General features: G+C 52.5%; 97 protein-coding genes, 2 pseudogenes and 1 CRISPR repeat array (2 of these 100 running past the window's edge). Of the genes and pseudogenes, 28 read left to right on the forward strand and 71 right to left on the reverse strand.

Annotation, left to right across the window (positions count from 1 at the left end; genetic code table 11):
- The 14 genes and pseudogenes from AC2TF6_RS21310 to pdxR all read right to left on the reverse strand — a co-directional run.
- Window positions 1–104: the beginning of an immunity 53 family protein gene (locus AC2TF6_RS21310; protein ID WP_372010366.1), read on the reverse strand. 187 nt of this gene lie to the left of the window's left edge; the window shows 104 of its 291 coding nt (coding positions 1–104); the start codon lies at window positions 102–104; its stop codon lies beyond the left edge, outside the window.
- Window positions 105–525: 421 nt separating this feature from the next.
- On the reverse strand, window positions 526–1,254 hold the full coding sequence (locus AC2TF6_RS21315; RefSeq protein ID WP_491308388.1) for a YfjL-like protein: 729 nt from the start codon (window positions 1,252–1,254) through the stop codon (window positions 526–528).
- 289 nt (window positions 1,255–1,543) lie between these two features.
- Window positions 1,544–1,771 carry a DUF7336 domain-containing protein gene (locus AC2TF6_RS21320; protein ID WP_491308389.1) on the reverse strand — a complete coding sequence of 76 codons (228 nt, stop codon included), beginning with the start codon at window positions 1,769–1,771 and terminating at the stop codon, window positions 1,544–1,546.
- 25 nt (window positions 1,772–1,796) lie between these two features.
- The gene (locus tag AC2TF6_RS21325; protein WP_491308390.1) at window positions 1,797–2,159 is read right to left on the reverse strand and encodes a hypothetical protein; all 363 of its coding nucleotides are present in this window, start codon (window positions 2,157–2,159) and stop codon (window positions 1,797–1,799) included.
- A gap of 7 nt (window positions 2,160–2,166) precedes the next feature.
- On the reverse strand, window positions 2,167–2,505 hold the full coding sequence (locus AC2TF6_RS21330; RefSeq protein ID WP_491308391.1) for a hypothetical protein: 339 nt from the start codon (window positions 2,503–2,505) through the stop codon (window positions 2,167–2,169).
- 216 nt (window positions 2,506–2,721) lie between these two features.
- Window positions 2,722–3,003, reverse strand: coding sequence for a hypothetical protein (locus tag AC2TF6_RS21335; protein ID WP_491308392.1), 282 nt, complete (start codon window positions 3,001–3,003; stop codon window positions 2,722–2,724).
- Window positions 3,004–3,346: 343 nt separating this feature from the next.
- Complete coding sequence (locus AC2TF6_RS21340) at window positions 3,347–3,892, reverse strand: hypothetical protein (protein ID WP_491308393.1); 546 nt, start codon at window positions 3,890–3,892, stop codon at window positions 3,347–3,349.
- Between the two features lie 6 nt (window positions 3,893–3,898).
- Window positions 3,899–5,890 (reverse strand): polymorphic toxin-type HINT domain-containing protein, encoded by a 1,992-nt coding sequence (locus tag AC2TF6_RS21345; protein ID WP_491308394.1) that lies wholly within the window; start codon window positions 5,888–5,890, stop codon window positions 3,899–3,901.
- A gap of 176 nt (window positions 5,891–6,066) precedes the next feature.
- Window positions 6,067–6,579: pseudogene (locus AC2TF6_RS21350) on the reverse strand (hypothetical protein); the annotation flags it as partial.
- A 114-nt stretch (window positions 6,580–6,693) separates the two neighbouring features.
- Complete coding sequence (locus AC2TF6_RS21355) at window positions 6,694–6,993, reverse strand: TIGR04104 family putative zinc finger protein (RefSeq protein ID WP_491311700.1); 300 nt, start codon at window positions 6,991–6,993, stop codon at window positions 6,694–6,696.
- 17 nt (window positions 6,994–7,010) lie between these two features.
- Entirely contained in the window at window positions 7,011–11,684 is a 4,674-nt protein-coding gene (locus tag AC2TF6_RS21360; RefSeq protein ID WP_491308395.1) for an RHS repeat domain-containing protein, read from the reverse strand.
- 32 nt (window positions 11,685–11,716) lie between these two features.
- A complete protein-coding gene (locus tag AC2TF6_RS21365) occupies window positions 11,717–14,185 on the reverse strand; it encodes a Kelch repeat-containing protein (RefSeq protein ID WP_491308396.1) in 2,469 nt (822 codons plus the stop codon).
- 768 nt (window positions 14,186–14,953) lie between these two features.
- Window positions 14,954–15,655, reverse strand: coding sequence for a GNAT family N-acetyltransferase (locus AC2TF6_RS21370; RefSeq protein WP_491311701.1), 702 nt, complete (start codon window positions 15,653–15,655; stop codon window positions 14,954–14,956).
- Window positions 15,656–15,749: 94 nt separating this feature from the next.
- Window positions 15,750–17,198, reverse strand: a complete 1,449-nt coding sequence (gene pdxR, locus AC2TF6_RS21375) for a MocR-like pyridoxine biosynthesis transcription factor PdxR (RefSeq protein WP_491308397.1) — start codon at window positions 17,196–17,198, stop codon at window positions 15,750–15,752.
- A 111-nt stretch (window positions 17,199–17,309) separates the two neighbouring features.
- Between pdxR and AC2TF6_RS21380 the strand changes: the two genes are divergently transcribed.
- Window positions 17,310–18,488: a DUF4272 domain-containing protein gene (locus AC2TF6_RS21380; protein ID WP_491308398.1), complete on the forward strand. Its 1,179-nt coding sequence runs from the start codon at window positions 17,310–17,312 to the stop codon at window positions 18,486–18,488.
- Window positions 18,489–18,766: 278 nt separating this feature from the next.
- On the opposite strand, the gene AC2TF6_RS21385 is transcribed toward AC2TF6_RS21380, so the two are convergent.
- From AC2TF6_RS21385 to AC2TF6_RS21445, 13 genes are all read right to left on the reverse strand, one after another.
- The gene (locus AC2TF6_RS21385) at window positions 18,767–19,357 is read right to left on the reverse strand and encodes a DinB family protein (RefSeq protein ID WP_491308399.1); all 591 of its coding nucleotides are present in this window, start codon (window positions 19,355–19,357) and stop codon (window positions 18,767–18,769) included.
- Between the two features lie 65 nt (window positions 19,358–19,422).
- A complete protein-coding gene (locus AC2TF6_RS21390) occupies window positions 19,423–20,370 on the reverse strand; it encodes a helix-turn-helix transcriptional regulator (RefSeq protein ID WP_491308400.1) in 948 nt (315 codons plus the stop codon).
- A 282-nt stretch (window positions 20,371–20,652) separates the two neighbouring features.
- Window positions 20,653–20,955, reverse strand: a complete 303-nt coding sequence (locus AC2TF6_RS21395; RefSeq protein ID WP_491308401.1) for a hypothetical protein — start codon at window positions 20,953–20,955, stop codon at window positions 20,653–20,655.
- Between the two features lie 76 nt (window positions 20,956–21,031).
- Entirely contained in the window at window positions 21,032–22,099 is a 1,068-nt protein-coding gene (gene gap / locus AC2TF6_RS21400; protein WP_491308402.1) for a type I glyceraldehyde-3-phosphate dehydrogenase, read from the reverse strand.
- Window positions 22,100–22,336: 237 nt separating this feature from the next.
- Window positions 22,337–23,500, reverse strand: a complete 1,164-nt coding sequence (locus AC2TF6_RS21405; protein ID WP_491308403.1) for an efflux RND transporter periplasmic adaptor subunit — start codon at window positions 23,498–23,500, stop codon at window positions 22,337–22,339.
- 50 nt (window positions 23,501–23,550) lie between these two features.
- Complete coding sequence (locus tag AC2TF6_RS21410) at window positions 23,551–24,420, reverse strand: carbohydrate ABC transporter permease (protein ID WP_491308404.1); 870 nt, start codon at window positions 24,418–24,420, stop codon at window positions 23,551–23,553.
- 20 nt (window positions 24,421–24,440) lie between these two features.
- Entirely contained in the window at window positions 24,441–25,334 is an 894-nt protein-coding gene (locus tag AC2TF6_RS21415) for a carbohydrate ABC transporter permease (RefSeq protein WP_491308405.1), read from the reverse strand.
- Between the two features lie 19 nt (window positions 25,335–25,353).
- On the reverse strand, window positions 25,354–26,754 hold the full coding sequence (locus tag AC2TF6_RS21420; protein WP_491308406.1) for an ABC transporter substrate-binding protein: 1,401 nt from the start codon (window positions 26,752–26,754) through the stop codon (window positions 25,354–25,356).
- A 30-nt stretch (window positions 26,755–26,784) separates the two neighbouring features.
- The gene (locus AC2TF6_RS21425; RefSeq protein WP_491308407.1) at window positions 26,785–27,513 is read right to left on the reverse strand and encodes an N-acetylmuramoyl-L-alanine amidase family protein; all 729 of its coding nucleotides are present in this window, start codon (window positions 27,511–27,513) and stop codon (window positions 26,785–26,787) included.
- A gap of 176 nt (window positions 27,514–27,689) precedes the next feature.
- Window positions 27,690–28,442, reverse strand: coding sequence for a hypothetical protein (locus AC2TF6_RS21430; protein ID WP_491308408.1), 753 nt, complete (start codon window positions 28,440–28,442; stop codon window positions 27,690–27,692).
- On the reverse strand, window positions 28,439–29,878 hold the full coding sequence (locus tag AC2TF6_RS21435; RefSeq protein ID WP_491308409.1) for a sensor histidine kinase: 1,440 nt from the start codon (window positions 29,876–29,878) through the stop codon (window positions 28,439–28,441). The genes AC2TF6_RS21430 and AC2TF6_RS21435 overlap by 4 nt, the downstream gene beginning before the upstream one ends.
- A gap of 3 nt (window positions 29,879–29,881) precedes the next feature.
- Entirely contained in the window at window positions 29,882–30,538 is a 657-nt protein-coding gene (locus AC2TF6_RS21440; protein ID WP_218229322.1) for a response regulator transcription factor, read from the reverse strand.
- A 233-nt stretch (window positions 30,539–30,771) separates the two neighbouring features.
- Window positions 30,772–36,558 carry a cadherin-like beta sandwich domain-containing protein gene (locus AC2TF6_RS21445; RefSeq protein ID WP_491308410.1) on the reverse strand — a complete coding sequence of 1,929 codons (5,787 nt, stop codon included), beginning with the start codon at window positions 36,556–36,558 and terminating at the stop codon, window positions 30,772–30,774.
- Window positions 36,559–36,832: 274 nt separating this feature from the next.
- On the opposite strand from AC2TF6_RS21445, the gene AC2TF6_RS21450 reads away from it, so the two are divergent.
- The 4 genes from AC2TF6_RS21450 to AC2TF6_RS21465 are packed head-to-tail and all read left to right on the forward strand — an operon-like array spanning window position 36,833 to window position 38,908.
- Window positions 36,833–37,318, forward strand: coding sequence for a GNAT family N-acetyltransferase (locus tag AC2TF6_RS21450; RefSeq protein WP_491308411.1), 486 nt, complete (start codon window positions 36,833–36,835; stop codon window positions 37,316–37,318).
- On the forward strand, window positions 37,315–37,815 hold the full coding sequence (locus tag AC2TF6_RS21455; protein ID WP_491308412.1) for a phage tail protein: 501 nt from the start codon (window positions 37,315–37,317) through the stop codon (window positions 37,813–37,815). The genes AC2TF6_RS21450 and AC2TF6_RS21455 overlap by 4 nt, the downstream gene beginning before the upstream one ends.
- A 31-nt stretch (window positions 37,816–37,846) precedes the next feature.
- Window positions 37,847–38,347 carry a phage tail protein gene (locus AC2TF6_RS21460; protein ID WP_491308413.1) on the forward strand — a complete coding sequence of 167 codons (501 nt, stop codon included), beginning with the start codon at window positions 37,847–37,849 and terminating at the stop codon, window positions 38,345–38,347.
- Between the two features lie 18 nt (window positions 38,348–38,365).
- Window positions 38,366–38,908, forward strand: a complete 543-nt coding sequence (locus AC2TF6_RS21465) for a phage tail protein (RefSeq protein WP_491308414.1) — start codon at window positions 38,366–38,368, stop codon at window positions 38,906–38,908.
- Between the two features lie 608 nt (window positions 38,909–39,516).
- On the opposite strand, the gene cmr6 is transcribed toward AC2TF6_RS21465, so the two are convergent.
- The 13 genes from cmr6 to AC2TF6_RS21530 all read right to left on the reverse strand — a co-directional run bounded on the left by cmr6 (window position 39,517) and on the right by AC2TF6_RS21530 (window position 54,077).
- The gene (cmr6, locus tag AC2TF6_RS21470) at window positions 39,517–40,107 is read right to left on the reverse strand and encodes a type III-B CRISPR module RAMP protein Cmr6 (RefSeq protein WP_491308415.1); all 591 of its coding nucleotides are present in this window, start codon (window positions 40,105–40,107) and stop codon (window positions 39,517–39,519) included.
- Window positions 40,108–40,390: 283 nt separating this feature from the next.
- On the reverse strand, window positions 40,391–40,789 hold the full coding sequence (cmr5, locus tag AC2TF6_RS21475) for a type III-B CRISPR module-associated protein Cmr5 (RefSeq protein WP_491308416.1): 399 nt from the start codon (window positions 40,787–40,789) through the stop codon (window positions 40,391–40,393).
- A complete protein-coding gene (cmr4, locus tag AC2TF6_RS21480; RefSeq protein ID WP_491308417.1) occupies window positions 40,767–41,696 on the reverse strand; it encodes a type III-B CRISPR module RAMP protein Cmr4 in 930 nt (309 codons plus the stop codon). Before cmr4 ends, cmr5 begins: the two co-directional genes overlap by 23 nt.
- Complete coding sequence (gene cmr3, locus AC2TF6_RS21485; protein ID WP_491308418.1) at window positions 41,689–42,810, reverse strand: type III-B CRISPR module-associated protein Cmr3; 1,122 nt, start codon at window positions 42,808–42,810, stop codon at window positions 41,689–41,691. The genes cmr4 and cmr3 overlap by 8 nt, the downstream gene beginning before the upstream one ends.
- Window positions 42,786–44,495 carry a type III-B CRISPR-associated protein Cas10/Cmr2 gene (gene cas10, locus AC2TF6_RS21490; RefSeq protein WP_491308419.1) on the reverse strand — a complete coding sequence of 570 codons (1,710 nt, stop codon included), beginning with the start codon at window positions 44,493–44,495 and terminating at the stop codon, window positions 42,786–42,788. Before cas10 ends, cmr3 begins: the two co-directional genes overlap by 25 nt.
- Window positions 44,492–45,427: an RAMP superfamily CRISPR-associated protein gene (locus AC2TF6_RS21495; RefSeq protein ID WP_491308420.1), complete on the reverse strand. Its 936-nt coding sequence runs from the start codon at window positions 45,425–45,427 to the stop codon at window positions 44,492–44,494. Before AC2TF6_RS21495 ends, cas10 begins: the two co-directional genes overlap by 4 nt.
- A complete protein-coding gene (locus AC2TF6_RS21500; RefSeq protein WP_491308421.1) occupies window positions 45,424–46,320 on the reverse strand; it encodes a DUF6602 domain-containing protein in 897 nt (298 codons plus the stop codon). Before AC2TF6_RS21500 ends, AC2TF6_RS21495 begins: the two co-directional genes overlap by 4 nt.
- Window positions 46,321–46,803: 483 nt before the next feature.
- Window positions 46,804–47,250: direct repeats of the CRISPR family, unit length 32 nt; unit sequence ATTTCAATCCACGCACCCATACAGGGTGCGAC.
- A gap of 566 nt (window positions 47,251–47,816) precedes the next feature.
- Entirely contained in the window at window positions 47,817–48,239 is a 423-nt protein-coding gene (locus AC2TF6_RS21505; RefSeq protein WP_491308422.1) for a hypothetical protein, read from the reverse strand.
- Window positions 48,240–48,279: 40 nt separating this feature from the next.
- The gene (locus AC2TF6_RS21510) at window positions 48,280–49,260 is read right to left on the reverse strand and encodes a DUF4405 domain-containing protein (protein ID WP_491308423.1); all 981 of its coding nucleotides are present in this window, start codon (window positions 49,258–49,260) and stop codon (window positions 48,280–48,282) included.
- A gap of 105 nt (window positions 49,261–49,365) precedes the next feature.
- Window positions 49,366–50,277 (reverse strand): UTP--glucose-1-phosphate uridylyltransferase GalU, encoded by a 912-nt coding sequence (gene galU / locus AC2TF6_RS21515; RefSeq protein WP_491308424.1) that lies wholly within the window; start codon window positions 50,275–50,277, stop codon window positions 49,366–49,368.
- Window positions 50,274–50,744, reverse strand: a complete 471-nt coding sequence (locus tag AC2TF6_RS21520) for a GtrA family protein (RefSeq protein ID WP_491308425.1) — start codon at window positions 50,742–50,744, stop codon at window positions 50,274–50,276. The genes galU and AC2TF6_RS21520 overlap by 4 nt, the downstream gene beginning before the upstream one ends.
- Entirely contained in the window at window positions 50,737–51,717 is a 981-nt protein-coding gene (locus tag AC2TF6_RS21525) for a glycosyltransferase family 2 protein (protein ID WP_491308426.1), read from the reverse strand. Before AC2TF6_RS21525 ends, AC2TF6_RS21520 begins: the two co-directional genes overlap by 8 nt.
- Complete coding sequence (locus AC2TF6_RS21530; RefSeq protein ID WP_491308427.1) at window positions 51,714–54,077, reverse strand: glycosyltransferase family 39 protein; 2,364 nt, start codon at window positions 54,075–54,077, stop codon at window positions 51,714–51,716. Before AC2TF6_RS21530 ends, AC2TF6_RS21525 begins: the two co-directional genes overlap by 4 nt.
- A gap of 345 nt (window positions 54,078–54,422) precedes the next feature.
- Here AC2TF6_RS21530 and AC2TF6_RS21535 point away from each other — a divergent pair, with 345 nt between their 5' ends.
- From AC2TF6_RS21535 to cydS, 6 genes are all read left to right on the forward strand, one after another.
- Entirely contained in the window at window positions 54,423–55,109 is a 687-nt protein-coding gene (locus tag AC2TF6_RS21535) for a response regulator transcription factor (protein WP_491308428.1), read from the forward strand.
- Window positions 55,106–56,632, forward strand: a complete 1,527-nt coding sequence (locus AC2TF6_RS21540; protein WP_491308429.1) for a sensor histidine kinase — start codon at window positions 55,106–55,108, stop codon at window positions 56,630–56,632. The genes AC2TF6_RS21535 and AC2TF6_RS21540 overlap by 4 nt, the downstream gene beginning before the upstream one ends.
- Window positions 56,633–56,660: 28 nt before the next feature.
- A complete protein-coding gene (locus tag AC2TF6_RS21545; RefSeq protein ID WP_491308430.1) occupies window positions 56,661–57,515 on the forward strand; it encodes a hypothetical protein in 855 nt (284 codons plus the stop codon).
- Window positions 57,516–57,883: 368 nt separating this feature from the next.
- Complete coding sequence (locus tag AC2TF6_RS21550) at window positions 57,884–59,239, forward strand: cytochrome ubiquinol oxidase subunit I (RefSeq protein ID WP_491308431.1); 1,356 nt, start codon at window positions 57,884–57,886, stop codon at window positions 59,237–59,239.
- Window positions 59,236–60,261 (forward strand): cytochrome d ubiquinol oxidase subunit II, encoded by a 1,026-nt coding sequence (locus tag AC2TF6_RS21555; RefSeq protein WP_491308432.1) that lies wholly within the window; start codon window positions 59,236–59,238, stop codon window positions 60,259–60,261. Before AC2TF6_RS21550 ends, AC2TF6_RS21555 begins: the two co-directional genes overlap by 4 nt.
- A gap of 7 nt (window positions 60,262–60,268) precedes the next feature.
- Complete coding sequence (cydS, locus tag AC2TF6_RS21560) at window positions 60,269–60,403, forward strand: cytochrome bd oxidase small subunit CydS family protein (protein WP_491308433.1); 135 nt, start codon at window positions 60,269–60,271, stop codon at window positions 60,401–60,403.
- 456 nt (window positions 60,404–60,859) lie between these two features.
- On the opposite strand, the gene AC2TF6_RS21565 is transcribed toward cydS, so the two are convergent.
- Entirely contained in the window at window positions 60,860–61,948 is a 1,089-nt protein-coding gene (locus tag AC2TF6_RS21565; RefSeq protein ID WP_326054391.1) for a Gfo/Idh/MocA family protein, read from the reverse strand.
- A 206-nt stretch (window positions 61,949–62,154) separates the two neighbouring features.
- Between AC2TF6_RS21565 and AC2TF6_RS21570 the strand changes: the two genes are divergently transcribed.
- Together AC2TF6_RS21570 and AC2TF6_RS21575 are read left to right on the forward strand one after the other, a co-directional pair.
- Complete coding sequence (locus tag AC2TF6_RS21570; protein ID WP_491308434.1) at window positions 62,155–63,024, forward strand: AraC family transcriptional regulator; 870 nt, start codon at window positions 62,155–62,157, stop codon at window positions 63,022–63,024.
- A 39-nt stretch (window positions 63,025–63,063) separates the two neighbouring features.
- Complete coding sequence (locus AC2TF6_RS21575; RefSeq protein WP_491308435.1) at window positions 63,064–63,306, forward strand: hypothetical protein; 243 nt, start codon at window positions 63,064–63,066, stop codon at window positions 63,304–63,306.
- Between the two features lie 139 nt (window positions 63,307–63,445).
- Here the strand turns inward: AC2TF6_RS21575 and AC2TF6_RS21580 are convergent, their stop codons facing one another.
- The 3 genes from AC2TF6_RS21580 to AC2TF6_RS21590 all read right to left on the reverse strand — a co-directional run bounded on the left by AC2TF6_RS21580 (window position 63,446) and on the right by AC2TF6_RS21590 (window position 67,995).
- Window positions 63,446–64,165, reverse strand: coding sequence for a response regulator transcription factor (locus AC2TF6_RS21580; RefSeq protein ID WP_009676698.1), 720 nt, complete (start codon window positions 64,163–64,165; stop codon window positions 63,446–63,448).
- A gap of 127 nt (window positions 64,166–64,292) precedes the next feature.
- A complete protein-coding gene (pnpS, locus tag AC2TF6_RS21585; protein ID WP_491308436.1) occupies window positions 64,293–66,092 on the reverse strand; it encodes a two-component system histidine kinase PnpS in 1,800 nt (599 codons plus the stop codon).
- Between the two features lie 319 nt (window positions 66,093–66,411).
- Window positions 66,412–67,995, reverse strand: a complete 1,584-nt coding sequence (locus tag AC2TF6_RS21590) for a fumarate hydratase (RefSeq protein WP_491308437.1) — start codon at window positions 67,993–67,995, stop codon at window positions 66,412–66,414.
- Between the two features lie 152 nt (window positions 67,996–68,147).
- Here AC2TF6_RS21590 and AC2TF6_RS21595 point away from each other — a divergent pair, with 152 nt between their 5' ends.
- Window positions 68,148–69,329, forward strand: coding sequence for a polysaccharide deacetylase family protein (locus AC2TF6_RS21595; protein ID WP_491308438.1), 1,182 nt, complete (start codon window positions 68,148–68,150; stop codon window positions 69,327–69,329).
- Between the two features lies 1 nt (window position 69,330).
- Window positions 69,331–69,912 (forward strand): 5'-deoxynucleotidase, encoded by a 582-nt coding sequence (gene yfbR / locus AC2TF6_RS21600; protein WP_218229292.1) that lies wholly within the window; start codon window positions 69,331–69,333, stop codon window positions 69,910–69,912.
- A 61-nt stretch (window positions 69,913–69,973) separates the two neighbouring features.
- On the opposite strand, the gene AC2TF6_RS21605 is transcribed toward yfbR, so the two are convergent.
- The 4 genes from AC2TF6_RS21605 to citZ all read right to left on the reverse strand — a co-directional run bounded on the left by AC2TF6_RS21605 (window position 69,974) and on the right by citZ (window position 74,158).
- The gene (locus AC2TF6_RS21605; protein ID WP_491308439.1) at window positions 69,974–70,387 is read right to left on the reverse strand and encodes a hypothetical protein; all 414 of its coding nucleotides are present in this window, start codon (window positions 70,385–70,387) and stop codon (window positions 69,974–69,976) included.
- 110 nt (window positions 70,388–70,497) lie between these two features.
- Entirely contained in the window at window positions 70,498–71,442 is a 945-nt protein-coding gene (gene mdh / locus AC2TF6_RS21610; RefSeq protein WP_009676688.1) for a malate dehydrogenase, read from the reverse strand.
- Between the two features lie 156 nt (window positions 71,443–71,598).
- Window positions 71,599–72,897, reverse strand: a complete 1,299-nt coding sequence (icd, locus tag AC2TF6_RS21615; protein ID WP_491308440.1) for an NADP-dependent isocitrate dehydrogenase — start codon at window positions 72,895–72,897, stop codon at window positions 71,599–71,601.
- A 148-nt stretch (window positions 72,898–73,045) separates the two neighbouring features.
- On the reverse strand, window positions 73,046–74,158 hold the full coding sequence (gene citZ / locus AC2TF6_RS21620) for a citrate synthase (protein ID WP_491308441.1): 1,113 nt from the start codon (window positions 74,156–74,158) through the stop codon (window positions 73,046–73,048).
- A gap of 275 nt (window positions 74,159–74,433) precedes the next feature.
- Here citZ and AC2TF6_RS21625 point away from each other — a divergent pair, with 275 nt between their 5' ends.
- Window positions 74,434–75,969, forward strand: a complete 1,536-nt coding sequence (locus AC2TF6_RS21625; protein ID WP_491308442.1) for a Ppx/GppA phosphatase family protein — start codon at window positions 74,434–74,436, stop codon at window positions 75,967–75,969.
- Here AC2TF6_RS21625 and ppk1 read toward each other — a convergent pair.
- Window positions 75,929–78,034: a polyphosphate kinase 1 gene (ppk1, locus tag AC2TF6_RS21630; protein ID WP_491308443.1), complete on the reverse strand. Its 2,106-nt coding sequence runs from the start codon at window positions 78,032–78,034 to the stop codon at window positions 75,929–75,931. The two genes, AC2TF6_RS21625 and ppk1, sit on opposite strands and share 41 nt — an antisense overlap.
- A gap of 254 nt (window positions 78,035–78,288) precedes the next feature.
- Here ppk1 and AC2TF6_RS21635 point away from each other — a divergent pair, with 254 nt between their 5' ends.
- Both AC2TF6_RS21635 and ytvI read left to right on the forward strand, forming a co-directional pair.
- A complete protein-coding gene (locus AC2TF6_RS21635; protein ID WP_491308444.1) occupies window positions 78,289–79,332 on the forward strand; it encodes a S66 family peptidase in 1,044 nt (347 codons plus the stop codon).
- A gap of 195 nt (window positions 79,333–79,527) precedes the next feature.
- Window positions 79,528–80,661, forward strand: coding sequence for a sporulation integral membrane protein YtvI (gene ytvI / locus AC2TF6_RS21640; RefSeq protein ID WP_491308445.1), 1,134 nt, complete (start codon window positions 79,528–79,530; stop codon window positions 80,659–80,661).
- Between the two features lie 78 nt (window positions 80,662–80,739).
- On the opposite strand, the gene AC2TF6_RS21645 is transcribed toward ytvI, so the two are convergent.
- The 10 genes and pseudogenes from AC2TF6_RS21645 to hisC form a co-directional block, all read right to left on the reverse strand.
- Window positions 80,740–81,135 (reverse strand): FxsA family protein, encoded by a 396-nt coding sequence (locus tag AC2TF6_RS21645; protein WP_326054408.1) that lies wholly within the window; start codon window positions 81,133–81,135, stop codon window positions 80,740–80,742.
- A 3-nt stretch (window positions 81,136–81,138) separates the two neighbouring features.
- Window positions 81,139–81,570: an acyl-CoA thioesterase gene (locus AC2TF6_RS21650; RefSeq protein ID WP_491308446.1), complete on the reverse strand. Its 432-nt coding sequence runs from the start codon at window positions 81,568–81,570 to the stop codon at window positions 81,139–81,141.
- Window positions 81,571–81,680: 110 nt separating this feature from the next.
- Window positions 81,681–83,441 carry a pyruvate kinase gene (gene pyk / locus AC2TF6_RS21655; protein ID WP_491308447.1) on the reverse strand — a complete coding sequence of 587 codons (1,761 nt, stop codon included), beginning with the start codon at window positions 83,439–83,441 and terminating at the stop codon, window positions 81,681–81,683.
- On the reverse strand, window positions 83,434–84,408 hold the full coding sequence (gene accA, locus AC2TF6_RS21660) for an acetyl-CoA carboxylase carboxyl transferase subunit alpha (RefSeq protein WP_491308448.1): 975 nt from the start codon (window positions 84,406–84,408) through the stop codon (window positions 83,434–83,436). The genes pyk and accA overlap by 8 nt, the downstream gene beginning before the upstream one ends.
- The gene (gene accD / locus AC2TF6_RS21665; protein ID WP_454235562.1) at window positions 84,398–85,264 is read right to left on the reverse strand and encodes an acetyl-CoA carboxylase, carboxyltransferase subunit beta; all 867 of its coding nucleotides are present in this window, start codon (window positions 85,262–85,264) and stop codon (window positions 84,398–84,400) included. Before accD ends, accA begins: the two co-directional genes overlap by 11 nt.
- Window positions 85,265–85,348: 84 nt before the next feature.
- Window positions 85,349–85,537, reverse strand: a complete 189-nt coding sequence (locus tag AC2TF6_RS21670) for a hypothetical protein (RefSeq protein ID WP_009676703.1) — start codon at window positions 85,535–85,537, stop codon at window positions 85,349–85,351.
- 435 nt (window positions 85,538–85,972) lie between these two features.
- Window positions 85,973–86,508, reverse strand: a pseudogene (locus AC2TF6_RS21675) (phosphatidylglycerophosphatase A family protein).
- 93 nt (window positions 86,509–86,601) lie between these two features.
- Window positions 86,602–90,786, reverse strand: a complete 4,185-nt coding sequence (locus tag AC2TF6_RS21680) for a DNA polymerase III subunit alpha (protein WP_491308449.1) — start codon at window positions 90,784–90,786, stop codon at window positions 86,602–86,604.
- Between the two features lie 308 nt (window positions 90,787–91,094).
- Window positions 91,095–92,294, reverse strand: a complete 1,200-nt coding sequence (locus AC2TF6_RS21685; RefSeq protein ID WP_491308450.1) for a pyridoxal phosphate-dependent aminotransferase — start codon at window positions 92,292–92,294, stop codon at window positions 91,095–91,097.
- 47 nt (window positions 92,295–92,341) lie between these two features.
- The gene (gene hisC / locus AC2TF6_RS21690) at window positions 92,342–93,436 is read right to left on the reverse strand and encodes a histidinol-phosphate transaminase (protein WP_491308451.1); all 1,095 of its coding nucleotides are present in this window, start codon (window positions 93,434–93,436) and stop codon (window positions 92,342–92,344) included.
- Between the two features lie 228 nt (window positions 93,437–93,664).
- On the opposite strand from hisC, the gene AC2TF6_RS21695 reads away from it, so the two are divergent.
- Complete coding sequence (locus tag AC2TF6_RS21695) at window positions 93,665–93,997, forward strand: YtrH family sporulation protein (protein ID WP_009674587.1); 333 nt, start codon at window positions 93,665–93,667, stop codon at window positions 93,995–93,997.
- Between the two features lie 2 nt (window positions 93,998–93,999).
- Window positions 94,000–94,545, forward strand: coding sequence for a sporulation membrane protein YtrI (locus AC2TF6_RS21700; RefSeq protein WP_326052349.1), 546 nt, complete (start codon window positions 94,000–94,002; stop codon window positions 94,543–94,545).
- Window positions 94,546–94,588: 43 nt separating this feature from the next.
- On the opposite strand, the gene AC2TF6_RS21705 is transcribed toward AC2TF6_RS21700, so the two are convergent.
- Genes AC2TF6_RS21705 through AC2TF6_RS21715 form a run of 3 tightly spaced genes read right to left on the reverse strand, consistent with a single transcriptional unit; the run spans window position 94,589 to window position 98,499 of the window.
- Entirely contained in the window at window positions 94,589–95,527 is a 939-nt protein-coding gene (locus AC2TF6_RS21705; protein ID WP_491308452.1) for a polyprenyl synthetase family protein, read from the reverse strand.
- A gap of 24 nt (window positions 95,528–95,551) precedes the next feature.
- Window positions 95,552–96,175: a response regulator gene (locus tag AC2TF6_RS21710; protein ID WP_009674584.1), complete on the reverse strand. Its 624-nt coding sequence runs from the start codon at window positions 96,173–96,175 to the stop codon at window positions 95,552–95,554.
- Window positions 96,172–98,499, reverse strand: coding sequence for a sensor histidine kinase (locus AC2TF6_RS21715; RefSeq protein WP_491308453.1), 2,328 nt, complete (start codon window positions 98,497–98,499; stop codon window positions 96,172–96,174). Before AC2TF6_RS21715 ends, AC2TF6_RS21710 begins: the two co-directional genes overlap by 4 nt.
- An 81-nt stretch (window positions 98,500–98,580) precedes the next feature.
- Here AC2TF6_RS21715 and AC2TF6_RS21720 point away from each other — a divergent pair, with 81 nt between their 5' ends.
- The 3 genes from AC2TF6_RS21720 to AC2TF6_RS21730 all read left to right on the forward strand — a co-directional run bounded on the left by AC2TF6_RS21720 (window position 98,581) and on the right by AC2TF6_RS21730 (window position 99,709).
- The gene (locus tag AC2TF6_RS21720; RefSeq protein WP_326052339.1) at window positions 98,581–98,748 is read left to right on the forward strand and encodes a hypothetical protein; all 168 of its coding nucleotides are present in this window, start codon (window positions 98,581–98,583) and stop codon (window positions 98,746–98,748) included.
- A gap of 353 nt (window positions 98,749–99,101) precedes the next feature.
- Complete coding sequence (locus AC2TF6_RS21725; RefSeq protein WP_009674608.1) at window positions 99,102–99,245, forward strand: hypothetical protein; 144 nt, start codon at window positions 99,102–99,104, stop codon at window positions 99,243–99,245.
- Between the two features lie 167 nt (window positions 99,246–99,412).
- On the forward strand, window positions 99,413–99,709 hold the full coding sequence (locus AC2TF6_RS21730) for a YtpI family protein (protein ID WP_009674559.1): 297 nt from the start codon (window positions 99,413–99,415) through the stop codon (window positions 99,707–99,709).
- On the opposite strand, the gene AC2TF6_RS21735 is transcribed toward AC2TF6_RS21730, so the two are convergent.
- The 3 genes from AC2TF6_RS21735 to AC2TF6_RS21745 form a co-directional block, all read right to left on the reverse strand.
- Complete coding sequence (locus AC2TF6_RS21735; protein ID WP_009674567.1) at window positions 99,710–101,047, reverse strand: DRTGG domain-containing protein; 1,338 nt, start codon at window positions 101,045–101,047, stop codon at window positions 99,710–99,712.
- Window positions 101,048–101,249: 202 nt separating this feature from the next.
- A complete protein-coding gene (locus AC2TF6_RS21740) occupies window positions 101,250–101,525 on the reverse strand; it encodes a hypothetical protein (RefSeq protein ID WP_218229266.1) in 276 nt (91 codons plus the stop codon).
- 123 nt (window positions 101,526–101,648) lie between these two features.
- Window positions 101,649–101,816 carry a hypothetical protein gene (locus AC2TF6_RS21745; RefSeq protein WP_009674593.1) on the reverse strand — a complete coding sequence of 56 codons (168 nt, stop codon included), beginning with the start codon at window positions 101,814–101,816 and terminating at the stop codon, window positions 101,649–101,651.
- A 129-nt stretch (window positions 101,817–101,945) separates the two neighbouring features.
- Here AC2TF6_RS21745 and AC2TF6_RS21750 point away from each other — a divergent pair, with 129 nt between their 5' ends.
- The gene (locus AC2TF6_RS21750; protein WP_491308454.1) at window positions 101,946–103,868 is read left to right on the forward strand and encodes an ABC transporter substrate-binding protein; all 1,923 of its coding nucleotides are present in this window, start codon (window positions 101,946–101,948) and stop codon (window positions 103,866–103,868) included.
- A gap of 265 nt (window positions 103,869–104,133) precedes the next feature.
- Here AC2TF6_RS21750 and AC2TF6_RS21755 read toward each other — a convergent pair whose 3' ends face one another.
- From AC2TF6_RS21755 to AC2TF6_RS21780, 6 genes are all read right to left on the reverse strand, one after another.
- A complete protein-coding gene (locus tag AC2TF6_RS21755) occupies window positions 104,134–105,129 on the reverse strand; it encodes an acrylyl-CoA reductase family protein (RefSeq protein WP_491308455.1) in 996 nt (331 codons plus the stop codon).
- Between the two features lie 110 nt (window positions 105,130–105,239).
- The gene (locus AC2TF6_RS21760) at window positions 105,240–106,076 is read right to left on the reverse strand and encodes a PRD domain-containing protein (RefSeq protein ID WP_009674595.1); all 837 of its coding nucleotides are present in this window, start codon (window positions 106,074–106,076) and stop codon (window positions 105,240–105,242) included.
- Between the two features lie 16 nt (window positions 106,077–106,092).
- Window positions 106,093–107,526, reverse strand: coding sequence for a PTS transporter subunit EIIC (locus tag AC2TF6_RS21765; RefSeq protein ID WP_491308456.1), 1,434 nt, complete (start codon window positions 107,524–107,526; stop codon window positions 106,093–106,095).
- A gap of 43 nt (window positions 107,527–107,569) precedes the next feature.
- Window positions 107,570–108,415 (reverse strand): carbohydrate ABC transporter permease, encoded by an 846-nt coding sequence (locus AC2TF6_RS21770; RefSeq protein ID WP_009674591.1) that lies wholly within the window; start codon window positions 108,413–108,415, stop codon window positions 107,570–107,572.
- A 13-nt stretch (window positions 108,416–108,428) separates the two neighbouring features.
- Window positions 108,429–109,382 carry a carbohydrate ABC transporter permease gene (locus AC2TF6_RS21775; protein WP_491308457.1) on the reverse strand — a complete coding sequence of 318 codons (954 nt, stop codon included), beginning with the start codon at window positions 109,380–109,382 and terminating at the stop codon, window positions 108,429–108,431.
- Window positions 109,383–109,459: 77 nt separating this feature from the next.
- Complete coding sequence (locus AC2TF6_RS21780) at window positions 109,460–110,824, reverse strand: ABC transporter substrate-binding protein (RefSeq protein WP_491308458.1); 1,365 nt, start codon at window positions 110,822–110,824, stop codon at window positions 109,460–109,462.
- Window positions 110,825–111,286: 462 nt separating this feature from the next.
- Here AC2TF6_RS21780 and AC2TF6_RS21785 point away from each other — a divergent pair, with 462 nt between their 5' ends.
- The 4 genes in view from AC2TF6_RS21785 to AC2TF6_RS21800 are tightly spaced (at most 21 nt apart) and all read left to right on the forward strand, a layout consistent with a single transcriptional unit that may run on beyond the window.
- Complete coding sequence (locus AC2TF6_RS21785) at window positions 111,287–112,672, forward strand: YheC/YheD family endospore coat-associated protein (RefSeq protein ID WP_491308459.1); 1,386 nt, start codon at window positions 111,287–111,289, stop codon at window positions 112,670–112,672.
- Window positions 112,673–112,693: 21 nt separating this feature from the next.
- On the forward strand, window positions 112,694–113,839 hold the full coding sequence (locus AC2TF6_RS21790; RefSeq protein ID WP_491308460.1) for a YheC/YheD family endospore coat-associated protein: 1,146 nt from the start codon (window positions 112,694–112,696) through the stop codon (window positions 113,837–113,839).
- A 3-nt stretch (window positions 113,840–113,842) separates the two neighbouring features.
- Window positions 113,843–115,210, forward strand: coding sequence for a YheC/YheD family endospore coat-associated protein (locus tag AC2TF6_RS21795; RefSeq protein WP_491308461.1), 1,368 nt, complete (start codon window positions 113,843–113,845; stop codon window positions 115,208–115,210).
- A protein-coding gene (locus tag AC2TF6_RS21800) for a YheC/YheD family endospore coat-associated protein (protein ID WP_491308462.1) crosses the window boundary here: on the forward strand, window positions 115,210–115,343 show its 5' portion. Its footprint extends 994 nt past the window's final position; the window shows 134 of its 1,128 coding nt (coding positions 1–134); its start codon is at window positions 115,210–115,212; its stop codon lies beyond the right edge, outside the window. Before AC2TF6_RS21795 ends, AC2TF6_RS21800 begins: the two co-directional genes overlap by 1 nt.

Genomic DNA, 115,343 nt, shown 5'->3' on the forward strand with positions numbered 1-115,343 from the left:
CATCCGGGATTATCAATGGTAGTTATTCGAATGCCACTATCATGTTCCCAATCTCCATTACAGTGTGATGTGTACCACTCCTGTAACCATCTCAAAATCTCCAATGGTCTGCGCTCCTATGATTTACTCGATTTCGTACAAGAAAAATCTCATAAAAAATCTTTGTTTAATCGCTTTAACCAATCTGATAATTGAATAACGTTCGTTTCTAATTCGCTATAAGTAAAACATTCCTTTCTAAGGACCGGCTCGTCCCAATTTAAATTTCGTACAATAAAAATCAAAAAACTCTGAGTCCCCAAATACCAACCTACATCTAATGCATAGTTATTCGGATACCTAACAAAAAACATATCTTCCTGTAAATCGTCATTGTCCCCGTGCAATATGGTACTGCTATCGATCTTATACTCGTTATATTCAACTACTCCAGGATAAAAATTTATGTTTTCAAACATGATTTCACCTCATACTGCCTTGGTAATGGGATTGCATCTTTGACTAGAATCGTAAGGTAACAGTAAGTCATCCAGCATCGGATGAGCTTTCTCTGGAGAGGAGCTCAAATTTAACGATATCGTCCTGACTATTCACATTATCAAGCGAGTTAAATTCGAAAGTTTTTTCTGGCGAATCCTTTTGCTCCCCTTTATAACTGAACGAAATTTGTTCAAACTTGTACCCTTTAGCTTTAATAAATTGGATAACTTTATAAACTTTATCATATTCATCTTCTGTGCTCTCTTTTTTAAATGCGCGATCTATATGTATATAAATAACGGAATCTTTAAGTTCTTGTTTAATATCTTGGTAACTCGGTATCTCTCCATATGGAATTGTAGAGTACTTATCTGTTACAGATATAGTTTTTCCCAAGTTAATTCTAGCTGTACCCTTCTGGGCATACACACTCTTTACAAACGATTCCAGTTCTTGATTTACTTCGAACCTCCAGGATGCCGTTAAAAAATCATCCCGTAAACCTTGATCATTCCATGACTGGGATATTTCAAACGAAAGCTCTTTGTTGTTCTCAGGATGTGCAAAAATCCAGTAATGGTCGTTTTTAAAGCTATATTTAATATTTTCGGTCACGATGTTTTGTGAAAATTTTTCCTGAATATAACTGTCTACTTCTTTTTTGAATTTGTACCTTTCTATTGGTGAACCTTCGCTTACATAATAAACCAAGCTGAATAACACAAAAACGATAAAGCTTATTAAAACGAGAATAATCTTTTTACTTCTTCTCACTTTTATCCCCTTTTCGATTATAGAGACATAAAGACGGATTATTTAAACCCATCTCATTTTTAATAGTATACTATCTATCTGGAACGCTAACTTAGTAAAGATTTCAAATTTTCGAGGATGTTCTTTGATAAACCTAGTACCGTGTGACATGTTAACCTTCCCATCTTCATTTAACGATCATTCAAATACAGATCATACATCCATAAATTAAACAAAGGACCACAACCTCCGTTGTCGTTCTTTGTGGGGATATAAACTCTCCTTGCATAACTTATACTAATAACAATAATCAATCTTCAAATGCACTAGAACCCAAGAAACCTTCCTGCCACTCATTTTTATCCACATGATATTCATCCATATAAAAATCTTCCGGATATTCTTTAAAACCAGGCAATTCTTTATATTTATTGATTACATCTTGTGCTTTATCTCTTGTAGAATAGATACCAATTGTTTTTGTATATTCAATCTGGTTTATTTCATAACTATGTTGCAGCAAAAAAACTGTTTTCATGGTTATTCCCCCCTTCAAATTTTATTCAAAACCTCTTTTCAACTATATACCTGATTTTGATTGATTCACCTTTTTCATAAATAGCATCTTTTAACGGTTTAGAGATGTTAGCTCTCGGAGAAATAATCAAATCAATGGGCATTCCACTGTCTAAATAATCTCTGAATTGTCCGCTTTTGTAGATATAAGCCTGATTCTTAACTTCAACAATTCTACCATTTACAATGGCGTCGCATTCTCTTCGCCTTTGCTCTACAAAAAGAAACCCCGACCGTTTAAAACCATTCAGGGAAAGGTTACATAATTTAATTCCATTTAGATCATTCTCTTTTAAATCCTCCCTGTTAAGATACTCCACTGGCCGATAAAAGTTTTTTAAGTTAATCAAAAATGCTCTATAAATTGTGCGGTTGTCCTGAAAGCAATCTGTGAATAATCATTCGGCACTGGGTGGGGGTAAACCCCAAGGCCTTGGATTTTTGTCTCTTGCTTAATTGTGCAGCAGGGTTCCAATTTTCAGGGGATTTCCTGCCTTTTGAAAACCAAATACAACCGTTTCCTATCCAATCATCTCTCCACTTTCGATAGAAATCCTCATTATTGCAAAAACCATCATCATCAAAACCGTATTGAAATCCGCAGCAAGGACATATTTCGTCAGATGGTACACCTCTATGGTCATAAGGTGCTTCATACAGGTCCTGATAATTGCACACTAAACAAATATGTTCCATAAAATCCTCCCATCAATTTCCTGGTTGCCTATTCCAGTAAGCCTGTCCACCAGTCGGTTTAAAGTATGTTTTCGTAGTCCCAGCAGCGTTATATGAGCCGAATGTAAAGGAATAATAGAACAAGTTCAATCTGATAGCGCTTCGTCTCTTCCCGCGTGTAGTGCTGACTCTGGATTTGCTTTAAACTATCCCTGGATGCTTGGGTCCATTTGATGTTCATAGGTCGCCCTTTTCAATGGCCTCCAGGATTTCTTCAGTTGTGTACGTCTTGTTGCCTGCAATGTCCATTTTGGCCTGCTTGATCAGCATTTTTAATTCCTCATCGCTCTCAATTTCCTCCTGAACGATGTTATGCAGAGGCTTCACTAAGTCGTGTTTTCCCTCGATATCTACAATGGTGGAGTCATCCTCCTGTACCCATGTCTTAAATAATTCGGCATCCAAGCCTTCAAGCTTTCTGGGCATTTGAAATCCTCCCTGCTTGATATAGCTATCCATTAGTATACCCCTCCATTAAGTTCTTGATATTCACAGGTTAAATCGCATTGTCGTTTAAAATTATTTCAAATCAGATTGGAATACCCATTTCTCTCCAAATCCACCTTCAAGTGCAGTTGGGTTATCTGCGTGAATGTCATTTACAACGTTTATCCTTCATACGTATCCTCATTAATAAGTCCCATTCTCGGATCGTAGCAACTAGCAAAAATGCTATTGTCACAAAATTTTAAAATGGGCTGTTGAAGGTTAAATTCTTTTGGGACGTGCTGCCTGATTCTTTCGGCACTAGGTGGAGGTATAAAAAGGACCTTGAGGATTACAACCCCAAGGTCAAACTCCACTAATATCTATGGGCTACTTTTTCAAGTAATGACTGTAATTCAACAATTCGTTGGCTCATTAGTATAGCAGGGTTTATTTTAACTAGGTCTGCAATAAAGTCTGCCGTTTTACTAATTACTTCTTTGGCAAATATCTCTTTTTGAATTCTGATGTCTCTCCATTCGGGAAAAATTCGATGTTCTAAAGGTTTGGTAACGATATACTCACTTATGAAATCATCTGACTGAATTACACTCGCAAGTAACTCGTTATCAACAGAAATAAATTCAAGCCATGTATTGAAAGATTCTGTATCCCTTATTGCTACATATCCAGTTTCATCTATCATTAAACATACTTCTAACAAGCTAAATAACCAAGTTGAAATAATATCGTAGCCTTCTTCATCCTCTGCCAGTTTCCGGTCATGGTAATAACCATATTCAACCGAATGAAATTCTAACTGAAAGAAACCCTCCATCCCTCCTTCGTTTTCGATTTGCTCTAAGCTCAGGCCATTCCAATAGTTTACATCCACGATAATTCGGTATTTTATCCTAAACAAAATAGTCTACCTCCCAAAATCTGCTGGGGTTAACTTATGTTGGCCGAATGCTGTATCAAATTTTCCAGACTGAAAGAAAATTTTAACGGTCTCATCCTTATAAGTGTAATAATAGTAACCACTTTTGAATCCTTTACTAATGGCTTCATTAGCACCGTTTTGAACACCAGTTATAATATCTTCCTTCGTCCAATTAGGATTAAAGAATGAATTTTTGTTTAGTTTACTTTTTAAAGCAGCATCCGAAAGATATTTTACTTGGTTTGCAAATTCACTCGCCATATGTTTACCGATGTGTTGAATATTTTTGCTACTTAGTGTGAATCCGCAGTCAATATTATGAACCCAAACACCCAAACTACTAACAAAATAAGTGTGGAAATCAGAAACAGTAAAATTATATACGATTACTTTCTTATCGTGATGTACTACTTCTATTTTGTCAATATTTAGATGATTTCCATCACTTTGAACTAATTCATCGCCCATTTTTAAATCAACAGTGAGCACCCATCCCTTGCTTTCAACCCAGAAGGGGTGATTATCAGTTGTCTCAATAATTTGATTGCCCACCGACAACTTATACGTCGTATCTTTCTCGTTGCGATGAAGGACGGTAACTTCCTTGTAAGCCTGCTCTCCAGTCTCTTCATTCTTCGAAAGAACCCTATCTCCGACCTGAATGTCTTCAATATTTTTCTCCCCTTCGTCTGTAAGGACCTTAGTTCCTCCCACAAAGCAGTTACAAGGAACTTTACCTGCCTTTGCCCAGTTCGCTTCTGTATACGTAACAGCTCTTTGAATCGTTCTATCCCCACTCTTCATGGTAATCAAAATTTTACCGCCTTTGATTATTTTACCAATTGGGATAAAACTAGCCGCCGCCAAAGCTTTATCAAATTTTGATGAGTTCGGATCGGTCACAGTGGTAATATCACTTATCACCAAGAAGTCAAGGATTTCTCCGGCAGCTTTCATTCCGCCTAAAACTCCGTTGGCCATCGCGTCTGTTACAGGATTTGTAACTACTTCGCCATGGTATCCGATTCCGAATGAGCCTTCGTAATTATCCGTAGCCTGTTGAATATGTCCACTCGGATCTCTGTACTTCAGCGGATTATTCATCACATACGTATACAAATTCAAACTCAGCGGATTATCCAACTGCCCTTCATACGTATCCTCGTTAATAAACCGTCCCATGCTCGGATCGTACCAGCGGGCGCGGAGGTACTGGAGCTTGGTTGCGGAATCCCAGTATTCCCCGGAATAGCGGAACGGGTTGGAGATGTTTTCCTCGCTTACGGTCGGGTTGCCCCAGATGTCATAAGCATACTGGTTCAGCCGGGTTCCGGTTTCACTGCGGAGTTCGACGACATCTCCGTGTCCGTTGTGGAGGTAATAGGCTTTGCTCCCGCCGCTCTCACGGGCTACGAGCTCTCTTCCCCGCACATAGCGGGCTTTGAGGCTGCCGCTGCCGTCGCCTTCGGCGATGACCTGGTCTCCATCGTAATAGTAGCGCGCGGTTCCTTCTTTGTCTGTGCGCTCGTACAGCAGCCCGTCTCCGTTATATTTGTACGAAACGGTGCTGCCGTCTTTCAATTTTACGGCGGAGAGCCGATCTTTTTTATCATAGACGTAGTCGGCGTCCGGGCTGTTCACTTCATGGTTGGTTTGGAACGAAGTCCGGTTGCCGCGGGCATCATACGCATAGCTTTCCCAGTATTGGCTGGATGAAGTAATCCGGTTGAGCGGGTCGTAGCCGAATTGATAGGTTTGGCCGTTCTCGGTTTTGGCGGTTTCGTTCTCGTTGGCGTCGTACTCGTAGGTATAGGTGTTGAGCGCGGTGCCGTCCGCCTGCTTATGCGTCAGCGTTTGCAGCTGCAGCCCGTTGTACGTGTAAGCGGTCGTGATCCCGTTGCGCTGCTTGGTCTGCTTGATGAGATCGTTGCGGTAATAGCTGTAGGCCGCTTCCTCGTCCGCGAGGGAAGAGGACACGCTCGACAGACGGTTGCGCGAGTCGTACTGGTAATAAGTGTTTTGGCGGACGGATCGTTCAGGGAGCTCCGCAGGCCCAGTGCGTTGTAATCGTACGCGAGCGTTTTGCCGTCCGGGTAGACAACCTTGGACAGTTGTCCCGTGGATGGCTGGTACGTGTACTGCGTCGTGCCCGTGTTATCTGTCATCCGGGTGCGCCGACCGGCAAGGTCGTACGCATAGCGGATCGTTTCGTCCGGCGCTTTTTTCTCGATCAGGAAATTGCGCGCATCGTACACGTAGCTGAGCTCTGTGCCGTTCCGGTCGGTCGCCCGGATCTGGTTGTTGTTGCCGTCGTAGTACAGCTTCTCCACTTTGCCGGTGGCATCGGTGGTCTGAATGAGACGGCCCAGCTCATCGTATTTTTTCTGCGTCGTGTTGTTGTCGGGATACGTGATGCGGATCATTTGTCCCAACTGGTCGTAGGTGTATTTCGTTTCTTCCTTCTTGGCATTGATTACGGCGGTAAGCTGCCCCAGAGGGTCGTAGCGGAAATCGGTGGTGCCGCCGTTCACATCCGTGCTGGCAACAACGTTCCCCGCAAAGTTGTATTGGTACGTTCCGAGCACTTTGGCGGTTGGAGCGATCTGCTCTTTCTTGACGATTCTTCCGAGTTTGTCGGCCGTCTGAAAAATGATGTGTTTGAGAATAAAAAAGAAGGAGAGCTAAACAGCATCTCCTTACACAAGTTAGTTTTAAATTGTATTATTGATCTTAAATTAAATTTTTATAATACTCATCTAGAATGAAATCTCAATTTAAATTCATTTTTTTAAATTCACCAGATAAGGCGACACTAATAAAAGTAACCAATACCAAATCATGTACGTTGTGGTAAGAGGTAATTTTCCAATTTGGAAAAAATAATCATTCACCACATAAAAAATGAAATTTGCGAAAACAGGTGCTAAGCCCACTAAAAAAAAGATAATCTTGCTAGATAAACTAATTTCATTTTCTGTCTCACAGTTATTACACATTATTTTACTTTTTCTCCAAATTGCTCTAAAAACTTTTTTCCATCCAAATTTTGTATTACAGTTCTTACATTTTTTTTTGATAATTACCCCTCCCTAAACGATTAATTCCCAAATACAGATTCTGTAACAGTCATTGAAGGACCGACTGATTTAATTGGTGTAAAAGCATCAACAACAATATTTTTTACATTATTTATCCTAAAAATATTATCACGGATTACTGCACTCAATGTTTCACCTTGCACACTAACTGATGAAGTATTAATTAACTGTCCATACATCGCACTTGATGCTATTTCGGCTGATACTTGTGTATCATTATAGTAACCGGATGCTGCATCTGCAAGACCTGCGGCTGTTCCTATATCATCGTATGGACTAGGCAACATTCTAGTCCCAATGGTAGTAGCAGCAGTAACAGTGGCCTTAAATTTATTATTCTTGGCTTGAGCGTCAAAATCTTTCTTAGAAGACAAATTGGTCGCTTGTTGGGTTAATGCTGGGGAACTTAAATTTTTAATTAGTTCTTTTTTTGCCCACTCCCTATTTTCCGAAGTATTTTCTTTAGGATTATAATGATTGCCTGTTGCCAAATGATATAGATAGATAAAATCATTATTATTTTTACTTGGCATGTACACTTGAGCAATTGCTCCCAAAGTGCTTTTACTTGTATGGTAAACCGCATCTCCATGATTGGAACCTACAGCTTTATTGATTAAATTTTCTATAGCCTTGGCAGATTGCCTAGGTGCATGCCCACTCGGATCTCTATACTTCAAAGGATTGTTACTCACATACGTATACAAGTTCAAACTCAGCGGATTATCCAACTGTCCTTCATACGTATCCTCGTTAATAAACCGTCCCATGCTCGGATCGTACCAGCGGGCGCGGAGGTACTGGAGCTTGGTTGCGGAATCCCAGTATTCTCCGGAATAGCGGAACGGGTTGGAGATGTTTTCCTCGCTTACGGTCGGGTTGCCCCAGATGTCATAGGCGTACTGGTTCAACCGGGTTCCGGTTTCGTTGCGAAGCTCGACGACATCTCCGTGTCCGTTGTGGAGGTAGTAGGCTTTGCTCCCGCCGCTCTCCCGGGCTACAAGCTCTCTTCCCCGCACATAGCGGGCTTTGAGGCTGCCGCTGCCGTCGCCTTCGGCGATGACCTGGTCTCCGTCGTAATAGTAGCGCGCGGTTCCTTCTTTGTCTGTGCGCTCGTACAGCAGTCCGTCTCCATTATATTTATAGGAGATGGTGCTGCCATCCTTCATTTTCACGGCGGAGAGCCGGTCTTTTTTATCATAGACGTAGTCGGCGTCCGGGCTGTTCACTTCATGGTTGGTTTGGAAGGAAGTCCGGTTGCCGCGGGCATCATACGCGTAGCTTTCCCGGTATTGGCTGGATGAAGTGATCCGGTTGAGCGGGTCGTAGCCGAATTGATAGGTCTGGCCGTTCTCGGTTTTGGCGGTTTCGTTCTCGTTGGCGTCGTACTCGTAGGTATAGGTGTTGAGCGCGGTGCCGTCCGCCTGCTTATGCGTCAGCGTTTGCAGCTGCAGCCCGTTGTACGTGTAAGCGGTCGTGATCCCGTTGCGCTGCTTGGTCTGCTTGATGAGATCGTTGCGGTAATAGCTGTAGGCCGCTTCCTCGTCCGCGAGGGAAGAGGACACGCTCGACAGACGGTTGCGCGAGTCGTACTGGTAATAAGTGTTTTGGCCGGACGGATCGTTCAAGGAGCTCCGCAGGCCCAGTGCGTTGTAATCGTACGCGAGCGTTTTGCCGTCCGGGTAGACAACCTTGGACAGTTGTCCCGTGGATGGCTGGTACGTGTACTGCGTCGTGCCCGTGTTATCTGTCATCCGGGTGCGCCGACCGGCAAGGTCGTACGCATAGCGGATCGTTTCGTCCGGCGCTTTTTTCTCGATCAGGAAATTGCGCGCATCGTACACGTAGCTGAGCTCTGTGCCGTTCCGGTCGGTCGCCCGGATCTGGTTGTTGTTGCCGTCGTAGTACAGCTTCTCCACTTTGCCGGTGGCATCGGTGGTCTGAATGAGACGGCCCAGCTCATCGTATTTCTTCTGCGTCGTGTTGTTGTCGGGATACGTGATGCGGATCATTTGTCCCAACTGGTCGTAGCTGTATTTCGTTTCTTCTTTCTTGGCGTTGATTACGGCGGTAAGCTGCCCCAGAGGGTCGTAGCGGAATTCGGTGGTGCCGCCGTTCGCATCCGTGCTGGCAACGACGTTCCCCGCAAAATTGTATTGATACGTTCCGAGCACTTTGGCGGTTGGAGCGATCTGCTCTTTCTTGACGATTCTGCCGAGCTTGTCGGCCGTCTGTCTGAATATGTTGCCTTCCGGGTCGGTTGTCGTCTGGGTCAGATTGTAGTCGTCCGTCGCGATTCTGGAGACGGCCTGATCCGCATAGGTGATCTGGTGCTGCCGGTTCCAGGCGTCATAGCCGATCTGCGTGCGGTTCCCTACGGCGTCTTCGCTCCAAGTTTGGCGGCCGTACGTATCGTAGCCGTATTTGGCTTTGGCTTTGTACGTGCCCTGCATAATGCCTTCTTCCGTTTTCCAGCCAAGGGGGTTCCAGGTGGTGACGGTTTCCACGCCGGTTTCGTCTTTTTGCCGGATTTGATTCTGCAGGTCAAGATACTGGATACTAACCGAGCTGTTGTCAGGCTGAACGGCTTTGATCACACGGCCCAGCGCATCGTACTGGTAGGTGGTTATGCCTTGGTTACCGTCTGTCTGCCTGGTCAGCAGCCCTCTAATGGCATCATATTCGTATTGATTGACAATGGAAGATTTGTTCCCGTCCGCATCCGTTACCGCCATGGTCGTTTTGGTCGGGAAAGCTCCCTGATAGTCGGAGGAATATTCCAGCTTCATAACGGTTTCGCCGGCGCTGTTCTTATTGCGTATCTGAGTGACGTTGCCGTATGCATCCGTATTCTCATACGCGGTTTCGGAAAGTTTGGCGCCCGCTGCGCTGCCTTCAAACACTTGTTTCAAGATGACGGTATGCTTGTCCCATGTGTACAGCGTATACTTGCTCTGATTGGAACTCCTAGGCTCCAGAATACTGGTCAGCAGATGGTTGCCATTGTATCCGAAGGTAGTCGTAACACCTGCCGGATCTGTGGATGAAGTTATATTTCCGTAATCGTCATACACCTTAGAATGAGTGAAAATGATCGGAGCCCCACCGTCAACGGATTTCGTGATGGTCGTTTTGTCGGGCGACGGCAAATGTCTTTTCTCATCATAGACATGGTCCGTGGAAGTACGATGAGTCTTGCCGTCCACAGACGTTATTTCCGTTATGTTGGTGTTGTAGTAATAGGAAGGCTTCTCCCTTTCTATAAAATCCTTCTTCGTTCTAAATGTGGTTTGGTTCAGCTTGTTGTCTACGGTGACTGCAAACTCCATATCCTTATCGTACGAGCTGCCCATATCCCCGTCATAGGTGATATCTTTGCGGTTATAGGTCTGTATCGAACCGTCTTGCAGCGTAACTTGATCTTCTCTGGACTTGATGCGGTAAAACCCGTTATACCCGTAATTAAAGTTACGGACCACTTGATTATCTTCGTACTTGTACACACTCTTTGCGCCTGTCGGGTGCATAACCCCGGTAAGCAGGGAATACGGATTTTCCGCTTCAACTACAGATATATTAGTTGCATAAGATTTGGCCGATTTTAAGGCATAATCGTAAACCGTAGTTCTGCCAATGGGGTCGATTACAGAAGTTAAGACTTCGATGTAACTTTGAAGTGACTTGTTGTAGGTTACGGTCTGGCTGCCGTTTGTCAGAACGACTGTTGTCGGACTGTAGCTGATCGTAATGGCATTACCTACGTCACTAGAGATCGAAGTTAACACTTTCTTGTAAACCGGATCGTCGCTGTACCTGAAATAGATCGTATTCTTGTAGTCGTCCTCAATTCTGACTAATTTTCCATCATAGTTGAAGTACTGTTTGGTTCCGTTAATTGATTTCAAGACGTATCTGTTTTCAAGATCGCCGCTTTCCTCGGTAATGGTCAGATCTTTCCAAGGATATCCTTCAAGACCGCTGCTCGTAATCTTATAAACTCCCGAACCTGCAAGGTGCAAATACTTCGTATCTCCATGCCTTTCCACCGAAGAAATGTCCCATGACCACCCCTTGCCGATCGGAAACATTTTCTCTTCATAGGGAATGGTTCCATTCTCACCGGTACTCCGATAAGAAGCCATCTGGTTAAATTGAGCCGAGCTGCTGTCGTAACTGCGTGTCAGGGAAAAGTTAAGCCCGTTCCGCCCGCGCAATACCATATCCGTTTCCCGAACGGAGAGACTGCCGGAAAGTGTCGAGATCGTTTCGTGCTCCAGGTTGACACTGTACGGAGCTTCATCCGGTTTGGTATTCACGACAACAATATCAGGCACCGGTTCCGGACCGGCTGCCGCCGCCTTCATTCGAAAAGAAGGAGCCGGTTTCTCTTTGACTTCATTAACGATTGTGCTTGAAGCCTCTTTGGATTTATTTACGGGCTTACTTTTGGTTAACGCTTCTTCCAAATCCGCTTCCTTGATGTTTTTGCTTAAAGCCTGCTCAACCTCCTGGGAGTTAAAGCCTTTATCCAGGTATTTCTGAATCTTGTCCTTTTTAGCTTTAGCTTCGTCGCTTTTGGCATAGGCATGAGGAACGAACAACCCTTGGACGCACGATAAAAGGATAATCAGTACCATCATTAGCACGAAAATCGGTCTATTTCTTTTTTTCAAATGTATATCCCCCTGCCTTCATTGGCTTCTTCCTATTGGCTCTGAGCCGTTGAGGATTTTTTGATCAGATTGCCGTTGTTGTCATACTCGTAGCGTGTATCGTTTCTGAAAGTCAGGCTGCTGAGTAAGAACGAATAACTGGATCCGCTGAAACCGCCGTTGACTCCGAATATTTTAAAATAGTAAGTCTGCCCTTCCGTCACTTCATAAAGAACATTTTCCGGTATATCGGTTTCTTGGATGCCTGCCGCAAGGAGCCGTTTACTGCTGTCATAGATGTTTACATTGTAGTTCAGGCCTTTCGGTACATTTAGGGTGAGACGGTCCACTCCATTAGCCTTTGCCGTATATTTGTAGAAGTCGACGTCCGTGGCCGTGGTAATTGCGGATGCGTAAGATTCGTTCATTTTGACGGAAAATGCCTGCTCGAACGTATCGTTGGGCTCATACGCGTTGGGCAGCATCAGATTGTTCCGGAAAGACCATTCCGACCATTCCGTACCGTCCTTGACTCGCACCGCAAAATTCCAAGACCCGCTCGTAATCGGTCCGGCCACATGGGAAGTTGAGCCGGATTTTATTTCTCCCGAGTTGTAGGCCCAATTTTTCCATCCGTCGTTCGTTCCGACAACCTGATACTCGGATTGCGCCTGCTGATCGGCGTCCTTGTACTTCCATGTAAAGGTCAACATGTTATCTGTCAGCGTCTGCCCGTCGGTATATGAAGTCAGCTCTGCAGAAGGCATTGTATTTATCCGCACATAGGCTAATGGAGAGAAGTTGGAAACAGCTCCTTTGCTGTCTTTCACCCTCACGTACCATCCGGCGACCGATCCTCTGTTAATAAGATTAGCGGGAACGGTAAACGTGTTTGCGCTTGAAACGACCCACTGCGAGTCATAAATCTGTGACTTACCATCCGCGCTTAAAATAACAACCTGAAAAGCGGTTTGGATATCTCCCGCATCCGGATCGTTAAATGTCCAGCTTAATACAGACGCGCCCGTAGCGATCATCTGAGGATTGCTGGGTGAGAAACTGCCCGGCTGTATATTCGTCGGTGCATTCGGTGCATGATTGACCGTAATCAGGCCTGTATAGGTAGAGGTGACCGTTTCCGCAGAATCGCTTGCCGTAACGGCAATATTCGTGTAAGTCCCGCCCGGTAATCTGTCGGTGTTTAGATCCCATTGTAACGTCCAGGAAGGGGAAGAAGATGTATTGGACACAAGCGTTGTTTTGGTGATTCCTGCTATAGTCGCGCTTATGGTAACCGGATCGTTGTTCACATCGCTTACTTTACCGGTGAGTGTAACGACACCTCGTCCGTCTTCTTTCCAAACTGTTTGATCGGCGTTATCAACACTGAGTTTGGGCGGCGTGTTGAAGGAAATGAAGTACGCGGCATTTCCGCTGCTGTTACGCCCTGTAATAAGGATACGGCCATCTGGAAGTGTACTTTGTACAGACGGATAGAATCCCGTTGGAAGTATCGTAGTTTGCGTCCATTTATTTGTCGACGGTGTGTAAAGATAACTTGCTTGACGAGTATTAATTAATACTCTTCCGTCTAACAAAGTACTCTGAAAAATCCCATAATCAGAAATCGGAAAATCCTCAGTGTATGACCATGAATTGGTTATAGGGTTATACAGTAAGCTTTTTTTAGAAGAAGGTCTCCATTCCCTATCCACAAGTGAACTTCCACCTACTACCATAACTCGTCCATCCAGCAGTGTACTTTGTCCAGCACCTGCAAGATCAAACGGGAGGTTTGCTACCTTCGACCATGTGTTGGATACTGGGTCATAAATATACGGTGTATCAAGTGTAACTCGCATCGCTTCTCCTCCAGCTACAAGCACACGTCCATCATTAAGAACACTTTGCGAATGGCCAGCTCTTCCTTGGGGCATGTTCGCCGCCTCTGACCAAATATTGGTTTTAGGATCATACAAATAGGCTTTATGGCTAGGAGAATAATCTTCTAGTGGTAGAAAGCCGCCTGTAACAAGCACTCTTCCATCTTTAAGTGTACTTTGTCCATGATTATATCTTTTAACAGGCATAGGAGCTGCTGACTCCCACGTATTTGTCTGCGGATTAAGTATCAAATTGTAATCGGCTCTAGTTTCCCCTACAGTTACCATAACCCGTCCATCATTCAAAGCACTTTGTCCATATTGACTAATCTGAAATACCGGGATAGGCGCAGCCGGTGTAACCGTGAAAGATGCTCCTAACGTTTTGGCAAAACCATTCAAATACACGTTCCCGTACACACTGCTTTGGACATCTGTTCCAGGAAGCACCGCCTTGTCAGTAAGATTCATCGGATTCGTGAGTGAATGATCGGACAGACTAGCGGCCCCTTCAAACCCAACTGTGCTCATACTTTGTGAATATGCTGCAGTTGCTCCAAGGGTTAAAACGTTCAGCAACAGAACAAAGCTAGTCAACACCCTCAAAGTTCTGTTTTTTTGTTTACGAAACCAACTCAAAATTTCCACCATCCTTAAATTAAAATATTTTGGTTTTCATGTGAGATGTACACCCCTATGTACCTTGGATCTCCTCTTCTCCCCCACCGCCTCGAATAAAATAAAGAACCAACAACCTACAATGTTAGTGGACAATTCTTCATTTAGCATTAGGAAGTTTTGTCGTATATTGTAAAAACGAAGTATTTTTTGATGAAGTATAAAAAAAGCCAGCCGAACTTTCCGGCTGACCTCAACTCCCTAACAACTTTCCGAATTTCATAGCCATACTTTCAGCCATACGACTGTAAAACCAATCGACACCCGACCAGAAATGAACATAATCGTTCATCTGAAGCTGTGTAATCTGTAATACTTCCTTCGGAAAGTCTTCGAACCTGACACGATTGTTCAATAGATCCGAAAGCACCTTAAAGCAGACAATTTCAACTCCGTCGACGGTCATGTTCTCACATAACTCTTTAAGAAGCTCAATTTCCTCCATCTCTTCCGTTTAAAAGATGATACCTTTCAGCTGAATGGATCTATCCTACTTTTCCAATTTATTTTGCCGCAATCGCATTTAAAGACCGCCATATGCTCCCCTTTTCTAAAACGTCCGCTCTCCCCAGCTTCAATGTTCTTCAATGTAGTATAGCATCCCCTGTCACAAAACCGTTTCCTTTCGTACATATTTCTTCCAATATTCCCCTCTTCAGTTGCGAGCATTCTCGTGGAATAATTTGGGCAGCAGCATGATGACTCTTTAGGAGCAGTCCAATCCAAACTCTACAGCCCGTGAAGCTCCCGGTACTCATGTTCGAGGATCGCCATTAGAATCGAGTCGTGGTATTTGTGATTGTAATAGAGGGCTTCTTTCTGCACGCCTTCTTTTTTGAAGCCGACTTTCTCGTATACGTGCAGGGCACGCTCGTTATAGGCAAATACGTTCAGTTCGATCCGGTGCAGGTTCACGATGCCGAATCCGTAATCCAGCATAAGGTTGAGCGCTTCCGTGCCGCAGCCTTTGCCCTGATTTCTGCTGCTGTCGATGGAGATGCGGATGCCCGCGCTGCGGTTGTAGCTGTCGACATCCTGCAGGGCGATGTCCCCGATTACCTCGTCGGTTTCGGTCAGGGCGATCAGCAGCAGAATGCTTGACGTGTCCTGCGCCTTACCTTCGATATATCGCTCGATCTGGTTTCTTGTAAAATGTTTCTGCGTACCCGTCAATTTGCGGGTTTGCGGCTGAAACAGCTGCTGAAAATACGTCTCCGTGTCCCCGGTATCAACGGGACGCAAATAGACCTTTTTTCCCTCCAGAAAACGTACGGGGACCGGGGCTCCGGCTTTGTTCGGGCCGTCGTTTTTTTGCCGGTCCGGCTCGGTACTCCCAGGTTCGTTCACGGGTTCGTTCATAGGATTAATCACGGCTCTATTCACAGGCTCGCTCACGGATTCTTTTACAGGTTCATTCACTGATTCACTCACAGGTTCATTCATAGCTTTCAAAACCTCCATAGATCATGTCTACCTCCGTTATACCAGCAAACTATCTATTTCAAAATGAGCAGATTCGGAAAATTCAAGACGACAGATGCGCATCGCCGAACCACGCTTCTTTCAGTTTCCGTATACCCGGTTCGATGTCCTCTTCCGCAATCCCGCTGAATCCGACCATAAAATCTTTCTCGCCTTCGGGCGGAACCGTCCCCGGCCAGTAAAACGCCGCCGATGACACATGAACGCCGTCCGCTTCCGCCAGCCGGAGCAGTTCTGCCTCCGGCCGATCGTCGCGCACGCGGAGCACGATGTGGAACCCGGCGTCCCTGCCGATCACCGCGGCCCGGCTGCCGAAAATGCGCCCGACGGCTGCCGTCAGTCTGTCGTGCTTTTTCCGGTAAAGCTTGCGCATCCTGCGCACATGCTTCTCCAGATAGCCCCGCTCCATAAAAAGAGCCAGCGTATGCTGATGCAGCCTGGAGGCGGACTGCTCGAACATCATTTCTCTGCGCAGCGTGTCGAAAAGCGGCACGAGCTTGTCCGGCAGCACCATATAGCTGACGCAGAGGGCCGGGGCCATAATTTGGCCGAAGCCGCCCAAATAAATGACGGGGGCGCCGGGAACGAGCGCCTGCATGGCCGGAACGGGACGCCCGTGGTAGCGGAATTCCCCGTCGTAATCGTCTTCGAGGATGAAGCCGTCCGTATCGCGCGCCCACTGGAGCAGCTTCAGCCGCTTGGAGATCGGCATCACCATGCCTCGGGGAAACTGGTGCGAAGGCGTGACGGTGACGAGACGGGCCCCGGTGGCGTGAAGCCGCCCGACGTCGATGCCGTCCGCCTCCAGCGGCACGGGCAAGATCTCATAGCCTGCCTTACCGAAGATCGACGGGATCAGCGGGTAGCCGGGGTTCTCAATGGCGAGCCGCGCACCGTACCGCTTCAGAATCTGGCTCAGGATGACGCCCAGATTAAACGGATCGGCTCCGACGACAACCTGCCCCGGGGAACATTCCACGCCCCGCATCTGCCGGAGGTAGCCGGCGATTTGTTCCCTCAGCCCGCGCTCGCCTCTCGGGTCCCCGAAGAACAGCAGGTTCTCGTTATCCGGGGCGAGCATTTCGTTCGCAAGGTTTTTCCAGGTTCCGTATGGAAAAGCGGTAAAATCGTTCCGCGACAAATGAAAATCGTAGCGGAACTTGCGCTTCCTGGCCGCGTCAGGCTCCTCCTCCTGGACCGGCGGGGGCTCCGCCACGGGTAATGAGCCGAGTTTTCCATAGGGCTCGGGGAGCTTTTCCACATAATAGCCGCTCTTGGGCCTGCTCGCGATATAGCCTTCCGCAAGAAGCTGATGGTAAGCCGATTCGACCGGTGTCGTGCTCAGTCCGAGAAAACCGGCCAGTTTGCGGATAGACGGCAGGCGGGTATGTTCGGCGATCTCGCCCCGGATAATGCCGGTCTTAATATGAACGTAGAGCTGCATATACAGCGGCTGCGGGTCCCGCTCGTCCAGCTTAGGGTAACCAATCACGTGAATCCTTCCTATCTTTCTAGGTTTAATGCTAGAATACCACATTTTACAACTTTGCCGATTTTTCGGTATGATGATGGTGGTTAACGACATGTGGAGAGGAAGTGCAGCATGAATCAGTGTACGCTTTATATCTCGATAAAAGGGTACGAAAAAATAACGGAGGCCATCCGCACCGCCTTCGGGGACAAGCAGGTTCAGATTTCGCCGGACGGAAGCCAGATTACAGTGGTGGATAAAAAGTTTTTCAGCAAAACGACCGTCACGTTTTCCCTGATGACGCTGGACGGCAATCGGGATGAGTTCGAGCCGATGATCCGGGGGATGTACGGCTTTTTCAGCCAGATCGAAACGCCGCACGAACACATTCAAGCCAAAGTACTCAAGCAGATCTCCGCTCTTAACGCGGCTGTCGGCATCGTATCTTCCAAGGAAATCGACCCGGAGACGATGAACCGGATATTGGAGGTGGCGTCCCGCGTGCATGCCGTGTTGTTCCTGCCGACCGGCCAGCTGCTAAACCCGGAGGGCCGGGTGGTTTTGAGCGCACAGGGGGAGTCCGAGGTAGAAGATTTCACCGTCACGGTCAGCACGGATCTGATCGACGCCCATATCCAGTCGTCTCCATCCGCGGAAGCGCGGAAAGAACGGAATATGGCTTTGCTGGCGGAACAGGGCGTGCCCGTCATCGAGCACTTGCCGGTCATCGACGGCGATGAATTCGCCGCTATCCGGACGAAGGAGGAAATCGCCGCGCGCGCAGCCGCTCTATGCATGATCGCCATGTACGGCGCGGACCTTGCCGAAGGCGCGGACATCAAAGAAGCGAAAGAGTTTATCGAGGGCGTTATCGAGCTGTACGGCGCTTCCCCTTTCTTTACGGAGAAAGAACGGGCTTTCCTCGAAAGCGATTCGCCCGATCCGACGGATGCCATCCAGTTCGCCTGGATGTACGAATGCTACTGGGTGCTGCTCTGGTCCGTCGGGTACGTGGAAGAACTGGGCTATCCCGACTCCGTATGCGACGTTCAAGCCGCCGTGGACGCTTTGAGGCTGGCAGGCAATTTCGACACGTTCCATGAGCAGGCAAAAATCCGATCGAAAGCAGACATTCTCGAGGAAGCGGACCGGATTTACCGCTATGACTGGGCTTGCGTAGATGCCCGGATCAAAGGCAATCCCGCCCCGGCCGGACTGGACGGCGGCGTCGTTCTGGAGAGGCACCGGGCTTTGAACTGGCTGGTCCGCTATATGGATGCGGAGTGGGATGACGTAAGCACGGATACGTAGGGCCGGGTACATAGGGCATGGGATGAGGCTCCAAGCATAGTCGATAAACCACGCCGCCCCATACCAAAAAGGAGCAGCTCTTTTATGAGCCTGCTCCTTTTTGGGCTGCTTGCGCTGCCGACAGGCAGTTTTTGATTTTATCCGGCCTTCGGACATTGTCCGTCCTATTTATGGGCAGGCGGCTGCCGCTTATGTGAACCCTGGGTCCGCATTGAATGTGAATTCTCGGCAGGAAATGCGATATAGCATGACGGCACCTCCACTACAGCTCGCAGATATCAGGCCTCGGCAGCTTCCTTTGTCTCCCGCAGAAAAGCGTCCAAACGCTCCTTCTGGCGCAGATGGTGGCGGTAGTGCATCTCCACCAGCGAGAACCATTCCACCGCGTTCAATCCCCCGAAGCCGGGATGCTCCACCGTATTGGCGGGTGGAATATCGGCCAGTACCGGCTGGATGGCTCGCATGGCGCGAATAACGTCACGAAGGCCATCGGAGAGCTGCTCTTTGCTTTCCGGCTGAAGCGGCGTGTATTCCTTGGACGGCGGAACTTGGATTCGGATCGGCGGGTAGCTACCGCAGGCGTAGGCTTCTACGCCTCTCTCCGTTTTCCCGGCCGCCCCGTCCGTACCGGAAGAAGTACGGCAGGTTTCCATTATAGGAAGATGCCGGTATAAAGCCGACTTGATCAAATGCACATACATTTGCCCCAGCGACCATTGTTCTTCATCGGGCTTGCGGGTCAGCTCTTCCAGGCTGTAATTTTCCAGTTCCTGAATATAGGTCTCGGCCAATTGTTCGAAACGGTTCAGAGTGTCGAGCGTGTTCAAGTTCTGGTTCTGGTTCAGGCTTTGGTTTTGGTTCGTTTGCATGGGTCGTTCTCTCCTTTAAGGTGAAGTTGTACCCAGTATAAAATAGCGCTGCTGACAACAGTATGTCAGTAGCGTTTTGCCATGTGCCGAATTTCTTCCCGCAGCCGGACGCGCAGCGATTCGGGCTCCAACACTTCAACGCCCGCCCCCCAGCTCAACACCCAATGGAGGATCTCCTCAGGCGACCGGACCTTTAATGTGACGAGCAGGCCCTGCTCCACATTTTGCGTTTCTTCTATATAATAGTAGTTCATTTCCCGAACCCGGTTTGCAAGCTCGCGGCGAAAAAGCAGGCGGACCTGCCCCTGCCGGTCATCCGCCGGCTTGTACGACCGGAGGTCGAACTCTTCCGGCTTCTCGAAGGTGGTCTCCAGCAGCGCAAGCTCGCTGATCCGGGACAGCCGGAAATGCCGGATTTCCCGGCGCAGCCGGCAGAAGGCGATCAGCATCCACGAGCTGTTCAAGTACACCAGCCCGTAAGGATCGGCTTCGCGCACCGTCAGCCGCTCGCCTCCCGGCATGGCCGCATCCTTCGCCGCGTAAGCGAAGCGCACCGTGCGCTCCTGCAGAGCCGCGCCGCGCAGCAGAGCCAGCGCCGCCGTTCCGTTCCCGGCGGCGCTTCCCAGACCCGCGAGGAGCTTCATGCCCTCGCGGTGCCTCTGGGACTCCCGGCGCACCCGCTCCGGGAGGACGGCCTCGAGCTTGGCCCGCGCTGCATCCGCCTGGGCGCGGGAAGCCTCGTCGAACTGCTGCTCGACAAATTCGATGCCGAGCAGCAGGGTGACGGCTTCTTCCGCCGTGAAGCTGACCGGCGGCAGGAAGTAGCCTTCGACGAGCGAGTACCCTTGTCCCGGCGCCCCGACGACCGGGACACCCGCTTCGCAGAGCGCCTGCATGTCGCGGTAGATCGTGCGCACGCTCGTCTCGAAGGCTGCGGCGAGATCTTCCGCGCGCTGCGTGCCCTTGCGCTGGAGCCGCAAAATGATAGCCAGCATGCGGTCGGTTTTGTTCATGGCGTGAAGCCCCCCTTGTCGCCAACGTGTCTGATAGTTACTCCTATCGTAACCCCCGAGGCGGGAGTGTGCCAGCTTTTCTTACCGCCGGGCAAAGAAAGAACGAAAGCAAGAAGGAAAGGAGCCGAGGCTTCTTGCGGCCGTCAGCTCCTTCCCTCTTTTTGTCCCCTCCATAGCAAGTCAAATTTACGCGAATGATATCGGCGGACAGTTTAGACACTGTCGTTTACCATTGCTCGGTTCGATCATTTATACCTGCTGCGCTTTCTATGATCTCCATAGCTATTCGGCGCTAACAAACATACTTACGAAAAATTTCCCGCCCAAATAAAAATCGAGGCGCCACTGTTCGCTTTCGTCCAGCCTGATAAGCGAGGGCAAGCTCGCATCCGCCCCGTTTATCGGACCGTAGGTCGGTCCCCACTCGTATTCCCATATGACACTGCCGTCTTCCTGCAGCAGCACCGGTTTTTTAACGCCGTCACTCGTATGAATGCCTTCGATCCGCAAATTTTTGCCTTCGAACTCTTCCCGGGCTCCCCAGAAATGCCTGACGATTTTGTTGAAATAACAGACTCCCCGCAAAAGAAAAAGTTCCCTTTTTTGGGAACTTTGGACATTTTATTTTCTGTTTTTAGTATACCATACAGAGCCCGGGAAGTTAGGCGAACATGCTGCTGACCTCGGCATCACGGGACTGACGGGCGCCGGCTTTATCCTGCATAAGCCCCGCCAGCTCCACGACACGGCAGGCATACGCCCATTCGTTGTCATACCAGGCGAGCACTTTGATCTGATCGCCCATCGCCATCAGGGAGAGACCGTCCACAACAGCGGAGTTCGGGCAGCCCACATAATCGACGGACACAAGCGGCTCCTCAGAGTAGGCGACATACGGGGACATAGCACCTTCCGTCGCTTTACGGAAAGCGGCTTTAACGTCTTCCAGAGAAGCCGTGCGGGACACCTTCACAGTCAAATCCACCAGCGAAACATCCTGCGTCGGCACACGTAGAGAAACTCCCTGAACATACGCCGCCAAGTGAGGCAGGACATCTGTAAGCGCTTTACCTACACCCGTCGTGGTAGGAACGATCGATTCCGTGCACGCCCGCGCTCGGCGCAGATCATTGTGCGGATTGTCCAGATGCTTCTGATCCGATGTATAGGAATGCACCGTGCTCATCCATCCGTTCTGGACGCCGAACGCCTGATCCAGAATATGAAGCACGGGAGCGACGCAGTTCGTCGTGCAGGATGCGGCGGATACAAGGGTATGCCTGAATGGATCATAGAGGTGGTCGTTGACGCCCATCACGACGGTAAAATCCATCTGCTTGCCGGGCGCGGTAATGAGAACTCGGGAAGCTCCGGCGGCCAGATGTCTCTGAGAACCCTGACGGTCGTTGAATTTACCGGTGGCGTCAATGACGAGATCGATTCCCATCTGTCCCCACAAAATGTTCTCCGGTTCCCTTTCGTACGTCAGCTGGATAGACTGTCCGTTAATGACGAGGCAGCCGTCGGCAATTTTCACATCCGCATTCCATCTTCCGTGGACCGAATCGTATTTTAAAAGGTGAGCCAGCGTTTCCGCCGGATAAATGGTATTGATCGCCTTGAGCGGAGAAGTCTGCCCTTTATCCGAAAACATTTTCCGAACGACAAGACGTCCGATTCTCCCCATTCCGCTGATCCCGATTCCTCTAATTCCTGCAGCCTGTGACAAGCTAACTCCTCCTCTGTAAGGTGAAATATAAGATGATTCGCATATGTCGATTAATTAGTACATCACAATTATAATTTATGACGTCATAAAAGACAATAGTATGTTTGTATTGTTTATATATGAGTATTATACATGGGTCAATTAAATCAAAAAAAGAGAGAATCCCTAAAGATCTCTCTCCGCTAACGTTTACGCTTCCGTTTCTTTGGCACCTCCGGATCTCAACCTCATCCGTCCTCATTGCATCCGCACCTTATCGCCATCCTGCAAAGGCTCGCTGCTCTCGACTACGATTTGCTGTTGTTCGAATAGGCCTTGGGTGACCGTCGATACTTTATCATCCGAGTCAGTGACGGTGATGGATGTTCTGCGGATATAAAAGGCGTTGCCAAGCGGACCGTTTCTTTCTTCGATTGTAAAGACGTATTTTCCGGTTTTATCTTCGTGAATGGCTTTATTGTCTACCACTAGTACATCGGGATCTGTCGCTCTGTTCAGTTCCACCCGGACACCGGCGCCTTCCTTCAAGCCCGCACCTTGCAGCGTCACCAGAAGACGCTTCATCGGCAAACTCATGGCCGTATTACCGCCCTCACCGGCGCTGCCTTCATCTGTCTTGCTTTTATCCGGGATACCGGGCTCGTGGATTTTCGAAATTTGACCTTCGACTTTTTCGGCAGCAGGACCATCCATTTGGACTTCCAGCTTGTCTCCCGCTTTTAGCGCGGCAGCGATATCGACCGGGACGGACAGCTCAAATTCAAAACCGAGGCTTTCGTCGGATAGGCGGACATCATAGCCTCCGTTTTCGGAAGAAAGCCCCTCCTTGGCGTTTACCTTCGTGACGATTCCGTTGAACGGAGCCGTCAACTTGACGTTCTTTTTCAACTTTTCCTGAAGATTTTGTATTTTCCGCTGCTGGACTTCCAGATCGATTTTATGAATCTCCATGGCACGCTTGGCGTCCTCAATACTCTTCTCTTCTCCGTTCTGGGACGCCTCAATAAAATGGCTTTGCAGTTCTTCCATAGTAAGCTTGAGCTTATTAAGACCGGCTTGCTGGTCCAGGATATCCTGCTCCGCATCTTTGCTGTCGTAAGTCACCAGCGTCTGCCCTTGCTTGACGCGATCCCCTTCCTTCACTTCCACCTTCTTCACTTTCCACCCCGTGCTGTTCGTTAAGGCGGTTTCAGCCCTCCACTTGATGACGCCGCTGCCTTTGAACGTATGAACAAGTTGGCCCCGGCTCGGCGCTACAACCGCGACCTTGGGGATAGTCAAAGCCATGAACGTGTTGCTGAGCAGCGTAAATACGACCAGAAGGCCGATAAATAAACCGGAAAAGAGGCGAATCTTTCTTTTGCGTCTGTCACTCGCCTGCCCGGCATGCAGCAATTCCATTAGGACCACCTCTTACATTTCAGAAGGAGCTTTGGACTCGCAGGTGCCGGCTATCCTTTAATTCCCGATAACTGAATCCCTTCGATAAAATGGGACTCCGCATGTAAGAACAGCAGCACCATGGGAGTCATATACAGCACGGATGCGGCAAAAGCGACGCCCCTGGCTCCTTCGTTGATACGCGACAAATATAAAGATAACGGCTGCTTGAACGAATCCTCCAGAAAAATAAGCGGCTGCTCGACCATATTCCAGTTGTCCACAAACAGCAGGACAATCAACCCGGCGATTCCAGGCTGAATGAGCGGAAGAATAATTTTGTAAAAAATCCTCAGATGCCCGGCCCCATCCATTTGGGCGGCTTCGATATAGGAATTCGGAATATGCAGCATGAATTGTCTGAGCATAAAAACCCCGAAAGCGCTGAAGATGCCCGGCAATATAATGGCGGATGCCGTGTTCAAAAGTCCAAGCTTCTGAGCCATCATATAATTGGGAACCAATGTAACCTGAAACGGCATCAGCATGGTCATGATATACACGACAAACAGCTTATCCCGTCCCCAAAACCGGAGTTTGGCGAAAGCATAGCCGGCCATAGAGGCGACCAGAGCTTGCCCGGCGATGATAGGCGCGACCAACCCTGCGGAGTTCCAGAACATTTGGAGGAACACCGGCTTGTACACCAGCACTTCCATATATTGATGGAACGACAGCCAGTCCGGAATCAGCTTCAGATTGACAAAGCCTTCTTTCCCCCCTGCTGCGGTATCGGACATTTTGCCGATCAGCTCATAATTATGAGCGATTTCACCTTCCGTCATAAGCGAGTTTACAAAGGTGACCGCAATGGGAAACAGCATCACCGCAGCGATAACTCCCATCACGAGCGTCAGCGAGACCTTCCGGAACAAAGTCAACGTTATCACCGTCCTTGCATCTAATCAATGAACTGTCTAAAGCGCCGTTCTATGAAAAGCATGAGGGTCACGAGGATGAGAATACAGCCGACCATTAAACTTGCCGCGGCCGTCAGCTTCTGAATATCCAGGGACAGAAACATGTTGTTCATATAATGCTGAAGCATATAGATCCGGTCGTACGGATAATCCCCCGCGATCAGATACGTTTCCCGGAAAACCTTGAAGGAATTGATAATGGACATCAGAACGACCAAAAACATCGTCGGAGTCAAATACACAAGCGTTATATGAATGGTCTTGCGGAATGTTCCGGCGCCTTCGATATCCGCCGTTTCGTAATAGTCCTTCGGTATGCTTTGGAGGCCCGCCAAAAATAAAATGATGTTGTACCCGATATTTTTCCAGCTGTACACGACAGCCAGCACCCCCACGGACCAGTCCGATTTCATCCAGTCGATCCGCTCCAAGTGCAAGCTCTGCATCCACGCGTTCACAGAACCGTTCCAGTCGAATAAAATCTGCCAAATCATCACAACAGAGGCTGCGGGTACCACCAGCGGTAAAACAAAGGCCGTCTGCAGCCAATTCCGGATAAACAGTTTCTGGTTCAGCAAGAGAGCAAATATCAAGGACAGGACAAGGATCAGCGGCACGCTTACAAAGGTAAAAAGAAAGGTGTTGGCTGCCGCATTGCGGAAAGATCCGCTCGCCAGCAATTCCTTATAATTTTCGAAACCGACAAAAGAGCCGTCAAGCGTACTATCCTGAAAAGAGTAGAAAAACCCCATGGCAAACGGAATCAGATAAAAAATCGCAAACCCTGTTAAACTCGGACCCAAGAAAAGAAAAACGACTATCCAATCTTTGGCCTTTCGTTTAAACGGGTTGCTCCGATAAAGCTTGTCCGCCATGTCATCACCCGATTCCTGATTATTCATTCAGGAAAGTGGTCACTCTGTTTTGAATTAACTTCGCCGCGGCTTCGGCTGATTTCTGCCCTTTGAAATAGGACTTGGCCTCTTCGGAGATAATCTCTTCGATCTTGGAAGGCTTAAATTCGACGGGATAAATCGCTTCGGAAAGGAACCGGTCCAAATCTTGAATATCCTTGGCCGTGATGTCGAACATTTTGTCCTTCAAAACACCCATTTCCTGATCGGATTTCACTTTCCCTACTTTCAGCAGTTCCTTCACTCGCTTCTCGTAAACGGATTTATTCATCGGAAACCCGGCCGTATCCGCCGCGTGTTGAACCTCATCGGACAGCATAAATTTAAGGAAATCCCATGCTTCCTCTTTCACGGAAGACTTTTCGTTGATCCCGATGGTTTTATACGTCCGGAAGTATCCTCCGGCTTTCAGTCCTTCCGCGTGCGGTTTGGCGTAAAGCTTGGATGTAAACTCATATCCTTTCGATAAATATTCGCTCTGCTTTAAATCGCGGATATAATATTCCGGTGAAATGATCGAAACATTATTGAACAAAGCCTGAACCGGCTTTTCCGTGGCAAGTTGGTCATCGAAAAGGGATTTCACCTGCTTCATGAGCCCGGTAAAAGCAGCCGTCTCGAAATTCGCCTTTTTATTCACCGGATCCACAAACGCGGCATACTGTTCCTTAACCCTCTCATTCAGCAGATACTCCGGCGTACTAAATAACGCGGATTTATTCTTCAGATTCCCGTTTTTCATCAACTCTTTGGCAACGTCGGTAAACTGGCTCCAATCCCAGTTCTTGTCGTCGATCTTCAGTCCGCTTTTCTCTATCGCCGTTTCATTCCCGATGAACCCGTAGGTAAAGAAATTCAAGGGCATTCCATAAATCCCGCCGTTTAACTTAACGTTGTCCAATATATTCGTGAAATATTGATCTTTCTTAAAGGTTGGATCTTTATCCATCATTTCGCTCATATTGGCCAACAATTTTTTATTCACATAATTTCCGATGGGCAATAAATCCATTTCGATCAAATCGGGGCCTTTCCCGGATAATAGGGCGGTATTCGTCGTTTTTATAAATTTTTCACTATTCTCTTCTCCATGTGCATCGTCCGTCTCCACATATTTCAGCTCGATTGTGATATTCGGATGCTTCGCTTCATATTTCTTTTTAGCTTCCTTAAAGAAATTATCCGGAAAAAACGTGGAAAACACGATCGTTTTCGGGCCGCCGTCGGATTTCTTTCCTTCCGTCTTTCCCCCGTCAGGACTTTGTGTTGTCTTATCCCCGTTTTGGGTTCCGGTAGCCTCTCCATTGCCCGTACGGCTGCTGCAAGCCGAGGCCGAAACCATAAGGACGATGGCGATTAAAATGAATGAAACTTTTCTCATGTGGATCCTTCCCTTCTTTTGCATATAAAGTTAAAACGCCGCGAAATAGTTCTTGATTCCATTCGCAATGGCTTGGGCTGTTCGAATCTGGTGGGCTTCACTCAGCATATCCGTTTCGTCGTTCCGGTTCGTGAGATACCCGACTTCCAGAAAAACAGCCGGATGTTTACTGTCTCTCAGTACCTTCCAGCCTTCCTTTTTCACACCGCGGTCCTTGAATCCGGTCGATTTTACCAGTTGCTCATGAACCTTGCGTGCGAGCGCAAAACTATCGTCCGCGTAATAAAACGTTTCGGTGCCGGATACATCGGGATCCTTGTAGGTGTTCCCATGAATGGAGATGAATGCGTCCGCATCAAGCTCATTCGCGATTTGGGCGCGATCCTCCAGTTCGACGAAGGTGTCATCCGTACGTGTCATAAACACCTCAAATACCGGATCCTGCCGGAGCTGGTCAAACACCTTTTTAGAAAGCGCGAGCGTGTACGCCTTCTCCTGCTTGCCGCTCGCTCCCGCAGCGCCGGGATCCTTGCCCCCATGCCCCGGATCGATCACGATTTTATAGCGGCTTGTCCCATTTTGCAGCGCTGCATGATTTTTGCCGGGCGAGACGGCCAACTCCGTTAAAGATTTGCTTGCACTCGCTAAAGTCAGGGACGCGGACAGCTTATATAACGACCAGACCATTCCCGTTAACACGATTAGGCTCATCCATATCGCTCTGCGGTTCTGAAGTTGTTTTCTGCTGCTCCTTTTCATGCTCTCTCCTTACTCCCATTTTCTCTGACGTTCTCCTACACTCACGGGTGGCACTCCATCAGTGTAGTACGCGAATATAGGATAAGTGAGATAGACTTATATAGAACTTGTAAAAAAGACAAAAGGACAGCACAAAAAAGCCGGCTGCCTCTGCAGCCGGCCTGTGATACGCTGGCCTACGACTCTGAAAAATAACCGAGTACAGCCATGATGTCCTTGCTGAATCCGATCACTTGGTTCGTTCTATAATTAACCCTGACACTGTAGACTAACGATTCAGTTTCCTTGCTCTTGTAATACACTTCCGCAGCGACGCCCTTCTGGACTGTTTTCATTTCCGGAATCAGATCAGATAAGGCATAAGCTCCCTTTTCCTGAATAAACCGGTTAGCGATCTCGATCCCCCCGTCCTGGATTACGCTCGGTTCCTTTTCAACAGGGGCCGGCTTTGAGATGTCACTGGAAACTTTCAGTACCTCGCCGTCTCTCGCGTTAAGAACAAGTTCATACACTTCATAGGGATCCGCTATGTGGGTCAAGGTTACATAAAATAAACCGCCAGGGACTTTATTCAATTCCGTCTCGGAATCGATCTTTAGCTCCTGATTCTTATCCAGCATCGGTCTGACCCCGTACTCCGTCTTATTCAGCAGATCTTCGAGCTTCTTTCGGTCCACCGCCATCAGTTCGAATCGGGCTTCTTCCAACTTCAGCTTCTCGTTGTAGGTCTTGTTGACCGCATTGAGGCTGAGTGTCTTCACCGTATCCTGAGCAAGAACGCCTTCGTATTTCACTTCACTCGTTTTATGCTCCTGGGTTATTTTTTTGACCAGAACCGTGTCTTTCTTGACCGTATTGAAAAATCCCTCGCACCCTGTCGCCAAAACGAGAAATAATGCGCATAGAATAATCATGATGAGCTTGTTCATGGATTCATCCCGCCTTCCGGATTTGTCCGCTCGAAAATGACTCCGATTGTCGTGCCCTCGTTTTCCAGGCTGCTCACTTCGATCACAGCATGATGAATACCGGCTACGCTTTGACAAATCGCGAGGCCCAGGCCCGCTCCATTGCTGCTTCTCGTTCTGGCTTTATCCGCCATATAGAAAGGTTCAAAAATTTTGTCCCGATGCTCTTCGGCAATCCCGATGCCTTGATCCCTCACTTCAAGAATGCAGCGGTTGTCCCGCCAGTAAGTCCGAATCGTAATGCTCTGTTGTTCTGCGGAGGCTTTGAGCGCATTGTCTACCAGATTAAAAATCAAAACTTTAATCAAATCCTTTTCCAGCCGCAGCCTCCCTTTCTCCAAATCGGTGACGATCGTAACCCGGTGTTCCTTGGCCATCATGACCAACGCAGGCTCGATTTCGGCAACGACGCTTCCCAGATCATGCTCCTCCAAGTGGAAATGATCCTCCTGCAGAACAATCAGATCCATCAGCTTCATCGAAAGCGACTCCAGGCGTTTGCCTTCCGAATAAATGACGTTCAATCCGTCCAAGTACAGCGTTTCGTTGTATTTGGTGGTCCTCAAGAAGTTGGCATACCCGATAATCGACGTCAACGGCGTTTTTAATTCATGGGTAAAATTATCAATGAACCTTTGCTTCTCCTCATTATGCCGCTTCAGGTCATTTATTTTTTCCTCGACAGCCGAGGCCATCTCATTAAAATTTTGTGCCAGAACGCCTATTTCATCCTTCGATTTCAGTCGGACGCGTTCCGAAAAGCCGCCCTGTGCGATAACCCTGGCCGTCCGGTTAAGACGATCAATCGGTTTGGTCAATCCTCTGCTCACGAAAAACATGATGAGCATATAAAGCAAACAGGCGGCGATGTCCACTTTGATGAAAAAACCGTATTGATCCATGCGATCCTGGTATAAGGGAGTCACGTCTTTCGTGTAGGTGAACACATAGTTCTTGTGATTGATTTCCGTATGGTTCGATGTAAATAGCAGGGTGCGATTGCCGATATCCCGTAAAATATAATGGATTTCATCCATGGCCAGCTTGTCCAGTTCCTCGCGGTGCTCCGGCATTTTGAAATCGTTGTTGCTGAAAATGACCCGGTTCGTATCGTCCAAGATTTCCAAATAAATGCGTTGGTCGCTATTCTTCGCCACAAATTCATTGGCCATGTTCGTTAATACCGTTTTCTCATAATCGATGGAATCGTAAATACGAAGAATCGGAACAATGGCATCGACGCTGGAATGAATGCTCATGTTCTGGCTTAACGCGCCGTTGATTTCCTGATCCAGCATTTTGCCGTGGCTCCGCTCGATGACCATGACGGAAGCCGCATTAAAGATGAAGACGAAGACCAGAATCGAGAACAAATAAATCTTTTGCCAAAATTTCATCGGTTAATCCTCCAGCCGGTAACCGATTTTGTAGATGGTCTTAATGTGATCCTGCAGGTGAAGCTTCTTGCGCAGCGATTTGATATGCATATCGACCGTTCTTGTTTCCCCGTAATAGTCGCTCCCCCATATTTTATCAATGAACTGCTCCCTGGTTAGGGCGATGTTCTTATTCCTCAGCAGCACAATCAGCAGATCGTACTCCTTCGGAGTCAGCTCGACGGGTTCCCCTTGCAGGGTCACTTCTCTTTTGTTCAAGTCCGCTTGAAGGTTCTGAAACTCTATGACGCGTTCTTCTTTGCCGTACCTGCGCAGTACGGTTTCGATCCGGGCCAGCAGCTCGATGGCTTCGAACGGTTTGACCATGTAGTCGTCGGCCCCCAGCCTCAGTCCGTTGACTTTGTCGTACACCGAATTTTTCGCCGTCAGAAAAATAACCGGGATTCCGCAGGACTGAATTTTTTCCATCAACGCAAATCCGTCCAGCTTAGGGATCATGACATCCAGCAGGATGAGATCGAATTTGTCTTGTTTTACCGCATCGAGCGCGGATAAACCGTCGTAGACTTCTGCCGTCGCATAGTTCACGATGTTGAGATTCATTTTAATGATGTTGGAAATATGGATATCGTCTTCCACGATCAAAATCTTTTTCTGCATCCGGTAATCCCCTACTTTTAGTTTGAGCTTCTGCTATCTTCTATATGATAACGCACCGCCATTAAACATGCACACGGCATGTATGCCTCCAATCGTCTCCAATCGCCTCCAAAGGTTCGGAAACACGGAAGGAACCCGGCAAACTTCATCGGCAAAAAAAACCGCATCTTATAAATAAGATGCGGTTAATCCTCCGGATTCGTCCGGCTGAGTTTTTATTTACGGGTTGTTATTTATTTCCAAACTTCCCGTCCGTTCACTTTCTTGTACTCATGGTAGATGGAAGCCTCCATCACGTCTTTATATCCCCAGAAGGCGGAAGGGACATCGGACCATGCCTGCGGGGTTCCCGCAGGAACACTATCCGGATTCCGGTCGAGGAGCTTGTTGAAAATGACGACCGCCTGCGCCCGGGTAAGCGCCTGATCCGGTCTGAACGTACCGTCCTCGAATCCCGAAAGCAGTCCGGCTTTCTCGGCTTTCCGGATATTTTCGGCGGCCCAGTGGCCTTGCAGGTCTGTGAAGGCGGAAGCTCCCTGCACGCCCGGAAGCTGTCTCAGCTTCACGAGAATCGTGGCCATTTCGGCACGCGTCAGGATGCGCTCCGGATTAAACTTGCCGTCCGGGTATCCGTCCATAAGCTTGCTGTCGAAAACAGCCGCAACGGACTTGGAAGCCCAGTGCGAGGCCGGAACATCCGCAAACCGGATTTCGGAAGCTGCGGAAGTTTCTTTAGCGAAGAGCCTCTCCAATATGGTTGCCAGCTCCGCCCGTGAAATCCCCTTGCCTGGCTGGAAAGTCCCGTCCGGGTAGCCTTCCATGTAAGGCTTATGTTGGTGGTACGTCCCCGAAGGTTTCAGAGCGATATCGAATTTTAAAGAAGTAAAATCTTTCGCAACGATTCCGCTGCCCCGGTCGCTTCTGCTGTCGTAGCTTTCATAACCGGCTTTTTCGGCGATCAGATAGTAGGCCCCGTCCGGATATACGAGCCATCCGTAACGGCCGTCACTCGAAGTGGTTTGGGCATTCTTGTTCTGTCCCGGCAGCATTTTCGCAAGTTCCGGCAAAGAAACCGGCGTTCCCGCGATTTTTCCGGCAGAACGATTTTTTTCCGTATCGGCCCAATACAGGGTCACCTTGACTCCCGCAAGAGCGGCGCCTGTGACCGAGTCGCGGACCGTCCCGAACGGATCGATTTTTTGCGTCCGGAACACGGCCGTATCCGAGCTTACTGTAAGCGTACCTGTCGTTCCGGCAAGCTTTTCGCCATTAGGAGCGGTTAAGGAAAGAATCATTTTATAAGTTCCGGCGGAAAGCGAGTACAGCGTAAACTTTCCTGAAGTATTGACGCTTACGTTTTGCTTGAAAAGCGCAGCGCCGTCGGTGCTGTAAATGTCCGCAAGCATCGTCAAGTTATCTCCGATTAGCTTGGTGAAGGACTCGTTAAGCACCTCTCCCGAGGAGGAAACGACCTCGATGCGTCCGTCGATCGCGCGCTCCGTTGAGCCTCCTCCACCTCCACCGCCGCCACCGCTGCTTTCGCGTGTAAACGTGACGGTGTAGGTTTTGGCGGTCCCGTTCTGTGCGGTAACGACAACCGTAACCGGATTGGCGCCGACGCTCAGCGGGATCTGACGGCTGCTTCCGGACGGTACGGCAACGCCGTTAACCGATATCGCAGCGGTGGAATCCGCAGCCGTCGGCGTTACCGTAACTTCCGTCACCGAATGGTTGACGGAAGCCGTGTATGCCGTCACCGCCGGAGTAAATGCCGGTGTCAGGGAACCTGCGCTTACGGCCAGACCGCTGAGGTCCGCATTGCCCGACGGAGGAACGGCCCGGGTGACGATGATCACGTAGGAATTCTTCGTTCCGTCCTGGGCTGTAACCTCGATTGTAATGGTGTTGGTTCCTGTTGCAACCGGAACGATTTCAGAGCTTCCGGCAGTCAGGATGTGTCCGTTAACCGATACGGATGCCGTGCTGTCGGCAGTCGCCGGTGTTACCGTTACCTCGGTTGTACCGTGGGCTATATCCGCCGTATAACTGGTCTGCGTTCCGGCAAAAACCGGGCTAAGCGTGCCGGGGCTGATCGTCAGCCCGCTTAACAGCGCATTACTGGAAGGCGGTGCTTGCCGGTTGATCGTGACCGTATAGGTCTTCGTCGTTCCGTCCTGCGCCGTCACAAGGATCGTGACCGGATTCGCCCCCGTGATCAACGGGATATTGACGGTCTGCCCGCTCGCAGCGGGATTTCCGCCGATGGTCATCGTCGCGGTAAGATCCGCAAGCTGTGCGGCGAGATCCAGATCGTACACATCCGATGCCACGGTGGCCGTGTACAGTCTCGTTCCTGCGGCGAAGGCAGGTGTCAGCGCCCCCTTGCTCAGCGTCAGAGTGCTGAGATCCGCGTTGCTTGAAGCTGCGCGGGTGACCGTAACGGTATACGTTTTAAGCGTGTTGTCTTGCGCTTTAACGACAATCGTGATCGGGTTATCGCCCACATTCAGCGCAGCCGCTTTGGGGGTTCCGCTGGCTACGGCGTCTCCGTTCACGGTGATTGAAGCGGCCCCATCCGCAGTTACGGCCGTTATGTCTATTCCGGCCGAAGCGTTCGGTACAGCCGCCGTGTAGCTAAGCTGTCCCGGATCAAATGCAGGCGTCAGAGTTCCCTCGCTTAGCGAGATGCCGCTTAAATCCGCGTTGCCTGATGCGGCGCGGGTGATCGTCAACGTGTACGTTTTGATGCTCCCGTTCTGCGCCGTCACCTGGACTTCTATCGTATTGGCCCCTACATTCAAAGAGACGGCAGAAGCGGCTCCGCTCGTCACCGGTGTTCCGTCCACCTTGACGGAAGCCGTGCTGTCCGCTGCCGCAGGTGTAACGTCAACCGTGTTCACAGTGTTGGCCACATTTACCGTATAGGCCGTGGTTCCCGATGCGAAGGCCGGGTTGAGCGTGCCTGCGCTTAGCGCCAGGGAGCTTAAATCCGCATTGCCCGATAGCGGTGCGGCGCGTTTTACCGTCACCGTGTACGTTTCGCTAGTCGTTCCGTCCTGTGCCGTCACTATAACGGTGACCGTGTTGTCGCCGACGTTGAGCGACACCGGAACCGCCGTGCCGCTTGGCACCGATTGACCGTTCACGGTCATGGTTGCCGTGCCGTCCGCGACTACCGGCGTCATATCAATGCTCGATACGCCGGTTGCCACTTGCGCCGTATAGCTTGTAGTGCCGGAGGCAAAGACCGGGCTTAACGTGCCCGCACTTAGCGTTAAGTTGTTCAAGAGCGCGTTGTCGGATGGTGCCCGGTTTATCGTCAACGTATACGTTTTGGGCGTACCGTCCTGTGCGGTGACGAGCAGTGTAACCGTATTGTTGCCCACGTTCAACGAGACGGGAACCGGAGTACCGCTTGCCGTTGCAGCGCCGTTGACTTTAAGCGTCGCCGTGCCGTCCGCCACCGCCGGTGTGACGTCCAAACCGGAGACACTGTTCGGAACGTTCACCGTATAACTCGTAGTGCCCGGTGCAAAAACGGGGCTTAACGATGCGCCTCCGCTTAGCGTGATTCCGCTCAGATCGGCATTATTGGAGCCCGCCGCCCTGGTTACTGAAACCGTATAAGTCTTCGTCGCACCATTCTCTGCCGTAACGAGAACAGTGACCGTGTTAGACCCTACGTTCAGCGATACGGAAGATGCACTCCCGCTCGCGACAGTATGGCCGTTGACTGTAACCGCAGCATGGCTGTCCGCCACTGTAGGCGTTACGTCAAGAGTAGTGACTCCATAGGCCACACTGGACGTGTACGTAATCGTACCGGAGGCAAAACCGGGATTTAAGGCGGCTCCGCTCAGAACCAAGTTACTTAAATCGGCATTGCCGGATAACGGCACCGCTCGGGTAACCGTGACCGTATAGCTCTTCTGTGTCGTGCCGTCCTGCGCCGTTACCAGAACGGTGATGGTGTTGGCTCCCACGTTCAGCGATACAGATGACGGGCTGCCACTGGCAACCGTGCTGCCGTTCACTTTAACCGTCGCCGTGCCGTCCGCAAGGGTCGGCGTTACGTTGATGCTCGCTACGCTGTCCGCCACATTCGCCGTATAGCTCGTCGTGCCAGAGGCGAAAGACGGGTTGAGCGTTCCGGCGCTTAACGTTAAGCCGTTCAAGTCGGCATTGTTGGATGCCGCACGGGTTACCGTTATCGTATAGGTCTTTTGTGTCGTGCCGTCCTGCGCCGTTACCAGAACGGTAATGGTGTTGGCACCCACGTTAAGCGATACGGGGGTCGGACTGCCGCTGGCAGCGGTACTGCCGTTCACCTTAAGCGTTGCCGTGCCGTCCGCAAGTGTCGGCGTTACATTGACGCTCGTCACGTTATTTGCCACTCCGGCCGTGTAGCCCGTCGTGCCGGAGGCAAAAACCGGGTTCAGCGTTCCCGCGCTGAGCGTTAAGCCGCTCAAATCCGCATTGGCGGAGGCCGCTCGCGTTACGGTGACCGTGTAGGTCTTCTGCGTCGTGCCATCCTCCGCCGTTACCAGAACGGTAATGGTGTTGGCGCCCACGTTCAGCGATACGGGCGAAGGACTGCCGCTGGCAGCCGAGCTGCCGTTCACTTTAACCGTCGCCGTGCCATCCGCAAGTGTTGGCGTTACGTCGACGCTCGTCACGTTGTTTGCCACACCGGCCGTATAGCTCGTCGTACCCGAGCTGAAGGTCGGATTGAGCGTTGCCGCGCTGAGCGTTAGGCCGCTCAAATCGGCATTCGTGGATGCCGCACGCGTTACCTCGACCGTATACGTCTTCTTGGTCGTGCCGTCCTGTGCGGTGACCTCAATCGTAATGGTGTTGGCACCCACGTTCAGCGATACGGGCGAAGGACTGCCGCTGGCCACCGTACTGCCGTTTACTTTAACCGTTGCCGTGCTATCTGCAACCGTCGGGGTTACATTAATACTTGCCGTGCCGTATGACACATCGGCCGTATAGCCGCTTGTTGTTCCTGACGCAAACACCGGGCTGAGCGTCCCCGCGCTTAATATTAAATTGCTCAGGTTGGCGTTTGTAGAAAACGTGTTATACTGTGTCAGCATTGTGCCGGATCCCCCAACAGCGATAAACCTTCCGTTAGCAAAACCCACATGGTTTAAAAAATCGCCGCCCGTTTTCTCCGGACTCCATGTAATGCCGTCGGGAGAGGAGGCTATCGTTCCGGGTCCCCCTCCCGTATCGCCTACGGCCACAAATTTGTTCGCGCCATAAGCAATGCCGTATAAATTCATCCCGGCCACGGAGACCGTTCTGGGTGTCCAGGTGATTCCGTCGGAGGAAGTAAGCACCCTCTGATTTGACCCGCCGGCAACGAATTGGCCGGCTCCGTAATTAACGCCCATCAAGTCTTCCGGGCTGCCCGAACGCGTCGTCCAGGTGATCCCGTCGGGAGAAGTTCGTATCGTGCCGGAACCGCCAACCGCAACGAACAAACCGCCTCCATACGTAACGCTGTAAAAATTGGCCGCAGTTCCCGAAGTCCTGGGGGTCCAAACGATACCGTCCGGAGAGCTCAGAATCACCCCGCTATACCCCGCGATGACCCATACGGTGCCGTTATATGCAGCCGCACTCAGACTGGCGGATGCCCCCGTCGTGCGAACCGTCCAGGTTACGGCATCGGGCGAGGTCGCGATTTTACCGCTCGCTCCCGTAACAATCCACTGGCTTCCGGCATAGGTTACCCCTACCGCCGACGAAAGAGCAATGGTTGTCTTGCTCCAGCTTTGCCCGTCGGATGACGTCATAATCGTACCCATGTTACCGACGGCCACCCATTTTCCGTTTCCGTAAGCAACCTGGTTTAAATCCGTTCCCGCATTGTTAGGAACCGTATCCCATGTGCCTGCCGCCTCCGCGGTACCTATCCAGTTCCCCGCACCGCCGGTACCAGCGACAAGCAGGAAGACCAGGGCTATCCGCAGAAAGCGGCCCCACAATCCCGTTTTGCCCAACTCCTTCATGTGAACCTCCCATTTCGATTGATAAAGGTATGACTGAATCTATGCCGTCTGGCTGTTTAAACGCGAAATTGATTTTCATCCCCCCATAAGATCGCCGGAATACAAGTCCTCGTTTTGAGACTTAATTACATTTTAATAGAAAAGGAAGAAAAACTCACCAAAAAAATAAAGACAAACAGCCTATTGCATGTCACAAAATGTATATATTTTGTAGAAACCTTGTGGTATTCTGAAATGGAAAATAGTTCTTAACTCCTGAAGAGGGAGGTCCCCTGTGTTAAAAAAAATGTCTGAGCCGGAAGACCAGCCGTTTCTGTTTGAGCTTTATTGCGGCTCCAGGATGGCGGAAGTGCGGGCTTGGGGCTGGGACGAAGCAACCCTGCGGACTTTTCTTCACATGCAGTACAGCGCCCAGAGCGCTTCTTACCGGCAGCAGTATCCCGAAGCGGAGTCGTACATCGTCTGCCAAGACGGTCAACGGGCCGGAAGAATTCTGATCCACCGGACGCCCATCTGTATAAGAATTGTGGATATCACCATCCTCCCGCAATTCCAAAATCAAGGACTCGGTACAAAGTTGCTTCAAACCCTCATGGAAGAAGCACGTGAACAAAACCTTCCGCTCCGGCTTTCCGTACTTAGAACCGGCAGAGCGCTGGCCCTGTATGAACGGCTGGGCTTTCAAAACGCGGGAGAGAACGACATGTATCTGGCTATGGAATGGAATCACGAAACTTGTAAAGAAGGTGACCGCTCATGAGTGAATCTTATTTAGGCGAAATACGGATGTTCGGAGGCAATTACCCGCCGCAAGGATGGGCGCTGTGCAACGGCCAGCTTTTGAGCATTGCGGAGAACGAAGCTCTATTTGTTCTGCTTGGCACGACCTATGGAGGAGACGGACGAACCACGTTCGGACTGCCGGATTTAATGGGCCGCATCCCGGTTCATCCGAATCAGACGTACATCCGGGGATCGAAGGGCGGCACGGAAACCGTGACGCTGAACCAGACGCAGCTGCCTCAGCATACCCATATCCCCTATGCGACAGCAAATCCAGGTACGGAAAACTCTCCGGCCAATAACACCTGGGCAACCGCCATCACCCAGAACTATGCGTCTTCCGGCACGACAACGCCCATGAATCCGCAGACCCTTTACTCCGTCGGCGGCAATCAACCGCACGACAATATGATGCCATCGGCTGTCATTACTTTCATCATCTCTCTTTACGGGGTTTTCCCGCCGCAACCTTAAACACAGTTGATCATATAAGGAGGAACTAACTATGTCCGAACCATTTGTGGGGGAAATCCGGTTGTTCGCCAACAACTACGCTCCGCGCGGCTGGGCTTTTTGCGAGGGACAAACCCTTTCCATTAACGGAAACCAGGCTCTTTACTCTCTGATCGGAACCGTTTACGGAGGCGACGGTAGAACAAACTTTAAACTTCCCGATCTTCGGGGCCGTGTCCCGATTCACGTAGGCACCACCAATCCTTTGGGTCAGTCCGAAGGAGAAGCATCTCATACGCTTACTATCAATGAGATGCCTGCTCATACACATCAAGTGTTCGCTTCGGGGAATCCCGGTTCCACCTTTGCTCCCGCAGCTAACGTTTGGGCCGATGAAACGGCCCTATACGAACCCCCTTCGACTCCTGCCGTTTCGATGAACGCAGGCGCCCTGTCCATCGCCGGACAAAGTCAGCCGCACAGCAACATGCAGCCGTATCTGGTCGCTAACTTCGCCATCGCCCTAGTCGGCATTTATCCTTCGAGGAACTAAAGAGAGGAGCACTATTTTATGGCTGACGCTTACCTAGGAGAAATCCGCATATTTGCAGGTAATTTTGCACCGAGAGGCTGGGCGCTCTGCAACGGGCAGCTCATGTCGGTTTCCCAAAACAGCGCTCTTTTCGCCATCTTGGGTGTCCAATACGGCGGAGACGGCAAAACCACATTCGCCCTGCCGAATTTAATGGGCAAAGCTCCGATGCACCAAGGCGCCGGGCAGGGACTGACTCCGCGCGTTGTCGGTAAGTCGGTCGGCTCGCCTGCCGTGACTCTGCTTACGACGGAAATCCCTTCGCATACTCACATTCCCCAATCGGTGAATGCCCCAGGCAGCGATACAAACCCGACGGGGAATTTCTGGGCGCAATCTCCGCCCGAAGGCCGGCCCGGCCGGGAAACGCAGCGGAATCTATACGATCCCACTCCGAATGTACAAATGAATCCGCTCAATATTTCCGTTACCGGCGGCAGCCAGCCGCATAACAACATGCAGCCTTATCTTGCGATGAATTTTATCATCTGTTTGAGCGGGGAATTTCCGCCCAGACAGTAAACGGGTAAGAAAAAAGCCTTCCGTCTGTTCTGAAGTGCACCCCTTAGTGGGGTGCATTTTTTATACCAATGAGGAGAGAAAAAAATTCAAGAACTGCACGGAGGAAATGAAGTGGGAAGCGATTACGCCTGCATGTTGTGAGATTTTACAGCGACCGAACTCAACACGAAATGGATAACCGACGTTACTCGGTATTGGGACGGAGCTAGGTGGCCATACCTTTCGGCCCTCAAGGATCTGTTTGATAATGAGATCGCAGCCAGTCAAACGAGCGAGTACACGCAATGACTATGAGTTCGTTCTTCAAACGCTTAAAAGGCGTTAAAAGAGCAAAAAAGACGTGTACTGGGAATCCTTGATCATTCATAGCGATCAAGGATTCCAGTATACGTCTCATGCCTGCCACCACGTGCTGCCGGAAGTTGGCGCCCAAATCAGCATGTCCAGGTGAGGCAATTGTTTAAACAATGCCTTCATGGAGAGCCTCTTCTCGCATTTCCAAACGGAAGGGCTCTATCTGTATGAATCCGAAGCCTATCTTTGCTCAAAGTCTCTTGATTTCGATGGAATGGAATTTTCAGTACTTTACCTTTCAAGACTATAAAAGCTCATTTGTCCAGAGGCGTTACTTGTCCTAATCCATAGCCTATCGCTGTTTTGGCCCCCACTCCATACTCGCTTAATGCGCAGATTACCCGCTCTTGTATCATATGGAGCTGGTCTTTCGTAAATTCGTCTGGACTGCCGTTCACTCCGATATAAATACCGAATCTCGTACGAGTAACGGCGACCAACGGCAGGATTGTCGGACTGATTTGATCGAGCGGCGACGTTTTCCCTTTCTGATCATAATAGGCTTTATAATGAGGGGTTTGCACATCCTCGACAATTTCGAACGAATCAACGGGATAAGCATCCAGAAAAATCAGCTTGCCGCAGGATGCGGAATCGTCGTCCGCTCCCGTTCCGAAGCATTGGCGGAAAAACTCGTCCTGATTAGCTTTCTCTTCCCGCCCCTCGAACTCCTCATGTATCCAGCCGTTTCGAATGACACCTTTAAGCGAGCTGCCGGGCACATACGGAATGCCGTACGTCCAATGAAGCGTCAGGGGACTTATTGTCGTGTACGGAGTCGAACTGCCCATTCCAAGCAGAAGCTTGTCTGTCGTTCTGTAGGAAAACTTCAAATAGCCCGCCAACTGCGAAACAATTAGCTCCTGGCGCTTTTTGAGGGATTGTAAGAGTGGATGGATCAAATTTTTGTTATCGGGTAAAGAAAATGGCACGACTTGAGTTTTATCTTTAGGACTATTCTTTTTCCAGCCGTAATATCCAAAACGTCTAAAGGATAAGTAGTTATTATCGCAACCTGCCTGGCTTAGAAAGTCCTCCGCATCTTCTGGCAGAAAACTTGTGGAATTTTCCAAACTTATGCTGTCCGGTTTATTGTACGATTTATTATTCGGTTTATTTCCCCATTTGTTACTCGATTTGCTGTTCAACCTCGATCATCCCCTCTGCAAACCTCTTGATCCAGCTTAACAGGCCCATCGTCTCCCAAGTCATGCGTTTGTACCCATCCCGGCTCTGCACCGTAATGACTTCCATAAATTCCCTGTTGTCTTCACCCACAATCCCTTGTTGCTTTAGCCAGCAAAAAATCGTCATATACAGCTCATTATGCGCAAGACCTTTTTTCTTGGCATAGAGGAAGGCAATGGCTGCCCCGAAGCCGTTGATTTGAATCATAGAAGGAAGCGAACGAGCCAGGCTTCGAAATTCCTTGAGCGTTTTTTCTTGTTTGTTGCTTGGATCTTCACAGAACGTCTTGACCCGGTCATAAGCATATGCCGCTCGTTCATTGTCCATTTGTCTGGGCATGAAGGGCACCTCCCGAAACGAGCTTTACGGCAACGAATCCTTTTCCTAAGGTAAGGTTGGCACCGATTTGAAAAGTCGCGGGTATCCAATTCTCAATCGTATTCGCAATATCCTCGGCTTTCTCACGAACGGCTGGAGTAGGATCGGCACTTTTGGAGGGTGCCTGGTGCTCGTCGGAGATAAAAACCAGACTGTACATAAGACTCTCGGACGGCAAGTACTCTTCGTTGAATAAGGCCGTACCTTCGACTGTACCCGTTTCTTTATTAATCTTGATGCGAGTCACTATTTCCGTCGACAGCCGAACAAAATCGGAGAAATCATCATCCGATACCACAATCGCATGGCTGATCAAATGCTGCTTCACCAGATCACTGGCGGGAAGCATTTGCAGTAGACGCTTCAGGAAGGCGGTTAGCTCGCCTTTTTTCTCCTTTTCCACTGTAAAAACATATTCCTCCATCATGACCTTGCCATCCGCTTCAAGCGCGGAGTTCTCCGTAATCACCGGGAGCGTATCCAACGACAACTCTTCGGAAATTTCGATTTGAACGAGTCTCATGTCATCCAGAAAACGCTTGATCACCATGGGACACGTTACCCACGCGAATACGCCCTTGACCGAACGAACCGGAAAAAAGAGCAGCCGGACATCGGAAAACGATAAAGCGGAAGCGTAAAGCTCCGGCTGGCCAACAGGCCCGAAAAACCGGTGCACGTCAACGTCAGAAGCCCGTTGCTCCACGGCGCGCCGCAAGCTTCCCTTCAGACTGGAAGCTTCTACTTTCGGAAAACCCGTATGCCCCTCGCGTTGAATAGGTAAATCCACAACTCCCAATTGGCTGCCTTCTCCCGCATGCATAGAGGTCAGCACTTGAAAAAACAGGGCTCTCGATTGTTTATACATTTAACACGCCTCCTTGTTCCGCTCCTATCGTTCCTACGAGACTGTATCCGTATCCTCTGTCGCAATAACGCATACGATCCCAATTCCGGTAAACAAACCCGTATCCTTCCCGGTAATCGCTCACACACTTCCGATGAAACAGCTTCACGGCATCCTTGAATTCACCTTCGATAATTTCAAAGAAATACACACTCCCCGCCGGAACCGCGTAACGCATTTCCTTGGGCTGCCTTTTCTCCATGGAAAAACCGCCGACCGCCACATGCCGGCCTATTGCCGCACTTAGAAGCCGGACGCGAATGCGGTGCTTTTTATAGGCAAAAACCCCTTCCTTCGTAACGGGGTCGATCCACCACGGCAGCCATCCTTGCTTGAAAATCGCAGGCGCGGCCAAATACAGCTTGAAGTAACGGGAAGAAGACGTCACTGGAGCAAACGATTCCTCTCGCTCCAACCTGCGTATGCTGGCCGCCCTGGCCTCTCCGCCCAGCTTAATGGAAGAAGAGGTATCCACGGAGACGCCTTCCGCCTCCACGACCAGGCTGCATCTCCGGTTGCAGGCGTCAACGGGGCGCACCTTCTCGATGGAGTACCATAATCCGGATCGGGAGGCTCCCGAAGAGCGGTCGATCTGGATGCCGACATGACCTTCCCTTTTAACAAAATCCGACAAAGATAGGCAGAGTGCTTCCCAATCAGCGCCTTCCAAATACCGGCTCAAATCAGCTTCCTCCACATATCCGCCCCCTCTGGGCTCTACTTCCTTATCCCCCGTGAGAGTAACAGGCGTTAAGCAGTACGGAAGAGGCGAGCTGCCGACAGGTGACGGAACAAGACTCAGCCTCTCCAGTTTGAAGGAAGGCGACACCCATGTGTCCAGGGGCCTGGGCAAGAGAAGTCTTCCATCGACCATCAGCCCGCTGAAACCGATTTTTAATGCTCTGCTGATCACCGAACTGCTTCTGCCAGGGGTAGTGTCCGCATAACGCAGCGCTCCCGCATACACGGAAGGAAACGGCGGAAACAGGCTCGAAGCACTCTGGCTCAGATCGGCATCGAACGGAGAAGCGTTTCGGAAGAAGAATGTATCTACCGCATCAATGGCATAGAACATGACGAAACCTCCCTGGAGATAAATGCGACGAATTGCAGGAAAGAGCGGAACTCAACCAGATTGTTATCGAAATGCCCGAAAAGACCCGCCAAAGCATCCACCTGGCTCTTCCGCTCCTCTTTGCTTATTGATGACGCGCTTCGTTGAAGGGTCTGTTCGATCAACACCCGAACAAGCGGGCCTTGCTCGGGTGCGGCCTGCAAGGATAAATGGTTTAAAACAGCGCTTAGGTTATGCAGGAAGGAAGTAGAGTACTTCTTGTCGCTCAGGGCAAGCACAACATGATGGAACTGCCGCAAAATATCCCCGTCCTCTCCAAAGCTGCTCTTGATCACAAGCTGTTCGCCACTGCGCTTGACAAGACCGATGGCAAAGGAGTTTTTCTCCTCACGCAGTTCCTTAGCCTGACGTTCCATCTCCCCTGTTTTGGCAAGCATCATGCCAAGAGGCTGCATCAGGTGAGCGATGACAATTCCGGCTGAGAAAGTCAAGGGTTGCGGATGTCCGGCAGGCGCCTTGACCTTCGCCATAAATTCTTGTCTGAGCCGAAACAAAACCGAGAAGAGCCGATTCACAGGCACAAAGCCGAGGAAATCCTCTCCGCCCGCATAAATGCAAATTCCGCCGTGTTCCGAAATAATCTCACGCACTTCGCCGGCAAAATGGCTGGTCTCCCGGCTTAATTGCTCCTGAATGTACCGTTCGGCATAATCGCGGTACAGTCTTCCCATACCGTCGCCGTCAAACTTCAGAAGGGCGTAGTAGGGACTCACTCTCTTGTCTGTCACTTCCATGTAAATTTCTTCGGCAAGATCGATATGATCGGACAGGTATTCGTCCGGAAACAATTGTTGTCCATTCTGGAGGTCGAAGATGGCTTCCGAAGCTTCGTCCTTCAGCAGCTTCAATTTCTCCCGATGCTCCTCCCCCAAACCGTCTTTCAGAAGCATATAAGCGACCGACGGTATATTCAGGCTATATCCCGGAAGGGCTTGCTCTTCTTCGAGCAGGTGCAACATACGCTTGACGAAAGCTACGGCAGACAGCCCTTCTCCGGGCTTTATGGCATATTTGCATGCTTCTGTCTTGGTAACATCAATCAAGTGTTCTTTATTAATAAAAGACGGCAGCTTGCCGTCGTTGCCGTCGCTTTTGCTTTTAACAAAAATGGCGTTATATTCGGGGTATAGATCGCACTTGCGTCCGCTTGGCTCGTCCGTCTGGGTGAATCCGCGCAGTCTTTTGATGTTGCTCATGCTTTGATTCACCTTGCTGTAGGCGAGGGAATAGCTGCTTTCTTCCTCGAAAGCCCAATACACCTCCAGAAACCGCTCCAGTTGATTCATAGCGGCTTGATTCGGCGTGACCTTCGTCTTTTTAAAAACGTTCTTGCCTATCTCGACGAATTGCCTGCGGACAAATCCACTAAGTTCTTGCCCCAGTTTTTTCTGATCTTCAAGACTGTATCCGTTTACTTTGGCGATCAGACGGTTCGGAATGTTGCTTTGAACCGAAAGCGGAAAAACAATCTCCGCCTCGGGATGCCGTTCATGAAGCTCTTCATAAACCATTCTCATCAAATACGAGAGCAAATAGCTACCCGCGTATAAATCCCTCGTTTTTCTGGAAGGCTCGATAAACGATTTGACCGGACCGATCGTAAACAAAAATAACGTCGTCTTCAAAACGTTCCCCCCTCAATAAAGGAGATCATTTCATTTCGTTCTTTGTGGTCTTTGTCGAGAGGAGTATTACCATCTACAACCGCTTTTACAAATGTATAAACCGGCAGCAATTCGCCCTTGCTTGTCCTGGTTACACTTATCAGCAGAGAGGATGCGAATTTTGATCCCTTATAAGCGTACCCGGTCGCAAAAAGATTGTTTTTCGGCGGAGATAGTTTTATTTTATGTGAAGCTAAATCTACCTCTAGCAGAAATTTATTTACATTATTGATGGGTTTACCTAATCGAATTTTCTCGATTACGGGACGATTATGCCGGCTCCAATTCTCATACCGCTTCGGATGGAAGCGAATGATATCCTTCTCTAACACGTAGGCGGGAGAGGCGGAATTGTCGGTAGTGGCATTGAGAAGATTCAGTTGTTCCGTCACCCAGGGAAGCAAGGTTTGACGTGTCAGGCTCGGAACAGAGCCTTCCGCACTGATAATGGCGGAGCAGCCTCTACCTCTGCGGCTTCTTTTGCCCATTCCACCTAGAATGAAAGAGAGCAGGATTAGATTTCGATAAAAACCCATCTCCTCGCCTTTGTTTAAAAACTTGCGAAGTACGATGGAATAGGTTTCTTTTTCGGGATAGCACTCGGCAATTGGTTTACGACCAGCCTTTTGATGCAGCAACAACAGCTTCCGTTCCGTTTTCAATTCTCCGGCAACAAGTTGCAGCCGGATAGGAGAGGCATGCTTCTCCGCATCCCCGAACAATCGGGCTTCTTCTTCATACAGTTGTTGTGTATCGAGTGTTTGGTTTGAAATTCTGTACACATATCTCATCAGCGCTTTAAGCTCCGAGGCGCGTAATTCCGCTTTTCTCGTATCCATTCCGGAACTGAACATTGGTGTAATAAGCTCACAATTCAGAGTTTCTTTGTTCACGAGCCACTCTCCCCGTCCCTTTTCTCTGAAAACTTTTTGTTAAACATATCTACATAAGCCTTATGCGGAAACAGCATCGGATTGTTGATCAGCATCAGCAATTGATTCAATTGAAAATTAAACGACAGCAGCGATACCTCCCGGTTTTTTTCGTTTTTCCTAATATGGATTTTATAATCGTCGATGGAATCTTTGTTGCTGCAATCTGCAATCATTTCCTTTGAAGAACCATTATGATTCAGAGCACGATACCAATCTGCCAATGTTTCCAGCTTGCTGTTTCGGTGAACGTGTATTTGGCACGAGTCGTAATCTGCCTGCAGAGTGAAATCAAAATGCTCCATATTCTTGCTATGCTTGTGATCCAGACAGCAATAAATCAGGACAGGCCGGGTTGCGGTTTGGGTTTGAGGTTTATTGTCCATCCCCCCGGTAGCAACATACGAGTGCATTCTGGCGATGGATTGACGAGAGGTTTTCAGGTTTTTAATGCTATCGGTCCAATTTTTCAGGGAATCTTCGTCCGCAGACAAGCTTTTACATTCTACCGCAACCGCCACAGCTTCGATGGGAATAAATTTGAGCCGCCCTTTGCGAAAAATGTACGGCGTGTACATTTCATCCAGAATGGCGAGATCCACTTCGTGAGATACTTGGCCTGCGGAATCAATGATGAACACCGACTGCTCCACCACGAATTTCTTGGGAATGAACTGGATGAATAACTCCTTCCAGATGTCTTCCCGGAATCCGCCTATGGTCGTCCCATGATTCTTATATTTGAAAAACAGCTGACTCACCGTGGCTCGTTCCATTTCGACATAATTATGCAAAATCTCATCAATCATGACAGTGTCTGGCGTATTTGTTGGATTTTTCTGCGTGGACCCCATATCATTCTCTCCTGTCTACATACAATAATATACAAAATGATACCATGTTTCGGGAGATGGATATGTTATATTTTGTCGATTAGGGATGGGGATTTTTTTGGGGGAAGTTACCCGAAAGAAATAGTTCTTGGAGTTATGAATCTATCCAGCCTATTTCTACTCCCTCACTGCTATGATAAGCGATAAGAGTTTGTACAAACTTTTCTTTTAAAAGTGGAAGCTGCGCAGATCTGACTCCATCAATCGGTAGGCAAAGTCTCGTGAAATCTTTCACAAAAAAATATGTTTCCGGTTGTTCAGCTTATGGATATTGACATGCGCTGAAGAGCAGCGGGGTTGCCTTGGTACTCGTTGTTCGACTTTCATATCTTCCATTGGCTTTTGAGTGAATATCTTACACGATCATCTGCTGCACTCTTTTTTGTGAATGATAATACAGAGTGCGACGTGCATCAAGCCTGGTACGCAACCACGCTCATCCAAATTTCAATCCACGCACCCATACAGGGTGCGACTTGAGGATCTAAAACCAATCGCAAACGAATTTATCAGCATTTCAATCCACGCACCCATACAGGGTGCGACCATAGCTCGTGTGATAAGCTCCCATTCCTGTTCATCTAATTTCAATCCACGCACCCATATAGGGTGCGACCGTATAAGTAAACTTGCCGGCGGCCTCTTTAGGATCCTATTTCAATCCACGCACCCATACAGGGTGCGACGAGCAGCCCTCAAGTACGTATTACAAAGGCGGTAACTTTATTGCAATCCACGCACCCATACAGGGTGCGACTCCAGGGCTGACGTTGAGGCTGAGTCAAGAGGTATTGCAATCCACGCACCCATACAGGGTGCGACGGCTGCTTCTTTTCCGGTGTATCCCATGACAAGAAAAATTGCAATCCACGCACCCATACAGGGTGCGACTCCGTTTTTCATCCATTATATGTAATATTACATCTTGCTAACAAAAATAACGTACAATCTAAAACTTTTATTCCGAATAAAAATTACCATTTTATGAATTAGGGTGAATTTCATGGATAAAATTTGGTGCGAATCCCCCTAGTATTTTATGTTCGCTTCCTATTCGCACTAGAAAATAACTGAACTTCAAGAACAAGCGGTCTCTTAAGGTCGATGAGTTCTGACATGATTTATACCAATTGTCTAGTCGATAAAATCTCAAGCATTCGTGTTCTGGATTCATAGCTTCAATTTTCTTTATTATTAGCATAGCAAATTATACATCGTCAACAAAGCATTAAAAACGGAATTCCAGCCAAGCTGACTGTAATTACACATAGCTTCGACACTTTTTATTATCTCCTTAGCAGAACTCCGAAATTTCTGCTAGTCTGCTAGAGTGCATTTCATAATAATACAGTCGTTTTCCAAATTTAAACATTCTCCTTTTCAAAAAAATATCTACAGAATAATCAGCAATATTATTCAGGGTCTAATTCATTTGGTTATTTCGTTTTAAACCCTGTTCAATTTGCTGACGTACTGTCCTCCGTCCAAATATTTTTTGAGATAACACCCTCACCAACATAACAACCGTATTCGGCAAGTACAGACGAGTCCGTAGCAAGAACATTTTTAAGAAATAAAGTCCCGTTCTGATCTCTCTTCTTCCCTGTTAAAAAACACAAAAGCGCCCAGCCTCCCGCTCTGCATTCGCCGATAATTCCATATACGTTTCCGCTTGCAAATTCATAGGAGAAATTTTCAGAGTAATCCCGCATCTGTCCATAGTTAGCTAACTTGGGATCGCTCAAAACCGTCAAATCCAGTACTCCAACCATCTCGATGGACTGCATCATTGTTTTAGAGGCTGCCTCTCTCAACTTAACCAATCTTGAATCGGATTCGTTTTGTCTAAATTTAGAAGAAAAACAAAAAAGACCGGCCATCCCGAAGGTTACCCCTCAAGACTTCCGGTCCTATATCTGTTCATACCACTTTCGGCTTAGATTGCGCCGTTCCGCTGCCCGCGTGCTTCCTTCTCCTGCCCCGCTTCTCCGCGTAATACGTTACGGCGACGAATACGCCCATCATGGCCGAATAAACGGCGATGACTCCCAGCGGATTCGGGCTTGCGAAGCTTCCGCCCCCTCTTCCTTCTCCGAGGTGAAAGCCGCCCGGACCGCCTCCGCCTTGAGGCGCCCCGCGCTCTTGCACGCCGGAGCCCCGTCCCTCGCCGGACGATTCGCTGGCGGTTCCCGAACCAGCCCCGGTGGAGGAGAGCTGCCTCTCCCCGTCAAAGCCGTCGGGCGGCTGATTGTCCCCACCGACGGACGTGCTCTGCGGCCGCTGCCGGCCGCCGCCCTCCTGCATCGCCGGAGAAGATGCGGCCGTGATGCCGAGCACGCTTCCGACTCCTTCCAGGCGGGTCAAGTAATTCGTCGTGTACATTTCATAGACGCCGAATGCAACAATGGCTGCAGCCGCGATTTTAGCCGCCGCAGCCCCTGCTTTTCCCCGAAATCTCTCGGGAAATATCCTGCCCGTCACCTGGATGACCCACTGCCAGTGCATCCCCACGTGGACGCCGATCAGAACCAGCACGAGGTAAGAAATGCTGATATGCGCCATTTTGAACCAGTGTTCCTCGCCGAGGTGTATTCCCCGGAATACGACTTCGGATATCAGAATGCCGCTTACGATGATGAAGGTCATCGTGACAAGCAGCAGAACATTGAGCAGATAGCCGAAGCGCGTTTTTCCCGGCAAGTTACGGTCCATGATGCGCAGGGTTACTTTCTTCACCCACTGCAGGTTCAGTAAAATATGGGTCAGAAAAGCGAATGAAATCGCCAGCCCCGCTAACTCGTGAAACGTCAGTCCGCCTAAAACTCTCTTATTAAACAATAAGACCAGCGTAAGCCCCATGACGCTATCGAGCGTTAATTTTATGAAGGTTATTTTTTTCATGGTTCATGTCTCCCGCACCCGCTACTTTTCTAACCTTTTTTATTGTCGTATATCTCTATAGATGGCCGTCAGATGGTCGTCAAAATATCTCCCTGCCGGACCTTCCTACGCCCTCAGCCGCTCGCGTTGGAGCTTCCAAGCCTCGGCTTCCTGCTGGTACACGAGATTTTTCAGGTAGGGAAGAAGCTGTGAAGCAAGCTCCTCCCGTTTCAGCCCGATTTCCAGCACCGCCTTGAGATAACCGAGCTTATCCCCGATATCGTAGCGGTTCCCGGCCAGTTCCAGAGCCAGCAGTTCCTCTCGTTTGGCGATTTCATGCAGCGCATCCGTCAGCTGGTATTCGCCCCCGGCTCCTCTCTCGATCGTTTCCAGAATCGGGAAGATCGTCGGCTCCAGAATGTACCGGCCCATGACGGCCACATTGGAGGGAGCGCTGCCGAGAGACGGCTTCTCCACCAGACCCGCTACGCGGTGAATCCGGTTCCTCCCTCCGGCCGAGTCGATGATGCCGTATTTGTCCACCTCGGAGTCCGGTACGGGTTTGACCCCGATCACCTGTCGGCCCGTCTCCTCATAGAGGTGGATCATCTGCCGGAGTGCGGGCGGGTCAGAGACCATGATATCGTCCCCGAGCAGGACGGCGAAAGGCTCGCTGCCGATAAACTGTTTCGCGCACAGAATGGCATGTCCGAGTCCGAGCGGCTCCTTCTGGCGGATAAAATGAATCTTCGCCATCTCGCTGATCGCCTGCACTTCTTTCAGCAGCTTCATTTTGCCTTTCTCGCTTAAAGTCTGCTCAAGTTCAACCGACCGGTCGAAGTGATCCTCGATAGACTTCTTGTTGCGCCCGGTTACGATGATAATGCTTTCGATCCCGGACTGGACCGCTTCTTCCACGATATATTGGATGGCCGGTTTATCGACAATCGGCAGCATTTCCTTGGGCTGTGCTTTGGTCGCGGGCAGAAAACGCGTACCCAGCCCCGCTGCCGGGATAACCGCTTTTTTGATCGTCATGACTTTTCACTCCCTGTAGGTGTTGGTGAGCGGAAAACCCAGTATCGGCTCCCCGCATAGTTGATCCATGAGCTGGCAAATGTTGCCGCCAGTTTGCCGGTTACGAGCGGCCAGCCCAGCCCGCTGTGCGCCCACTGGAGCAGAACCGTCGATACGGCAAGCGAAATCAGATTGATCAGGAAAAATCTTGCGATTTCCCGGGTGCTCCGCCCCGTCCGGCTGCGGAAAGTCCAGCTCCGGTTGAGAAGATAGCTGTTCAGCACCCCGATCAGGCAAGCGATAACCTGTGCCGTCAAATAGGGCACGCCCGCTGCCGTTAAGAGCAGGAAGGCCGCGAAATCGACACCGGTGTTCAGCAGACCGACCAGCCCGAACTTCACGAGCGGCATCAGACGGTTACCCCGGCTGCCTAATCTATCCGGACTGCTCAGTCCGCCCTGGTTACTAAGGTTCCTAGAGTTACTCATAACCGGCCAGCCTCTTGGGCATCGGCCCTTCTTGCTTATGGAGACCGTGGCATTCCCTAACGATATAAAGCGGTCTTCCTTTCGTTTCATCGTAGATACGGCCGATATATTCGCCCAGAATGCCCAGCATAAGCAGCACAAATCCGTTAAAAATGAGCAGGATGCTGACAACCGACGGCCAGCCCTTTAACGTCGCGTCCGTAAACAGGGCGAGGTATACCACATAGAGAAGGTAGAGAAATCCCGAACCCGAAAGCAGAACCCCAAGGTATCCGGCCAGCTTCAGAGGCTTGTAAGAGAATGACGTAATGCCGTCCAAGCTGAGCTTGATCATCCTCTTCAGCGGATACTTCGTCTCTCCCGCAAGGCGTTCGTCCCGCTCATACTCGATCGCCGTCTGACGGAAACCTACCCAGCTGACCAGCCCGCGGACAAAGCGGTTGTTTTCGGGAAGCTTCTTCATCTCGTCGCAAACTTTGCGGTCCATGAGCCGGAAATCTCCCGTATCCACGGGTATATTGATGTCTGTCGACGCCTGGAGCACGCGGTAAAACAGGCTGGCCGACCATTTCTTGAATAAGGTTTCCCCGCTCCGCTTCACCCGTTTCGCATAGATGACTTCATAGCCTTCCTTCCACTTCTCGATCATCTGCAAAATCAGCTCCGGCGGGTCCTGCAAATCGGCGTCGATAATGATGACCGCATCGCCGGAAGCGTAATCCATGCCGGCCGTAATCGCGATCTGGTGACCGAAATTGCGGGAAAAATCGATCAGCTTCACCGTTTCGTCCCAGGTACCGTACTCCTTGATGATTTCAGCGCTCCGGTCTCTGCTCCCGTCATTGATAAAAATCAGCTCGTAGGTTTCGGAGGTTCCGCTCATCACCACTTTCAGGCGTCTGTACGTTTCCTGAATGACCGCTTCCTCGTTATACATCGGAATGATAATCGAATACCTTACCTTCTGCGTCATGACGCGTCCCCTCCACCCTCTATGGTTACTTCATACAGAGTCATGCTTCCGCCGCGGCCCCAGTCATCGCCGTTTGCCGCACTGGTGCCGGTTTGTGTCTGAGTAGACCCGGACTGCCATTCTTCGGACGAAATTTTCTTGCCGTGCTGCGCGAGCCATTGAGCCAGCTCCGCATTGCCTCCGCGTCCTCCTCCGCCTTCGGAGATAAGGAAATATTTTAATTTTCCGCTTTTCACCATGTCCTCCAGTTCGGCGGTCGTATAGACCGGATCATTGCCCGAGAATCCCCCGAGCGTGATCACTTTTTCCCCTTTGTCGATGATGTAAGGCGCCGCTGTATTATAGTCGGATGTTGCGAATAAGTACGTCGTGCCGCCGATGCGGGCCTTCATGTAAGCGAGAAGCGCTTCGTTTACGCTTCGGCCTCCCATGCCGCCTTCCATTGCACCGGGGGCTCCCCAGCCTCCGGCGCTGCGGTCCGTTTCGCTGCCGGTGCCTCCTGCCGAAGCGTCCGGGCCGTCTGTTTTGCCGGCTTCCGGAGCTCCCGGGTCCGTGCCCCGACTTCCGCCGTCACCGTTCTGCGAGCCGAAGCCTGCCCCATCGCGGCTACCGCCGCCGGGCATCATGCCTCCGCCCGGCCCTTGACCCATCGCGCCGCGGTCATTGCCGCCGGAAGGTCCCGCCTGCGGAATCATGCTATTGAGTCCGTAAGTAATCGGGGTCGCCGCCCAATAGGCCGGTCCGATGAGCAGAACGAGAAGCCCCGCAACGGCTGCCGCATAAGAGAAGCGAGTTGTCCTGAATTTCAGGGCAATAAGCAGAATCGCCGCCGCCGCGCCAGTCAGGCCGACGCCATAGGTCCAACCGCTGCCGATTGTACCGTTGTAAGGCGCCATAATAAACACTTGAAATGCCGCCGTCGCCGCCACAGCTGCCGGAAGCAGCCAGGAGAGCCACCCCGATTTGCCGCGGTACGCGCTCCACAGCTCGGACCAGCCCGCACCTGCAAGCCCGGCGATAGGAGGCGCCAGCATGATCAGATAGTAGTGGTGGAAGAAGCCCGCCACACTGAAGAAAGCCATCCCCGGCAGAAGCCAGGCGAGCCAGAACAGGCTCTCTTTATGCTTCCGGGTGAAGTTGTTCCGGCGCAGGCCGGCGAGCAAGGCGACGGATGCCAGGGCCGCGAAAGGAATCATCCAGCTCGCCTGGCCGGACAGCGCCGACTGGAACAGGCGCAGCGGGCCTTTCTCGCCCGTGCCGAACATGCCGCCGCTGCCGCCTCCCGGGCCTCCGCCGAATCCGGGCGGCTGGCCTTGGCCGTCTGCGCCTGGAGCGCCCGGTGCGCCAGGCATTCCGCCGCCGTCGGCTCCATCCGGCACAGCCGCGCTGCCGCCCGGCAGCGGGGCGCTTCCCGCGGCACTCTGGCCGCCGGTTGTTCCGGCGCTGCCGCTGTCCGAGTCCGCAGCCCCCGGCGTCATGCCGCCGCCGGCGTTGGCGCCATCGTCAGCCGCACGGCGCTCTCCCATCGGCATACCGCCGCGGTCACCGCCACCGCCCGGACCGCCGCCCTGATTGCCCGTCAAACGCGAAACGCCGTTGTAACCGAAAGCCAGCTCCAGGACGGAATTGGTTTCGCTGCTGCCGATGTAAGGCCGCTCACTTGCCGGAATGGAATCCACGATGACCGCCCAGGAGACGGAAATCACCAGCATAAGGGCGATTGCGCCGGACAGTACGCCGGCTTTCTTTTTCCAGGTGCTTTTAAACGCGAATAAGTAGAAGAGAACAAAGGCAGGCAAAATCATATAAGCCTGAAGCATTTTCATATTAAAACCGAGTCCGATAAGAGCAAATGCGCCAAACAGACTGAAGACGCTGTTTCGTTTAATGGCTCTGAACAGAAACCAGGTGCCGAGAAGAAGGGTAAAAACAAGCATACTATCAATGTTGTTGGTCCGGCTGACCGCAACCGCAACCGGTGTACACGCCATAACGAGGGCCGCTATCCTAGCCGCCGCCGTTCCGAAGGAAGGTTTAACGAGCAGGTAGATCAGCAGGATCGACCCGACGCCCGCAAGGGCCTGAGGCAGAATGACGCTCCAGCCGTGAAGGCCGAAGATATAGGCGCTCACCGTTTGAATCCAGAATGTTACCGGCGGTTTGTCGACGGTTACGGAACCCGCCGAATCGAGGGAACCGAAGAAAAAATTGTGGAAGTTTTGCAGCATACTCGCTACGGCCGTCGTATAGTACGTATTGGCGTATGTATCGAGCCAAATGTTGTAGGTGTTCAGAAAGACGCCGAGCAGTAAAATGAAAACTAACGGAAGATCGACCCGGAATCGTTTGGTGCTTATCATGGTTCTCCACTCCTTAATTGTCTATTGCGAAAATGAATTTTACATCCCCCGGCAAAAACGTTACCATCGAGAAAGAAATAAAGGCGCCCTGCCCCATTGCCGGCCTGCGCCAGCCAAATGATCTGCCAGAAGCCTCTTACAACGCGGCCGACTAGTCACCTGACATGCTTGTATTGTGCGGGCTGTGCCTGAACCCTTCTTGAAGGCTGGCTGAATGTTTGCTGAAAGTCCGGCGGGTGCCCCCATGATTAAGCGGAAGCTCAGGCTGCGTTCAGATTCCATTCAGTTTCGTGACGGATAATCCGTGTATAGCTAATAGAAAGAAGACCCGAGAGGTGATCCCGCATGAAAAATGGTAAAGACATCCGTATCCTGCTTGTCGATGACGAGCCGCACATTTTGCAATTTCTCGAATTCGGCCTTGTCAATGAAGGCTTTGAAATTAAAACGGCCCCGGACGGCATGAGCGCCATTAACCTGGTCCGGGAATTTCAGCCGCATGTCGTGGTTCTGGACGTCATGATGCCCGGCATGGACGGCTTCGAAGTGTGCCGTCTGCTGAAGAAGAACGGCAGCAATATCGCCGTCATCATGCTGACCGCCAAGGACGAGGTCGAGGACCGCGTCAAGGGACTGACCATAGGCGCAGACGATTACCTCGTGAAGCCGTTCAGCTTCGAGGAGCTTCTGGCCCGGATCGAGGCCAGGCTGCGTAACCAGTTTCCCGGCGTTTTCCGGGAAATCGCCATCGGCCCTTTCCGGATCGACGACCCGAGGAAGGAAATTATTTTCGGAGAGAGATCGTTGGAGCTTTCGCCGACGGAATACGAGCTTTTGAAGTTTCTCATCGTTAACCACGGCATCGTGCTCAGCAAGACGAAGATTTTGGACAAGGTGTGGGGGTATGACTTCGGCGGGGAAGAAAACATCGTGGAAGTGTATATCCGCTCTCTGAGGGACAAGCTGGGAGACAAGGAGCACCGGTTGATCCGTACGCTCCGGGGAGCCGGATACCGGCTCGACTGGTCATGAAACAAGGCCGGCCTCTGACCCGCGCCGCGCGCCTGCTGGCCCCCCGCTCCCTTCAGTTCCAGCTGTTGTCGCGGTCGCTCTATATTTTGGCCGCGCTTCTTGTCCTGGTCGGCGCTCTTCAATCTATATGGATGAAAAATTTCCTGTACCGCAACCGGGCCGAAACGATGTTCATTCAGCTGAACGGACTGCCCCGCGACCTGCTGGACCACTCGTCCCTCCTTCCGGAAAGACGCGGCAAAAACGAAGAGGTCCAGCCGGGATCGGAGCGCCCGCGAGGTCCGGTGCTGTTCCTTCCGGATACGTCTCTTGCGTATATCGCTCCCGACGGAACCTTCACGGATTTGACGAAAGAAAGCGGGATGATCTCCCCGCAGCTCCCGGCCGAGGAATACACCGCCGTCCGAGAAGAGATGGCTCCCCGGCGGCCCGTTTCCTATAAAATCGTGCAGGATGCCGCGGGAACCGAGCAGCTCGTCGTCTTCCGGCCGGCGGAACGGTCGGGCAGCTTCGGCGGTATTATCCAGATGGGGACGGGCACGGCCCAACTCCAGGCCGTCGTGCTCCAGCAGCTTTGGATTTACGGGGCACTCATCGTGCTTGCCCTGGCGGGCGGCCTCGCGCTGAATATTCCCGTGCTCCGACGTACGCTCCAGCCGCTGAACAAAATGGTCGAGGCCGTCGAACAGACCGACGCCGGCAACCTGAACGAACGATTTCCCGAGACGCAGGGCCAACTGGAGATCGACTCCCTCGCGAAATCGTTCAACGGCATGCTCCAGCGCCTGGAGACTTCTTTCATCGCGGAACGCGATGCGAAAGAACAGATGCGGCGCTTCATCGCCGACGCCTCCCACGAGCTGCGCACGCCGCTGACTTCGATCCACGGCTTTCTCGAAGTGCTGCTCCGCGGGGCGGCGGACAATCCGAAGCAGCTCTATGCCGCTTTGACGAGCATGCACGGCGAATCGACCCGCATCAAGAAGCTGGTCGAGGACCTGCTTACGCTGGCCAAGCTCGACCGCGCTCCCCAGCTTCAGCTGACGGACACGCGGCTGGACCGGCTTCTTCTGGAGATGGAGCCCCATCTCCGGATGCTGGCGGGTACCCGCATGGTTCATATCGACCTGACCGCAGGCGTACGCGGAACCTTCGACCCGGACAAAATGAAACAGGTGATCCTGAATCTGTTTCATAACGCGGTCCAGCATACCGACCCGGAAACCGGCGTCATCACGGTCATTTTATCCGCGGACAGGGACGGAATCGCTCTGAAGGTCAAAGATAACGGTCCGGGCATCCCCGAAGAACACGCGGCACATGTGTTCGAGCGCTTTTACCGCAGCGATTCCTCCAGAACCCGCAAACATGGCGGAGCCGGACTCGGGCTGTCGATCACGAAGTCGATCGTCGAAGCCCACGGCGGTACGATCTCCGTCCGGAGCCGGGAAGGCGCCGGTTCGACGTTCGTGCTCACCTTCCCTGAAACCGGTGAAAATAACGGCGGAAAAGTGTTAAAATAAACGGGATAAACAGAAAGGCGGAGAAGCGATGGTATACGCGTTTACGATTCAGCCCGGTATCTACCACGCCTTCGAAGACGAGGCGGAACAGATTGAACAATGCAAGGAATGGGGCCTGCTGTCCGGTAAGGCAACCAAAACCAAAGCCTTTTTTTATAAGGGAAACGGCTTGAACGTTCCCTGCACCATCGTCGGGTACACCGACAGAATGACGGCTGTCATCGAATTTGACAACGAGCAGCAGCACAGCATCCATCCTTCCTATTTGAAGGAAATGCAGGCGGCGAACTACGGGCAGAGGCAGTGGTCCTCCAGCGAAAACGACACCGAAGCCGATGCTTCGGAAGGAAACGATGCTGCCGGGAATGCGGAGCCTGCAGGTGAAGTTCCGGCAGATGCGGCCGCTGAGACTACGTCAGCCGCCATCCCGCAGAAGCAGGCTGCCGCAGAGCCGGCGCTGACGTCACAGACGGAGGCAGAGCCTGGGCAAGCCGCCGTTTCCGCCGATCGGGACAAGCCCGACGCCGCATCCGAAGCCATCGATGCGCCTAAGGCGAAGGCCAAGAAAGAAAAAGCGCCCAAGCTTCAGCTTCCGGAAGGAAAAGTGAAGATGACCGCTAAGGTACAGGATTTCACGACGGTTCCCAATCACTTTTCCGATAACGACGATGAGGTCATCATTTACGAAAATGTGACCATTGTGGAGCCGGAAACGGATATCGGCACCGCCTGGTCCAGCCACAGCGCGACACTGAAAAAGCTGGAGCTCGAAGTCGGCGATACGATCACGTTCGAAGCCAAGATCGTGGCCAAGAAGCTGACGCGCTACCCCGTGCCTTACAAAATCAACAATCCCGCTAAAATCCAGAAAGAGCAGGAATAGCTGCAAAAAGAAGCACCGTTCAGACGCACGTTTCCCGTGCTTCCGGACGGTGTTTCTTCTTTTCGTCATCCGTCAATATTTTGTCAACCATTCTTCACTGTTTACTCACAGATATTGTGAAAATAATCACAGCTAAGTGTGTAAGATAACAATAGAAGGATTTGGTTTGAGTAATCCAAGATCTCGTCGTTTTACAATCATTTTCCCGGGGCGGTGAAAGCATGAAACCGTTTAAACGTCAGGAGAAACGGCTGATGATTCTCATGTTCGTCGTGGCCGCCGTTATGCTGCTTTCCTTTCTGCGCAGATTATTTGCCTGAGCCTGCATGTACCCGAAACAAGAACATTCCAGGGGGAGTTGGTGCACCATGTTTCATTATGATCCTGTACTGTACAGCCGCATACTCACCGAAGTCACGCTCGCGTTCCACATTATTTTCGCCACTATCGGTGTCGGCGTTCCGGTGATGATCGCTCTGGCCGAATGGACGGGCATCCGCAAGAACGACCGGTACTACACACTGCTGGCCCGCCGCTGGGCGCGCGGCTTCGTCATCACCGTCGCCATCGGCGTCGTGACCGGAACGGCTATCGGTCTACAGCTGAGCCTGCTGTGGCCGAGCTTTATGGAAATCGCCGGGCAGGCCATCGCGCTGCCGCTGTTTATGGAGACGTTCGCGTTCTTCGTCGAAGCGATTTTCCTCGGCATTTATTTGTATACCTGGGACCGGTTCAAACCGAAGCGGCATCTGATGCTGCTCATCCCGGTCGCCATCGGGTCTTCCGCCTCGGCCTTTTTCATTACGACCGTGAACGCGTTTATGAACACGCCGCAGGGCTTTACGCTTGAAAACGGCAAAATCACGAACGTGGACCCGATTGCGGCCATGTTCAACCCGGCGACGCCTACGAAAGTTTCCCACGTCCTCGCTTCGGCTTACATGACGTGCGCGTTCATTCTCGCGGCCATAGCGGCCTTCTCGCTGCTGCGCCGCAAAGGAGACCGGCTTTACGCCAAGAAGGCGCTCAAGCTTACGCTATCCGCAGGCCTTGTGTTCGCGCTGGCAACGGCAGCGATCGGCGACCTCTCGGGCAAGTTCCTCGCGGCTTATCAGCCCGAGAAGCTGGCTGCGGCCGAATGGCATTTCGAGACGCAGACCAAAGCTCCGCTGGTGTTCGGCGGAATTTTGACAGAGGACAAAGAAATCAAATACGGGCTGAAAATCCCGTACGCCCTGAGCATCCTCGCCGGCAGCAATCCCGGCTTTGAAGTCAAAGGGCTGGATCAGATTCCCGATGAGCTGGAGCCTCCGCTCTATGTGCACTACTTCTTCGACGGCATGGTCACCATCGGGATGTTCACCATCGTGATCGCGGCCCTCTATCTGTGGCTCAGCCGCAGCAAACGCGCCTCGAAGCCGGCTCCGCGCTGGCTGCTCCGGGTGATCGTCGCCTGCGGACCGCTTTCCATGCTCGGCATCTGGCTCGGCTGGTTCTATGCCGAGGTAGGCCGGCAGCCGTGGATTCTCCGCGGCTACATGAAAGTGGCCGAAGCCGCCACGACGTCGGCCCATGTGGACATGATGCTGCTCCTGTTCTGTCTGCTGTATCTCGTCCTGGGGCTGACCGCGATAAAAGTGCTGTCCAAGCTGTTCAAAAACAACGACGTTGCGGATGAATTGATCGCATTCGGCGTTTTCGAGAAAAGGGGGCCCCTCGAATGAATCTGGAACTGCTCGGCATTACCGTGCTGTGGGTGTTTCTGTTCGGCTACCTGATCGTGGCTTCCATTGACTTCGGAGCCGGTTTTTTCAGCTACTATTCCGTCGTTACGGGCAGCAAAAATATCACGCACCGCATCATCGAGCGCTATCTTTCTCCCGTCTGGGAAGTCACCAATGTGTTTCTTGTCTTCTTCTACATCGGCCTGGTCGGATTCTTTCCGGAAACCGCCCGCTATTACGGCACGGCACTGCTCGTCCCGGGGTCCCTGGCGCTCATTCTTCTCGCTCTGCGGGGTTCCTACTACGCGTTCAGCACGTACGGGTCCAAAGACAACCAGTGGTACATGCTGATCTACGGAGCTACCGGGCTGCTGATCCCCGCCGCTTTATCGACCGTGCTGGCCATTTCGGAAGGCGGCCTGATCGTGGAAACCGCCGGCCAAATCACGCTGGACTGGAGCGCTCTCCTGGGCAGCGTCTATACCTGGTCGGTCGTGCTGCTCGCTATCGTCAGCGTGCTGTACATCTCCGCCATGTTCCTGGCCTACTATGCGCACAAGGCGAAGGACAAGGCCGCTTTTGAAATCGTACGCGGGTATGCGCTTTTCTGGAGCGTTCCGACCATTCTGGCCAGCGTACTCGTCTTTTTCGCGATCTCCCGGCATAACCCCGAACATTTCACAAAAATGCTCGATCTCGCCTGGATGTTCGTCGTCTCGTTCCTCTGCTTCCTGATTGCTGTCTACGCCGTCTGGAAAAAAAGACATTTGGGCCTCGGCTTCACCTTTGTCCTGCTCCAGTTCGCCTTTGCCTTTTTCGGGTACGGGGCCTCCCATCTGCCTTACATTCTGTATCCGTACATCACGATTCATGAAAATTTCACCAATCCCGCCATGGGCACGGCGCTTATTACCGCTTTTATCGCCGGCCTGCTGATCCTCATTCCTTCGCTTGTTCTGCTGATGAGACTGTTCCTGTTTGATGCCAGCTATGTTCAAGGAAACCGGGATAAGAAAGGATGAAGACGCCGTGGAACATTTTATGATCATGTATGCTCCTCCCATTGTCGTTGCGGTCTCGCTGCTCTTCTTGTTTCTATGGGCACCCCGCGCCAAAGATGTCACGAACGAGCCGGAAGGCGATCGTCCGCAGCGTATGCGCTGAACCTTCTCTGCTCTAACCGTGCCGATCAGCCATACCCTTCTTATCACTCGCGAAAAGAAAGGCGATTCCCGTAAGAGAATCGCCTTTTTTATTTTACCTGCCGCTTACATGGTGATAATTTGCAGAAAACGATCATAAACTAGTATGTAAGAATAGATTACCGGAAGGAGGTGCCGACTATATGTACTACGAAGAAGATCGCGAACCGTTTGAAGACGATGCAGCCGACGAGAAGGAAGAATAAGTAACCCTCGTGCGGACCCCATGAATGTGACACCCCGTTTCCTCTGTCCCACTCTCTCTTGTTTGATTGTGCATGCCCCCTTCCTTCCAGACGGCAAAAAAGCCCGTTCTCCGCTAATGGAAACGAGCTTATTTTTGTTGGACCCCTTAAGAAAAAAACCGCCCCGTAAACGAGGCGGACTTTTTTGTTTTAAGCAGACTGCGGGGCTATTCCTACTCTTCGTTCAGGTAAACCGCTTTGCCGGTTTTCGCCGATTCGTAGATGGCTTCGAGAATCTCCGATACGACAAGCGCCTGTTCCGGCGTGACTACCGGATCTTTGTCGTTTTCGATCGCGTCGATCCACATGCGCATCTCCAGATCGGGCGCGTTCTCGGAGGCACCCTCGTAGAAGGCTACGCCGCCGCTGGAAAGCTCGATATTCTGCGTGTACAGGCGGCTGTTTTTCTCGCCGTTAATGCGCAGGCCGTCCTTCATGTCGGCTCCGCCCTCGGTTCCGCTCAGCGTACATTTCGCTTCGTCGACTTCAAGGGTGTTGAGCGCCCAGCTCGATTCAAGAATGATAGTCGCGCCGTTTTCCATCGTGATCATGCCGAAAGCCGAATCTTCAACCGTGAACTTCGCCGGGTCCCAAGGGCCCCAAGCATTCGCCGCGTTCGCCCGGTGAGACAGCTTGTGGTACGAGGTTCCGAGCACAACCTTCGGTTTGTAGTTGTCCATCATCCACAACGTCAGGTCGAGCGCGTGAGTCCCGATATCGATCAGCGGGCCTCCGCCCTGCTTTTCTTCATCCAGGAACACGCCCCAAGTCGGAACGGCCCGGCGGCGGATAGCGTGCGCTTTGGCGAAGTAAACTTCCCCAAGCTCGCCGTCTTCGCAAAGCTTTTTTAAATACTGGGAATCGGAGCGGAAACGGTTGTTATATCCGATCGTCAGTTTCTTGCCGGTCCGTTTGGCGGCGTCCACCATGCGGCGGGCGTCCACGGACGTTTTGGCCATCGGCTTTTCACACATGACGTGTTTGCCGGCTTCCAGTGCATCGATGGTAATGTCCGCGTGAGAATCGTTCGGTGTGCAGACATGAACTATATCAAGGGAGGAATCTTTCAGCAGTTCACGGTAATCTTGGTAAACGCAAGCATCGCCAGAACCGTATTGTTCCTTGGCTTTTTCCGCCCGTTCGATGACAATATCGCAGAATGCGACCAATTCAACGTTAGGCAGTTTCGCCAGACTCGGCAGGTGTTTGCCGTTTGCAATCCCTCCGCATCCGATAATTCCGATCCGGTACTTTTGTGACATTGCAGTTCCTCCTTCAAATGGGTAAACATGGGTATGTAACTAACAATCAGACAGGATGGCGGCAAAATGTACGCGCGTTCTAAAATTTAGCGGCTTCCCCTGCCTGCTCGATCGTACTACAATAAAGTATAGAAGATACCTCGCCAAAATAAAATCACAGATATGGCGATACTTATATGCGATTTTGTCATTCGGGGGCAGAGCTGGTGGAAATCTATAACGAACAGATTAATTATGAAAACCCTTTTTTGTCCATGCGGGTCTTTCAAGCCCGTCGTGACGACGAGCGGATGAGTCCGTGGCATTACCACAAAGAAGTCGAAATGCTCGCCATTGTCGAAGGAGAACTCGACGTTTACCTTGAAAATGAAAGAGTGAGCCTGAAAGCCGGAGACGTTGTCCTCATCGGCTCCTCCGAGCTCCACCGGGATCGTTCGTCGGCAGATACCACACTCGTCTACTATGTGTTCCAGTTCGATCTGGAGCATTACTTTGACGAAAGCGGGATCGCTTATTTGCGTTATTTTTCGGAGACCCAGTCCGCGCTAAGCAAGCTGAATTATATTTTCCGGGAAAATCCCGCTATCCGCGACGAGGTATTTGCGTGTATCCGCAACATTTACACCGAGTACGCCGGCAAAAAAGTCGGCTATGAAATCGCCATCTCCATCCTCGTGAAACAGATCGTACTCTCTCTGCTCCGCAGCGACGAGAAGCGCCTGCTCGATTACGGCAACAGCGCCGATCTGATCCGGCTGAAGCCGGTTTTCGAGTACATTGACCGGAACATCGACGGCAAGGTTTACGTGGATGAAGCCAGCAAGGCGGCCAACTTTTCCTACTACTATTTTGTGAAATATTTCAAAAAAGTACTCGGCATTTCTTTCCTCGATTACGTGAACTTCAAAAAAATCAAAAAAGCCGAGAAAATCCTGCTGACTCAGGATATCAGCGTCGCCCAGGTCGGCGAACAGATCGGCATGCCGAACATGGCTCACTTTTATAAAACCTTCAAAAAGTTCAACCACTGCTCCCCCCATGAGTTCCGCAAAAAAATGCTGGAGTGGAACCGGTAAGGGCAGATATGGGCCTTCGCCGCAGAGGCCTTGCGCACCGTGTCTGGACTGATGCATGCCGGTCTGCCGCTTTCCGGCCGCGTACGCGAAATTGCGCGCACTCCGGCGCCGCAGAGGCCTTGCGCACCGTGCCTGGATCGGGGCATGCCAGGCATCCGGTGCGTTCCCGGACTTGCAGCCATGCCGGCAGTGCTGACGAAATCTCACTGCCGTCCGGAAAAATCCGGCACGGCGGTCATCCAGGTGCGCCGCAAGCAACCGAAGAAAGGCAGGCCCGCATAGGGACCTGCCTTTCTTCTTGCTGCGCCGCCGCGCGGAACAGCCCCGGCAAAAGCCCGGGGCTTTCCGTATCGGCCGCGCCATCGCATCGCTCGCGCGGCGCGATCTCATGACCGTCGGCACTTAGCCGCACCGGTCCCGTCTACACCTTGCGGCCCTGATGGGCAACGAGCTTGTACCCCACGCCGCGGATGGATTCGATCTGAACCGACTGCTGGTTCATCTCCAGCTTCTTGCGCAGCGAGCTTACATGAACATCCACCGTCCGCTGGCCTCCGATATAATCGAAGCCCCAGACGATGTTCATCAGGTCATCCCGCGTAATCACGACTCCGGGGCGCTGCACGAGATAAAGCAGCACCTCAAACTCCTTCGGGCGCAGCGGGATGGATTCTTCTCCGAGATAGACTTCGTACTTCTCGGGGAAGATTTGCAGATCGCCGACCGCAATCACCTTGTCGGTCGATTTCTTGCCTTCGCCGCCGGGCTCGTCCGCCTGCGTGCGGCGCAGAACCGCCGCCACCCGCGCCAGAAGCTCAGCGACGCCGAACGGCTTCGTAATGTAGTCGTCCGCGCCGTGCTTCAGTCCCTGCACGACTTCTTCCTCGGCATTACGGGCCGTCAGAATCACCACCGGCGTCGCATTGCCCTTCTGCCGCAGTTTGGACAGCACCTCAAACCCATTCAACCCCGGAAGCATAATGTCCAGAATGATCAGATCGTACGGCTGCTGCATAGCCGCCTGCAGACCGTCTCCCCCGTGATCCACGACCTTCGTTTCGTAACCTTCCTGAGTCAAATTATAAGAGAGCAGCCTCGCTAACGTAGGCTCGTCCTCGATAACCAAAATTTTTTGTGACATCGTGTCCCCCACGCTTGAACGTCTTATACTACTATCTTAAGTTTATCATAGCAGTGGAATGTAAATCGAATGTAAATAAAATATTAACGCCGCGTAAACTTGTCCGAAAAATAAAACTCCTCCGTCGTTACGGATGAATCACCGGAAGCTCGATAATAAATTCCGTGCCGTAGCCGACCTCGCTCTCGACCCGGATCGTTCCGTGATGCATTTCAACCAGATGCTTCACAATCGACAGACCGAGGCCCGTTCCGCCTGAACTGCGGGAGCGCGCTTTGTCCACCCGGTAAAATCTTTCGAAAATCCGCGGAAGATCCTTTTTCGGAATTCCGATTCCCGTATCTTTAATGGATATCCGGATCCGCTCGTCCTCTCCTTCGTTTCCCGATCCCGCGAGTTCCGCCGCGACCGAGACCCGGCCGCCTTCCGGCGTGTAGTTGATTCCGTTCGCCATCAGATTGATCAGAATCTGCCTCAGACGGTCTTCATCCGCTTCCAGGAACAGCGCTTCATCCACATTCATGCTGAGCGCGATCTTCTTCTTGTCCGCCTCCGCTTCCATCATGTGAAGCGATTTTTGAATAATGCTTTGGAGATGAGTCGGCGACAGCTGCAGAGGAATGCGCTTCGATTCGATTTTCGACAGCTCCAGAATATCCCCGACCAGCCGGTTGAGCCGCTCGCTTTCATCGAAAATAATTTGCAGAAACGATCTCGCCGTTTCCTTGTCATCCAGCGCTCCGGCCAGCAGCGTTTCGGAAAAGCCCTTCACCGCGGCAATCGGCGTCTTCAGCTCATGGGAAACGTTCGCGACAAATTCGCTGCGCATCCGTTCCAGCCGGCGCATCGCCGTAATATCATGCAGAACGACGAGCGCGCCCGACCATTCTCCATCCGCTTGCGAGATGGGGCTCAAGTTGATTTCCAGAATCCGTTCCGACGGATAATAGAAAATGATTTCCTCGCGGATATGCTCGTTCGTTTCGATGCATTCCTGAATGAGCCGCGTCAGCTCGAACTGCTGCTTCGCTTCGTCGTACTTTTTTCCGTACAATTCATTGGAAGAAAAACCGAGAATATCTTCGGCCGAACGGTTGACGAGCACGATTCTCTGGTCGCGGTCTACCATCAGAATACCGCTTCCCATATTCTCCAGCACGCCTTTGAGGCGGCCTTCGTTCTCCAGAATCCGGTTCATCTGCATATGCAGACTGTCCGCCATCCGGTTGATAGCCTGACCCAACTGGCCCACTTCGTCCAAGCTTTTCGTTTCCACACGCGCTTTATAGTTGCGGTTGGTAATCTGCTTCGCCACATTCGTTATGTTCTCGATCGGCCGGGTCAGCCCTTTGGCAATCCGGTAGCTGATCGCACCCGCAATAAGGAACAGGATACCCAGACCGATAAGAAGGAACAACCATAAATGGCGGATCGTATTCTCCACCTGCTCGAGGCTGATGGCCAGACGCAGATATCCCGTTTTCTCTCCGCCCGCTGTCTGTACCGGGATAACCGCATACAGCATGTTGCGTTTAAGCGTATCGCTGTACCGGATCGCGTACCCGACGCCTTCCCGGTTTGCCTGTTGAATTTCGCTGCGGCCCGCGTGGTTGTCCAGCTCTTCGGGATTTTCGTCCGAATCTCCCAGCACCTTGCCGTCTTCCCGGATATACGTCACTCGGGCATCCGTAAATTCCTTCAGCCGCTTCGTCTGGGAAGTGTAATACGGCACAAGGAAAGCCAAATCCCCGGCCTTGTTCCAGTCGCCGGTCATCTCGATCACGCGAAGTTCGCGCACCAGATTGGATTCCAGTTCCTTAATATGTGAATCTTCCAGCAGCTTTGCCATGAAAATACCGGCGATCAGCATGGAAACTCCGATCATCAGCATAAGAATCAGTGTCAAGCGGGCTCTGAATTTGAGCATAAGTTTACCTTCACTCCAAACATGAGGTCATCCTAACGGTTTTCTTCAGGAGATCAATCCTTAGTGTACGCTTCCCCCGCACGTAAAAAAAGTAAAGATTATGTAAAGAAATGCCGGAGGACCGGCAGTAAAAGCATGCAAAAAAACCGGAGGCTCTCCGCCTCCGGCCCGGCGGGCAGAAAGCTTCCACCCGCGAAATAAGTCCGTTTATGAATGTCATAAACTCACGAACAAATAGGAGCAATCCTCGCGTACCGTTCACCCGATTCGTTCGCTTTTGGGAACAAACCGGCATTGCTTGCCCGCCCAACGGATAAACTTAGGCGAAAACAGACTCCTTGAACTGCTCCAGCTTTTGCAGCGAATTTTTCTCTACATCCGCATGGAGACTGTTTCCGTGAGAATCCATCGTTACGATGGCCGCAAAACCCTCGGTCTGCAGGTGCCACATGGCTTCCGGAATCCCGAATTCCATAAAGTCCACGCCTTCTACTTTTTTGAAGCATCTCGCATAGTATTGCGCGGCTCCGCCAATCGCATTCAGATAAACACCGCCATGCTCCTTCAAGGCAGCCAGCGTTTTGGGGCCCATACCGCCCTTGCCGATGACGGCGCGGATGCCGAACTTTTTGATAATATCTCCTTGGTAAGGCTCCTCACGGATACTTGTGGTAGGGCCTGCCGCTCTCACTTTCCAGTTGCCCGCTTGATCTTGGCTCATAACCGGCCCGCAGTGATAAATGGCCGCACCGTTCAGATCGACCGGCGAGTCGTGATCCATCAAATATTTATGAAGCGCGTCGCGCCCGGTATGCATCATTCCGTTGATGATGACCACGTCGCCCACTTTCAGCTGGCGGATCTGCTCTTCGCTGATCGGCGTTTGCAGAACGATCTCACGACGCTCGTCAGATTCGTCGGCATCAGGAGCGGCAGCTACGGCCTTCGGCTGCGAAGCTTCCGCTGCAGCTGCCGGTTGAGCCGCCTCGTTCATCGGCTGGTCGGAACCGCGCTCGTACACCCAATCCTGGATTTCGCCGGTTTGGGCGTTCAAGACAACCCCTTGGCGGCGGTAGGCCCAACAGTTATACGCGATCGAAACGAAGAAACTTGCGGGAAGACGGTTCATCACGCCGGCCTTGCAGCCGAGCAGCGTAACTTGGCCGCCGAAGCCCATCGTGCCGATGCCCAGCTTGTTGGCATTCTCCATCACGTAATCTTCCAGCTTGCGGAGATCTTCGTTCGGATTCACATCGTCCAGGGAACGGAACAGTTGATGCTTGGCCAGCTCGTAGCCGGTCGTGCGGTCGCCCCCGATGCCGACTCCGATCACACCCGCGCTGCAGCCTTGACCCTGCGCCTGATACACGGAATGCATGACGCATTTGCGGATTCCGTCCAGGTCTCGTCCCGCTTTGCCCAGGCCGGGGATTTCCGCCGGAAGGCTGTACTGGATGTTTTTGTTCTCGCAGCCGCCGCCTTTCAGAATGAGCTTGACTTCGATATCGTCGCGTTCCCACTGCTCGAAATGAATGACCGGGGTGCCGGGACCCAGGTTGTCGCCTGTGTTGGCGCCTGTCAGGGAATCGACCGAATTCGTCCGTAATTTGCTGTCTTTGGTCGCTTGAGCGACGGCTTCACGGATTTGACGCTTCATCGTGATTTGGTCAGCTCCGACCGGACAGTGTATAATAAACGTAGGCATTCCCGTATCCTGGCAAATCGGCGATACGTTCGTTTCCGCCATTTCGATGTTTTGCGCGATGGTGCTTAACGAAAGCGCCGCACGAGTACCCTTATCCTCCAGGGACTGGGCATTGCGGATCGCCCGGCGGACGTCGGCCGGAAGGTTAGTGGACGTTTCCACAATCAAATCATATACACTTTGTAGAAAATGCTGCATGGTGTTAGTCTCCTCTCCTCTTGTCGCATCAGAACAACCGTAAGGCCGTGATTTCTGTGGTAGTCACCGCTATTCTTACTATGCTTTAATTATAACACACCGTTCACGCCGCTTGTTACCACGGAAATATGATACAAGGAGCATGGCCATTCATGTACAAAAGACTTCTGAGCGCGCTGCTGCTTGCCGTCTTCGGGCTTAGCGCACTGCTGATACCGACCGGTGCCGACCGGTACAAACTGTGGTACAGGGATCAGGTAGCCGTACTGATGTACCACCACATCCATGATGAGGACACAAGCAGCAGCACCATTACAAGCAAGCTGTTCCGCGATCAGATGAACTATTTGCTCGCCAAAGGCTATCATTTTATTACACTGCAGGAATTCAAACAGTATCTGGCGGGTTCGAGCGTCCCGGATAATGCCGTTCTCGTCACTTTCGACGATGGTTATGAGAGCGTGTATTCGCATGCCTATCCCGTACTGAAGGAACTGAAAATTCCCGCCGTCAACTTCATCATTACCGAAACGCTGGCCGATCCCAAAGCGACCATGATTCCGTCCATGTCCAAGGAAGAACTGACCCGGATGTCGCACGAGACGAATTTTATCGAAAATCAGTGCCACACCAACGCTTCCCACCGGAAGCTGGACAGCGGGGAAGCCGCCCTCGTCGGCCGCGAAACGGTAAACGGCGTTCAGGAAACGGACGAGCAGTACCGCAGCCGGATTTATAACGATGCCGCCGCCTGCGCATCTAACCTGTCTCCGCTGCAGGAGCTCCCCGTCGATACGGTTGCCTATCCTTACGGCATCATCGCCGATGAAGGCGCGGAGATGTACAGCAAAGCCGGCTTCCGCTACGGCTTTACGATCATTCCGCAGATGGCGACACGCGATGCCGACCGGATGCACATTCCGCGCATCAATGCGGGAAGCCCGTGGATCACGCCGGAACGGCTGCACACCACACTCAAACGGCGGGCTGTCGCCCAGCCCCAGACGTCCGGCTCCGTCCTTCTGTCCGATGCCGTCGACCGTCTGGGAGGTACCGTTACCGACGACGGGCAGTCGGTGACGATCCGCTCGGACGACCGCGTCTTTTCGGGTTCGGTGGGCAGCCGCCGGTTCAAAACCGCCGCCTCCGTCGTTGAACTGTCCGAACCCGTGCGCCGCGAGCACGGCGAGCTGGTCATCAGCCTGTCCGATCTCCAGCGGCTGCTCGGGCGCGAAGTGACCTACAACCGCTCCACCGGCCAGATCTATTGGCGGCAGGAACCCCAAATCCTGACGTCACAAGACAGTAAGAGTCATCAGGGAGGAACGCCGTAAGATGGACCATCATTTTTTCGCCTACTTGTACCGGATGCGCTACATAGAAAGATGGAGCCTGATGCGGAGCACGGTGCGGGAGAACGTGGCGGAACATTCCTTCCACGTCTCTCTTCTCACCCACGTGCTCTGCACCATCGGCAACGAAGTGTTCGGCCGAAGCTGGCCGACCGACCGCGTCGTATCCATGGCGTTGTTCCATGATGCGACGGAAGTCATCACCGGCGATATTCCTACGCCGGTGAAACATCACAACCCGCACATCCTGCGGAATTTCCGCGAGCTGGAGCAGCTGGCGGCCGACAAGCTCGTCCAGATGATCCCGGACGAGCTCCGGCATGCTTACGAGCCGCTTATACTCGGCCCGGCGGACCCCGAGCTTGCGCGGATTGTCAAAGCCGCCGATCTGCTGGATGCCTACCTCAAATGCACCGCCGAGCTGTCGGCGGGCAACCGGGAGTTCGGCACCGCCAAGAAGCAGATCGAGCAATCCATCACGGAGCTGAACATGCCGGAAGTCGAATACTTCCTGACGCGTCTCGCTCCGAGCTTGGAGAAAACCCTAGACGAGCTGTCCGATTAGTTAGCCGGACAGCTCGTTTTTTTGCTTGGGCCTCGCCCTCGCCTCATCGCCGGCCGGTCTCTCACAAAATCTGCGGGAACTTCTTCAGCACCAGAAGCAGCACAAAAGCCAGCCCCGCGGCCGCGCTGTACCAGAAAGCCTGGCGCATCGCTTCGGCCCGCCCGTTGATGACGCGGCGGAGGGCTACTCCAAGCATGCCTCCGGCAGCGCCGACCACGATAAACAGCGTTATGACTGCTGTCATCCAGGCTGTAGAGTAGGTACCCAGGCTGAGCAGGTAACCGCCTGTCGCAAGCTGCGCAAGCAGAATATACTGGCCGATCCTGTTCAGGTGACGGATCAGTCGGAGCTGCCCCAGCCTGGCGTCCTCCGTCTGCTTCAGGCTGGAATGCAGCAGAAGCGGAAGCAGCAGATAGAAGCCCAGCGTAATAGCTCCTGTCACATGCAAAAACAATAGAGTTTGCAGTAAAAGCACAATAAGACCCATCCTTCCGGAATTCCACCCGTTTGAACCCGGGCAGAAGAAAAGAGCCGGATCGGCTCTTTTCTTGAATGTTCGGGTTATATGCGCTAACCGGGCTTAAATTAAGCGCCTGTTACGACTTTAATTACGTTGCGAACGGAGTCCGCGGATTTGTCCAGCGCCGTTTTCTCTTCTCCTGTGAGTTCCAGCTCGAATACTTTCTCGATGCCGCCCGCGCCCAGCAGGGTCGGTACGCCCATGAACAAGTTCTCGTAGCCGTACTCGCCTTGGAGGAGAGCGATAGCCGGAATAATGCGTTTTTTGTCTTTCAGGATAGCTTCAGCCATTTGAACCAGAGAAGCTGCCGGAGCGTAATATGCGCTGCCGTTGCCGAGCAGGTTCACGATTTCGCCGCCGCCCGTACGTGTACGCTGTACGATTGCCTCGATGCGCTCCGAAGGGATCAGCTTCTCGATCGGAATACCGCCTACGTTGGAGTAACGAACGAGCGGAACCATATCGTCGCCGTGGCCGCCAAGCACGAAGCCGCGAACGTCTTCTACGGATACGTTCAGTTCTTGCGCGATAAACGTGCAGTAACGGGCTGTATCCAGAACGCCGGATTGGCCGATTACGCGGTTTTTCTCGAAGCCGAGTGCTTCGTAAGCCACGTAAGTCATGGCGTCAACCGGGTTGCTCAAGATAATAACGATGGAATCCGGGCAGTGTGTTTTCACGTTTTCGCAAACGGATCTTACGATTCCCGCATTGGTATTCACGAGGTCGTCACGGCTCATTCCCGGTTTGCGGGCGATGCCTGCCGTAATGATCACGATATCGGAGCCGGCAGCATCTTCGTAAGAAGAAGTACCTACGATGTTGCTGTCAAACCCTTGGACCGGGCTAGCTTCCATCATATCCAGCGCTTTACCTTTTGTCGGGTTTTCCAGCTGCGGAATATCAACGAGGACAACGTCACCCAGTTCTTTTTGAGCCAGCATAAGAGCCGTTGTCGCTCCTGTGAAACCTGCACCTACAACCGTAATTTTATTGCGACGGATAGCCATTTTTAGTTACCTCCTGATCATGGTTGCACGCTTTGGACAAGCGGGCATGGTTTTTAGGAAAATGTAAAAACAGCCTTACCTTTGTGTCCCGGCAAATAAGTCGAAACATGAAGGAATAGCCGGGCAAGCCCGGCTGGTCCTTTTATTCATAAACAATTAGCCCATGTGCTTGATGATTTCGTCGCCGAACTCGGAGCACTTGATTTTAGTCGCGCCGTCCATCAGACGTGCGAAGTCATAAGTAACGGTTTTAGCGTCGATTGCGGACTCGATGCCTTTATAGATCAGGTCGGCCGCTTCCTGCCAGCCCAGGTGCTCAAGCATCATAACGCCGGACAGAATTACGGAACCCGGGTTAACAACGTCAAGTCCGGCATACTTCGGAGCCGTACCGTGAGTGGCTTCGAAAATAGCGTGGCCTGTCATGTAGTTAATGTTCGCTCCAGGTGCGATACCGATACCGCCAACTTGTGCCGCCAGAGCGTCGGACAGGTAGTCGCCGTTCAGGTTCAGCGTTGCGATAACTTCAAAATCAGTCGGACGAGTCAGAACCTGCTGCAGGGCGATGTCGGCAATCGCGTCTTTTACGACGATTTTGCCGGCTTCTTCGGCTTCTTTTTGAGCCTGGTTAGCAGCGTCGGTACCTTTCTCTTCTTTGATTCTGTCGTATTCTGTCCATGTGAATACTTTATCGCCGAACTCTTTCTCGGCAAGCGCGTAACCCCAGTTTTTGAAAGCACCTTCGGTGAATTTCATGATGTTGCCTTTGTGAACGAGGGTAACGCTCTTGCGGCCGTGTTTGATTGCATATTCGATAGCCGCGCGGATCAGACGCTCGGAACCTTCTTTGGAAACCGGCTTGATGCCGATACCGGAAGTTTCAGGGAAACGGATTTTGTTCGCGCCCATTTCGTTTTGAAGGAACTCGATAACTTTTTTCACTTCTGCGGAACCTTCTTGATACTCGATACCCGCATAGATGTCTTCCGTGTTCTCACGGAAAATAACCATGTCAACCAGCTCAGGGTGTTTTACAGGGGAAGGCACACCGTCGAAGTAGCGAACAGGACGCAGGCAAGTGTACAGATCGAGCTCTTGGCGAAGCGCTACGTTCAGGGAACGGATACCGCCGCCTACCGGTGTAGTCAGAGGTCCTTTGATGGCTACGATGTACTCGCGGATAGCTTCAAGCGTATCGTTCGGCAGCCAGCTGTTGTAGGTGTTGAACGCTTTTTCGCCGGCAAATACTTCGTACCATGCGATTTTCTTCTCGCCTTTGTAGGCTTTCTCGACAGCAGCGTCAAGAACGCGTTGGGAAGCTGCCCAGATATCGGGACCTGTGCCGTCACCTTCGATGAACGGGATGATCGGGTTGTTCGGAACGTTCAGCTTACCGTTTTCAATCGTAATCGCTTGTCCTTCGGTAGGCAGTGCATAATTTTCAAATTTCGGCATGTTAAAATCCTCCTAATCGATTATAAGATCATAGTTGCGCACCCGGTTTAACCGCGGGCGCACGCAAAGAGAAAGCCGGATTGTCCGGGCGGGGGATGGCTCAGCCATTTCTCCCGCTGCCGCCCGTCTTCGTTGCCGGCCTGCTTAATTAACGTTCTTCGATCGGAATGTACTTCTGATTCGTAGGGCCTGTGTATTCGGCACGAGGACGGATCAGACGGTTGTTGTCGTATTGCTCCAAGATGTGAGCAGTCCAGCCGGATGCGCGGCTGATGGCGAAAATCGGCGTGAACAGGTCACGAGGGATTTTCAAGGACGTATAAACGGAAGCGGAGTAGAAGTCAACGTTCGGCTTCAAACCTTTGAGGCTCGTTATAAGCTCGTCGATTTGAATGGACATTTGGTACCACTTGCCAAGACCCGTCGATTCCGTCAGCTGCTGGGACATCTCCTGCAGATGCTTCGCGCGCGGATCGCCGTTCTTGTAAACGCGGTGTCCGAAGCCCATGATCTTCTCTTTGTTTTCCAGCTTCTTGTTGATGTAAGGAACGACGTTTTCCACTTCGCCGATATCCTCGAGCATCGCCATTACGGCTTCGTTCGCGCCGCCGTGCAGAGGCCCTTTGAGGGTGCCGATTGCGGAAGTGATGCCGGAGTAGATGTCCGTCAGCGTCGCCACGGTTACGCGTGCCGCGAACGTGGAAGCGTTGAGCTCATGGTCGGCATGAAGCACAAGCGCCTTATCCAAAGCGGTGATAGCGGTTTCATCCGGCTCTTCTCCAGTAAGCATGTAGAGGAAGTTTGCAGCCAGGGACGGGTATCCTTTGGAAGCAAGAGGCTCTTTGCCTTCACGGATGCGGGCGAAAGCCGCGATAATCGTCGGAATTTGAGCTTGAAGCTTGATCGCCTTGCGAACGTTGGATTCGCGGCTCATCTCGTTAGCTTCTTTATCATACAAAGCAAGAGCGGATACAGCCGTACGGAGCGCTGCCATCGCGTTTGTATCGGAAGGATACAATTTAATTTGTTCAAGAACCTGATCCGGAATGGAAGAACTCGCATTTAAATCGCTGCGGAGCTGGTCCAACTCGGCCTGGTTGGGCAATTTGCCGAACCAGAGCAGGTAAATGACTTCTTCAAAGGAGGCATTCTCAGCCAAATCATCGATATCTAATCCGCGATAAGTTAACACACCGTCCACGATGGAGCTGATCGACGATGTTGTCGCAACAATACCTTCCAAGCCTTTGGTAGCTGTCATGGAAACCTCTCCTTATTTCACTGGATTGACAAAAACTGCGGTAGCTTTCTTACTAATAATAAAGGATTTTGACCATTATGTGAAACAAAAGCCCATAAAACTTCATTATCAGTACAATAAATAAACTTTCTTGCATCATTCGTGCACATTCGCCCGGTTTGTGGTCTATACTCGGTATTGGTACAATAAGAACCAGAGCAGCCAACAAAATCGGCCATTCATTCATCATACCATAATATTCACAAATTTTCTCGTAAATAGGAGCCCGAACGCATATGAACAGCAGCCGCTACGCCATTATCGACATCGGATCGAACTCGGTCCGTCTGGTCATTTACGAAGTGACGCTTCCGGGCGCCTACCGGATTCTGCATGAAACCAAAGAGACGGCCCGGCTGTCCGAGCGCATCGGCGAAGACGGAGCGATGACTCACGACGGCATCCTGTCCGTCGTGCCGCTGCTGCGCCGTTTCAAACGGATATGCGGCGCCTATTCCGTCGATTCGGTTAAGGCCGCCGCGACGGCCGCTATCCGCAACGCCGCGAACGCCGATGATATCGCGCGGGAGCTTGCGGAGCGTTCCGGCATCGTCATCGACATCCTCTCCGGCGAAGAAGAAGCCCGCCTCGGGTTTCAAGGCGTGGTCAGCACGCTCGATGTCCGGGACGGGTTTATCGTGGATATCGGCGGCGGAAGCACCGAGATCACCCTTTTCCTGGACCGCAAACGGGTGAACAGCGTTTCCTTCCCGTTCGGCGCCGTGACGGCTGCCCGCGAGTACACTCCGGGCGGAATCGTCCGGCCGGAACGGATCGAGGCGCTCAAGGCGCTCGTCCGGGATACGATCGACCTTCACCCCTGGATCCGGGAGCATGCGCAACTGCCCCTGGTCAGCCTGGGCGGAGCCGGGCGGGCGCTGGCGAAGCTTAACCAGAAGCGTGTGGATTACCCGCTCCCGGTGATGCACAACTACGAGCTGGAGGAAAACGACCTCCAGAGCTACATGGACCTTCTCCCGTCCCTTCCCGTGGAGAAGCGCAAAAAGCTCGACGGCCTGTCCAAGGGACGCGCCGATATTATTGTTGCCGGAGTCGTCCTCCTTCACTCCGTTTACCGACAGACGGCCGCTTCACGGATTATCGTGAGCAGTGCGGGGCTCCGCGACGGCCTGTTCTACGAAACGGCCATGCCGGACCGGCTGCCCATCACCGATGTGCTGGAATTCAGCGTGGAAAACATGCTCAAGCTGCATACGCCTCTGCCGCACGATCATCTCCGTCGCGCAGCCGCTCATGCGGCAGCCTTGTACGATGTGCTGGCGGATAGCGCGCCCGAGCTGCAGCCGCGCCACCGTTCGCTTCTTCACGCCGCAGCGCTGCTGCAGCGGATAGGCTACACGGTGAGCAGCTACCAGCACTGGCGCCATACGTTCCACCTCATCACGGAATCCCGCATCGACGGGCTGACCCACCGGGAGATCGTGCTATGCGCCCTGATCGCCACCTTCAAAAACAAAAACCGGACCCGTCAGCAGGCGCTTCCTTACGCAAGCGTGCTGGACAGATCCGATGAAGACATCGCGGCCAAGCTCGGCTCTCTTCTCCGCCTGGCCACCTCCTTGGATTACGGCGAGAACGGGAACGTCGCCGAACTGGACGTGCGTTCCGTTCCGGGCGAACTGCACCTGCATCTGCTCTGCAAAGAGCAGGACCCGTCGGAAATCGGAACGATCGAAGAAACCGCGGAGGAGACCGGAAAATACTGGTCCTTTACCGCGTATATTCACGCTTCCGCACTTTCCACCGATTAATATTCATGGCATCGAACTGGCTTCTCACCTTAGGCCCGTTTTCAGCCGCCCGGATATAATTTCCTCCGGGCTGCAGGAAACGGGCTTTTACATTGTCCCGCAGACACAATTCAAGCAGATTGATCACACTCTGCTGCAGCTCCTCATCCCTGACGGGGCACATCAGTTCAATCCGCCGCGTCAAGTTGCGGGTCATCCAGTCGGCGCTCGACAAGTAGACGTCGGGACTGCCTCCGTTCTCGAACCAGTACAGTCTCGAATGCTCCAGAAAACGGTCGACGATACTCCGCACGGTGATGTTTTCGCTCAGATCCGCAACGCCGGGACGAAGAACACAGACCCCTCTCACGATGAGGTCGATCTTCACGCCCGCCTGCGAAGCCTCGTACAGCGCGTCCACCACTTCCTGGTTCGAGAGCGAGTTCATCTTGGCCACGATACGGGCAGGCTTGCCCGCAAGCGCGTGGCGTCCTTCTCTTTCGATAAGCTCGATAAGGCGCGTCTTCATGTCCGCGGGGGCGACGATAAACGCCTGCCAGTCATGAGGCGACGAATAGCCGGTCATTTCGTTGAACAAGGCCGAAGCATCTTCGCCAATCACCTGGTGGCTCGTAAACAAACCCACATCCGTGTACAGCTTGGCCGTGTTGTCGTTGTAATTGCCGGTTCCGACATGGACGTATCTCCGGAGGCTTTCCTGCTCCTGCCGGACGACCAGCGTGATTTTGGCATGGGTCTTGAGTCCGACCAGACCGTACACGACGTGGCACCCCGACTTTTCCAGCTTCCTGGCCCAGGCGATATTCCGCTCCTCGTCAAAGCGGGCTTTAAGCTCGACGACGACCGTCACCTGTTTGCCCGATTCGGCCGCTCTGGCCAGCGCCCCGATGAGCGGAGAATTGCCGCTGACGCGATACAGCGTCATTTTGATGGCAAGTACAAAGGGATCGTCGGACGCCTGCAAAATAAAATCCGCCACCGTATCAAAGCACTCGTACGGATGATAAAGAAGCACATCCCGCTCCCGGATCACCTCGAAAAAATCGTCCGTATGCTCAAACTCTTCGGCGTAAACCTGTTCCAGGGCAGGGTAGTACAAATGCGCGCGCGCGCCGACCAACTGAGGCAGTTTGATCAGATAGGTCAAATCGATCGGGCCGTCGATTTCGAAACAGCCTTCTCCGATTTCAAACTCGTCCCGCAATAGCTCCAGGGCATAAGGGTGGATTCCTTTCTCCACCTCGAGCCGGACAGGCGCCCCCCATCTGCGCTGCTTGAGCTCCTTCTCGATCTCTTCCAGAAGATCCTCCGCGCCTTCCTCGTTCAGAGTCAGGTCCGCATTGCGTGTGAGCCGGAAGCCGTTGACGGCGATGGGCCTATACCCGCTGAACAAAGACTCGATATGATGCTTGATCAGCTCCTCCATCCGGATAAATTCCAGCTTCTTGCTGTTGGTGCGCACGGGCACCCGGACAAGTCTACCCAGATTAAGCGGAACTCTCACAATGGCGAAATACGTGCGGAGATCCGTCGGCACACAGCTTTCCAGAACGACGGCCAAATAATTGGACTGCGTATGCACCAGCGGAAAAGGACGGCTCTGGTCCACGGCCATCGGCGTCAGTACGGGAAACACGATTTCATGAAAATAGGTGTCCATTTCCTTCTGCTGAGTGCTGTTGAGTTCATCGTAGGAAGGGAAAAAAATTCCCTCGCGGGCCAGTTGGCGCGTCAAATCTCGAAAAGCTTTATACTGGTCCGCCACCATGCGGTTCGCTCTCTTCAGCAGGCGCTTGAGCAGACCGGACGGCGTATAGCCGGTAAAATCTTTTTTATGATAGCCGGCTTTCATCTGATCCAGAATTCCCGCTACCCTTACACTCATAAACTCATCCAGATTGCTGGATACGATGGACAGGAATTTTGCTCTTTCCAGCAGCGGAGCCGTCGGGTCCTGAGCTTCTTCCAGCACGCGGCGGTTAAACTCGATCCAGCTCAAATCACGGTTTACATACTTATAGCAATCGTTGCTTTTAACGCCTTCCGGCTTTTGCTTGTTTTCCACGAAACCCCAGCCCCCATATATCTGCAATTTCTATTCTATACCTCTATTGTACAAGGGTTGTTCGGGGGGCATGTTTGCGCTGTATTTTTGCTTTGTTAATTTTATGTAAAAGTTTCGCGGAATGTTTTCTCCGTATTAAATTCACCCGTTTCGGCGGTCAGGCAAGGAATTATGCCGGTAACGGCGAAAAGAACGAAGCAGAGCCTTTACGGTTTTTTTCAGGCAAAATAGACGACAAGAAAGGAGACATCCGTTTGAAAAAGCGCATAGTCTATCCGCAGCCGTTAAAAAAAGGCGGACGCATCGCCGTGACAGCCCCCTCCAGCGGAGTGGAGGAATCTCTCCATCATCTTCTCAAGGCATCGAAGGAAGCGCTCGAAAATTCGGGATACCGCGTTTTGGAGGGACAAACTATCCGGACCAACGACAAGTGCGTCAGCACGGGGAAAGAAGAACGGGCCCGCGAGCTTCAAAGCTTTTTGCTGGATGATACGGTTGCGGCCGTAATCCCCCCGTGGGGCGGTGAGTTCCTTATGGACATTTTGCCGCTGCTGGACTGGAACTTATTGAAGGCGAACCGGAAGCCCAAGTGGGTCCTCGGTTATTCCGATATCAGCACGTTTATGTTTGCGTACACGCTGCTGACCGGACACGCCACCGCGCATGGGACGAACTATATCGACATGAGTTCCGGACAACTGGACGGGACATCCGCACGATGGGAGGCGGTTTTAAGCACGGCTGAGGGGAAATCGGTCGAACAAGCCTCGTCGGAGAAATTCCAGTCGGTCTGGGATTTTGCCAAACCCGGTTTCCAGCTGGATACCCCGACTTCCTGGAAAATACTCGGCAGGGAAGACGATCCCGCTTATGAGTTAAGTCTCGAAGGCCGTCTGCTGGGAGGCTGCATGGACACGCTGTCCATCCTTGCCGGCACTCCCTACGCTCCCGTCCGGCCGTTCGTCCGGAGCTACTGCCGCGAGGAAGGCGTGCTTTGGTACTTGGAAAGCTGTGAAATGAACGCGGCCGACATTTACCGGCACCTGTGGCAGATGAAGCAGTGCGGGTGGTTCGAGCACGCAAAAGGCATCCTCGTCGGAAGACCGGCCGGATACGGGCCCGTCAAAAATTTCGGTCTTCAGGATGCGCTTCATCACGTATTCGACGGGCTCGGCATCCCTGTACTTTATGATCTCGACATCGGGCACGTCCCTCCCCAACTGACTCTCGTGAACGGAGCTTTTGCGAAAGTTAAAGCGTCGGGAGGAGCCGGAAACGTCACGATGTCCTTCGTCTAAGGCGGCTGGCAGATTCAGCAGAGGCTTATTGCGGGTATTGTTTCTCAGATCTTAAGTCAGAACTTAAGGCAGATCTTAATACAGGCACGGTCCTATAATCAAGGAAGTTCAGAGAAACACTATACTTGCTCCTTGTCATTTAGGGATTCATCCCGTCCTGTAGTAAACTCATTTCGAGCGAGAAAGAGGAAGCCTATGAGAGTGTTCAATCCGTACCTGCTGCACAAAATTTTCCGGGGAGCTCTGGTCCTGCTGTGCCTCGTGGCGGGCTGGCTGCTGCTGCGGTACGTCTCCCCGCTGATTTATCCCTTCATCATTGGCTGGCTGCTGGCCTATGTGCTCAATCCGATCGTCAACATGCTGCAGCGGAAGGCCAAAATGCCGCGCTGGCTGTCCGCCACGCTGGTCATCCTTCTATTGATCGCCATTACGGTTACAGCCATGACCCTGCTGGTGACGAAAGTGATCGTAGAGCTGGGAACGCTGGCCGAAAATTTACAAAGTATGATCAATGGCTGGAAAGATCAGGCGACCGGATTTTTGAATTCGGCCTGGTTTCAGGGGATTGTCGGACAGCTTAATGATTTCATGAGAGCCAACAATCTGGATCTCAGCAGCAACCTCAGCTCCGTTACGGGAACGATTGCCGATTTCAGCTCCAATGCCTTGAAATATATCGTCAACTCGCTGATTCATATCATCCAGTCCCTGCCTAACATCGCGACCGTATCGATTATCGTGTTGATGGCAACCTTCTTTATCAGCAAAGACTGGTACCGTCTCGTGATGCGCTACACCGTGCTGGTGCCGGAAACCGTCCGCAAAGCGACCCGTCTCATTTCCAGCGATCTGCAGAAGGCGCTGTTCGGCTTTATGCGCGCTCAGCTTATTCTGATTTCCCTGACAACGGTCGCGGTCATTATCGGACTGGTCATTCTGCGTGTGGATTTCGCCGTCACCATCGGCCTTCTGATCGGCTTGTGCGATCTGATGCCTTATCTCGGCACCGGCGCCGTCCTCGTTCCGTGGATCATCTACTGCTTTTTCAAAGGCAACCTCTTCCTCGGAATCGGATTGTCCATCCTGTACGGCCTGATCGTCATCGTGCGGCAGATAATGGAGCCCAAAGTGCTCGCCTCAAGTGTAGGGCTGGATCCGCTCGCCGCCTTGATCGCCCTGTTTGTGGGACTTAAGCTGTTCGGCGTCGTAGGACTTATCCTCGGCCCCGTGCTCATGGTGGTCCTGACGGCGGTCTATAAAGCGAACGTCTTCCACGATATTGCCCGTTACATAAAAAATGGCCCGGCCGCGAACACGGAGGTTCGCTGACCGGGCTTTTCTTCGACCTGCTTAATCGAAAGCGTCGAAACGGCGCAGTTTGCTGTTTCGACGCTTTCGTTTTTCGTTTTACCTGCGGTTAATAAACATGAATCGACCGTTTCTCATCAGCTTCTGCAGCAGGACGAGCAGCCCCATTTTAAACAAGGAACGTGTAAATGGGAGCACCAGAAGCAAACCCGCCAGATCGGTAAGGAAGCCTGGAACGATCAGCAGCAGTCCGCCGACAAAGACGCAGACGCTGTCCAGCACGGAATCCGTCGGGTTCTGGCCCATAGACAGCTGATTGCGGGCGTAAGGCAGGAAACGGGACGCTTCCTTTCTCACGATAAGAGCCCCCAGAAGACCCGTCAGCAGAATCAGCCCGAACGTCATCCAGCCCCCTATCAGATGGGCCATACCGATGATACAAGCGATCTCAAGGACCGGAACGATAATAAAGACGGCAAGCGCAATGCGTAACACCGGCTATCCACCCCTTTGCAGCCATTCGAATAATTCAGGCACTTCTTTATCTATACGTACAGGCTTCCAGGAAAGATTCACCCAAGCATGCCTCGTAATGCCCGTAACAAGAAGTTCTTCTCCGCGCCGCACTTCGTACTCAAACTCCAGTTTCACCGTCGTGTAGCTTGTAACGCGGGTCAGAATCGTAAGCTCGTCGTCATAGCGGGCCGGACGCACATACTTCAGTTCGGCACCGACGACCGGCAGCAGCAGTCCCAGCTCCTCCATCCGCTTGTACGGAAATCCTTTGTCCCGGATATATTCCGTGCGGGCGATTTCCAGCCAGGTCAAATAATTGGCATGGTACACGACTCCCATCTGGTCGGTTTCCTGATACCTGACCCGGACGCCGTACGGAAACCATTCGCGCTCATTCGTTGCTTCATTCGGCAAGATCCTTCCTCCTATCTTTTGTTTCACCGGTTTCGAGACTCTGTCCTTATAGTTTGAAAAAAAGAGTGAACCCGCACCAGGCGGACTCACTCCTTTCTTATCCGAATCGCTTACAGGACGCGCGCACGTCCCGAGTACACAATCCCTACTTCAGGGAACAAGGTAATTTCCATGTCGTCCTTGATCAGGTCAAGGGCACGGTCAACACCGACGATAACCGGGATGCCCAGGCTGAGAGCTACTACCGCGGCGTGGGATGTGATCCCGCCCACGTCCGTGATCAGACCCGCCGCACGCTCGATAGCCGGCATATATTCCTTGTCGGTCGTATTGGTGACCAGAATAGCGCCGTCTTTCATTTTGCTGACGGCTTCCTCGGCTGTTTCGGCCGTCACGACAATGCCTTTCGCGTGCTGGGTGCCGATACCCGTTCCTTTGGCGATCATTTCGCCGACCTGGTGAACCTTCATCAGATTCGTAGTACCGGAGCTTCCGATCGGCACGCCGGCCGTGATCACGACGATATCGCCGAGATCCACATAGCCTTCGCGGATGCTTCCGTCGACCGCTTGCTCAAACAGCTCGTCCGTCGTTTGCGCGTCCCCGTGGAGAAGGACAGGCTGCACGCCCCAGACGAGGTTCAGACGGCGCATAACTTGCGGATTGCGTGTTACCGCAACGATCGGCGCCTTCGGACGGTATTTGGATACCATTCTTGCGGTATAGCCGCTTTCCGTAGCGGTTACGATCGCTTTGGCATCCAGTTCAAGAGCGGCGTTAGCGACGGATTGGGAAATGGATTCCGTTACCGTCGTTTGCAGCGCGTGCGCTTGACGCAGGAAAATTTCGCGGTATTCCAGAGCCGCTTCCGCACGCTGTGCGATGCGGGACATGGTTTCTACCGCTTCAACCGGATATTTCCCGGCAGCCGTTTCGCCGGACAGCATAATCGCGTCGGAGCCGTCGAACACGGCGTTGGCCACGTCACTTGCTTCGGCACGTGTCGGGCGCGGATTGCGCTGCATGGAGTCAAGCATCATCGTAGCGGTAATAACCGGTTTGCCAACCAGGTTACACTTCTTGATCATTTGCTTCTGTACAACCGGCACGTCTTCCGGCGGAATTTCCACGCCAAGGTCGCCGCGGGCAACCATCAGGCCGTCGGAAACTTCCAGGATTTCATCCAGGTTGTCAACGCCTTCCTGGTTCTCGATCTTGGAGATGATCTGAATATGAGAAGCGTTGTGGCGCTCAAGCAGTTCGCGGATTTCAAGCACGTCGCTTGCTTTACGGACGAAAGAAGCGGCGATGAAATCGATGCCCTGCTCGATACCGAATACGATATCGTTTGCGTCTTTTTCCGTAATACCCGGCAGCGAGATGCTGACGCCCGGAACGTTCACGCCTTTTTTGCTTTTAATCGGACCGCTGTTCACGATGCGGCATTTGATATCGTTTCCTTGAACGGCTTCAACCGTCAGGCCGATCAGACCGTCGTCGATCAGAATCGTGTCGCCGGGCTTAACGTCTTCCGCCAGGCCTTCATAGGTCACGGACACGCGTTCACGATCTCCGAGAATTTCTTCGGTCGTCAGGGTAATCATCTCGCCTGCGGCCAATTCGATCGGTTCTTCTTTCAGCTTGCCGAGACGGATCTCGGGCCCCTTCGTATCCAGCAAAATGGATACGTTGCGGCCTCCGAGTTCTTCACAGGCAGCGCGGAGGTTTTTGATCCGGCCGCCGTGCTCTTCAAAATCACCGTGAGAGAAGTTCAGTCTCATCACGTTCATTCCTGCCGTTACGAGCTTCTTGAGGTTTTCTTTGGACTCGCTTGCCGGTCCGATCGTACATACAATTTTTGTCTTACGCATGGTTACCCTCCTGAGTAAATGTATATCTGCCTATTTGTCTGAATTTGAGGTACCTGTCTTCTTTGAGTTCCTCTTCCGACATCGCTAACAGCGGCTGCATGTGCTCCAGAACGGCCGCTTTAATATTCGCTGACTGGAGCTCCAGATCACGATGGGCACCACCCTGCGGTTCAGAGACGATGCTATCGATAACGCCCAATTCCGCAATATCCTTGGCGGTGATTTTCATCGCTTCCGCGGCATGCAGGGATTTGGATGCATCGTTGTACAAAATGGATGCGGCCCCTTCGGGACTGATAGCCGAGTAAATGGCATTCTCAAGCATCAGCACCCGGTTGCCGACGCCAAGCGCGAGCGCTCCGCCGCTGCCTCCTTCGCTGATCACGACGCAGACGACAGGCACGCGAAGACCGGCCATGACAAGCAGATTGCGCGCAATCGCTTCCCCTTGGCCCCTCTCTTCGGCGGCGTTGCCGGGAAACGCCCCTTTCGTATCGATGAACGTAATGACAGGACGGCCGAACTTGTCCGCCTGTTTCATCAGACGAAGCGCTTTACGGAAGCCCTCCGGATGCGGACAGCCGAAATTGCGGGCAATGTTGTCCTTCGTGTCCTTGCCCTTCTGATGACCGACGACCGTAACGGGAAGCCCGTCCAGCTTGGCGACGCCTCCGATAATGGCGAGGTCGTCCCCATACAGACGGTCTCCGTGAAGCTCCACGAAGTCCGTAAAGATTCTCTCTATATAGTCGATGGTCGTCGGACGCTGCGGATGCCGGGCCAACTGTATTTTCTCCGATGCGGACATCGTGGAATACAATTCCTGCTGCAGCTCGGCATACCGTTCCTCAAGACGCCGGATTTCATCCGTGAAATCGATTTTCTTTTCTTCACCGAAACGCTTCAGTTCGTCAATTTTGCTGCGAAGCTCGGTCAGTGGCTGCTCAAATGACAATTCACCCGCCATAATTCGCATCCCCTTTCATCACGTGCATATCAAGCAGTTTGATCAGCGTTGTCCGCATGTCTTTACGGGCCACGACCTTGTCCACCTGTCCGCGAAAAAGGTTGAATTCCGCGGTTTGGAAGTTGTCGGGCAGTTTCTGTCTGATCGTCTGCTCGATGACACGCCGGCCGGTAAAGCCGAACGATGCCGCGGGTTCCGCGATAATAATATCGCCGAGCATGGCAAAGCTTGCCGAAACCCCTCCGAAAGTCGGATCGGTAATGACGGAGACAAACAAGCCGCCTTCTTCGTCCAGCTTCTGAATAGCCGCGCTCGTTTTTGCCATTTGCATCAAACTGAGAATGCTCTCCTGCATACGGGCTCCGCCCGAGGTCGAAAACAGAATGAGCGGATACTTCTTCTGGATGGCGCTCTCGATGGCGCGCGTCAGCTTCTCGCCGACGACGGAACCGAGGGTGCCGCCCATAAAGTCAAAACTCATCGCGCCAAAGACGACCGGATATCCGCCGATCGTACCTTCACCGGTAACGATGGCATCCTTCAGGCCGGTCTTGTCCTTCGCTTTGGTGATTTTATTCTCGTAATCCGGAAATCCGAGCGGGTCTTCCGAAATCATATTCTCGTCATACTCGAACAGACGCCCTTCATCGAGGGTCATCGTCATACGTTCCATCGCATTTAATTTGTAATGATAATTGCAGGACGTACAGACTTTCAAGTTTTTCTCAAGCTCTTTACTGTATTGAATAGTTCCGCAGCGCGGACATTTATTCATCAACCCTTCGGGTATATCGCGTTTCGCTTTCTCGGAAGGGATAGTTGCATATTTGCGTTTCTGAAAAAGATCCTTTAGCACATTTGCACCTCTCTGGCTTACAATTTCCGCTCCAGCCGTCTCGCTGCGGGGGTTTCGTAAAACACGCCTTCGCAACCGCTGCGGTCAGCGATGTAAAATGGTGTTGAGTACTTCTTGAACCTCTTCCACTTCACCCTCGGGAACCACGATTTCAAATTGGTTCTTGGTCATGGAGATTGCTCGAATTTGGACCAGAAACCCCTCCTCCGACAGGCGTTGCTTTATACGCTCCGCAATTTTGGCGGTGGGGGCAATATAAATCACGGTCCACATGGGGATATACCTCCTCAACAGTACCCGGGTAAAATGGATCGCGCCAAAATGAAAATGACGCAGCAGCGTATCTCTAGCCTTCACTTTCCGTTCTCTCAAGTTCTATACAATGGAATAATGATAACACAACCTCTAATTTTCCCGCAAGGAAGGGTTGTCTTCCCTAAGAGGCTTCCGCTCCACTGACACCTGAGATTAAACATGGAAAAAGAAGGATGGGGCATGCCGCGAACCGCTTTCCGCTGCCCGGATACCAAGGCATTTCCTCTGTAAAATATTCCCTAGACCCCATCGGTTCGACAAAAAAAACTTCCCACGCCCACGGGCTGGTGAAGTTTTTGTGAATCTGATACGCGGACGCTATCGCTGTGGTCCCGACCGCTTCGCCGAGACGGCGCTCAACCGTTCGAGCACCTGCAACAGATAAAAGCCGGGCTATGCGGGCTCTTTCGTATCCACACCGGTTTCGCCGGTTTCGCAAAATTCCTCGAAATAAGTCGAAACGGGTTGGTTTTGATGAGCGATTCTGGCGGATGCCGCTGCGGCCAGCCCGGCCACGAGATCGTCGAGAAACACGTGAATCTCCCGCTGATGGTCGTTGAGATCGCGGATCACGCCTATTTTCTGTTTATCCAGATAACCGAAGCTCGTCAGCCCGATCATACCATACACACATGTACAATTCCCAAAGCCAGCGTCTCGTCCACCCCGTACAGGGGCTCGTCCGCTTCCAGAATGCTTTGCAGCGGTTCGGGAAGAAGCTTGCGTTCCGCCAGCTCGTCCAGTGCGATACCGGTCATTAGGGTGTACTGCACTTCGCGTTTGGCAAGCACGGTCATCACGCTCTCCAGGCAAACCTCTATCGTCAAAGCCTTGTTATATGGCTTCTGGAGCTGAAGAACAATTTCGGCAACACTCTCCGCGGTCACACCCCTTTCCCGCAGCATTTGCAGCACCAGCTCTGTACTCATGCTTCATTCCTCCCTTATCCGGCAGTTACCGCGCACTTGCGGACAGGCTGCCGCTTTTGGCGATTTTACAAATGTATGCCGGAAAAAGGAGGATTATTTCACCTTTACACAATCTTTGCCCATCAGCTGTTCGATCGAACGGAACAGCTCCGGAGAAGGCTTGACGCGGTACTGGCCGCTCAAAGCCAGCAGCCGCTGGGTGCGCTCATAGAACAGCGCGACCTCCAGCGGACCCGCGTGAAGCTGCAGCAGCTCCTGCAGCTTCACGAGGTTGTGCGGCTCCTCCAGGTGAGCCGCGATCTTGACGTACACCCGCTGCCGGGACGCCCCAGCGGGTGTGCCCTGCGCGGCGGGGCGCCGTGGCTCATCCGCAGACTTGGCGGCGGATGAGCGCTGCGGGGCCGCACTGCCGCGGTCTGCGGCGCGTCCGGACGAGCCCCCGTGGGCGGTGGCTTCGCCGCCCGGGCGCGGGCCGCCGTCTTGCCCGCCGGGGGCTTCGCCGGCTGCAGGGCCGGGCTCTCCGGCGCCATAGCCAGCGGCTCCGCGGCGCGTCTCGCGCACCACGCTGGAGCCGTGCGCAGAGCCTGCGGCACGGCCGGGCGCCTGTGCGCGCCCGGAGGCCGCGTCCGCCCGGCTGCTGCCTCCGGCAGGCCGTGCGCTGCCGCTTACGCCCGCTTGGGCGCCAGCTTCGCCGCCCGGGCGCGTGCCGGCGCCCGGGCTCACGTTCGCGCCGCTGCCTGCTCCCGGGCTTCCGCCCGGCTGCCCGCTGCGGGCGTTCCCGGCCGCAGAGCCGCGCTCTCCGGCGCGCCCTGCTTGCGGCGGAGCCCCGGCTCCCCGCGGCGCACTGCCGCCGGAGGCGGACTGGCCGCCCGGACGCAGCGGACGGCGCTGCCAGCGGCGGACGGACGGATCGTCCGGCGCGGCCACTGCCTCCGCCAGCAGCTTCGGCGGGTCTTCGTCCTGCAGCTGAAGCTTCGCTTTGACAAGCACGACGCTGCCTTTCTGCACGAGCGGAGCATGTTTTTTCCACGCTTCGGGGAATAAAACCACTTCGACCCGCGCTATCCGGTCCTCCAGATCCATGAAGGCCATAGGCTGGCCTTTCTTCGTGACGATCGTTTTGCTGGAGACAACCATACCCGCCACGATAACTTCACTGTTATCGGCATAATCCTGTAAATAATGCAGCGGGTCCGCTTCCAGCTCCTGCAGCAGCTCTTGATGGTCATCGAGCGGGTGGCCGGATATATAGAGTCCCAGCAGTTCACGTTCATACTCCAGCTGCTGGGTGCGGGAAAGTCTGGCAACCTCCGGAATCTCCACTTCCCAGTTCGGTTCCTCAACGAAGCCGAATAAGTGAAGCTGCAGATCATCCCGCTCTTTCCGCCATTTCACCGCGGCCTCCACCGTATCGTCCAGCATGGCGACAAATTGGGCGCGGTGACCGGGAAAGCCGTCAAGCGCCCCTCCCTGGATGAGCGATTCGATCACGCGTTTGTTGCAGACGCGCAGATCCACTCTCCGGCAGAAATCGAGCAGGCTCTCGTAAGGCTTCTCACGCCGCTCCTTGAGGATCGCTTCGATGGCGTTCGTGCCGACGTTTTTGATCGCGGCCAGACCGAAGCGGATGGCACCCTTACCCTCAGGAGAAGCGCCTGCATCGTTCTTGGCGGAATCCCCGGTAACCCCATCTTCTCCCTTAGAATGACTGCTTCCGGCCGTAACGGCGGCCCCCTCGGGGCCCTTATCTCCGTTGTCCGTCCCTCCGTGCCCTTCGCCTGCGCTTTCTGCAGCCGGTAAAGATGCTTTAGGAGCGACAGGCGTAAAATTAACGCCGCTCTCATTCACATCCGGGGGCAGCACTTCAAGCTTCATCCGTCTGCATTCGTCGACGTACTCGGCCGTTTTCCGGTGATTCCCGACGACGGCCGTCAGCATGGAAGCCATAAAATGCCGCGGATAATGCGCCTTCAAGTACGCTGTCTGGAAAGCCAGTACGCCATAAGCGGTTGCATGCGCACGCGGGTACCCGTAATCCGCGAACCGCACGATCATGTCGTAGACGCCGTTCGCCTCTTCCTCCTTATAGCCTAACCCGACGCTGCCTTCCACGAAGTGTGCGCGCTGCTCATCCAACACTTCGCGCTTCTTCTTGGAAACGGCACGCCGGAGCAGATCCGCTTCGCCGAGCGAAAATCCCGCCATGACCGAAGCGATCTGCATGATCTGCTCCTGATAGACGATAATGCCGTACGTATCCTTAAGGATCGGCACCAGCGCTTCATGCGGAATCTGCGGCTCCTTCAGTCCGTGCTTGCATTCGATGTACCGGGGGATAAACTCCATCGGACCCGGACGATACAAGGCGTTAACGGAAATGATATCTTCAAATCCCGACGGCTTCAAATCCCGAAGCACCTTGCGTATTCCCGGAGACTCCAGTTGGAAAATACCGGTTGTCTCTCCTTTCCCGAGAAGCTCGTACGTCAGAGGGTCGTTATCCATGTCCAGCTTCGCCAAATCCAGTTTGATGCCTTCCTGCTCCTCAATGGATTTCAAGGTCCGTTCGATGATGGACAAGGTCCGCAGACCGAGAAAATCCACCTTCAGCAGACCGATGGCTTCCAGATGCTCCATCGAATATTGGGTCAGCGGTGTTTGGCCGGTTCCCTCCTGCAAGGGAACATAATGGGTCAACGGTTCGCGCGAAATGACAACTCCCGCGGCATGTGTCGAAGCATGACGGGGCATACCCTCGACACGTTTCGCCATATTCAGCAGTTCTGCGGTTTTAGGCTGTTTCGCGGCCAGCTCCTTCAAATCCGGATTTACCTTCAGGGCCGCTTCCAGCGTCATGCCGAGCTGCCCCGGAATCATTTTCGCGGCACGGTCCACTTCGTTGTACGGAACGTTCAGCACCCGGCCCACATCGCGTACGGCGGCCTTGGCGGCCATCGTCCCGAACGTGATGATCTGAGCGACGTGTTCCTGCCCGTACTTCGCCACGACATAATCGATAACTTCGTCCCGCCGCTCGTCGTTAAAATCGATATCGATATCCGGCATCGTGATCCGCTCCTGGTTCAGAAAACGCTCAAAGAGCAGCTTATACCGAATAGGGTCCACATCGGTAATCCGGAGCACGTACGCAACGAGACTTCCTGCCGAAGACCCCCTTCCGGGTCCCGTCATAATACCGTGCTCGTGCGAGAAGCGGATAAAATCCCAGACGATGAGAAAATAATCCGAGAAGCCCATGCTCTCGATAACGCCAAGCTCGTATGAAATCCTCGTCTCCAGCGTCTGCCGGTATTCCCCCTGCAGGTCATTCCAGCCCGGCTGGTTCTCATAGCGCCGGGCAAGACCTTCCGTGCACAGCTCCCTGAGGTATTCTCCCGCGTCGAACCCCTCGGGGATCGGTTTGAATTTCGGCAAAATGGACTGGTCGAAATTCAAAGCCAGTTCGCACTTCTCCGCCACAAGCAGCGTGTTGTCAAGCGCCTCGGGTACATGTGCGAACAGTTTGCGCATGTCGTCTTCGCTTTTCAGGTAAAGCTGACTCGTCTCGAACTTGAGGCGCTGGGGATCGTCCACCGTCTTGCCGGTTCCGATACACAGAAGCACATCCTGCACCACATGGTCCTGTTCCCTGACGTAATGCACGTCGTTGGTAGCGACAAGCGGGATGCCCGTCTCCCGGCTCAGCTCGATCATGCCTTGCATGACTTTTTTCTGCTCGATGGAACCGTGATCCTGAATTTCAAGGTAAAAGTCCTCGCCGAAAATAGAACGATACCGCTCGGCGGCCGCTTTCGCCTGTTCCTTGCGGTCGTGGAGCAGATGCTGGGACACCTCTCCCCCCAGGCATGCGCTCAGACAAACAAGCCCTTCCGAATAACGGGCGAGGTGGTCGTGATCAATACGCGGTTTATAGTGGAATCCTTCCAGATGACCGACCGAGCACAGCTTCATCAGGTTCTGATAGCCCTGCATATTTTTGGCCAGCAGAATGAGATGGTAGATCGGCTGCTCCTGCCGCGTTCCCTTGGTGCGGATCGTCCCTTCCGTAAAATAAGCTTCGCAGCCCAGAATAGGCTTGATGCCCTTGGCCCGGCACGCCTTATAAAACGGCACTGCCCCATACATGACACCATGATCCGTCAGCGCAAGTGACTTCATGCCCAGCTGCGAGGCGGTTTCCACGAGGTCCTGAATGCGGGCGGCCCCGTCAAGCAGGCTGTATTCACTGTGAACATGCAGATGTATAAACGAATTCATGGCCATTACTCCTCCGAAACTTCCTTTCTTCTATTCTATCACAATTTTCAAAAAGGCGAAAATGCGTTCGCCCCGGAAAAATCTCACCTCCGGCCCGTTTTTATCTTAAAAAAACCGCCTGCACCCGTAGGGACACAGACGGTTATTTATTGTTTTTGCTGCCATGCAGCAGCAGGAGCTTCTCTTTGTTTGGGGGTCGATCGCGCGGCATTCCGTGCCGGAATGCGCACCCGGAGGCCGAGCACGCTGGAAACGGCTAGCAGCCTGCCTCTCCCGCTTTCTCCGTACTCCTCTCTCTCGCCGCTTGATTACCGGTAAGAATCCAGAAGCGACTTAAATACTTTGCCGGAGCGCTCGATCTGCTTGATGGGCACGCTGTAGGACAAACGGAAATGCCCTCCCCGCCCGAAGCCGCTTCCCGGCACGATCAGAAGACGATGCTCCTGCACCGCTTTCAGGCAGAACTCGACGTCGTCTGCAATCGGTGTCTTCGGGAAGATGAAGAAGCCTCCCTGCGGCACGGTGAATTCATACCCGGCCTCCTGCAGCACGCCGACCATAAGATCGCGCCGCTTGCGGTATTCCTGCTGCTCGACGGCGAGCGTATCCATACGCGTAATGACACGCTGCATCATAACCGGCGCGTTGACAAATCCGAGCGTGCGGTTGCTGAAAACGAACGCCTGGGCGAGCAGCTGCGCATCGTCTGCCGAAGCGTCGACCGCGACATAGCCGAGACGCTCCCCGGCGATTCCAAGGTCTTTACTGAACGAGCTGACGAGGATCGTACGCCGGTATGCGGCAAACGGATTCGGCGGAACCGCGTCGTAGACCAGTTGGCTGTACGGATCGTCGTACACCATGTAGATCAGGCCGCCGTGTTTTTTCTCGCCTTCGGCAAGCACTTTTCCCAGTTCGTTCAAATTGTCCTGCGTAAGAAGCGTACCGGTCGGATTGCCCGGTGTGTTGATAATGATCGCGCGGGTTCTCTCCGTAATCGCCCGGGCGACACGTTCCGTATCGACGCTGAAATCGTCGGCGAGGGGAACATGAACCGCGACGCCGCCGTGATTGTCGGCATAGTAGTCGTATTCCACGAAGTAAGGCGTCAGCAGAATCACTTCATCGCCCGGATTCAGGATGCTTTTCAGGACTACGTTCAGCCCTCCGCCCGCTCCGACCGTCATGACGATATGTTCGGGCTTGACGCTGCCCCCGTACCGGCCGTTGAGATAGTCCGCCACTTTCTGTCTTGCCGAAGGCAGCCCCTGGTTCGGAATGTACTGGTGCTTGCCCAGTTCGCCGCTGTTTACCGTATCGGCCAGTGCTTTCAGGAAAGCCTCGGGCGGCTCGACTACCGGATTTCCAAGCGAGAAATCATACACTTCGTCGGCTCCGTAAATGTCGATCAGCCGCTTCCCTTCGTCGAAGAGCTTGCGGATCCAGGAGCCTTTTTCAAGCTGGCCTGCGAGTTTTTCAGAAATTGCGCCTTTCGCTGGAGATGTCATAGCGTTGCTCCTTTAATACATTTTATTTTTGTAAACGAAAAGAAGATTCAAGCTCCCGATGAAACCGTTTCATCCTCCGGCCTGTTAAGCAGGTCTTCAAGGAGTGTCAGCAGCTTAAGGTTTTCCTCTTCCGTGCCTATGCTGATTCGGATTTTGTCCTCAAGCAGCGGGGAATCGAAATGCCGGATGTACACGTGCCGCTCCGCGAGCCACTCCGTAATCCTTCGTGCGGATAAACCCGATCCGGCCGGAGGCGTGCACAGCAGAAAATTCGTCTCCGAATCGGGAACGGCAAACCCGAGGCTGCGAAGACTGCCGCCTAAGCTGCTCCTGGACGCGCGGATACGGCCGACGGTTTCGCCGAAATAGGACCGGTCCCTCAGCGCGGCGGCCGCGATTGTTTGCGTGAGCATGCTCACATTGTAGGAATCTTTGCATTTGTCGAGCGCCTCGATCAGAGCCTCGTCCGCAAACGCATAGCCGAAGCGAATTCCGCAAAGCGAATACGATTTAGATAACGTGCGCAGAATCAGCAGGTTCGGACAGCGGCCGATCAGCCTCAAGGCGCTCGCTTCTCCATCGGCAAAATCGATATAGGCTTCATCGACGATCAGAAGCCCTTTGTAACGGCCGGCAAGCTCTTCGATCGCATCCACGGACACCAGCAATCCCGTAGGGGCATTGGGATTTACGAGAATGACGGCCTGGGAAGGCACGGCGAGCAGAGCTTCCGTATCGATGCTGAAATCTTCCCGGGTCGGTACGAATTCACAGTGCACCCGGTGGATGTCCGCCGCGGTCCGGTAAAGCGAATAAGTCGGATACGGCAGGGCGATGGTGCTTCCCTCCTCCAGAAACGCTTTGAACAGGAGGGAAATGATCTCATCGGAACCGTTGCCGCAGAACACCTGATTTCGGTTCACACCGTAGATGTCCGCCAGCACTTCCCTTACGGGCTCGGCCGTCGCATTGGGATAGCGCCTCAGCAGAGCGTAATCGAAACCTGCCAGCGCCTTTCTCACATCGGGTGAGGGCGGATAAGGATTTTCGTTGGAATTGAGCTTGATGACCTGCTGCTCCGCTTCCGGCTGAAAGCCGGGTATGTAGGGAGCCATGCTGCGAATGTGGGCTTTGGCGTACAAGAAACCTGCCTCCTTTGCTCCTCTTGATCTCCGGTGAAATTTCTTTTTAATCAGTATAACGCAATTTTCCGGAGATTCTAGCAAAAAAATAGAGACCGGACCCGTTCTGCAAGAATCGCGGGCTTTGTCTCTTTTCTCTATCATAAACGCTCACGGAACTTCATAGACTTTACCAAAGGGACCCTATTAAAACCGCACAGAAGTCCAAAAAAGAAAGAAGGGAATCAGGTGACGGGCTTTGTCACTTCCGCGATACTCAATTTCTTCGTAGCTTTCGGCGTCGTTATGGGAGGCAGCATGCTGGCGGGTATCGGCTCGGTTCTGTCGCTCCAGCCCCCAACCTATAAGATGCTGCTTATCGCCGAGAACATTAAAATTTGGGCGATGGTCGCCGCAATCGGGGGCACGATCGACCCCATCCGGATGATCCAGGACAACTTTCAGGACGGGCAGCTTTCTCCCGCTTTCAAGCAAATTCTGCTGATCATCAGCGCCTATATCGGGGCGCACATGGGCACATCGCTCATCCAGCTGATCTGCAAGGGGGGCGGGCAGTCTTGAAAATGCCCAGTTTCGACCGTTATCCCCGCTTCCTTGCGGGTATCGGGCTTTTTTTGGCGGGAGGGATTGTGGGCAGCGCCGTGTTTCTAAGCTTGTATCATCATACCTACAACGTGCTCGTGATCGAGAACTGGAACCTGAAAAAAGAAAACAACGGGCTTCAACTGGATATCGAAACGCTGAACAAATTCAAGAACAAACAAGGACTGATCACGCGCGTGACCGTCCATTTGTACAATGATATTCAGCATCCGCTGGAAAGCCATGTTCAGAAAGCGCTGGAGGACCGGGTCAAAAGGGATCTGAAAATCGTCGAAGGACAGAAGCTGGGGGAAATCCGGGATTCGCCCCAATTGTACGAACGCCTCATCGCGAGCAAAACGTATTACGGCGTAATCGATAAAGACTACATCGTCAATGTCAAAGCGATGGCGCTCGTACAATCGGAGCTGACCGTGTGGATTACGGCGGACGAGCCGAAGAAGCAGGCTCTTCCCGACAAAGGAACGATCGTGCCGGATCATGACGCCTTTAACGGCTCTTACTAGCCCTTCCTATTTAAAATAGGTAGGAAAAGGCTGAAACCGGGCGTTACAGCTCGAAACGGGCCAGTGCGATCTCCCGGAAAGCCTCTTTATTCGCGGAAGCGGCCGGAATTTCGGCAAACAGCTCGTCCGCATGGTGCAGATACAAGTTCTGAATCGTGCGCGTGTATTCGATACAGCCGGAGTCCACGACATACTGGACGCACTGCGGCTTATGTTTTAAAAATTGGGGCTGGTCGATTTCACCGTTGTAATACTGCTGGATGACCGGGAATTCCGTATCTTCCTCGTCCAGAAGAAACAGGACCGGGATGGTTTTCTTTTTCTGAACGAGATCGTTCTTGTAATCGAAACGGAGCAGATCGCTCAAATCGTTGTCGAGCTGAGCCATCAGTCCCATATAGACGGCCAGACGGTTCAGCTTGCCGACGGTATCTTCATCGGCGTTCGCATCCGTGCAGGCATAGCCCATGTACAAAGCCAGCTGAACCAGCGTACCGGATTTGCGCTGAACCATTCCCACGTAGTCTTCTTCCGTCTGCACGGCATTCGTCACATCCAGATGCTGGCCGTTAATCGCCTCCGTAATGAATTCGCATACTTTGGCGGGATCGGGCAGAGGGGCGGCCGGGTATTGGCGGCGGAGGGCTCCCAATTCGGAGACGGACGCCGTCACGAGTCCCGTGTATACGTTCAGCGCTTGCTCCTGGGGCACGGTCATCCACGGCTTCTCCGTATTGTCCTGATCCTGGATGTCGTCCATGATATCCAGCGCAAGCAGCATAAGCTCGGTCAATGCGGCGGCCCGGTGAATGGCCGGGTTGCTTCCGCCCAGCAGATCGTGAACACTCCAGGTGAGCTCTCCCCAGATGGAGTGCTCTTCTTTCTTGTCCGCCACGCTTTTTAACAGCAGTTCTTTCAAGGAAGGTACGGTAAAATAAGTTTCAATGAGATTCTGAATATCGCTCCAAACTTCAGCCTTCATGCTGCACCGCCTTTTCGGGATTGGTCAACGCTTGATTTGTAAAAACTTCTCGATAGCCTGAGCCCGGGATTTCACCCCGAACTTGTCGTAGATCTTGCGCACGTAGTTGTCCACCGATCGCTTGCTCATATGAATCTCATCGGCAATCTGCTCATTGGTGGCGCCTTTGACGATCTGGTTCATGATGTTGATTTCCTCGTCGGTCAAGCTCGACAAATCATCGTCCGGGTGGCTGAGCCTCATCTGATGCAGGAGGGAGATCGGAATGACGGACTGGCCTTCCTTCAAGGCCCGCATCATGTTGCGGATCTGATCTTCGCTCGAGTCTTTGGACATGATGCCGCAAACGCCGAGCTCCAGAAGGTTGTTCAGAATCGGCATATAATCAATGCCCGTGAAAATCACGATCTGAACGTCCTTATTCAATTCCTTCATCTTGACGGCGACTTCCATGCCCGTTAAATCCGGAAGGTGAAAATCGAGAAAAATGATGGAAGGATTCAACTGCACCATCATTTCGACGCCCATTTCCCCCGTCGTCGCGACGCCGACCACTTGAATATTCTCCTCCTGCTCCAGAATAAACTTCGTGCCGTAAGCCATGGCGGGGTGGTCATCAACTATTAGGATATGTTGTATTTTATTCATGTCGGTATGCCTTCCTTTATAGGGATCTGAATTCTGACTTCAACGCCTTTACCCGTCATGGACTCCATTGTGAACTGCCCGTTTAAATGCAGGACCCGGCCTTTCATCTGCTCCAGGCCCATACCGGAACGGCCGACTGTCTTGCCTGACGACGAATTCGGTCTAAACCCGATACCGTCGTCCTCATAGTGAATGCTAACCTCGCTTCCGCTTGCGACAAGCCGGATGAAAAGCCTGCTGGCCTGCGAATGTTTCTTCGCATTTGTAATCAATTCCTGAATGACTCGGAAAATATGACGTTTCGCCTCATAATCGAGATTCTCCATCGCCGTCGTCTTTCCTTCCGTCACGAACTGAATTTCGTAATCGCCGAGACTCGATTCGGTATCCACGAGGTTCTGCAGGGCCCGGACAAGCCCGATATTTTTAAGCAGATAAGGATTCAGTTCGAAGCAGCACTGCCGCAAATTCATATTGATCAGTTCCAGGTGGTTCAAAATATCTTTAAGCTGCCGGTGGTCATCGGGATTAAGCAGCTGCTTCTGAAGATTTTTCAATTTCCGTTGAACGAAGAAAATATCCTGCATAGTCGTATCGTGCAAATCGGTCGCGATCCGCGTCCGTTCTTTTTCCTGCAGATCGAACATGGTCTTGCGGAACCAGACGTATTCTTCGCTGCCTTCCTGGTTGGGAAGCTCGGAGGCCAGCTCCAACAGCTTCATGTTCAGCTTGCGGATCAGATACAGGTTCTCCAGGCTGACGGACAAATACGAAATAATGAGACTCAGCCACTGGGTTTCTTCCCGGTTCATAAACGTATTGCTTTTCTTTTTGGCCATGACCAGGTAGCTTACGTATTCCTCGTGCCCTTTGATCAGCGTTCGCGTATATTCGGAGTCGAACCAGTCGCCGGTAAGGAACCGCCTTTTCACATCCTGTTCGTCGATATTTCCTTCGCTGATGATTTCCAGGGTTCCGGAAGCATACTGGATTACGATGGCCCCGCCGTATACTTGTAAAATATCCACGATATCCACCAGCACGATATCCCTGAGCTCGCGGAAATTCGTAATGCTGCCGAGGGCGCCGGCGATTTTTTTGAGCGCCTGCTGGAGGTAATATTTCCTGGGAAACATAATCTTCTCCAGCCGGGTCGCGAAATACTCCAGGGAGTAGGTGACGAACGTCAGCACAACCATTGTGGTCGTAAAACTGATCACCATGTGTTTCAGCGTCGCGTCTTTCTGGAAAATAAAATAATTGACGGCTACGAGCACGGCGCTCGGCAGAACGGAGATCACAGCCGTGTAGAAAACCCGCCGCAAAATAATGTCCAGGTCGTAAAGCTGCTTGGACATAATGAGATAACCGAAGGTGACGGGGAAGAAGAGAATGAACCAGCCGCTGTAATAGGAGAATGCCAGTTCCGTCTGGAACAGAATCCTCGGGATAAAGTTCAGGAACGCCAGCGGACAGAAAGACAGGCCCAAGCAAAATATAATCGTTTTAATAATGGTAAATAAATAATCGTTCGATTTTCTGTATTTCTTGTATAAATGGACCAGCAAATAAATATTCATAATAAAGCCGGCTATGAAGAAACTCATCGTGCCGTAATAAATGATTTTGTAGAACTTGAAGTTCGCCTCCGGGAAAAACATGCTGAGTTGCAGCAGCGAAGAGAACCCGATGGCGGCGTACACGTATTTCATGTAGCGCGTCGAGAAAGTGAAATTGGATCGTTCCTGGAAAAACATAATCAGAAACTGCAGGAACAGAAAGGGCAGGCACGCTACCAGACTTGTCGTCATTCCCTTAGCGAGAATATCGGTTCGAGTCGATGCGCCGAGACACATGAAGATAAGCCCGATATTCAGAAAGACGGCGGAGAGCATAAGAGCCGACCGGGATTTGGAAAGCCGGCTGTAAATCAGAAACGCGAAAACAAAAGCAATGATCTCGCCCAGCAGGGATAAAATATCGACCGTCATGGACGTGGCGTGGTCTCTCGTCGTAAAGGTCAGTTCCTTGTCTCCGCGAAGCACGGTAATGACGTCCGCCTGCTCGATACTGTAATATTTTTTGACCGTCAGATGCTCTTCCGGCCTTTTCCCGTCTACGCTGACGATCTTGTCATCCGGCTTGAATCCGATTTTGGAGCCGATGCTGACCCGCTCCAGTTGGGTGATTACCCATTCCTGCTTCGGGTTCTGATCGACGATAATACCCAGATACGGATACCGGTAAGCTACCCTTAAGCACCAGAACTGAAGGAAGATGATGCCTATAAAAAACAATATCATCCATTTTTTTTTGGAATTCATAAAATCCACCTTTTCGAGTGCAAGTTTTTAAGGTAATATAGGAAATAAGTTTTATATTAATTTCAAAGTGAGGTGTCTGTCATGCAAACGGCAGTACTATGGTCCCGTGAACTGAAGCAAGCTGTTAAAGAAGCTGTAAGTTCCAAAGCGGCTCCCGTATCCTCCGCATCTTTGTCCAAACTCGAAGTAGAATCACTGCAAAAAGCGGTTTCCAGCGAGAAACCGGAAGTTAGATATATGATGTGGTAAACCTATCCACATCATAGCAAAAAACAAAAAGATTGCATATCAGCCCACTGCTGATATGCAATCTTTTTTTATGGTTCATCTGCACTAGACTGCACATCTGCGCAAGCCCGTTTGCGCACTTGTTCACGGGAAAGCATAGGACTGTCATATCAGAATTTATTTTAAGACGTAAGTTCCTATAAATGTCTTTAAATCAGACGTTATTTTCTTCCATTATTATCCTTCTTTTTTGCGCATCAGTGAAAATTATTTTGCATCCTTGCGAAACAAAATTGCGCTGATTATGTAAGGTTTTAAAGATAATATAAAAGTATACATTTTTATCCATAGACCAGAACTTAGGAGTGTTATTTATGACCCAGTACCAATTCGATAACTTTTTTGAAGATCTTCTCAAAGATACGCTGATCGAAAAGTTCGAAACTGTGGAAGTACCACGGCTGCAGCTGGAATCCTCCTGGGAGAAACTGCAGCAGAAATTAGAGATAAGCAACTAACCCGTGTTGTGTCTCCTTTAATAATCAGGACATGTATTCGACAGAAAGAATTGAATCCCTTCTTTACTCATGACAGCCGGTTGCCCTTGGAGGCCCCGGCTTCGTTGCTTTTTCCAGGAAAAATCGGTACAGTTAAGGCAAAACAATCTGTAGGGGGCTTTCCGTACATGTTAGAAACGGTTCAAATCGTACTGTCTACGCTTATTTTTATTACCCTGCTCTTCTCGGTCGTCTTCAGCTTCCGCTCCCGCCGGAAAACCGATCCAAAGCAAAGAGGCACCAACGCCGCGCTGATGAATATCAGTATGGGGCTGATGCTTATTCTTATTGCCGTGACGCAGCTTTTCTTCCTCTCGGACACGCCGGTGCGCCGAATATTCGGGACGATCTGCCTGCTGCTCGGACTGTTTAACCTGTTTGCGGGAATCCGCAATTATTCGTACTTCTCCCGCATGTCCCGCTGATCAGACGCCGTCGATAAACTGGGCCGTCAGCATCGCCCGGCACACCAAAGTGCCTGCATGGTAGATCTGCACATCGATTTTGCCGAATTTACGGCTCACTTCCAGAATGTTGGGCCGGATCTGGATCTCGCTTTCGATCTGCACCGGTTTGATAAAGTACGTCGACATGTTATCCATCACGAGGTCCCCCTTCTTGACGGTCTGCACGACGCGGTACGCCGCTTCCGTCATGAGAGTGGTCAGGACCCCTTCCGATACCGTCCCCAGGTGATTCGTCATCTGGGGCGTTATCGTTCCGCGGAACACCACGTTCCCTTGTTCGTCCCGGAATTCCTCGAACCTTCCCCAGATGAGATCCTCGAACGTTTCCCCGTTCTGCGGCTGCTTCTGGATATACTGCATCGCCTTTAGCACGTCATTGCGGTTGATCACGCCGAGCATTTTGCGGTTGCCGTCCACGACCGGCAGCAGCTCGATCCCTTCCCACACCATCATATGGGCGGCGGAAGCGACGGAGGTCTGCGGGCTGACCGTCAGAGGATTCCTCGTCATCAGGCGGTCGACGGTCTGGCCGGCATCGGCGCCCAGCATATCTTTCGGGGCCACAAGCCCGATAACGCGGTTCCACTCGTCCGTGACGGGAAACCGGCTGTGCCCCGTCTCTTCGACCAGTGCGCGCCATTCCTTGACCGAGCTGTTCGCTTTCAAAGCGAAAACATGCGGATTCGTCGTCAAAATATCCTCGACGAGAAGAATTTTTTTCTTGATCAGCCGGTCGTAAATGGCCCGGTTAATCATCGAAGCCACGGTGAAGGAATCGTAGCTGCTCGATATGATGGGAAGCTCCAGCTTATCCGCCAGCTTCGTCATCTCGGGGCTGGTGTGAAAGCCGCCCGTGATCAGTACGCCGGAACCCTGCTCCAGAGCCAGCCTGTGCACTTCCTCCCGGTTGCCCACGATAAGGAGCGAGCCCGCCTCCACATACCGCATCATCGCATCGAGTTCCATGGCCCCGATCACGAATTTGTGCAGCGTCTTCTCCAGACCGTTCATGCCGCCGAGCACTTCGCCGTCCACGATGTTCACGACTTCCTCGAAGGTCAGCTTATCGATATTGCGGCGTTCCCGCTTGCCGACCCTGACCGTGCCGACCCTTTCCTTCGTGGAAACGAGGCCCTGATTCTCCGCTTCTTTGATGGCGCGGTAAGCGGTGCCTTCGCTCACTTCGAGCTGGTCCGCAATTTTGCGGACGCTGATCTTGCTTCCGATCTTCAGGCTCTCGATATGGCGGAGAATCTGTTCGTGCTTCGTTAACGATTCTGTTCCCGTTTCATCCAACTGTACTACCCCCGTCCGATTCGCTGTATTAGTCTGTTAAGTTTATTATAGACGAAGAAAAACCAAACGAAAAGCGCGGAAAGCGCCGTCCGTCTGGTTTTTCTTCGCTGCCTGTAATCTCCGCGTGTCCACGGGACCTACGATGTCTGCGGTGTCTGCGGTATTCGCGGTACCCCGGCACTCGCCGGGCCCCCCGGATACTTTACTTGCGCAGGCCCAGCATTTTCTTGCCCTGCAGCCGCTGCTCCATCCGCCAGCGCTTCATCCGCTTGACGCGGACGATCTCCTGCCGGGTCTCCTCATCGACACCGAGAAGCTCGTGCAGATGAGCCGCGATGATAAGCAGGGCGAAACAGATCCAAATCGCGCCGAACACCGTCGGCAGGGTAAAGCCTCCCCCAATATCAAGCTGCGGTACGGAGTACAGCAGCATACCAAGCGCGAGGCTCATAAAAATCACGTTTTTGAATCCTTTCACGGCTGTTCACGCTCCCCCTGAAGTGACGGCATCCCGCCCTCGAGCCTCTGCCCGCAGCAGCTTAAAGGACATGCCGCCCTGTACTACATCCTATGACAGGCTCAGGAGCTTTATGAGTACGTTTTATACGGCGGATTTAGCGGTTGTACTGGCGTTCTTCGTTCCGTCCTTGCTGCTCATAAGCTTCGAGCAGAGAAAACGTCCGAATTTGGTATAGTCCCGGAGTCTGCGATCCAGGTCCCGGTTGTGCTGTTCCATTTCTTTTTCCAGATAATATGGTTGAGGATACATGCGTCAAACCCCTTTCTTTGTGTGAAGCGGCCGGCTACCTTTGATTATAGATGGAATAAGAGGAACAAAAAGAGTATAATTACCTTTAATATTTTCCCCTTTTTTACAACTACAAGGAGACCGGACTTTATGCAGCTTTATGATTATTATCTGCAGCTGCGCGTCAGCCAGCCGCATGCGCGCGAAGGCGAGCCGGTTCCGATCACCTTGGACCTGCTGGCCGGCCACTGGTTCTGCACCGTACGGAATGTGAAACTGCTGCTTAAGAAAATGACCCAGCTGGACTGGATCCACTGGCAGCCGGGCTGCGGACGCGGCCGTTCTTCCCTGCTTACTTTCGTGATCCCGGCTCCGGAGCTCATCTCCCGGACCGCGATGGACCTGACCCGCAAAGGCGACTTCAAAGCCGCCGTCGAACTGATCCACACCTACGGACGCCACTACGCCCTTAAGGACAGTTTTCTGGACTGGATGTCCGGATATTTCGGCTTTACTACCGCCTCCTCCGGGGGAGCCGTCCTGGATACTCTGCGTCTGCCCTTGTTCCGGCACCCCGTTTCGCTCGATCCCGCCCACGCCATTTATGCCACGGACTGCCAACTTATCAGCCATGTGTTCTCGACGCTGCTCGAACTCGATCCCGCAACGGGAAATCTGCTCCCCCAGCTTGCCCATTATTGGGAATGCAGTGCGGACGGCACCGAGTGGACCTTTTATCTGCGCAAAAAAGTGTTCTTCCATCACGGCCGGGAAATGGATGCGGGGGATGTGAAATACTCGCTGGAACGGCTTGCCGATCCCGCCAGCGGCTCCAGTTGGTCCTGGTTTATCCAGGATGTAGTGTCTCTCACTCCCATAACCCCTTACATTCTTCGGATCGGGCTCAAACGGTCCAATCATCTGCTGCCTTTCTTCCTGACGTTTCCGGCGGCTTCTATCGTTCCGGAAGATATCGTCCGGGACAGTCCCTCCCTTTTCGGGCGCTCCCCTATAGGTACAGGACCTTTCCGGATGGAGTTTTATGACAAATATATTTGCCGGCTTCATGCCTTTGACGGCTATTACGGCGTACGGCCTCATCTGGATGTGATCGAGATGTGGATTTTACCCGAACAGCTTGCCGCCTATCGTCCGAAAGGGAAAGATAAGCTCATCGTCTCCCACGGAGATGTCCCGATGCCTGCGGAGGAGTATAAACATCAAGGTTTTCTTGCCAAAGAGGAGCATGTATTCGACGGAAGCACTGTGCTCACATTCAACGCCAGACGCGGTCCGTGCCGCAGCCGGCTCCTTCGTCAGGCTATCGACCTGCTAATCGACCGGCAAGCCATGGCGCGGGAGCTCGGAGATAACCGGGTCGGTCCTTCGTCCGGCATTATGCGGGATTTTCAGTTGAGGCAAGGTTCACGGCTTCCGGATGAACCGGATTTGAACGCCGGTTATGCGCGTGACAACGCGTCTTTGTCCGTGGACGAGCTGATCCGGGCATCGGGATACGCCGGTGAGACGCTGCGGCTCCTTGCATACGCCCAGCACGGTGAAGATGCCCGCTGGATAGCCGGAAAACTTACGGAAGCCGGCCTGAGCGTGAAAGTCGAAACGATGCCTATCGCCGCTTTTACAGACCGGGACTATGTCCATCAGGCAGACATGTGCATGTTCATGCCGGTCTCAGCTTCTCCGCTAGGTTTTCTCGGTTATCTCCTTCAGACGACCAACTATATCCACAGGCACATGAGCTCCGCCCTCCAAAGCCGCATACAAAACGCGGTGGGACAAATCCAGCGCGAGGCCTCCCTTGAACGGCAGGCTGCGGAGCTGCTGAAGATCGAGGACATGCTCCACGCGGAAACGGCTCTGCTTTATTTATTAAAAAAAACGTTCCGGGTCGCCGTTCACTCCTCGATCGGAGGCGTTCGCGTAGACCGCCAGGGATGGGTCGATTACCGTCATCTTTTCTTAAGGGAGAGAGCCGGCGAGGAAGGGCTTGACGAGGGAGATCGAACCGCTAACGAAAGCGGTCTCCGGGATTCCGCGGACGAACGGCCGTAAAAAAAGACGCTGAGCTCGGAAGGAGCGGCAGCGCCGGGTGGTGCATGTTATCCCAGAGGAGATATGTGCTTGTGGCATGGAGCCTCTAACGGCGCTGTACGGGAGCAGCCCCGGCGTGCAAGGAAGTTAATAGACCAAAAGGCAGTCAGCCGCGGAAATCCGCATCTGACTGCTTTTTAATGGGCTTCCGCTGTTTGGCGGAGCGTCTAGGTGCACAGCCCTGCAGACGATACCCGGCGAGCATCGCCGCATCGCCCCGTGTGCGCTACAGGCGCACCACGACGCGTCCGCGCATGCGGCCCGCCAGGATATCCTGCAGCGCCGCAGGCACTTCCTCCAGCGTGATTTCCCGCTGGATCATGTCCCCCAGGCTGCGCGGCTTGAGGTCGCCGGCAAGCCGCTCCCACAGCTTCCTGCGCAAACCTTCTGGGCAGTAGACAGAGTCTATGCCCAGAAGGTTCACGCCGCGCAGGATGAACGGGTACACGGTGGCGGGAAACGCCCCGCCTCCGGTGAGCCCGCTGAGGGCGACGGAGCCGCCGTACCGTACCGTGCCGAGCACGTACGGAAGCGACGCGCCGCCCACAGGATCTACCGCCGCGCTCCACTGCTCGCGGCGGAGCGGCTTGCCGTCTTCTGCCGCAAGCGCTTCGCGCGGCAGCACCTCGCTTGCTCCGAGCCCGCGCAGGTATGCGTGCTCGGAGCTTTTGCCCGTGCTGGCGGCTACCTCGTAGCCGAGACCCGCCAGCATGGAGACGGCGGTGCTGCCCACGCCGCCGGTAGCTCCCGTGACAAGCACGGGACCCTGGCCCGGGCGCAGGCCGTTGTCTTCCAGCCGCTGGATGGAGAGAGCGGCCGTGAAGCCCGCGGTGCCGAGCGCCATGACGTCCTTCGGCGTCAGGCCGTCCGGTACGGGCACCGCCCAGTCCGCCGGCACCCGGGCCAGCTCGCTGTAGCCGCCGAAATGCCCGGTCCCGAGCGCGTAGCCGGTGACGAGGATTTCGTCCCCTTCCTTATAGCGCGGATCGGCCGATGAGACGACGGTGCCGGACAAGTCGATGCCGAGCACCATCGGATAAGAACGGACGGTCTTGCTCTCCGGCGTGGAGGCAAGACCGTCCTTAAAGTTGACGCCGGAGTAGGCAACCTTCACCAGCAGCTCGCCTTCAGGGAGCTCCTCCACCGTCATTTCGCGTATACCGAGTGAAACGCCCTGCCCGGTCTTATCGACCTGCAAGGCACGGAATGTGGAATCTGCCATGATTCATCCCTCCTCATTCCGATCTTATCACGATTGCTGCCGTCGAGAAAATGCGGGGTGCCGCTTCCGACCGGAGCCCGCCACTTTCCCTACGGCAGCAGAGAAGCGGTTTAGTCCATCCCGGAGCGCTGCATCTGCCGTTCGAGGTGAAGAGCCAGAAAGCCGATCTCATCCATCGGAATCGGTTTTTGGAGATTCGCCTTGAGCAGTTCCGCCAAAAGGACCGCTTTTTGAAACGCCAGGGGATATTCCTCGCAGATTTTACCCAGCAGGGGATTCCGTATCGTTTTTTGTTCCATGATCCGGTCGATAAGGGCTTTTAAATGAGAAATAAAACGGACGGTCGAAAACGAATTGTCAAAATCCAGACCGAGCTCCTTGGCTCTCTCGATTACCTGGGCGACCAGTCTGACCACCGCAAGCGCCGTTCCTTTTTCCACCTTGGTCCGGGCGGTATGGAAATGCATCGCGAGAAAAGCGATTTCATCGTCCGGCAGCCTCACATCCAGATGCTGATTCAGAAAATCGATCGCCTTGCTGGCTATCCGATACTCTTCCTCGTACAAGTGCTTGATTTCGTAAGCGAACGGATTAAGGATATGAACCCCCCGCTTGCAGCGTTCCACGGCAAAGTTGATGTGATCGACCAGCGCGGCGTGGATCGTTTCGGAAAATTCCCCTTCCAGATGCCCCTGCGCGTAAGCGATCACTTCTTCCGTAATCCCGATGATTTTGACGTCGACGGCATGAAGAATGTGCTCGTAATGCTCCAGCACTTCCGAAGTGTGCAGCAGAAATTCCTGCGAAATATCGGCGTCCTGTATAATCATGCCCGGTTCTTTTTTAAATCCGATTCCTTTGCCGAACGCAATTGAATTTTTGCCGGTCGAAAGCTTCGTCATGACTACATTATGGGAAAGCACGTGAATGATTTTTCTTTGAATCATAAAGGTTCTCCTCCATCTATGCAGCTAAACGTTTGGCAATGGATTCCTTAATCAGTTCCGAGTCCGTCCCGAAAATAACGTGCACGTGTCCCTTTCCCATGTTCATAATTCCGAATGCACCCAGTTCCTTCAGTTTTTCTTCCTCCACTTCTTCAGCCTCTTTAAGCCACAGCCTCAGCCGGGTTATGCAGGAGTCCACTTTGATGATATTGCCGATGCCGCCCACGCTGTTCACGATAGCCGTAATCCGTTCTTCCTCCGGGGGCGGAGCCGAAGATACGATCGCCGCGGTCAAACCGGGAAAGTCTTCTTCCCTGCCCGGGGTTTTCAATTTAAAGGCTTTAATCAGAAACAGGAACAACCCGTAGTAGACGACAAAATAGACAACTCCTATGATCAGAAACGTAAAGGGAAATTCCTTTAATTTCCAATTCAACAATAAATCGATAAATCCTCCCGAGAAACTGAAACCGAGCTTAATATTAAACAGATGCATGAACAGCATCGCAAGACCGTTCAGAACCGCATGCACTCCGTACAGCAGCGGTGCCGCAAACATAAACGAAAATTCAAGCGGTTCCGTCACCCCGGTGAGCATCGAGGTAAGTGCGGCGCTGTAAAGCAGAGCGGCCGCTTTCTTCCGCTTCTCCGGCAGCGCGCATTTGATCATCGCCAAAGCGGCCGCGGGCAAGCCGAAAATCATCGTCGGGAAAAAGCCGCTCATGAACATGCCCGCGCTCGGATCGCCCGCGTTGTAGCGGGTCATATCGCCATGAACATAAGTTCCGGCATTTGTCATGAACTCGCCCACCTGAAACCACACGATACTGTTCAGAATATGGTGCAGACCCGTGACCAGGAGAAGCCGGTTCAGAAAGCCGTACATGAATACGCCGATTCCCCCCGCATCTACGATCCAGAGGCCCGCATCCCGGATCACATCCTGTACAGGAGGCCAGATCAGGCCCATAATCCCTCCCATCCCTGCCATAACGAGCGAGGTAATGATGGGCACAAAACGCCGGCCCCCGAAAAACATGAGATAATCCGGAAGCTTGATATTATGAAACCGGTTGAACAGCATCACGGTGATAAGCCCCGTCATCATCCCTCCGAGGACGCCCATATCCAGATGGGCTCCAGGCGTCGTCTGCTCTACGGGTACGCTTTCAAAAGTCGCAAGCGCTCTCACAAACACGACGTATCCTACCGTAGCCGCGAGCGCCGCCACTCCTTGGCCGGACGTCATGCCGATTGCGATGCCGATCGCAAACAGCAGTGGAAGGTTATCCACAATGGCATTGCCGCCGGTGCTGAATATTTTCGAGATGAAGATCAGAAACGGATCCTGGAAAGTAAAAGCGCCGAGCCGCTGCAAAATTGCGGCGGCCGGCAGGACGGCAATCGGTATCATGAGAGACCGGCCGATTTTTTGAAGCGTATGCAGCATGTTTGCTCACCTTTTTCATCTTGCGGAAAAAAGCGGCGGGCCGTTATTTAACCGCGCCCGCTGTAATTCCGCTGGCAATTTGACGCTGAAAAATGAGATAGAAAATCATGACCGGCACCATGGAAATGAGAAGCGCCGCAAACAGCGGACCCCATTCCGTCCGGTACTGCATCTCCCCCTGCATAACGGCAATGCCCACAGGAAGGGTGTATTTGGAAGGTTCACTGTTGAGTACGACGCCGAGAATGTATTCATTCCACGTGTTCAGCACGTTGATGATGCTGACGGAAATGAGTCCCGGTTTGGCGAGAGGCATCATAATGCGGAAGAAAATGCCGTAGTAAGAGGCGCCATCCATCATGGCCGCTTCCTCGATTTCGGACGGCAAAGTTTTGAAGAATCCGACCAGGACGAACACGCTGAACGGAATGGTAGAAACTGTGTATACGATGATAAGCCCAAGAAGGGAATTGGTCAATCCCATATCGCTCATCAGGAAGAAAAGGGGAATCATCCCCAGGAACATGGGAATCATCATCGAAGCGATATACACGTAATAGAGGACGCCGCTTCCCTTGAAGGCAAACCGGGCCAGAATGTACGCCGTCATTGCCGAAAGCACGAGACCCGCCAGGACACTGACTACCGTAACGATGATCGAATTCATAAAATAGCCGCCGAACTGGTATTTATCCCAAACGTAACTGAAGTTGGAGAACAACAGCGGAAATTGGGGAAGATTCCACGGTTTTCCCTGGAAAAACTGCTGGTTATCTTTCAGGGAGCCGAGAACGGTCCAGACGAGCGGGTAAAGCACCATGATCGCCCACACGATTAAAAGCAGGTTGACGACTATGCGCCAGAACGGGTTTTTCAGTCCATCACTCATGCATATAACCCCTCTACGAAATTTCTAACGGTTCTCTTTTCATAATGCGCTGCAAGGCAACCGTCGTGATTAGAGAAACAAAGAGCGTCAATACGCCGATAGCCGCCGCATAGCTCAGGTGATACTGCCTGAAGCCCTGCTGGTACAAGTAGGAGCCCAGTACTTGGGTCGCGTTATCAGGCCCGCCCTCGGTCATAATCGAGACGATGATAAAGGAGCCGTTCAGTGTCGTCATCACGATCCAGATCACGGACGTCTGAATCTGTTCCCACGTCAGCGGAAGCGTAATGTGCCAGAACTGCTGCCACTGGGTGGCGCCGTCAAGTCCTGCGGCTTCGTACAGAGAGTCCGGAATGCTTAAAATTCCCGCGATGAGGAGCAGTGTGCAGAAACCGACCCCGGCCCAGATCGAAGGCGGAAGCAGCGACCACATCGCCGTTGCCGCATCTCCCAGCCAAGGAAACACGAACGGCTCACCTTTTATTGTGCCGATCAGGGAGTTCAGAAAGCCCAGGTTCGGGTTATAAACGTAACGCCACAGTACGCCGACGACTACGACGGAGATTACGTTCGGAAGGAAGAAGATCGCCCGGTAAAACCCGGAGCCTTTGATTTTGAGACGGGTAAGCGAGACTGCAAAAAACAGGGCGAGCACCATAAAGCCAATCACTTTGCCCGCAACCAGGAAATAATCGTTAAGCAGGGCTTTCGGAATAATGGGATCTTTGAACATTTCTTTAAAATTGTCCAGCCCGATAAAATTGTAATCCATAGATCCGCCGGACCAGTCAAACAAACTGAGATAGATGCCTTTGAGCATCGGATAGACGGTGAATACGAGATAGAGCAGCAGGGTCGGAAGGATAAAGGACGCGATAAACAGATTGCGTCTTACCCTGGAGCGTCCGCCCTTCGGCTTTTTCGCCACGATGGCTCCAGCCGGATTAGTCACAGGTGTTCCTTTCATGCGAGAACCTCCGCTTTCCTGGGAACGACAATAAGGGAATTCGCATTCCCTTATTATCACTCCGGAGATATGGGTGCTTATTTTTTCAATTTGGCGCGCTGCTTGGCTGCTTCGTCTTCCATACGTTTCGCCCACTCTTCTTTGGTGATCGTGCCTTGAGTCAGAGCCAGCGTGGAATCGTTACGCACTTTTTTGAGGTCTTCCGGAATAACCGGCTCCGGAGCTACAACCGTTTCCGGGGAGCTGTAGGATTTGATGGCCGTTTTTGCCAGATTGCTTGCGGACGTGTTGTCGAGATTCGTTTTCACGTTAAGCAGAGCGCCTGTCGCTTCCGCCCATTTCCCCGCTTGCTTCTCCGTAAAAATAAACTGGATGAACGCTTTTGCCGCTTCCGGATTTTTCGCTTTTTTTGCGATACCCATTGTGGCCGTAGTCGGAATGGCTACGCTTTTGCCGCCTTTTTCCTGGGCAATGGACGGAATGAATCCGAATTCAAAGCCTTGCGGCACGTCTTTTTTCATTTCGTTCTCTACCCAGAGGCCGTTCGGAATAAAGGCCGCTTTGTGCTGAAGGAACTGCGTTTGGGAGTCCGTGTGGTTCAAAGCGACGGAACCCTTGTCGATGAAGCCCTTATCGCGCATTTGAATGATCTTGTCAAGCGCTTTCATAACCGGTTCGCTTTTGAATACGCCTTCTTCCATGTTGTTGATTTTTTTGATAATGGACGTATCGTAGTTGTTCGCCGCCACGGTTGCGGAATCCAGGAACGCCCCGTTAATGTAGTACGGGTACACGCCGGTGTGAATGTAGACGCTCATTTTGCCGGAAGCTTTGATTTTGTCGCCTACCGCAAGGAAGCTCTCCCAGTCTTTCGGCTCTTCCCAGTTGTTTTTCTTGAACTCGGCACGATCCCAGAACGTTCCCCACGATCCGAAGACGAGCGGAACATCGTAGTATTTGCCTGCTTCGTACTCTTCCGGCTTGGTAATGAACAGGTCCATAATGTTTTTGCCGTCCGCGTTTTTGGCGGTTTTCAACCAGTCGGTAATATCCATGAGCTGGCCGTCCTGATACATGGTTCTCGCGTTGGCGCCCGCTCCGTCGATATAAACCACATCCGGCGGATTGCCTTGAATCCAGCGGGGTTTCATCTGATCGTTGATTTTGGCTCCCGCGGACTGCTTGATTTTCAGATCGGGATTAGCTTTCTGGAACTCGTCGATGGCCGCTTTCCACCAGGTATCTCCGTATCCGCCGACAAAATACTGGATCTCAAACTCGCCGGTCAGTTTCTTGCCGCTCGCATCTCCCGGATTCGCGTTCGAGGACGCTCCCGGAGTAGCTGCCGGCGTAGTCGTTGTGTTCGTTTTGCTGCACCCTGCCGCAATTGCGGATACCATCATTAGCGAAAGTCCCATGTTGAGCCATTTGTTTCTTTTCATGTGTACAAACACTCCTTAAAGGTTCTTTTGTAATCGGTTACAAACTGAAGCGGTCCCCCTGATGCTTTGTCAACCAACGCCTTCTTACCGGGAGTTCCTCACCTCCTTAGCGGTCCCGAGAGAACAAAAAAAGGGCATAGTCAAAGAAGCAAAATCACTTCTTTAACTTATGCCCTTTCGGTAACATGTTAAAGTTTGGGTATGCAGTTGTCTGGATGAAGATAATATTGAAATTACTTACATCTTACAAGGACTTTAGTCTCTCGTCAATCCTTTTGTTAACACTTTGTCCATATTTGTCATCTTGTGCCGGATTTCCCCCTGCCGCTAAGTCATGCCGAACGTAAGGCCGAAACCCCGCATTCGCCCTTGCACCAAGGGATATATGTCCTCATATGATGAAGTAATTCTTTAGTTGCAGCCGCTGGTACCGCTTGTACCGCGAAGCGAAGGAGCTTTCCTATGACCCGCATCTTCCATGTCCGCAGCCTCGATCCGGCTCTCTACGAAGACGAACGGACCGTTCTGCTGAGCGCGGGGATAATCCGGGCGTACCGATTGGCCCCGGACAGCGCCGTCAAGCTTCGCTTCGGTTCCGCGTCCTGCGAAGCGGTGGTCCGGACGGCTGCGGAACCGGGCGCGAGTCCGGACGAAGAGCTATGCCTTCATCCGGCGCTGGGGCGCCGGCTCGGCATTCGCGGCGGATGCAGGCTTTCGCTCGTTTATCAGCCTTCCGCCGCCACGCTTTACGCGGGTCCGCTCGTCGGGGTTCTGCTCAGCAGGCTCTACTCGTCTCAGGAAATGCCCTTCGGCTCCATGACAACCTTCTGCCGGGAGCTGACCAAAGCAGGCGAGGAAGCCGGGGTCAGCCTGTTCTTTTTTTCTCCCGAAGAAATACACACTTTTCCCGATCTGGGAGGCCTGTATTACGACGAGGAATGGAGAAAAGGTATTTTTCCCGTCCCGCACGTTATTTACAACCGGCTGACTTCACGCAAATACGAAAACAAACCGGAAGTCCAGCATTTCCTCAAAGCCGTTCAACTGCGTCACCAGACGCACATTTTCAACGATAAATACCTGGATAAGAACGCCGTATTCTCCGCCCTGTGCAGTGAGACCGCTCTTCAGGACTGCCTGCCGGAATCTCATCCGTTCTCCAACTATCACATGCTGAAGGCCATGTCCGGCCGGTCCCGGACCTTATTTATAAAACCGGCCTCCGGCAGTCTCGGCAAAGGAATTTTCCGCCTGCACGTCTTGGAGGACGGCAGCTGTGAAGTCCGGTTCTCCGCGCTCAGCGGGACCGTCGTCCTTCTCTATCCCGATCTCTTCGAGGCTTACTCCCATTTGGCGGGAAAAATCCGGACTCAGGCTTATCAGATCCAGGAAGGCCTGGACCTGCTGACGATCGGCGGCCGCCCCGTCGATTTCCGTGCCCTCGTTCAGAGAGACGGCGGAGGAGAATGGGTTCTGAGTTCCATCGTGGCCCGGATCGCGGCGGAGCAGCACTTCGTATCCAACCTCGCGAGAGGCGGAACGATGACGGCCGTCCAGGAGGCGCTGGCCGGGACTTCTTTGGCCTCACGCAAAGGGAGCATTCAGCGTACTTTAAAAAGTACGGCGCTGACAGTCGCTCAGGCCATCAGCAGGAACGTGAAGGGAACGTTCGGGGAGCTCGGCGTGGATCTGGCTCTGGACGCGGCCGGGCAGGTAAAACTGCTGGAAGTGAACTCCAAGCCTTCCCGCGAGGAATTCTCCCTTCCCTCCGCGGCTGAGGAAGCGCTCGTGCGGCCGTCCGTCCGGCGTCTCCTTGATTATGCCGTTTATTTGTCCGGCTTTATGTAGAACAAGAAGGCGGTGGGTCGTGTGGATCATGCAGTGAATCGGTGTCTGGGCGTTCTGGCCTCGCCGGGTAAAGCGGCGCCCGCCGGAGATTCCGAACCCTTTTTCCGGAAGCTGGGCCAGAACGGGGCGGCCGAAGGAATCGAGGTCATCGTGTTCAGCCCGGACGGAATCTCTTTCGAGTACGAGACGGTGGACGGCTTCCTGTACAGTCCCTCGGATTCCACCTGGAGAGAAGGCACCTTCCCTCTTCCTGCCGTCCTTTATGACCGCTGCTTTTGCTCCAATTACGCAGAGCAGCGGCTTTACCGCCGGCAGCTGAACCAACTTCACCAGCTGCCCGGGATCCGGTTTCTGGGCGGAGGCCTCCGGGGCAAATGGGACGTCCAGCGCCTGCTGGCGGCCGACCCGGCTCTCGCCCCGCATTTGCCGCTTACCCGGCGTCTGACTGCGCCGTACCAGCTTGAACCGTGGCTTGAGCTGCACGGGGCCGCTTTTCTGAAGCCCGAAGCAGGCATGCACGGCAAAGGCGCCCTGCATGTTTACCGCAGTCCCGGCCCGGACTTTTCCTGGAGCGTACGCGGCCGCGACCGGGCAAACTGTCCGTTGCAGCGGGATTTCGGCACGGCGCTGGAGATGCGGCGCTGGGTCCGCGGTTTCATAGGCAAACGCCGCTATTTGCTCCAGCAGTACCTGCCGCTGACTACACCGGACGGTACGGCTTACGATATCCGTTCTCTTATGCAAAAAGACGGACACGGCCTTTGGAAGTTGACCGGGATGGTTGTACGCTCGGGCGGTCCGGGGAGCGTGACGTCCAATCTCCACGGCGGCGGCACCGCCTGCGAGGCCGAAGCTTTTCTGAGGGAACAATTTCCCGGCGGGGCGTCCGGCAGGCTGATGGAAACACTGTCCGTTTTATCCCATCGAATTGCGCTTATTCTGGAATCGTCGCATGGGCGTCTGGCCGAGCTGGGCATCGATTTCGGCGTTTGCCGGGATGGACGCATCCACATTCTGGAGGTTAATTCCAAGCCCGGCAGAGCAGCCTTCCAGAGCATTGACGGCGGGAAAACCGCCCGCTCAGCCGCCTCTAATCCGGTCCGGTACGCCGCCTATTTGCTGAGAACGCAGCGGGAACCGGCAGGGGCAACAAGTTTAGGAGGGTAACCAATGAGTTTGACGACGTGCACGGTTCACGTAAATTCCAAACAGGAAAAAAGTATTTTGGTATCCGGTGAACTGGCCAAGGCGCTGCGCTTGTCAAAAAGCAAGACGCTGCAGCTCCAGGTCGGCTCCAAGTCCATTACACTCCCGGCCCGGTATATCAAAAAAAGCGGACTCCACCTCTATCTGCCCCAGTCCGCCATTACTTCCGTGAAACTTCCGCGGATCGGTCCGTGCCTGGCAGCGAGCGGAAGCGGCAAAGATATCCGGCTCGGTCCCGTAATCGGAATTCTGACGAATGTGGCCAGCACCACGTCCGGTCCTTTCGGAACGAGAACTCCGTTTATCCGCTCGCTGATGCAGCCGGGGGAACGCAAATCGTTCCACATCGCCTTTTCGCCCAAGGATGTCAACTGGCAGCAGGGCACTGTAAACGGCTATATGCTTCAACCGCAGGGAGGCTGGGTCCGTAAAACCGTTCCTCTTCCGGATGTGGTTTACAACCGTCTTCCCAGCCGCAAAGCGGAGAAATTGGTCTCCATGGAGGACTTCAAGCAGCGCTTCGTCAAACGGGATATCCCCTTATTCAACTGGGCTTTCTTCGATAAATGGGATGTGTACCGGCTGCTTGAAAACGATCCGGCCTTCAAATACGTACCGGAATCGGTCCTGGATCCTTCGGCGGATCAGTTGAAGGACCTTCTCACCCGCCACAAATTTATCTATCTGAAGCCAACGGCCGGAAGCCTCGGCATCGGCATTTACCGCATTACGTATTCGACGGACCGCGGATATTTCGTACGCTACCGCCGCAACGGCAAAAATGTACTGCTGCGCTTCAACAAATTCGAAGGGCTCGTCAAAATGCTCGGCATCAACCGCGGAAAGCTGACCAGCTATGTGACCCAGCAGGGAATCCGGCTGATCGAGATCGACGGCTGCCCCATTGATTTCCGCTTCCATCTGACCAAGAACGGAAACAATCAGTGGGTCGTCGCCGCCATCGGCGCTAAAAAAGCCGGCAAAGGAAGCGTCACGACCCACCTGCGCAACGGCGGCCAGCTGATGACGGCGGAGCAGGCGCTGAAACAGGTGTACGGCAGCAGAAGCGACGCTGTTTTGTCCCGGATGAAAGAGACGTCTATCGAGCTTGCGGAAGCGATCGAAAAAAATTACAATCACCGTCTGGGCGAGCTCGGATTCGACCTCGGCATCGACCAGAACGAGAAAACGTGGATGTTCGAAGCCAATGCGAAGCCGGGACGTTCCATCTTCAAACACCCGGGGTTGAAAGCCCAGGATAAAGCTTCCCTTAACTATATCTATGAGCACTGCGTCTATTTAAGCCGCTTTCGTGCGAGGAGGGATGGTTAGTGGACGTTAGCGCCCATAAAAAGCAGCAGCCTCTGTGCATCGGAATTTTAACAACACCCGATCCAAAACGCCGATTCTCGGGAAATCGTGAAAATTTCATTGATTTGATTAAAGCCGGCTACGAACAGGGTGC

This window comes from Paenibacillus sp. JNUCC 35, assembly GCF_058269095.1.

What these genes read in the sequence shown, in the direction of transcription:
- AC2TF6_RS21320 (WP_491308389.1), bottom strand. Translation starts at nt 1,771, where the DNA reads ATGAAAACAGTTTTTTTGCTGCAACATAGTTATGAAATAAACCAGATT.
- AC2TF6_RS21330 (WP_491308391.1), bottom strand. Translation starts at nt 2,505, where the DNA reads ATGGAACATATTTGTTTAGTGTGCAATTATCAGGACCTGTATGAAGCA.
- AC2TF6_RS21335 (WP_491308392.1), bottom strand. Translation starts at nt 3,003, where the DNA reads ATGGATAGCTATATCAAGCAGGGAGGATTTCAAATGCCCAGAAAGCTT.
- AC2TF6_RS21380 (WP_491308398.1), top strand. Translation starts at nt 17,310, where the DNA reads ATGAATCAGTGTACGCTTTATATCTCGATAAAAGGGTACGAAAAAATA.
- AC2TF6_RS21385 (WP_491308399.1), bottom strand. Translation starts at nt 19,357, where the DNA reads ATGCAAACGAACCAAAACCAAAGCCTGAACCAGAACCAGAACTTGAAC.
- AC2TF6_RS21390 (WP_491308400.1), bottom strand. Translation starts at nt 20,370, where the DNA reads ATGAACAAAACCGACCGCATGCTGGCTATCATTTTGCGGCTCCAGCGC.
- AC2TF6_RS21405 (WP_491308403.1), bottom strand. Translation starts at nt 23,500, where the DNA reads ATGGAATTGCTGCATGCCGGGCAGGCGAGTGACAGACGCAAAAGAAAG.
- AC2TF6_RS21415 (WP_491308405.1), bottom strand. Translation starts at nt 25,334, where the DNA reads ATGGCGGACAAGCTTTATCGGAGCAACCCGTTTAAACGAAAGGCCAAA.
- AC2TF6_RS21420 (WP_491308406.1), bottom strand. Translation starts at nt 26,754, where the DNA reads ATGAGAAAAGTTTCATTCATTTTAATCGCCATCGTCCTTATGGTTTCG.
- AC2TF6_RS21425 (WP_491308407.1), bottom strand. Translation starts at nt 27,513, where the DNA reads ATGAAAAGGAGCAGCAGAAAACAACTTCAGAACCGCAGAGCGATATGG.
- AC2TF6_RS21430 (WP_491308408.1), bottom strand. Translation starts at nt 28,442, where the DNA reads ATGAACAAGCTCATCATGATTATTCTATGCGCATTATTTCTCGTTTTG.
- AC2TF6_RS21435 (WP_491308409.1), bottom strand. Translation starts at nt 29,878, where the DNA reads ATGAAATTTTGGCAAAAGATTTATTTGTTCTCGATTCTGGTCTTCGTC.
- AC2TF6_RS21440 (WP_218229322.1), bottom strand. Translation starts at nt 30,538, where the DNA reads ATGCAGAAAAAGATTTTGATCGTGGAAGACGATATCCATATTTCCAAC.
- AC2TF6_RS21445 (WP_491308410.1), bottom strand. Translation starts at nt 36,558, where the DNA reads ATGAAGGAGTTGGGCAAAACGGGATTGTGGGGCCGCTTTCTGCGGATA.
- AC2TF6_RS21455 (WP_491308412.1), top strand. Translation starts at nt 37,315, where the DNA reads ATGAGTGAATCTTATTTAGGCGAAATACGGATGTTCGGAGGCAATTAC.
- AC2TF6_RS21460 (WP_491308413.1), top strand. Translation starts at nt 37,847, where the DNA reads ATGTCCGAACCATTTGTGGGGGAAATCCGGTTGTTCGCCAACAACTAC.
- AC2TF6_RS21465 (WP_491308414.1), top strand. Translation starts at nt 38,366, where the DNA reads ATGGCTGACGCTTACCTAGGAGAAATCCGCATATTTGCAGGTAATTTT.
- cmr5 (WP_491308416.1), bottom strand. Translation starts at nt 40,789, where the DNA reads ATGCCCAGACAAATGGACAATGAACGAGCGGCATATGCTTATGACCGG.
- cmr4 (WP_491308417.1), bottom strand. Translation starts at nt 41,696, where the DNA reads ATGTATAAACAATCGAGAGCCCTGTTTTTTCAAGTGCTGACCTCTATG.
- cmr3 (WP_491308418.1), bottom strand. Translation starts at nt 42,810, where the DNA reads ATGTTCTATGCCATTGATGCGGTAGATACATTCTTCTTCCGAAACGCT.
- AC2TF6_RS21500 (WP_491308421.1), bottom strand. Translation starts at nt 46,320, where the DNA reads ATGGGGTCCACGCAGAAAAATCCAACAAATACGCCAGACACTGTCATG.
- AC2TF6_RS21505 (WP_491308422.1), bottom strand. Translation starts at nt 48,239, where the DNA reads ATGGCCGGTCTTTTTTGTTTTTCTTCTAAATTTAGACAAAACGAATCC.
- AC2TF6_RS21510 (WP_491308423.1), bottom strand. Translation starts at nt 49,260, where the DNA reads ATGAAAAAAATAACCTTCATAAAATTAACGCTCGATAGCGTCATGGGG.
- galU (WP_491308424.1), bottom strand. Translation starts at nt 50,277, where the DNA reads ATGACGATCAAAAAAGCGGTTATCCCGGCAGCGGGGCTGGGTACGCGT.
- AC2TF6_RS21520 (WP_491308425.1), bottom strand. Translation starts at nt 50,744, where the DNA reads ATGAGTAACTCTAGGAACCTTAGTAACCAGGGCGGACTGAGCAGTCCG.
- AC2TF6_RS21525 (WP_491308426.1), bottom strand. Translation starts at nt 51,717, where the DNA reads ATGACGCAGAAGGTAAGGTATTCGATTATCATTCCGATGTATAACGAG.
- AC2TF6_RS21530 (WP_491308427.1), bottom strand. Translation starts at nt 54,077, where the DNA reads ATGATAAGCACCAAACGATTCCGGGTCGATCTTCCGTTAGTTTTCATT.
- AC2TF6_RS21535 (WP_491308428.1), top strand. Translation starts at nt 54,423, where the DNA reads ATGAAAAATGGTAAAGACATCCGTATCCTGCTTGTCGATGACGAGCCG.
- AC2TF6_RS21540 (WP_491308429.1), top strand. Translation starts at nt 55,106, where the DNA reads ATGAAACAAGGCCGGCCTCTGACCCGCGCCGCGCGCCTGCTGGCCCCC.
- AC2TF6_RS21545 (WP_491308430.1), top strand. Translation starts at nt 56,661, where the DNA reads ATGGTATACGCGTTTACGATTCAGCCCGGTATCTACCACGCCTTCGAA.
- AC2TF6_RS21550 (WP_491308431.1), top strand. Translation starts at nt 57,884, where the DNA reads ATGTTTCATTATGATCCTGTACTGTACAGCCGCATACTCACCGAAGTC.
- AC2TF6_RS21555 (WP_491308432.1), top strand. Translation starts at nt 59,236, where the DNA reads ATGAATCTGGAACTGCTCGGCATTACCGTGCTGTGGGTGTTTCTGTTC.
- AC2TF6_RS21565 (WP_326054391.1), bottom strand. Translation starts at nt 61,948, where the DNA reads ATGTCACAAAAGTACCGGATCGGAATTATCGGATGCGGAGGGATTGCA.
- AC2TF6_RS21580 (WP_009676698.1), bottom strand. Translation starts at nt 64,165, where the DNA reads ATGTCACAAAAAATTTTGGTTATCGAGGACGAGCCTACGTTAGCGAGG.
- pnpS (WP_491308436.1), bottom strand. Translation starts at nt 66,092, where the DNA reads ATGCTCAAATTCAGAGCCCGCTTGACACTGATTCTTATGCTGATGATC.
- AC2TF6_RS21590 (WP_491308437.1), bottom strand. Translation starts at nt 67,995, where the DNA reads ATGCAGCATTTTCTACAAAGTGTATATGATTTGATTGTGGAAACGTCC.
- AC2TF6_RS21595 (WP_491308438.1), top strand. Translation starts at nt 68,148, where the DNA reads ATGTACAAAAGACTTCTGAGCGCGCTGCTGCTTGCCGTCTTCGGGCTT.
- yfbR (WP_218229292.1), top strand. Translation starts at nt 69,331, where the DNA reads ATGGACCATCATTTTTTCGCCTACTTGTACCGGATGCGCTACATAGAA.
- mdh (WP_009676688.1), bottom strand. Translation starts at nt 71,442, where the DNA reads ATGGCTATCCGTCGCAATAAAATTACGGTTGTAGGTGCAGGTTTCACA.
- icd (WP_491308440.1), bottom strand. Translation starts at nt 72,897, where the DNA reads ATGCCGAAATTTGAAAATTATGCACTGCCTACCGAAGGACAAGCGATT.
- citZ (WP_491308441.1), bottom strand. Translation starts at nt 74,158, where the DNA reads ATGACAGCTACCAAAGGCTTGGAAGGTATTGTTGCGACAACATCGTCG.
- AC2TF6_RS21625 (WP_491308442.1), top strand. Translation starts at nt 74,434, where the DNA reads ATGAACAGCAGCCGCTACGCCATTATCGACATCGGATCGAACTCGGTC.
- ytvI (WP_491308445.1), top strand. Translation starts at nt 79,528, where the DNA reads ATGAGAGTGTTCAATCCGTACCTGCTGCACAAAATTTTCCGGGGAGCT.
- pyk (WP_491308447.1), bottom strand. Translation starts at nt 83,441, where the DNA reads ATGCGTAAGACAAAAATTGTATGTACGATCGGACCGGCAAGCGAGTCC.
- accA (WP_491308448.1), bottom strand. Translation starts at nt 84,408, where the DNA reads ATGGCGGGTGAATTGTCATTTGAGCAGCCACTGACCGAGCTTCGCAGC.
- AC2TF6_RS21670 (WP_009676703.1), bottom strand. Translation starts at nt 85,537, where the DNA reads ATGTGGACCGTGATTTATATTGCCCCCACCGCCAAAATTGCGGAGCGT.
- AC2TF6_RS21680 (WP_491308449.1), bottom strand. Translation starts at nt 90,786, where the DNA reads ATGAATTCGTTTATACATCTGCATGTTCACAGTGAATACAGCCTGCTT.
- AC2TF6_RS21685 (WP_491308450.1), bottom strand. Translation starts at nt 92,294, where the DNA reads ATGACATCTCCAGCGAAAGGCGCAATTTCTGAAAAACTCGCAGGCCAG.
- AC2TF6_RS21700 (WP_326052349.1), top strand. Translation starts at nt 94,000, where the DNA reads ATGCCCAGTTTCGACCGTTATCCCCGCTTCCTTGCGGGTATCGGGCTT.
- AC2TF6_RS21705 (WP_491308452.1), bottom strand. Translation starts at nt 95,527, where the DNA reads ATGAAGGCTGAAGTTTGGAGCGATATTCAGAATCTCATTGAAACTTAT.
- AC2TF6_RS21710 (WP_009674584.1), bottom strand. Translation starts at nt 96,175, where the DNA reads ATGAATAAAATACAACATATCCTAATAGTTGATGACCACCCCGCCATG.
- AC2TF6_RS21715 (WP_491308453.1), bottom strand. Translation starts at nt 98,499, where the DNA reads ATGAATTCCAAAAAAAAATGGATGATATTGTTTTTTATAGGCATCATC.
- AC2TF6_RS21720 (WP_326052339.1), top strand. Translation starts at nt 98,581, where the DNA reads ATGCAAACGGCAGTACTATGGTCCCGTGAACTGAAGCAAGCTGTTAAA.
- AC2TF6_RS21725 (WP_009674608.1), top strand. Translation starts at nt 99,102, where the DNA reads ATGACCCAGTACCAATTCGATAACTTTTTTGAAGATCTTCTCAAAGAT.
- AC2TF6_RS21730 (WP_009674559.1), top strand. Translation starts at nt 99,413, where the DNA reads ATGTTAGAAACGGTTCAAATCGTACTGTCTACGCTTATTTTTATTACC.
- AC2TF6_RS21745 (WP_009674593.1), bottom strand. Translation starts at nt 101,816, where the DNA reads ATGTATCCTCAACCATATTATCTGGAAAAAGAAATGGAACAGCACAAC.
- AC2TF6_RS21750 (WP_491308454.1), top strand. Translation starts at nt 101,946, where the DNA reads ATGCAGCTTTATGATTATTATCTGCAGCTGCGCGTCAGCCAGCCGCAT.
- AC2TF6_RS21755 (WP_491308455.1), bottom strand. Translation starts at nt 105,129, where the DNA reads ATGGCAGATTCCACATTCCGTGCCTTGCAGGTCGATAAGACCGGGCAG.
- AC2TF6_RS21760 (WP_009674595.1), bottom strand. Translation starts at nt 106,076, where the DNA reads ATGATTCAAAGAAAAATCATTCACGTGCTTTCCCATAATGTAGTCATG.
- AC2TF6_RS21765 (WP_491308456.1), bottom strand. Translation starts at nt 107,526, where the DNA reads ATGCTGCATACGCTTCAAAAAATCGGCCGGTCTCTCATGATACCGATT.
- AC2TF6_RS21770 (WP_009674591.1), bottom strand. Translation starts at nt 108,415, where the DNA reads ATGAGTGATGGACTGAAAAACCCGTTCTGGCGCATAGTCGTCAACCTG.
- AC2TF6_RS21775 (WP_491308457.1), bottom strand. Translation starts at nt 109,382, where the DNA reads ATGAAAGGAACACCTGTGACTAATCCGGCTGGAGCCATCGTGGCGAAA.
- AC2TF6_RS21780 (WP_491308458.1), bottom strand. Translation starts at nt 110,824, where the DNA reads ATGAAAAGAAACAAATGGCTCAACATGGGACTTTCGCTAATGATGGTA.
- AC2TF6_RS21785 (WP_491308459.1), top strand. Translation starts at nt 111,287, where the DNA reads ATGACCCGCATCTTCCATGTCCGCAGCCTCGATCCGGCTCTCTACGAA.
- AC2TF6_RS21795 (WP_491308461.1), top strand. Translation starts at nt 113,843, where the DNA reads ATGAGTTTGACGACGTGCACGGTTCACGTAAATTCCAAACAGGAAAAA.